Source organism: Streptomyces poriticola (assembly GCF_036689765.1).
GTDB classification, from domain to species: Bacteria; Actinomycetota; Actinomycetes; order Streptomycetales; family Streptomycetaceae; genus Streptomyces; species Streptomyces poriticola.
This window is the reverse complement of sequence record NZ_JBAGKH010000007.1, coordinates 114,622-229,964: the sequence shown is the minus strand read 5'-3', so window position 1 is coordinate 229,964 and position 115,343 is coordinate 114,622. Positions and strand designations below refer to the sequence as shown.

At 72.5% G+C, this 115,343-nt stretch carries 93 protein-coding genes, 1 tRNA gene and 3 pseudogenes (2 of these 97 only partly in view); 39 read left to right on the top strand and 58 right to left on the bottom strand.

Features of this window, described 5'->3' with window-relative positions; translation table 11 throughout:
• Window positions 1-484, bottom strand: the start of a protein-coding gene (locus V5O46_RS14250; protein WP_332884943.1) for a phosphatase PAP2 family protein. The gene continues 536 nt to the left of window position 1, outside the view; the window shows 484 of its 1,020 coding nt (coding positions 1-484); it begins with the start codon at window positions 482-484; its stop codon lies off the left edge, out of view.
• A gap of 203 nt (window positions 485-687) precedes the next feature.
• On the opposite strand from V5O46_RS14250, the gene V5O46_RS14245 reads away from it, so the two are divergent.
• Together V5O46_RS14245 and V5O46_RS14240 are read left to right on the top strand one after the other, a co-directional pair.
• Complete coding sequence (locus V5O46_RS14245; protein WP_332884942.1) at window positions 688-1,284, top strand: histidine phosphatase family protein; 597 nt, start codon at window positions 688-690, stop codon at window positions 1,282-1,284.
• A gap of 81 nt (window positions 1,285-1,365) precedes the next feature.
• Window positions 1,366-1,998 (top strand): class I SAM-dependent methyltransferase, encoded by a 633-nt coding sequence (locus V5O46_RS14240; RefSeq protein ID WP_332884980.1) that lies wholly within the window; start codon window positions 1,366-1,368, stop codon window positions 1,996-1,998.
• A gap of 76 nt (window positions 1,999-2,074) precedes the next feature.
• On the opposite strand, the gene V5O46_RS14235 is transcribed toward V5O46_RS14240, so the two are convergent.
• The 11 genes from V5O46_RS14235 to V5O46_RS14185 form a co-directional block, all read right to left on the bottom strand.
• Window positions 2,075-2,266 (bottom strand): hypothetical protein, encoded by a 192-nt coding sequence (locus V5O46_RS14235; protein ID WP_332884941.1) that lies wholly within the window; start codon window positions 2,264-2,266, stop codon window positions 2,075-2,077.
• Window positions 2,244-4,070: a carbamoyltransferase family protein gene (locus V5O46_RS14230; RefSeq protein WP_332884979.1), complete on the bottom strand. Its 1,827-nt coding sequence runs from the start codon at window positions 4,068-4,070 to the stop codon at window positions 2,244-2,246. Before V5O46_RS14230 ends, V5O46_RS14235 begins: the two co-directional genes overlap by 23 nt.
• Window positions 4,071-4,164: 94 nt before the next feature.
• On the bottom strand, window positions 4,165-4,353 hold the full coding sequence (locus tag V5O46_RS14225; protein WP_332884940.1) for a hypothetical protein: 189 nt from the start codon (window positions 4,351-4,353) through the stop codon (window positions 4,165-4,167).
• 11 nt (window positions 4,354-4,364) lie between these two features.
• On the bottom strand, window positions 4,365-5,282 hold the full coding sequence (locus V5O46_RS14220) for an Inducer of phenazine A (protein ID WP_332884939.1): 918 nt from the start codon (window positions 5,280-5,282) through the stop codon (window positions 4,365-4,367).
• A 55-nt stretch (window positions 5,283-5,337) separates the two neighbouring features.
• On the bottom strand, window positions 5,338-6,273 hold the full coding sequence (locus tag V5O46_RS14215; protein WP_332884938.1) for an NAD(P)/FAD-dependent oxidoreductase: 936 nt from the start codon (window positions 6,271-6,273) through the stop codon (window positions 5,338-5,340).
• An 8-nt stretch (window positions 6,274-6,281) separates the two neighbouring features.
• The gene (locus V5O46_RS14210; protein WP_332884937.1) at window positions 6,282-7,646 is read right to left on the bottom strand and encodes an MFS transporter; all 1,365 of its coding nucleotides are present in this window, start codon (window positions 7,644-7,646) and stop codon (window positions 6,282-6,284) included.
• Window positions 7,639-8,541: a phytanoyl-CoA dioxygenase family protein gene (locus V5O46_RS14205; protein WP_332884936.1), complete on the bottom strand. Its 903-nt coding sequence runs from the start codon at window positions 8,539-8,541 to the stop codon at window positions 7,639-7,641. Before V5O46_RS14205 ends, V5O46_RS14210 begins: the two co-directional genes overlap by 8 nt.
• 84 nt (window positions 8,542-8,625) lie before the next feature.
• Entirely contained in the window at window positions 8,626-10,572 is a 1,947-nt protein-coding gene (locus V5O46_RS14200) for a carbamoyltransferase C-terminal domain-containing protein (RefSeq protein ID WP_332884935.1), read from the bottom strand.
• A 105-nt stretch (window positions 10,573-10,677) separates the two neighbouring features.
• A complete protein-coding gene (locus V5O46_RS14195; RefSeq protein WP_332884934.1) occupies window positions 10,678-12,261 on the bottom strand; it encodes a radical SAM/SPASM domain-containing protein in 1,584 nt (527 codons plus the stop codon).
• A 119-nt stretch (window positions 12,262-12,380) separates the two neighbouring features.
• Window positions 12,381-12,548, bottom strand: coding sequence for a hypothetical protein (locus V5O46_RS14190; RefSeq protein WP_332884933.1), 168 nt, complete (start codon window positions 12,546-12,548; stop codon window positions 12,381-12,383).
• A gap of 1,036 nt (window positions 12,549-13,584) precedes the next feature.
• Window positions 13,585-14,982, bottom strand: coding sequence for a hypothetical protein (locus V5O46_RS14185; RefSeq protein WP_332884932.1), 1,398 nt, complete (start codon window positions 14,980-14,982; stop codon window positions 13,585-13,587).
• A gap of 293 nt (window positions 14,983-15,275) precedes the next feature.
• On the opposite strand from V5O46_RS14185, the gene V5O46_RS14180 reads away from it, so the two are divergent.
• Window positions 15,276-15,701, top strand: a complete 426-nt coding sequence (locus V5O46_RS14180; RefSeq protein ID WP_332884931.1) for a hypothetical protein — start codon at window positions 15,276-15,278, stop codon at window positions 15,699-15,701.
• Window positions 15,702-15,961: 260 nt separating this feature from the next.
• A complete protein-coding gene (locus V5O46_RS14175; RefSeq protein WP_332884930.1) occupies window positions 15,962-16,846 on the top strand; it encodes a spermidine synthase in 885 nt (294 codons plus the stop codon).
• 69 nt (window positions 16,847-16,915) lie between these two features.
• Here V5O46_RS14175 and V5O46_RS14170 read toward each other — a convergent pair whose 3' ends face one another.
• Window positions 16,916-17,458 carry a hypothetical protein gene (locus V5O46_RS14170; protein WP_332884929.1) on the bottom strand — a complete coding sequence of 181 codons (543 nt, stop codon included), beginning with the start codon at window positions 17,456-17,458 and terminating at the stop codon, window positions 16,916-16,918.
• Window positions 17,459-17,555: 97 nt separating this feature from the next.
• On the opposite strand from V5O46_RS14170, the gene V5O46_RS14165 reads away from it, so the two are divergent.
• From V5O46_RS14165 to V5O46_RS14155, 3 genes are all read left to right on the top strand, one after another.
• Window positions 17,556-18,275 carry a response regulator transcription factor gene (locus tag V5O46_RS14165; protein ID WP_332884928.1) on the top strand — a complete coding sequence of 240 codons (720 nt, stop codon included), beginning with the start codon at window positions 17,556-17,558 and terminating at the stop codon, window positions 18,273-18,275.
• Window positions 18,272-19,684 (top strand): sensor histidine kinase, encoded by a 1,413-nt coding sequence (locus V5O46_RS14160; protein ID WP_332884927.1) that lies wholly within the window; start codon window positions 18,272-18,274, stop codon window positions 19,682-19,684. Before V5O46_RS14165 ends, V5O46_RS14160 begins: the two co-directional genes overlap by 4 nt.
• Before the next feature lie 138 nt (window positions 19,685-19,822).
• Window positions 19,823-21,301 (top strand): glycoside hydrolase family 18 protein, encoded by a 1,479-nt coding sequence (locus V5O46_RS14155; protein ID WP_332884926.1) that lies wholly within the window; start codon window positions 19,823-19,825, stop codon window positions 21,299-21,301.
• Between the two features lie 68 nt (window positions 21,302-21,369).
• Here V5O46_RS14155 and V5O46_RS14150 read toward each other — a convergent pair whose 3' ends face one another.
• The 4 genes from V5O46_RS14150 to V5O46_RS14135 all read right to left on the bottom strand — a co-directional run bounded on the left by V5O46_RS14150 (window position 21,370) and on the right by V5O46_RS14135 (window position 26,379).
• On the bottom strand, window positions 21,370-22,902 hold the full coding sequence (locus V5O46_RS14150) for a GH1 family beta-glucosidase (RefSeq protein WP_408648990.1): 1,533 nt from the start codon (window positions 22,900-22,902) through the stop codon (window positions 21,370-21,372).
• Window positions 22,903-23,074: 172 nt separating this feature from the next.
• The gene (locus V5O46_RS14145; RefSeq protein ID WP_332884924.1) at window positions 23,075-23,983 is read right to left on the bottom strand and encodes a carbohydrate ABC transporter permease; all 909 of its coding nucleotides are present in this window, start codon (window positions 23,981-23,983) and stop codon (window positions 23,075-23,077) included.
• Between the two features lie 12 nt (window positions 23,984-23,995).
• Window positions 23,996-25,018: a carbohydrate ABC transporter permease gene (locus V5O46_RS14140; protein WP_332884923.1), complete on the bottom strand. Its 1,023-nt coding sequence runs from the start codon at window positions 25,016-25,018 to the stop codon at window positions 23,996-23,998.
• Window positions 25,015-26,379 carry an extracellular solute-binding protein gene (locus tag V5O46_RS14135; protein WP_332884922.1) on the bottom strand — a complete coding sequence of 455 codons (1,365 nt, stop codon included), beginning with the start codon at window positions 26,377-26,379 and terminating at the stop codon, window positions 25,015-25,017. The genes V5O46_RS14140 and V5O46_RS14135 overlap by 4 nt, the downstream gene beginning before the upstream one ends.
• Before the next feature lie 351 nt (window positions 26,380-26,730).
• Between V5O46_RS14135 and V5O46_RS14130 the strand changes: the two genes are divergently transcribed.
• From V5O46_RS14130 to V5O46_RS14115, 4 genes and pseudogenes are all read left to right on the top strand, one after another.
• Window positions 26,731-27,786 carry a LacI family DNA-binding transcriptional regulator gene (locus V5O46_RS14130; protein WP_332884921.1) on the top strand — a complete coding sequence of 352 codons (1,056 nt, stop codon included), beginning with the start codon at window positions 26,731-26,733 and terminating at the stop codon, window positions 27,784-27,786.
• A gap of 183 nt (window positions 27,787-27,969) precedes the next feature.
• Entirely contained in the window at window positions 27,970-29,133 is a 1,164-nt protein-coding gene (locus V5O46_RS14125; RefSeq protein WP_332884920.1) for a PP2C family protein-serine/threonine phosphatase, read from the top strand.
• A gap of 25 nt (window positions 29,134-29,158) precedes the next feature.
• A pseudogene (locus tag V5O46_RS14120) lies at window positions 29,159-29,365 on the top strand (DUF6879 family protein); the annotation flags it as partial.
• 10 nt (window positions 29,366-29,375) lie between these two features.
• Window positions 29,376-30,077: a Scr1 family TA system antitoxin-like transcriptional regulator gene (locus V5O46_RS14115; protein WP_332884919.1), complete on the top strand. Its 702-nt coding sequence runs from the start codon at window positions 29,376-29,378 to the stop codon at window positions 30,075-30,077.
• A 66-nt stretch (window positions 30,078-30,143) separates the two neighbouring features.
• On the opposite strand, the gene V5O46_RS14110 is transcribed toward V5O46_RS14115, so the two are convergent.
• The 4 genes from V5O46_RS14110 to V5O46_RS14095 form a co-directional block, all read right to left on the bottom strand.
• Window positions 30,144-30,216: transfer RNA gene (locus V5O46_RS14110), tRNA-His, on the bottom strand.
• Between the two features lie 160 nt (window positions 30,217-30,376).
• Window positions 30,377-30,979: an oligoribonuclease gene (orn, locus tag V5O46_RS14105; protein ID WP_332884918.1), complete on the bottom strand. Its 603-nt coding sequence runs from the start codon at window positions 30,977-30,979 to the stop codon at window positions 30,377-30,379.
• A gap of 103 nt (window positions 30,980-31,082) precedes the next feature.
• Window positions 31,083-32,345 (bottom strand): helix-turn-helix domain-containing protein, encoded by a 1,263-nt coding sequence (locus V5O46_RS14100; RefSeq protein WP_332884917.1) that lies wholly within the window; start codon window positions 32,343-32,345, stop codon window positions 31,083-31,085.
• 378 nt (window positions 32,346-32,723) lie between these two features.
• Window positions 32,724-33,005 (bottom strand): hypothetical protein, encoded by a 282-nt coding sequence (locus V5O46_RS14095; RefSeq protein WP_332884916.1) that lies wholly within the window; start codon window positions 33,003-33,005, stop codon window positions 32,724-32,726.
• Between the two features lie 302 nt (window positions 33,006-33,307).
• Between V5O46_RS14095 and V5O46_RS14090 the strand changes: the two genes are divergently transcribed.
• Together V5O46_RS14090 and V5O46_RS14085 are read left to right on the top strand one after the other, a co-directional pair.
• Window positions 33,308-33,835, top strand: coding sequence for a universal stress protein (locus V5O46_RS14090; protein WP_332884915.1), 528 nt, complete (start codon window positions 33,308-33,310; stop codon window positions 33,833-33,835).
• A gap of 149 nt (window positions 33,836-33,984) precedes the next feature.
• Window positions 33,985-34,557 (top strand): GPR1/FUN34/YaaH family transporter, encoded by a 573-nt coding sequence (locus tag V5O46_RS14085; RefSeq protein WP_332884914.1) that lies wholly within the window; start codon window positions 33,985-33,987, stop codon window positions 34,555-34,557.
• Window positions 34,558-34,743: 186 nt separating this feature from the next.
• Here the strand turns inward: V5O46_RS14085 and glmS are convergent, their stop codons facing one another.
• The 3 genes from glmS to V5O46_RS14070 all read right to left on the bottom strand — a co-directional run bounded on the left by glmS (window position 34,744) and on the right by V5O46_RS14070 (window position 37,901).
• Window positions 34,744-36,561, bottom strand: a complete 1,818-nt coding sequence (gene glmS / locus V5O46_RS14080; protein WP_332884913.1) for a glutamine--fructose-6-phosphate transaminase (isomerizing) — start codon at window positions 36,559-36,561, stop codon at window positions 34,744-34,746.
• 13 nt (window positions 36,562-36,574) lie between these two features.
• Window positions 36,575-36,832, bottom strand: a complete 258-nt coding sequence (locus V5O46_RS14075; RefSeq protein WP_332884912.1) for a hypothetical protein — start codon at window positions 36,830-36,832, stop codon at window positions 36,575-36,577.
• A 178-nt stretch (window positions 36,833-37,010) separates the two neighbouring features.
• A complete protein-coding gene (locus V5O46_RS14070; RefSeq protein WP_332884911.1) occupies window positions 37,011-37,901 on the bottom strand; it encodes a DUF4429 domain-containing protein in 891 nt (296 codons plus the stop codon).
• A gap of 81 nt (window positions 37,902-37,982) precedes the next feature.
• Between V5O46_RS14070 and V5O46_RS14065 the strand changes: the two genes are divergently transcribed.
• The gene (locus V5O46_RS14065) at window positions 37,983-39,578 is read left to right on the top strand and encodes a beta-N-acetylhexosaminidase (RefSeq protein ID WP_408648989.1); all 1,596 of its coding nucleotides are present in this window, start codon (window positions 37,983-37,985) and stop codon (window positions 39,576-39,578) included.
• Window positions 39,579-39,636: 58 nt separating this feature from the next.
• Here V5O46_RS14065 and V5O46_RS14060 read toward each other — a convergent pair whose 3' ends face one another.
• The 10 genes from V5O46_RS14060 to V5O46_RS14015 form a co-directional block, all read right to left on the bottom strand.
• Window positions 39,637-41,406 (bottom strand): IucA/IucC family protein, encoded by a 1,770-nt coding sequence (locus tag V5O46_RS14060; RefSeq protein ID WP_332884909.1) that lies wholly within the window; start codon window positions 41,404-41,406, stop codon window positions 39,637-39,639.
• The gene (locus V5O46_RS14055) at window positions 41,403-41,960 is read right to left on the bottom strand and encodes a GNAT family N-acetyltransferase (protein WP_332884908.1); all 558 of its coding nucleotides are present in this window, start codon (window positions 41,958-41,960) and stop codon (window positions 41,403-41,405) included. Before V5O46_RS14055 ends, V5O46_RS14060 begins: the two co-directional genes overlap by 4 nt.
• Window positions 41,957-43,240 carry a lysine N(6)-hydroxylase/L-ornithine N(5)-oxygenase family protein gene (locus V5O46_RS14050; RefSeq protein ID WP_332884907.1) on the bottom strand — a complete coding sequence of 428 codons (1,284 nt, stop codon included), beginning with the start codon at window positions 43,238-43,240 and terminating at the stop codon, window positions 41,957-41,959. The genes V5O46_RS14055 and V5O46_RS14050 overlap by 4 nt, the downstream gene beginning before the upstream one ends.
• Window positions 43,224-44,666 carry a lysine decarboxylase DesA gene (desA, locus tag V5O46_RS14045; protein WP_332884906.1) on the bottom strand — a complete coding sequence of 481 codons (1,443 nt, stop codon included), beginning with the start codon at window positions 44,664-44,666 and terminating at the stop codon, window positions 43,224-43,226. Before desA ends, V5O46_RS14050 begins: the two co-directional genes overlap by 17 nt.
• A gap of 131 nt (window positions 44,667-44,797) precedes the next feature.
• The gene (locus V5O46_RS14040) at window positions 44,798-45,712 is read right to left on the bottom strand and encodes a siderophore-interacting protein (RefSeq protein ID WP_332884905.1); all 915 of its coding nucleotides are present in this window, start codon (window positions 45,710-45,712) and stop codon (window positions 44,798-44,800) included.
• Window positions 45,713-45,858: 146 nt separating this feature from the next.
• Window positions 45,859-46,905 (bottom strand): ABC transporter substrate-binding protein, encoded by a 1,047-nt coding sequence (locus V5O46_RS14035; protein WP_332884904.1) that lies wholly within the window; start codon window positions 46,903-46,905, stop codon window positions 45,859-45,861.
• Window positions 46,906-47,037: 132 nt separating this feature from the next.
• A complete protein-coding gene (locus tag V5O46_RS14030; RefSeq protein ID WP_332884903.1) occupies window positions 47,038-48,198 on the bottom strand; it encodes an acyl-CoA dehydrogenase family protein in 1,161 nt (386 codons plus the stop codon).
• 5 nt (window positions 48,199-48,203) lie between these two features.
• Window positions 48,204-49,172, bottom strand: a complete 969-nt coding sequence (locus V5O46_RS14025; RefSeq protein ID WP_332884902.1) for a hydroxymethylglutaryl-CoA lyase — start codon at window positions 49,170-49,172, stop codon at window positions 48,204-48,206.
• On the bottom strand, window positions 49,169-51,103 hold the full coding sequence (locus V5O46_RS14020; protein WP_332884901.1) for an acetyl-CoA carboxylase biotin carboxylase subunit: 1,935 nt from the start codon (window positions 51,101-51,103) through the stop codon (window positions 49,169-49,171). The genes V5O46_RS14025 and V5O46_RS14020 overlap by 4 nt, the downstream gene beginning before the upstream one ends.
• Window positions 51,104-51,118: 15 nt before the next feature.
• The gene (locus tag V5O46_RS14015; protein WP_332884900.1) at window positions 51,119-52,735 is read right to left on the bottom strand and encodes a carboxyl transferase domain-containing protein; all 1,617 of its coding nucleotides are present in this window, start codon (window positions 52,733-52,735) and stop codon (window positions 51,119-51,121) included.
• 97 nt (window positions 52,736-52,832) lie between these two features.
• On the opposite strand from V5O46_RS14015, the gene V5O46_RS14010 reads away from it, so the two are divergent.
• Window positions 52,833-53,435 (top strand): SACE_7040 family transcriptional regulator, encoded by a 603-nt coding sequence (locus V5O46_RS14010; RefSeq protein WP_332884899.1) that lies wholly within the window; start codon window positions 52,833-52,835, stop codon window positions 53,433-53,435.
• Window positions 53,436-53,585: 150 nt separating this feature from the next.
• Complete coding sequence (locus tag V5O46_RS14005; protein ID WP_332884898.1) at window positions 53,586-54,377, top strand: phosphatase; 792 nt, start codon at window positions 53,586-53,588, stop codon at window positions 54,375-54,377.
• Window positions 54,378-54,406: 29 nt separating this feature from the next.
• Here the strand turns inward: V5O46_RS14005 and V5O46_RS14000 are convergent, their stop codons facing one another.
• The 3 genes from V5O46_RS14000 to V5O46_RS13990 all read right to left on the bottom strand — a co-directional run bounded on the left by V5O46_RS14000 (window position 54,407) and on the right by V5O46_RS13990 (window position 58,340).
• Window positions 54,407-55,321 (bottom strand): acyl-CoA thioesterase, encoded by a 915-nt coding sequence (locus V5O46_RS14000; RefSeq protein WP_332884897.1) that lies wholly within the window; start codon window positions 55,319-55,321, stop codon window positions 54,407-54,409.
• Window positions 55,322-55,356: 35 nt separating this feature from the next.
• Window positions 55,357-56,514, bottom strand: a complete 1,158-nt coding sequence (locus tag V5O46_RS13995; RefSeq protein WP_332884896.1) for an acyl-CoA dehydrogenase family protein — start codon at window positions 56,512-56,514, stop codon at window positions 55,357-55,359.
• A gap of 107 nt (window positions 56,515-56,621) precedes the next feature.
• Window positions 56,622-58,340 (bottom strand): PucR family transcriptional regulator, encoded by a 1,719-nt coding sequence (locus V5O46_RS13990; RefSeq protein WP_332884895.1) that lies wholly within the window; start codon window positions 58,338-58,340, stop codon window positions 56,622-56,624.
• A 196-nt stretch (window positions 58,341-58,536) separates the two neighbouring features.
• Here V5O46_RS13990 and V5O46_RS13985 point away from each other — a divergent pair, with 196 nt between their 5' ends.
• The 3 genes from V5O46_RS13985 to V5O46_RS13975 are packed head-to-tail and all read left to right on the top strand — an operon-like array spanning window position 58,537 to window position 62,708.
• Window positions 58,537-59,997, top strand: a complete 1,461-nt coding sequence (locus V5O46_RS13985) for a sodium:solute symporter (RefSeq protein WP_332884894.1) — start codon at window positions 58,537-58,539, stop codon at window positions 59,995-59,997.
• 60 nt (window positions 59,998-60,057) lie between these two features.
• Window positions 60,058-61,026, top strand: coding sequence for an agmatinase (gene speB / locus V5O46_RS13980; protein ID WP_332884893.1), 969 nt, complete (start codon window positions 60,058-60,060; stop codon window positions 61,024-61,026).
• Entirely contained in the window at window positions 61,023-62,708 is a 1,686-nt protein-coding gene (locus tag V5O46_RS13975; RefSeq protein WP_332884892.1) for a thiamine pyrophosphate-binding protein, read from the top strand. Before speB ends, V5O46_RS13975 begins: the two co-directional genes overlap by 4 nt.
• A gap of 48 nt (window positions 62,709-62,756) precedes the next feature.
• Here the strand turns inward: V5O46_RS13975 and V5O46_RS13970 are convergent, their stop codons facing one another.
• Window positions 62,757-63,584 carry an endonuclease I family protein gene (locus tag V5O46_RS13970; protein ID WP_332884891.1) on the bottom strand — a complete coding sequence of 276 codons (828 nt, stop codon included), beginning with the start codon at window positions 63,582-63,584 and terminating at the stop codon, window positions 62,757-62,759.
• 203 nt (window positions 63,585-63,787) lie between these two features.
• On the opposite strand from V5O46_RS13970, the gene V5O46_RS13965 reads away from it, so the two are divergent.
• The 4 genes from V5O46_RS13965 (at window position 63,788) to V5O46_RS13950 (ending at window position 70,643) form a co-directional block, all read left to right on the top strand.
• The gene (locus V5O46_RS13965; RefSeq protein WP_332884890.1) at window positions 63,788-64,777 is read left to right on the top strand and encodes an esterase-like activity of phytase family protein; all 990 of its coding nucleotides are present in this window, start codon (window positions 63,788-63,790) and stop codon (window positions 64,775-64,777) included.
• Between the two features lie 105 nt (window positions 64,778-64,882).
• A complete protein-coding gene (locus V5O46_RS13960; protein ID WP_332884889.1) occupies window positions 64,883-68,602 on the top strand; it encodes an ABC transporter ATP-binding protein in 3,720 nt (1,239 codons plus the stop codon).
• A 155-nt stretch (window positions 68,603-68,757) separates the two neighbouring features.
• The gene (locus V5O46_RS13955) at window positions 68,758-69,099 is read left to right on the top strand and encodes a hypothetical protein (protein WP_332884978.1); all 342 of its coding nucleotides are present in this window, start codon (window positions 68,758-68,760) and stop codon (window positions 69,097-69,099) included.
• A gap of 98 nt (window positions 69,100-69,197) precedes the next feature.
• Window positions 69,198-70,643 carry a S28 family serine protease gene (locus V5O46_RS13950; protein ID WP_332884888.1) on the top strand — a complete coding sequence of 482 codons (1,446 nt, stop codon included), beginning with the start codon at window positions 69,198-69,200 and terminating at the stop codon, window positions 70,641-70,643.
• Between the two features lie 35 nt (window positions 70,644-70,678).
• On the opposite strand, the gene V5O46_RS13945 is transcribed toward V5O46_RS13950, so the two are convergent.
• From V5O46_RS13945 to V5O46_RS13935, 3 genes and pseudogenes are all read right to left on the bottom strand, one after another.
• Window positions 70,679-71,323: a hypothetical protein gene (locus tag V5O46_RS13945; protein WP_332884887.1), complete on the bottom strand. Its 645-nt coding sequence runs from the start codon at window positions 71,321-71,323 to the stop codon at window positions 70,679-70,681.
• A 146-nt stretch (window positions 71,324-71,469) separates the two neighbouring features.
• The gene (locus V5O46_RS13940; RefSeq protein ID WP_332884886.1) at window positions 71,470-73,311 is read right to left on the bottom strand and encodes a glycoside hydrolase family 3 protein; all 1,842 of its coding nucleotides are present in this window, start codon (window positions 73,309-73,311) and stop codon (window positions 71,470-71,472) included.
• Window positions 73,312-74,084: 773 nt separating this feature from the next.
• Window positions 74,085-75,011: pseudogene (locus V5O46_RS13935) on the bottom strand (LysR family transcriptional regulator); the annotation flags it as partial.
• 129 nt (window positions 75,012-75,140) lie between these two features.
• Here V5O46_RS13935 and V5O46_RS13930 point away from each other — a divergent pair.
• Window positions 75,141-76,106: an EamA family transporter gene (locus V5O46_RS13930; RefSeq protein WP_332884977.1), complete on the top strand. Its 966-nt coding sequence runs from the start codon at window positions 75,141-75,143 to the stop codon at window positions 76,104-76,106.
• Here the strand turns inward: V5O46_RS13930 and V5O46_RS13925 are convergent.
• The 7 genes and pseudogenes from V5O46_RS13925 to V5O46_RS13895 form a co-directional block, all read right to left on the bottom strand.
• Window positions 76,078-76,878 carry a sugar phosphate isomerase/epimerase family protein gene (locus V5O46_RS13925; protein ID WP_332884976.1) on the bottom strand — a complete coding sequence of 267 codons (801 nt, stop codon included), beginning with the start codon at window positions 76,876-76,878 and terminating at the stop codon, window positions 76,078-76,080. The two genes, V5O46_RS13930 and V5O46_RS13925, sit on opposite strands and share 29 nt — an antisense overlap.
• A gap of 297 nt (window positions 76,879-77,175) precedes the next feature.
• Window positions 77,176-78,162 carry a bifunctional helix-turn-helix transcriptional regulator/GNAT family N-acetyltransferase gene (locus V5O46_RS13920; RefSeq protein WP_332884885.1) on the bottom strand — a complete coding sequence of 329 codons (987 nt, stop codon included), beginning with the start codon at window positions 78,160-78,162 and terminating at the stop codon, window positions 77,176-77,178.
• Window positions 78,163-78,263: 101 nt separating this feature from the next.
• On the bottom strand, window positions 78,264-78,875 hold the full coding sequence (locus V5O46_RS13915) for a dihydrofolate reductase family protein (RefSeq protein ID WP_332884884.1): 612 nt from the start codon (window positions 78,873-78,875) through the stop codon (window positions 78,264-78,266).
• 149 nt (window positions 78,876-79,024) lie between these two features.
• Window positions 79,025-80,071 carry a LacI family DNA-binding transcriptional regulator gene (locus V5O46_RS13910; protein WP_332884883.1) on the bottom strand — a complete coding sequence of 349 codons (1,047 nt, stop codon included), beginning with the start codon at window positions 80,069-80,071 and terminating at the stop codon, window positions 79,025-79,027.
• 299 nt (window positions 80,072-80,370) lie between these two features.
• On the bottom strand, window positions 80,371-81,273 hold the full coding sequence (locus V5O46_RS13905; RefSeq protein ID WP_332884882.1) for a ribokinase: 903 nt from the start codon (window positions 81,271-81,273) through the stop codon (window positions 80,371-80,373).
• Window positions 81,274-81,398: 125 nt separating this feature from the next.
• A complete protein-coding gene (locus V5O46_RS13900; protein WP_332884881.1) occupies window positions 81,399-82,190 on the bottom strand; it encodes an N-acyl homoserine lactonase family protein in 792 nt (263 codons plus the stop codon).
• Between the two features lie 104 nt (window positions 82,191-82,294).
• Window positions 82,295-82,721 (bottom strand): annotated as a pseudogene (locus tag V5O46_RS13895) (ATP-binding protein).
• 236 nt (window positions 82,722-82,957) lie between these two features.
• Between V5O46_RS13895 and V5O46_RS13890 the strand changes: the two are divergent.
• Both V5O46_RS13890 and V5O46_RS13885 read left to right on the top strand, forming a co-directional pair.
• Window positions 82,958-83,797, top strand: coding sequence for a helix-turn-helix domain-containing protein (locus V5O46_RS13890; protein ID WP_332884880.1), 840 nt, complete (start codon window positions 82,958-82,960; stop codon window positions 83,795-83,797).
• A gap of 6 nt (window positions 83,798-83,803) precedes the next feature.
• Entirely contained in the window at window positions 83,804-83,998 is a 195-nt protein-coding gene (locus V5O46_RS13885) for a DUF397 domain-containing protein (protein WP_332884879.1), read from the top strand.
• Between the two features lie 23 nt (window positions 83,999-84,021).
• On the opposite strand, the gene V5O46_RS13880 is transcribed toward V5O46_RS13885, so the two are convergent.
• Window positions 84,022-86,781 (bottom strand): patatin-like protein, encoded by a 2,760-nt coding sequence (locus tag V5O46_RS13880; protein WP_332884878.1) that lies wholly within the window; start codon window positions 86,779-86,781, stop codon window positions 84,022-84,024.
• A 188-nt stretch (window positions 86,782-86,969) separates the two neighbouring features.
• Here V5O46_RS13880 and V5O46_RS13875 point away from each other — a divergent pair, with 188 nt between their 5' ends.
• The 3 genes from V5O46_RS13875 to V5O46_RS13865 all read left to right on the top strand — a co-directional run bounded on the left by V5O46_RS13875 (window position 86,970) and on the right by V5O46_RS13865 (window position 91,472).
• A complete protein-coding gene (locus tag V5O46_RS13875) occupies window positions 86,970-87,530 on the top strand; it encodes a DinB family protein (RefSeq protein WP_332884877.1) in 561 nt (186 codons plus the stop codon).
• Between the two features lie 168 nt (window positions 87,531-87,698).
• On the top strand, window positions 87,699-89,963 hold the full coding sequence (gene recD2, locus V5O46_RS13870; RefSeq protein ID WP_332884876.1) for an SF1B family DNA helicase RecD2: 2,265 nt from the start codon (window positions 87,699-87,701) through the stop codon (window positions 89,961-89,963).
• A 219-nt stretch (window positions 89,964-90,182) separates the two neighbouring features.
• Complete coding sequence (locus V5O46_RS13865) at window positions 90,183-91,472, top strand: citrate synthase (RefSeq protein WP_332884875.1); 1,290 nt, start codon at window positions 90,183-90,185, stop codon at window positions 91,470-91,472.
• 797 nt (window positions 91,473-92,269) lie between these two features.
• Here the strand turns inward: V5O46_RS13865 and V5O46_RS13860 are convergent.
• A complete protein-coding gene (locus V5O46_RS13860; RefSeq protein ID WP_332884975.1) occupies window positions 92,270-92,509 on the bottom strand; it encodes a heavy-metal-associated domain-containing protein in 240 nt (79 codons plus the stop codon).
• Between the two features lie 130 nt (window positions 92,510-92,639).
• A complete protein-coding gene (locus tag V5O46_RS13855; protein WP_332884874.1) occupies window positions 92,640-92,840 on the bottom strand; it encodes a helix-turn-helix transcriptional regulator in 201 nt (66 codons plus the stop codon).
• Window positions 92,841-93,594: 754 nt separating this feature from the next.
• Here V5O46_RS13855 and mmsA point away from each other — a divergent pair.
• The 6 genes from mmsA (at window position 93,595) to V5O46_RS13825 (ending at window position 104,744) form a co-directional block, all read left to right on the top strand.
• Window positions 93,595-95,106 (top strand): CoA-acylating methylmalonate-semialdehyde dehydrogenase, encoded by a 1,512-nt coding sequence (mmsA, locus tag V5O46_RS13850; protein ID WP_332884873.1) that lies wholly within the window; start codon window positions 93,595-93,597, stop codon window positions 95,104-95,106.
• 306 nt (window positions 95,107-95,412) lie between these two features.
• Window positions 95,413-96,882 (top strand): APC family permease, encoded by a 1,470-nt coding sequence (locus tag V5O46_RS13845; protein ID WP_332884872.1) that lies wholly within the window; start codon window positions 95,413-95,415, stop codon window positions 96,880-96,882.
• Between the two features lie 89 nt (window positions 96,883-96,971).
• Complete coding sequence (locus V5O46_RS13840; protein WP_332884871.1) at window positions 96,972-99,623, top strand: CocE/NonD family hydrolase; 2,652 nt, start codon at window positions 96,972-96,974, stop codon at window positions 99,621-99,623.
• Between the two features lie 503 nt (window positions 99,624-100,126).
• The gene (locus V5O46_RS13835) at window positions 100,127-101,020 is read left to right on the top strand and encodes an ABC transporter permease (RefSeq protein WP_332884870.1); all 894 of its coding nucleotides are present in this window, start codon (window positions 100,127-100,129) and stop codon (window positions 101,018-101,020) included.
• Window positions 101,021-101,168: 148 nt separating this feature from the next.
• Entirely contained in the window at window positions 101,169-102,725 is a 1,557-nt protein-coding gene (locus tag V5O46_RS13830) for a vWA domain-containing protein (RefSeq protein ID WP_332884869.1), read from the top strand.
• Between the two features lie 93 nt (window positions 102,726-102,818).
• Window positions 102,819-104,744, top strand: coding sequence for an AMP-dependent synthetase/ligase (locus tag V5O46_RS13825; protein ID WP_332884868.1), 1,926 nt, complete (start codon window positions 102,819-102,821; stop codon window positions 104,742-104,744).
• Between the two features lie 72 nt (window positions 104,745-104,816).
• Here the strand turns inward: V5O46_RS13825 and rdlB are convergent, their stop codons facing one another.
• Window positions 104,817-105,209, bottom strand: coding sequence for a rodlin RdlB (gene rdlB, locus V5O46_RS13820; RefSeq protein WP_332884867.1), 393 nt, complete (start codon window positions 105,207-105,209; stop codon window positions 104,817-104,819).
• 250 nt (window positions 105,210-105,459) lie between these two features.
• Between rdlB and rdlA the strand changes: the two genes are divergently transcribed.
• From rdlA to V5O46_RS13805, 3 genes are all read left to right on the top strand, one after another.
• A complete protein-coding gene (rdlA, locus tag V5O46_RS13815; RefSeq protein ID WP_332884866.1) occupies window positions 105,460-105,849 on the top strand; it encodes a rodlin RdlA in 390 nt (129 codons plus the stop codon).
• Between the two features lie 288 nt (window positions 105,850-106,137).
• Window positions 106,138-106,365, top strand: coding sequence for a chaplin ChpD (gene chpD / locus V5O46_RS13810; RefSeq protein WP_332884974.1), 228 nt, complete (start codon window positions 106,138-106,140; stop codon window positions 106,363-106,365).
• A gap of 135 nt (window positions 106,366-106,500) precedes the next feature.
• Window positions 106,501-107,370: a chaplin gene (locus tag V5O46_RS13805; RefSeq protein WP_332884865.1), complete on the top strand. Its 870-nt coding sequence runs from the start codon at window positions 106,501-106,503 to the stop codon at window positions 107,368-107,370.
• 88 nt (window positions 107,371-107,458) lie between these two features.
• Here the strand turns inward: V5O46_RS13805 and V5O46_RS13800 are convergent, their stop codons facing one another.
• Entirely contained in the window at window positions 107,459-108,742 is a 1,284-nt protein-coding gene (locus tag V5O46_RS13800) for a carboxylate--amine ligase (protein ID WP_332884864.1), read from the bottom strand.
• A gap of 117 nt (window positions 108,743-108,859) precedes the next feature.
• Between V5O46_RS13800 and V5O46_RS13795 the strand changes: the two genes are divergently transcribed.
• The gene (locus tag V5O46_RS13795; RefSeq protein ID WP_332884863.1) at window positions 108,860-110,173 is read left to right on the top strand and encodes a glycoside hydrolase family 26 protein; all 1,314 of its coding nucleotides are present in this window, start codon (window positions 108,860-108,862) and stop codon (window positions 110,171-110,173) included.
• A gap of 85 nt (window positions 110,174-110,258) precedes the next feature.
• Here V5O46_RS13795 and V5O46_RS13790 read toward each other — a convergent pair whose 3' ends face one another.
• The 5 genes in view from V5O46_RS13790 to V5O46_RS13770 are tightly spaced (at most 25 nt apart) and all read right to left on the bottom strand, a layout consistent with a single transcriptional unit that may run on beyond the window.
• Window positions 110,259-111,362: a GNAT family N-acetyltransferase gene (locus V5O46_RS13790; RefSeq protein ID WP_332884862.1), complete on the bottom strand. Its 1,104-nt coding sequence runs from the start codon at window positions 111,360-111,362 to the stop codon at window positions 110,259-110,261.
• Complete coding sequence (locus V5O46_RS13785; protein ID WP_332884861.1) at window positions 111,359-112,072, bottom strand: YveK family protein; 714 nt, start codon at window positions 112,070-112,072, stop codon at window positions 111,359-111,361. The genes V5O46_RS13790 and V5O46_RS13785 overlap by 4 nt, the downstream gene beginning before the upstream one ends.
• Window positions 112,069-113,220 (bottom strand): glycosyltransferase, encoded by a 1,152-nt coding sequence (locus tag V5O46_RS13780; protein WP_332884973.1) that lies wholly within the window; start codon window positions 113,218-113,220, stop codon window positions 112,069-112,071. The genes V5O46_RS13785 and V5O46_RS13780 overlap by 4 nt, the downstream gene beginning before the upstream one ends.
• Before the next feature lie 25 nt (window positions 113,221-113,245).
• Window positions 113,246-114,010 (bottom strand): polysaccharide deacetylase family protein, encoded by a 765-nt coding sequence (locus tag V5O46_RS13775; RefSeq protein ID WP_332884860.1) that lies wholly within the window; start codon window positions 114,008-114,010, stop codon window positions 113,246-113,248.
• On the bottom strand, window positions 113,985-115,343 hold the 3' portion of the coding sequence (locus tag V5O46_RS13770; protein ID WP_332884859.1) for a lipid II flippase MurJ. The gene runs 666 nt beyond the window's last position; the window shows 1,359 of its 2,025 coding nt (coding positions 667-2,025); its start codon lies beyond the right edge, outside the window; its stop codon occupies window positions 113,985-113,987. Before V5O46_RS13770 ends, V5O46_RS13775 begins: the two co-directional genes overlap by 26 nt.

The following is a 115,343-nucleotide window of genomic DNA, read 5'->3' as shown; positions in this document are numbered from 1 at the left end:
CGCCGCCCCACCAGCCGTAGGAGCTGTAGTAGGCCATCGTGTCGACGAAGCCGTGGCTCGGATCCAGCAGCCGCGGCGGGCAGGTCGGCAGCAGGGTGAAGCCGATCAGACCGATGAAGGTGGAGGTCATCAGCCAGGTCCGGGCGGCGCGGTAGCGCACGGTGCGCGACCGGAAGAGCCAGACCAGCAGCACCGGGGTGACCACGTAGTGCAGCGACGCGTACCAGAAGTCGGCGGGTATGCCGAGCCAGGGCTCGCGGGTGAAGAGACGGTTCAGCGGATGCTCGGCGTTGAGGTGGAGCAGCTTCTCGACCCGCAGGATCGCCAGACCGTGGTCGACGGCGTCCGAGACGTCGCCGCGCACCAGGAGACGTCCGGCGGAGTAGCAGGCGTAGACGAGGAGGATCAGCGGAAGCTCGGTCCACCAGCGCAGCCGGGCCGGCGGGGCAGTCGCCTCGGTGCCCGGTATGTCGGCGTCCCGCATCCGATCGCCCGCCCCCTTCGTCCTTCATCCTGTGTCCCACGCACCCCGGCCGTGCCGGACGTGCCACTCTACGGCGTACGGGCGCCCTGGTCGGCGGTGCGCCCCGGCCCTGATAGACGCGGGGATCGCCCCCCGGGTTGCTCCTGCACAGGGTGCGCGATGATGGAGGGGTCCCGCCCGACACCTCTCCCGGAAGGCCCCTCATGGCACCGCGCATCCTGCTGGCCCGGCACGGACAGACCGAGTGGTCGCTGTCCGGCAAGCACACAGGCCGGACGGATGTGCCGCTGCTGGAGGAGGGCCGGCGCGGCGCCAAGCTGCTCGGCGATCGGCTGCACCGGCCGCCGCTGGACGGCCTGCCCGGGGCCGAGGTCCGCACCAGCCCGCTCGTTCGCGCGCAGGAGACCTGTGAACTCGCCGGGTTCGGTGAGCGCGCCCGCACCTGGGACACGCTGATGGAGTGGGACTACGGGGCCTACGAGGGGCTGACCCCGGCGCAGATCCAGGCCGTCCGGCCGGGGTGGCTGATATGGCGCGACGGCGTCCCCGAGGGGGAGAGCCTGGCGGAGGTCACCGCACGCGCCGACGAGGTGGTGGCCTGGGCCCGCGAGGCCGACCGCGATGTGCTGGTCTTCGCCCACGGGCACATCCTGCGCTCGATCGGGGCGCGGTGGCTGGGGCTGCCGCTGGACTTCGCGGCACGGATACGGCTGAACCCGACCTCCCTGTCGGTGCTGGGATGGGCGTACGGGGAGCCGGCGCTCGAGCACTGGAACGACGTGGGGCACCTGGCCGCCTGACGGCCCGCCCCCGCGGCCCGGCCGCCGGCGCCCGGCCGCCGGCACATCCCCGGGGGCCGGAGCACCTAGGATCGGCCCGTGATGCAGAGCGCACGGAGTGCAACGCCGGCCGGGCTCTTCGACGAGCTGGCCGAGGGCTACGACCACGGGCACCACGAGGAGATCGCGCGGGCCCTGATCGCGTGGGTGGCGCCCGGTCCGCTGGATGCCGTCGCCGACGTGGCGTGCGGGGCCGGAGCCGTCGCCCTGCACCTCGCACGGAACCGGCCGCCCGGCGCCCGGCCCGTGCTGGCCGTCGACCTGTCCGCGCGGATGATCGCGGCGGGCCGGGCCCGCGCCGCCGGTCCGGGACCGGACCCGGCCGTCGACTGGCGGGTCGGCGACGCCGTGCCGCTGCCGGTCGACGACCACTCCCTGGACGTCGTGCTCTGCGCCTCCGCCCTGCACTTCCTGGGCTGCCGGGCGGCCGACGACTGGTGGCGCGCCCTGCGTCCCGGCGGTCGCGTCGGGTTCACCCTGCCCCTGGCCACGCACTTCCGTCCCTCGGAACGCTTCTCCCGGCACATCGCCACCGATCTGCCGCTGCCCCGCACCGCGGCGGAGGCCAGTGCCTGGGCGACGGCCCGCGGATTCACCGACGCCGATTCCCGCGTCCACGCGCTCGGCACCCGTCGCGTCGTGCTGACCTCGGCCACCCGGCCGGTCGGCCGCTGAGTGCTCCGCCGGAACCTCCGCGGGGTGCCGTGCTCCGCTGCGCGCCGCCATGGCCGGTCGGGCAGTTCCCCGCGCCCTACGGGGCGTCGGCGAACGGCGGCCGGCCCCGGGGCGACCGGTCGAGATAGCTCGTCCGGCGGTCGTCCCGGGAACGCCGCAGCGGGTCCCGCACCGCCCGAGCGCACAGCCCCGCCGGGGTGACCACCGCGAAGTACAGCACGGCCAGGCCCAGGTGCCGCAGCCGCTCAGTCCATCGGGATCCCGGCACGCCAGTCGCCCCCCTCCCGCCACTCGGGCTGGTCCCGCTTGTCCAGCAGCCGGTCGCCGAGCACCAGGAGATCGATCCGGGTGCGCATGAAGCAGGTGTACGCCTCCTGCGGGGTGCGCACGATCGGCTCCCCGCGCACGTTGAACGAGGTGTTCACCAGCACCGGGCAGCCCGTGCGGTCCCGGAAGGCCGTGAGCAGCGCATGGAACCGCGCGTTGCGGCCGGCCGAGACGGTCTGCACCCGGGCCGACCCGTCGACATGGGTGACCGCCGGGATCGTGGAGCGCGGCACGCGCAGCAGCTCCAGTCCCGTCACTCCGTCGGCCGCCGCCCCGACCGCCAGCCGCCGGGCCGCGGCGACCTGCGCGGTCAGCAGCATGTACGGGCTCTCCTGCGTCAGGTCGAACCAGTCCTTGGCGTCCTCGGCGAGCACCGCGGGCGCGAACGGACGGAAGGACTCCCGGAACTTGGTCCTGAGGTTGAGAGTGGACTGCATGGCCGGGGACCGGGGGTCGGCGAGGATCGACCGGCTGCCCAGGGCTCGCGGTCCGAACTCCATCCGCCCCTGGAACCAGCCCACCACCTTCCCCGCCGCCAGTTCCGCCGCGACCCGCTCCACCAGTTCCCGCTCGCCCAGCCGCACGGCGGGACAGCCGCGGCCGGTCAGGAACTCCTCGATCTCCCGGTCGCGGTAGCCGGGGCCGAGCAGCGCCCCCGCCATCGCGTCCGCACCCCGGCCCACGTGGGCGCGGGGCGCACCCCGGCGGTGCGACTCGGCCAGGGCCGCGCCGAGCGCCCCGCCCGCGTCCCCGGCCGCCGGCTGCACCCACATCTCGTCGCAGACCCCGTCGGCCAGGATCCTGCCGTTGGCCACGCAGTTGAGCGCCACGCCGCCGGCCAGGCACAGCCGCCGCTCGCCGGTGCGCTCCAGCGCCGTCCGGGCCAGCCGCAGCATCACCTCCTCGGTCACCTGCTGCACGGAGGCCGCGAGGTCGAACTCCCGCTCGGTGAGCGGTCCTTCCGGGGTCCGGCGCGGCCCGTCGAACAGCTCCTCGAAGGCCCGGCCGACCATGGTCCGGCCGTACTGGAAGGTGAAGTGGCGCAGATCCAGGCGGAACGAGCCGTCCGGCTTCACATCGATCAGCCGCTCCCGGATCAGCGGCGCGTAGCGCGGCGTCCCGTAGGGCGCCAGGCCCATCAGCTTGTACTCCCCCGAGTCGACCTTGAAGCCGCAGAAGTAGGTGAACGCCGAGTACAGCATCCCGAGCGAGTGCGGGAAGCGGAGCTCCGCGAGCGGACGCAGCCCGGTGCCCCGGCCGTGCCACAGCGTGGTCGTCGCCCACTCGCCGACGCCGTCCACGCAGAGCACCGCCGCCGACGGGTACGGGCTCGGGAAGAACGCCGAGGCGGCGTGCGAGGCGTGGTGCCGGTGTGCCAGCACCGGGGGCAGCGCCTGCCCGGGTGCCTGCTCGCGCAGCCGCGCCCGTACCTCGTCCAGGGCCCGCCGCTTCCAGGACGTCCACTGCGGGAACGCCCGCCGGAACACCGGGAAGCCGTGCGGGGCCGTGGCCAACCAGGTGGCCAGCACCCGGCGGAACTTCAGCGCCGGGTCCTCGTAGAACGCCACGGCCGCCAGCTCGTCGAGGCGCAGTCCGGCCTCGCGCAGGCAGTAGGTGACGGCCTGCGCGGGGAAGCCGGGGTCGTGGCGGCGGCGGCTGAAGCGCTCCTCCTGCGCCGCGGCCAGCGGGACGCCGTCGGCCACGAGGGCCGCTGCGCTGTCGTGGTAGTAGGCGGAGATCCCCAGGACCGGGCCGTCCCCGACGAACGGAGCGTCCGGGCCGTCCGGAGCGCCGGTGCCCTGGACGGCTGCGCGCGCGGCGCCCGTACGGGTCCGCACGTCAGAACAGCGGGTAGACGGAGGCGTCGTCCTCGGGCTGCCGGCGCAGCCGCGAGGGCGGCGGGGTCCCCGTGGCGGGCGGCTCCTCCGGCGGGACACCGGGCGCGGGCTGCGTCCGGCGCCGGCCGCGGAGCCACGAGGCGAGCCGGCGGACCGCCGGCCCGGGTGCCGCGCTGCTGTCGTCACGCATCGAGGGACTCCTCACTCCAGGCCGAGGCGGTCCGCGAGCTGCCGGGCCACCAGGTCGTATCCCAGGTCGGTGCAGTGCACGCGGTCGATGAACAGCCAGTCCTCCGGGCCGGCGGCCTCGGCCAGCGCCACGTTCATGTCCAGGAAGGGCACACCGAGCCGGGCGCACCCGCCGGCCAGCCGGTCCGCGTAGCCGCGGCCGACCGCCATGGTGGAGATGTCGTTGTGGAACCGCCGGAAGTTGGACACCTCGTCGAGTTCGTCGAAGAGCAGCTTCTCGCGGGGCAGCGGCTCCTCGCGCACCCACGGCGCAAGCGGCTGCAGCGCGAAGGTCAGCCGGGCCCCGAGCGCGTCGGCCAGCAGCTTCCAGCCGCTGAGGTGACGGAGCGACAACTCGGCGGCGTGCGCCACCCGCTGCTCCGGCGGCGGTACGACGTCGGGGGCCGGCCCGCAGTCGAAGAAGGCGCCGTGGCGGCCCTGCTTCTCCTCGGGCAGCCGGCTGAGCACCAGATTGTTGACCCCGGAGAGCAGCACGATGTCCGCGACGGGCGGGAGCTCGTGCCGGAACAGGGTGAACAGCAGCAGCTCCTGGACCGAGTTGTGGCTCTGTCCGGCCATGTTCAGCCAGGGCAGCCGAGGCGCGTAGGAGTTCCACAGCCGCGCCGTCACGGTGGCCGCGTCGTTGGTGGCGCCCACGCCGAAGACCGCGGAACTGCCCGCGAGCACCCGCACCGGCCCGTCGGGGCGGTCGTCGCCGACCGTCGCCCGGAGCCCGCCGGGACCCGGGGTGACCCGGAAGCCGTGCCGGTCGGTGGTGTAGACGGGCGTCTTCTCGTTGCCGTACTGGAAGTACCCCAGATACGGCTGGTCCTCCAGGACGAACGTGTAGTGCTCCATGTGCGGGGTGAACTCGGCGCGGGGTGAGGTCATCGCGGATCGGCTCCCGTCGGTGCGCTGTGCGTGGCTGTCGTGGCGTGCGGGGTGCTCAGCGGCCGGGGACCGGGGGCGGCGGCTCGGGCAGGGAGCCGGGGCGGTCCTCGCGGATCAGATCGGAGTTGATCGCCATGCCGGCCAGTCCTCCGCTGGCGGCGGCCATGGCGGCCTGCTGCATGTTCCGGCCCAGGTCACCGGCGACGTACAGCCGGGGCAGACCGGTGCGGCCACGGTCGTCGGTCTGGACGGACTCCAGGTCCGGGGCCTGCAGCCAGGGGCGCAGCGGGGCCACCCGGGGCTCGGTGTCCAGGTGCAGGAACAGCGCGCCGTACGCTGCGGACCGGCCGTCGGCGAAGACCACCTCGACCCCCTCGGGATGCGGCTTCAGCTCGCTGACGCCGTCGGCGCGGACCGGGACCCCGGCGGCGGTGAGCAGCTCCCGCTCGTCCTGCGGCAGTTCGCGCCGGTCGGTGAGGTAGGTGATGTCGTCGGACCACACGGTCAGGGTCGAGGCCAGGCACTCGCTGGGCACGCCCCCTCCGTACACGGCGAAACGGCGTTCGCGCACCTCCCAGGCGTGGCAGTACGGGCACTCGAAGACGGACCTGCCCCACAGGTCCGTCAGGCCCGGGAGCGGCGGCAGCACCGAGCGCACCCCGGCCGCGTACAGCAGAGTGCGGGCGCGGACGGGGCCGGACCGCTCGGCGGTGACCACCACCTGGTCGCCGTCGTACTCGGCCGACACCACCTCGTCGTCGCGGAACGTCACGTCGTACGCGGCGAGCTGGGCGCGGGCGCGGGCGCGGAAGTCCTCGATCGTCGCCCCGTCGTTGGTCAGGACGTTGTGCATGACGCCGGCCGCCATGTTGCGGGCGTCACCGGAGTCGATCAGCAGCACACGGCGGCGTGAACGGCCCAGGTAGAGCGCCCCGTTGAGGCCGGCCGGGCCGCCTCCGACGATCACCGTGTCGTAGAGCTGTGCATCCAATGGTCCGGTCACTCCTTGTCGGGAAGGCGGTCGGGAAGGGCGTCGGGACGGCTGTCGGGACGGCCGTCCGGAAGCGCGTCGGAAGAGGTGCCGGCAGAGCTGCCGCGAAGGCCGCCGTGCGGAGCCGGACCGGTCGCCGAGGGCGTCTCGCGCAGCGGTGCCAGGAGCAGCAGGGCGCCCACGGCCAGGACCGTCCCGCACACCAGGAACACCGCGGGCACGGAGAGGGCCTCGGCGAGCAGCCCGCCGAGCGCCGCGCCGAGCGGCATGCTGCCCCAGGCGCACAGCCGGGACACGCTCATCACCCGGCCCTGGAGTTCCTCCGGCGTGAGTCGCTGGCGCAGCGACATGACGGGGATGTTCCAGCCCATCATGAAGACGCCGTTCGCCGCGAGCACCAGCGCGGTGAGCACCGGGTGGCGGCTCAGGCCCAGCGCGGCGTACGCGGCCCCGGACGCCACCAGGGACCATCGGGCCAGCCGTACGGTGGGCAGCCGGTCGGCGGCCCGCGGGGCCAGCCAGGTGCCGATGACGGCGCCCACCGAGCCGGCGGCGAGCAGCAGCCCGTACCCGGCCGCGTTCAGTCCCAGCGTGCGGTCGCTGAGCAGCACCAGCATCGTGAAGGTGGCCGAGAAGACCACGCCGTACAGGGCGCTCGCGGCCAGCGTGAGCCGCAGGGCGCGATGGCCGAGGACGAAGCCGAGCCCCGCCCGGATGTCGCGCAGCACCGTGCCGTGCGCGCCGCCGGGGACCGGCTCGCGGCGGGTGCGGGCGAGTGGCGCGAGCCCCAGGAGCAGCAGCGCGGCCAGGGCGTACAGCACCCCGCCGGTGGCCAGTGCGACGGCGGCCGTCAGGCCCACCAGCAGCCCGGCCACGGGCGGCCCGACCGTCTCGTTGAGGACGATCTGGGCCGCTGACAGACGGCCGTTGGCGCGCTCCAGATGGCGCTCGTCGACCAGCCGCGGCAGCATCGCGGGGGCGGCGGTGTCGGCGAGCGTCTCGGCGATGCCCAGCACGAACGCCAGCGCGTACAGCAGGGCCAGCGGCCGGTCGCCGGCGAGCACCAGGGCCGCGCCGAGCAGGGCCGCCGCACGGACCAGGTTGCTGCCCAGCACGATGCGGCGCCGGTCCGTGCGGTCGGCCAGGACGCCGGCGGGCAGTGCGAACAGCAGCCAGGGCAGCATGTTGACAGCGGTCAGTCCGGCGACCGCCGCCGGGTCCGGGTGGTGCGCGACCACCAGCAGCGGCAGCAGGGTGCGGGTGATGCCGTCCCCGGCGTTGGACGCGGCCGTCGAGGCCCACAGCCAGCGGAACGGGCGGCCCAGGTCCGTCCGGCGGGCCGGACGGGCCCGGGGGCGGGCGGTACTAGCCAACGACGCTCTCCCCGGTCCAGGTGCGCAGGCCCAGCAGCCGCTCGCCCAGCTCCGTCAGTTCCGCCGGCCCGTACAGCGCGGCCTCCTCCTTGCGCACCCCGCCCTGCGGCGGATGCGGCGGGATCCGGTCCCGCCAGAACCGCACCCGGGCCTGACGCAGGTCCGCGTGGTCCTCCCAGGCGGGCGCCATGGTCAGGTACTGCGCCATGCGGACCCGGGCCTCGGAGACGTTCGGGTGCACGCCGTGCGGCAGCAGGCTGTTGAAGATGATCAGGTCACCGGGGGCGACCTCCGGGGTGGTGATCCGGTAGCCGGTGATGTCCGGAGTGAACGGATCCCGGTCGGAGGGCTGGCCGCGCACCCACTTCTCCCACTCCGTGAAGATCTCCGGCACGCACTGGAAGCCTCCGATCTCCTCGTCCCCGTGGGTCAGCGAGAGGACGGCCTGGCAGCTCACCGGCAGCGGGTCGGTGGAGGTGTCCACGTCCCAGTGGACGAACCCGTCGAAGGCGCGCGGCCCCCGGTTGGGCGGGTTGACGTTGGCGAAGTCGATGGTGACCCACAGGTCGGTGCGGTCCCAGACGTCGGCGAAGGCCTCGTACACCCGCGGGGTCTGCCGGACGTCCCACTGGGCCTGGTGGTTGTACATCTCGACGAGTCCGCTGTGGCCCGGCAGCCGGTCGTTGCCGGTGTGCGGCGACGTCCATGTCCCGGGGGCGTCGGGCTGCATGTCGAGGAACGCGTACAGGCCCTCGGTGAGGGCCGTCACCGTCTCGGGCGGGACCGCCCGCCGGACGATCACATAGCCTCGCCCGGTCCAGTGGTCCCAGTCCGCCGGGGACAGGACGCGCAGCGGTTGCGTCTTGCGGATGTCTCGCAGTTGGGTGGCGGCCACCGGCACTCTCCAGGGACACGATGCCTGCGGATGATCGGGGGAACGGGCGAGGGGCGGTGCGGTGCGGTGCGGCGGGCGGCGGGATCACTCGATGATCAGGCGGTGTCCGGGGAGCACCAGGGCGTCCAGTTCCGTCTCGGTGAGCAACTCCAGTGCCTCGTCCAGGTGGTTGAGGATGGGACGGCCGCCCCCGTTGGCGCTGGTGTTGATGAGCACCGGCAGTCCTGTGCGGGCGGCGACCGCGTGGCACAGCCGGTGCAGCAGCGGCTGCGTGTCCGGCCGCACGGTCTGCAGGCGTGCGGTGCCGTCGATGTGCCGTGCCTCGGCCAGCCGTTCGGCCCGGTCGGGCCGCACCCGCACCGCGAACAGCATGGTCTCGGTGTGGTCGAGGGGTCCGGTGAAGTACTGGTCGGCCACCTCCTCGGGGCAGATCGGCGCGACCGGCCGGAACCACTCCCGGCGCTTGATGGTCTGGGAGACGTGGCTGCGGGCGCCGCTCCAGTGGGCGGAGACCAGCAGCGAGCGGTGGCCCAGCGCCCGCGGCCCGGTCTCCAGGCCGCCCTCCAGCCAGGCCACGCACCGCCGGTCGGCCAGCAGCTCGGCGACCCGCTGGACGAACTCCTCGTCGTCGGCCGGGCGGCGCGCGGACAGACCGAGCTCGCCCAGGCGCCGGAACGGCCCGCCCGGCCCGGCGGGTCCGGTGACCTGTGCGCGGTCGTCTCCGTCGGTGCGGTCGGTGCGGTCGGTGCGGTCGGCGCTGTCGCCGCCGTCCACCGGGTCCAGGCCGGCCAGCGGCGGTCCGGCGTAGGCCAGTGACGCCCACCCCGAGCGGCCCGCGAGCGCCGGGCGGTCGGCCGGATCGGCCACGGCCAGGGCGGCGCCCAGCGCGATCCCCGAGTCGTCGCAGCAGGTGGGGACGGACACCCGGGTGAAGTGGCCGCTCTCGGCGAGACGGCTGTTGGCGGTGATGTTGAGCGCGCAGCCGCCCGCGTAGCAGAGCGTGGTGTAGCTGGGGAAGCGCCGGCTGAGGCCGGTGACCAACCGGGCCAGGTCCTGCTCCACGGCGGCCTGCAGAGTGGCCGCGAGATCCCTGCAGACCCGCTCGTCGGGGGAGGTCCCGACGGGGGTGGTACGGCCGTCCGTGGTGCGGATCTCGTCGGGGAAGACCGATCCGAAGGAGTGCACCACGTCGTCGTCCGAGGAGTCGGCCAGTCCGGCGTCCAGATACCCGCCGCTGTGCGGGTCGTACTCCCACCAGGTGCCGGCGTAGCGCAGTGCGGTGCCGGTCAGCCGGTCCTCGTCGAGCCGCTCGTACAGATCCGGCGAGGCGCGCCGGGTGGACTGCGGTACGAGCATCGCGCGCAGTACCGGCAGCAGCAGCGCGTCGGTCTCCCCGGTGGCCGTCAGGCCGAGCAGCTTGCCGGTGTCGAACTGGCTGCCGTGCACGCGTCGGGCGAGTGCCTCGTAGACCAGGCCGAAGCGCGGTCCGGTGCGGTTGGTGAAGGACATCACCGGGGTGAGCTGGTCCCCGTCGCCCAGACACACCATGCCGCACTCGGCGTAGTTGCCGGTTCCGTCCAGCGCCAGCACCAGCGCCTTGCGGGCACCGGAGGAGTAGTACGCGAGCGCGGCGTGCGCGTAGTGGTGACGGACCGCGGTCAGGGTGATGTCGCCGAATCCGGCGGCCAGCGGCCAGTCCACGGGTTTGATCACGCGGGTCACCGCGTCGGCGAGCCCCGTGCCGCCGGCGGCGGTCCAGCGGGCGTCCTCGTTGACGAGCTCGACCAGGGCGGGGGGCAGCACCCGGCACATCGGCGTGTACCAGTCGGCCACGGCGATCCGGGTCACCGGGTCCGCCGCCCGCTCCCGCAGCTCCGCCAGCCACTCGGCCGCGGCCTGCGGGAAACCGCCGTTGCCGCCGCACACATGACGCAGCCCCAGGCGGCGCTCGGCCTCGATGACGCGGTAGCCCGCCGCGTCGGTGAGCGCGGCGCCCGCGTCGTGCCCGAAGTGCATCCCCAGTGTCGCCATGGAACCAGTCACCTTCCTGGGCCCGGGCCGGCGTGGCCGGCCCCGGTCGTGGATCGGCGGCCCGCCGCGCTCGTGCGGGCCGGTGCGGAGAGCGTCGGGGCCGGGTCAGGAGAGGGCGGCGAGGCTCTGGGCGTGATGCCGTTCCAGCAGCCCCTGGACCACCTCGCGCATGTAGGCGCAGTAGCCGGGCGACATCACCTGGATCGAGCCGTTCTCCTCCTCCAGCGCTCCGGCGGAGCCGCCCGAGCAGGTGCCCTGGAGTTCGCAGCCCTGGCAGCCGGGGCCGTTGGTGTAGGCCCGCATGCCGTAGTCCTGGTAGGCGGGGGAGGCGAAGATGCCGCGCCAGTCGTCGATGGTGCCCAGCTTGCGGGCGGTGGCCTTGCAGGCGAATACGCTGCCGTTGGGCTCGATGGAGAGCTGGCGGCCGACCGCGGGGCAGGTCTTGTAGTCGGCCTGCTCGGCCCACTTGGCCTCGTCGATGATCATCTGGAAGGTCTGGTACCAGTAGCCGCTGAGCTGCACACCGCGCTCGCGCCCGTAGTCGACGGCGGACAGCAGCCGCTGCGCCACGTCGTGCGGGCTGTGCCGGTCGAAGAACTCCTTGGCCTGGAAGGACACGATCACGTCCAGGCTGTCCAGTCCGGCCTCGGCGACGAAGTCGATGAGCGGCGTGCCCCACTTGTCCCAGGTGTACTGGGAGAGCACCGTCGTGATGCTGACCGGGACGCCCGCGGCCCTCATGTCGAGGATCGCCTTGCGGACCACCGCCCAGGGCGTGCGCTGCTGCTGCCCGCCGCGGAACTCGCCGGTCTCCGGGACCAGGTAGTCGATGGACACGGTGGTGTCGACGCGGTGCTCGGCGAGCGCCGCCAGCAACTCGTCGTCGATACGGGAACCGTTGCTGGTCAGGTCGTAGGAGAGCGTGACGCCGTCGTGGCGGTCGCCGAAGGTGCGCAGCACGTGCAGGATGGTGCCGCGGGCCAGGGTCGGCTCGCCGCCGAAGAAGGACACCGTCAGATGGCCGCCGCCGTTGGCCTTGCGGAGCTCGATGGCCTCCTTGACGGTCTTCTCGGCCACCTCGCGCGACATGTGCATCGACGGGTTGCGGCCCTGGTCCGAACCGTGGTTCCAGTCGCCCGTGGCGAGGGTCGGGCCCGAGTCCTGGCGGGCCGGGGCGGCGTCCTCGCGGGAGCGGCGCAGTTCGACCAGCACCGGACCGGGCTTCACCGACTCGCCGGAGGTGTTGCGCTCCTCGACGCCGCCGTCGAAGTTGTACGCGAAACAGCCCTGGCAGGAGAAGTTGCAGGCGTTGGTGAGCACGAGCTGGATCGAGGAGTGGAACACACCGCTGGCGAGCGCGCTCTGCCGGGTCTCGAGCAGACCGTCGATCTCCGTGGCCTCGTCGTGCCCGGCCGCGACGAGGAACCGGGCCTCGATGAGGTCGCGCAGCGATTCCTCGTCGACGCGTTCCCGTAACCGGTCCCAGCTGATGCCGTGCGAGGCCTCGGTGAGGAGGTCGACGACGTCCCGGTCGATCAGCCGCGCATTTCCGAAGAGTGAATGAAAGGCCATGGTTCGGTGGTCGCCCTCGTAGGAATCGAGCCGGCCTCCGAACGACGTGAAATCGCGGTCGCCCGCGGCGCGCAGGGTACGGACGTAGCGAGAGGACTGGTAGCTGGAATTCTGCATGGCTGAAGATTTCTCCCTGCGTCTCACGACTTCCGATCGCGGACCGTTTCGGCATCTCGCCCGGTCCGCGCGACAGACCGGGGCCCGGCCTGCCGGCGGGCCCCGGGGAACCTCAGCCGTCAGGCCGACTTACACTCTTCGCGCTGCTCGGCGGGGGCCGAGACGGCCTCCGCCTGCTTGCGGGCCGGTGTGATCGTCGGAGCGTTGCCCTTGTCCGGCGAGACGAACGCGCAGGGACGGGACGACGCGGTGACCGCGGGGCGGGCGACCTTCTTGACTTCGGCCATGTGGCCTCCTCGGTAGGTGCGACACACAATGCGTCCCAATGAAGCAGATGGAATTGGGAGTGAAGAAGGCAGCAACCGGCCACGGTTGGAGAAGCGTGCTTTTCGTTCGCCCGCCGGAGGGAATTGATCTTCCGGTGGCCGGCGCATGCCGTGACCCCCCGCCGACTCACCTGCGAATTCCGGGTGTTCGGATCCGCCGCGGTATCCGCCCCGGACCGGTCGGACACCCGCGACCGGGACGACTTCAGGCCAGGGCGGGGCCGAATCCGTAACCGACCGGAACCCGATCCCGCCGACCGCCCCGACAGCCCGCAGACCGGCACCTCGCGCCCGCGGCCCGCACCCGGCCCGCAGGTATTCGGCCCGCCGGTATTCGGCCCGTCCGTGGACCGGTACCCGTGGCCGTGGCCTGCACCTGCCCGTTACGGTCCGCGGATCGGCACCCGCGGCACCAGGCCACCGGAGGACCGCATCGGGCCCTCCACATCGGGCCGTCCACGGACCGGCGCTCCATCGCCGCGGTCCGCATCCGGCCCGTCCCGAGGCCGGCACCTCGTGGTACCGGCACGTCCGCGGGCCGGTTACCCGGGCCGTGGCGTTCACCTGGCGCGCCCACGGACCGGCATTCCATCGGGCCGATCCGCACTGGGCCGAGGACCGGCACTCCGTGGCCGCGGTCCCGCATCTGCCGCGCCCGCGGGCGGTACCCCGTGGCCGTGTCCCGCACCTGCCCGGCCGAGGACCGGCATTCCATGGCGCCGACTCGCACCGCGCCCGCACCTCGAGGTCCCCGGCCCATCCGTGGACCGGTGCCCGTGGCCGTGGCTGGACCCGGCCCGTCCGCCGACCCGCGACCCGCGCCGGAACGAGCTCGACCTGCGCCGGAACGAGCTCGAGCCCGGGAGGATCCGGCCGAACCGGTTTCGGTCGGCCTGCCAGGGGCGGGGCCGGGGATGTCCTCGTTGCCCGTTCGCCTGCGTCGACCAGCCGTCGGAGGCTTCCCGCCGGCTGATCCGCCGGACAGGCGCTCAGTCGCTCACGCGGGCCGCGCCAGCGCTGCGTGCCGCTCCAGGAACGCCGACACCCCGCTCGCCCTGCGGTGCGGCAGCAACACCCGCGCGGTCCCGCCGAGCATCCTCTGCACCCGCGAGGACTGCACCTCGTCCAGCAGGTCCAGCACCCGCATCCCGGCGGCAGCCGCCTCGTCGGGCCGCCCGCCGCGCGCGAGATCGTCGGCGAGCTCCGCCGTGTACAGCGCGATGTTCCGGGTGAAGTGCGGGTCCTGCAGTTCCGCGGCCCGCCGGGCGTACCGGGCCGCGCGCGGCCAGTCGCCCAGCGCCGACCAGCACTGCGCCTCCAGCCCCGCCAGCTCGGCCTCGCCGTAGAAGGTCATCCACTCGGGGTCGGCGTCCGACGGGCCGCGCGCGTACAGCGCCTGAGCCCGGGCGAGTGCCTGCGCACAGCCAGCCCGGTCGGCGAGCCCGGCCCAGCCCCCCGCCTCGCGCAGCGCGAGCAGGGACATCAGGCGGGCCGAGCCCAGCGGGCGCGCGGCGCGCTGGGCGGCCTGGGCGGCCCGTACCGCCTCGCGCGGCCGGCCCGTGTCGCGCGCGAGGAACGCCGTGTTGCAGAAGGCGTGCGCCTCCAGGCCCGGATCGCCGTTGGTGCGGGCGGTCGCGAGGGCCTCGGCGTAGTGCGAGCGGGCGTCGTCGAACCGCCCGGAGTCGTGGGCCAGCCAGCCCACGGAGATGGCCAGTTCACCGGCGCCGGAGTACAACCGGTCCGCGGTCGCCTGCCGGGTCGCCCCGGCGTCCAGCAGCGCGTACGCCGCGCGCAGCGGGGCCGCCGCGCGCCGGTAGAGACCGTCGGCGCCGTGCCGGTCGTCGAGCAGCCGGATCCGGCGGACGGCTTCTTCCAGGGCGCCCGCGTCGCTCGCCCCCGGCCGGCGCACCGGTCGGGGCACGGCTACGGCCTGCGGGGCGAGGCCCAGCGGGCCCAGCGAGGCGGCGGCCACCGTGGCGCCTCCGCCGGTCATGAATGCGCGACGCAGCACGTCGCTCTCCTCGTAGTTGTCGTGCGTGATGAGCTGGTTCGGCGTCTCATACGGCCCGGGCGCCCCGTGCGTCTCACCGTCGGCGCGCGTGCGGCGCCCCCGGACGGACGAGCGGGGAGCGAATCCCAGGTCGGTGAGCGTGCGTCCGGGGAACATGTGCAGGAACACCCGTTCGTACGCGTAGTTGGGGCAGCGGATCTCGCCCGACTCCACCCGGCCGATGTAGCGGGCGTCACAGCTGACCCGCTCACCGATCTCCCGGGCGGCCCGGCGGACCGCCGCCGCGAACTCGGCCGGCGAGCGCTGTCCGCGCAACTCCCGGAAGACCAGGTTCGGCTGCGGTGGCCGTTCGGGTTGGGGTGAGGTCACCGTTGACGACGCCATGGCCGGGCCCTCTCGTGCGAACCGTCGAACCATGCCGGAATCAGGGTGAGTTACTGGGGTAATGTCATCATCGTCCCGTTTGCCGCCCTGTTTCCGGCGAGCAAGAACGTACCTGCTGTGACAGACCCGCCACGCGGTGTTTGGCTACAAACCGGATATCTCATCCGTGATCTGCCATGAACTGCCATCCTTTGCGGCCAACTTGCGCCGTAGCCGTTGACGGTCCGCCGCGTTGGACCGGATGGACCGGGAGGCTCCCCGACTCCCGACCCGCTCGTCCGAGGAGGAGTTCCGTGGTGGAGGCCGGGATGGAGATCAGCCGGATCAGCAGCCCCCGCGATTCCCGCGGGCCCCGTGGTTCTCGCCGTGCCTGTGACGCCTGCGACGTGGTCACCGTCCCGGCGCGGCAGGGTCTGGAAGCCGTCGACATCCTCAGACGAGGTGCCGGCGACGCGGTGGGGCCGGTCATGCACGACGACGGCGGCGACACCCTCGGCTTCCTGGTGCCGCCGGGGACGGCCGACGCCTGGGACCTGCCGGGGAGCACATGCACGCAGACCGACGGCCAGGACCGGCGGCTCACGCCCCAGCCGCCGGTCGACGGCTCGGGCTGGCTGCTGCCCCCCGGGGAGGCGGACCTGGCGACCGACCCCGCGAGGCTCCGGGCCGCACTCGGGGAGGCGGCCCGCCTGATCGAGGCCGCGGACAACTGCCACTGACCCTGCCACCGCCCCTGCCCGCGGCGGCCGCGTCCGTTCCGAGGGGGTGACCGCGCGGCCCCGCGCGCTGCGGCGGCCGGGCCGGCGGCAAAGGCTGAGCCCGTCCCCTGGTCCCGGCCGAGGACCCAGCCCGGGCCTCGCCGCTCGAGCGCCCGGATCCTTGCCGCGGTTTGGCTGCAACCTCCCTCGGGACGCGCCCCTCGCGGGGGCCGGCCCGCCCGGCGGCGGACCGGGCGGGGGCGAGCCGCGATAATGGACCGGTGGGAAGGTCCAGGAACCCCAGGCCGGGAAAGGCCCGGCGCGGGCGCGGCGCCGTCGAGGCCGTCGTCGAGGACGTCGACGGCGGGCGCGCCGAGCTGATCCCCGACCGGGAGCGGGCCCGGGCCTGGACGCTGTTCGTCGACGGCGCCCCGCAGTCGCATGTCGACCTCGACGACCCCGCCCGCCTCTCCTTCGAGTACCAGCGCCGCCTCGGCCACGTCGTCGACCTGGCCGCCCCGCCCGGCAGACCGCTCCACGCGGTGCACCTGGGCGGCGGCGCCTTCACCCTCGCCCGCTACACAGCGGCCACCCGCCCCCGCTCCACCCAGCAGATCGTCGAACGCGACGCGGCCCTCGTCCGCCTGGTCCGCCGGGAGCTGCCGCTCGACCCGGGTGCCCGGATCCGGGTGCGCTCCGCCGACGCCCGGGCCGGCCTCGCCAAGGTGCCCGACGGCTGGGCGGACCTCGTCATCGCGGACGTCTTCAGCGGCGCCCGCACACCGGCCCACCTGACCTCGACGGAGTACCTCGACGAGGTCCGCCGCGCACTCGCCCCCGGCGGCGTCTACGCCGCCAACCTCGCCGACGGCCCGCCGCTGGCCCACCTCCGCGGCCAGATCGCCACCGCCGCCGCCCGCTTCCCGGAACTCGCCCTGATCGCCGACCCTGCGGTGCTGCGCGGCAAACGCTTCGGCAACGCGGTCCTCGTCGCCTCCGACGCCCCCTTGCCCACCGCCGAACTGACCCGCCGCGCCGCCTCCGACCCCCAGCCCGCCCGGGTCGAACACGGCAGACACCTCACCGACTTCACCGGCGGCGCCACCCCCGTGACCGACACCGCCGCAGTCGCCTCACCGGCCCCACCGGCCTCGGCCTTCCGCTAGCTCCCGCCGCCCGCCCGGTTCCGTCGGTCTGCCCGGTCCCGTCGGTGCCGACCGCAGCCGGCGCCCGGGTCAGTAGCTCCCGATCTCCACCCGGGGCGGGCCGTCGTGCCAGGTGCAGAAGACCGAGACCCGGTCCGCGCCCGAGGTGAACTCCACCCGGATCCAGGACTCCGTCTTCCACACCTGCATCGACCAGCCCGCTCCCGGTGTGGCGGAGACCAGGGACGCGGACGCCGTGCCGAGGTCGAAGACGGCCCGGCCGCCGTCGGTGTCGTAGCTCCTGACCCGGCCCGAGCCGGTCGCGGTGGGAGCGGGGTCCTTCGGTGTGGGGCCGGTGGACGGGGGCTGTGACGGGGGCGGGCCGGTCCCGGGGCGCTCCGAGCCGGTCGGCGTCGGGGCCGGTGCGGTCGGGGACGGCGGTGCACCGGGCGCCGTGCCCGACGAGAGGGGGCTGCGCTGCGACGCGCTCGCCTCGGCGGCCTTGATGGGCAGCGCCCTCGGCGGGTCGTAGGCCGTGCCCGCCATGACCGTGTGCACACCCCACCACGACAGCGTGACCGCCGCGCCGGTGGCGAGCAGCCATGCCAGTACGTGTACGAGTCCTCTGCGCATCGCGGCCATACTGCCTCACCCGCCCCGTGTGTGTCGCCCGGGCGGAGTTGTCCACAGGCCCGCACCGGCCTCGCCCGCATGGCGTACGGTGCGGGCCATGGCAAGTGTGCTCGTGGTCGAGGACGACCAGTTCGTACGCTCGGCGCTGATCCGGCATCTGACCGACGCCGCGCACACCGTGCGCAGTGTCGGCACCGCGCTGGAGGCGCTGCGCGAGGTCGCCCACCTCCGTTTCGACGTGGTGATCCTGGACCTCGGGCTGCCCGATCTCGACGGCTCCGAGGCCCTGAAGATGCTGCGCGGCATCACGGACGTCCCGGTCATCGTCGCCACCGCGCGGGACGACGAGACGGAGATCGTCCGGCTGCTGAACGCCGGAGCGGACGACTACCTCACCAAGCCGTTCTCCGTCGAGCACCTGTCGGCCCGGATGGCGGCCGTCCTGCGCCGCGCCCGGTCCGGCGCCGGCGAGCCGCCGCCGTCGGCCGTGCTGCGCGTCGGCGGACTGACGGTCGACCCGCTGCGCCGCCAGGCCGAGCTGGACGGCGTGCCGCTGGACCTGACCCGCCGCGAGTTCGACCTGCTCGCGTTCCTGGCCGGGCGGCCCGGGGTCGTCGTGCCCCGCCGGGAGCTGCTCGCCGAGGTGTGGCAGCAGTCCTACGGCGACGACCAGACCATCGACGTCCATCTCTCCTGGCTGCGGCGGAAGCTGGGCGAGACCGCCGCCCGCCCTCGCTATCTGCACACCCTGCGGGGCGTCGGCGTCAAGCTGGAGCCCCCGGCCGGGCAGCCGTCCGGAGCGGAGCCGCCGCGATGAGGTGGGCCCTGGTCAAGGTGTCGCTGGCGGTCACCGCGATGGTGGTGGTCGCCTTCGCGGTCCCACTCGGACTCGTCATCCGGGAGATGGCCCGGGACCGCGCGTTCTCGAACGCCGAGCGGGAGGCGGCGGCCGTCGCCCCGGCGCTGTCCATCACCACCGACCGTGCCCAGTTGGAGCGCGTCGTCGCCGCGGCCGGCTCCGGGGACGCCGGGGTGGCCGTGCACATACCCGCCGCCGGCGAGGCGGGCGGCCCGGTCGACATAGGCCGGCAGCGCGCCGCCGACCAGGACGTCGCGGCGGTCCGCCGGCTGGGACGCGCCTCCACCTCCGAGGTACCCGGCGGGTCCACACTGCTGCAGCCGGTCGCGCTCAGCTCCGGTGAGATCGCCGTCGTCGAGGTGTTCGTGCCCGAGTCCGAGGTGACCAACGGCGTGGACACGGCCTGGGCGGTGCTCGCCGCCGTGGGTGCCGCCCTCGTCGTCGGGTCGGTGGCGGTCGCCGACCGGCTGGGCGTGCGGATGGTGCGGCCCGCGCAGCGCCTGGCCGAGGGCGCGCACGACCTCGGAGAGGGCAGGCTCGGCGCCCGGGTGCGGGAGGAGGGCCCGACCGAACTGCGCCTCGCGGCCGTCGCGTTCAACTCCATGGCCGACCAGGTCGTCCAGCTCCTCGCCAACGAGCGGGAGCTCGCGGCCGATCTCTCACACCGGCTGCGCACCCCGCTGACCGTGCTCCGGCTGAACGCCGCCTCCCTCGGCGACGGACCGGCCGCCGAACAGACCCGGTCCGCGGTGGAGCAGCTGGAGCGCGAGGTCGACACCATCATCCGCACCGCCCGGGACGCCAAGCCGCAGACGGCCGCGGCCGGTCCCGGTGCCGGATGCGACGCGGCCGAGGTGGTCCGGGAGCGGATGGGGTTCTGGTCGGCGCTCGCCGAGGACGAGGGCCGCACATGGCGGGTGGCCGGCACCGACCGGCCGGTGCGCATACCCGTGGCCCGCGCCGACCTGGCGGCGGCCCTCGACGCCCTGCTCGGCAACGTCTTCCGGCACACCCCGGAGGGCACCGCCTTCGCCGTCGACGTGCACAACGGCGAGGACGCGGTGATCGTGCTGGTCTCGGACGCGGGCCCCGGCATACCCGACCCCGCTGCGGCCATCGCCCGCGGCCGGGGCTCCGGAAGCGACGGGTCCACCGGCCTCGGCCTGGACATCGTGCGTCGGCTCGCCGAGTCAACAGGAGGAGACGTCCGTATCGGCTCCTCCGTGCTCGGCGGCACCGAAGTGCGGATCTGGATCCAGCTCGACGGGCGTGCGGCACCGGTGCGCCGAGGCCACCGAGGAGCCGTGCGCCGGCGCCGCACCCCACGCCTCGGCGTGAGCTTTAATCGCCCCCGATCCCTTCCTTAAGCCCGCCCTAAGATCGCCGACCGCTGCCCGGATCGGGTGTTCTGCCCGATTCCGGATCGCTAGCGTGCTGCCGCGCCTCACCCCCCGGTGAGCCCCGAGCACCCCAGCATCCCCGTGAACAGCGAAGGCAGGCAGGCGATGAGCACGCACCGGCGCAGGATCAGTGGCAGGAACAGGGCGATCGGCGGTGTCGTCGCCGCGGCCGTCGTCGGCGGCGGAGCGATCATGTTCACCGGCACCGCCCAGGCCGCCGGGGTCGCCGCCGCCTACACCCGAACCAGCACCTGGTCGACCGGCTACACCGCGCAGTACGTCGTCACCAACAACGGCGAGCAGGCCAAGCGGGACTGGACACTGGAGTTCGACCTGCCCTCCGGGGCGAAGCTCGGCTCGCTGTGGAACGCACAGTCGGCGGTGCGCGGGCAGCATGTCACCGTCACCCCGCCGAACTGGGACACCGACGGACTCGCGGCCGGGGAGTCGGTCACCGTCGGCTTCGTCGTCAGCGGCACCGGCGATCCGGCCGGCTGCCAGGTCGACGGCGCCACGTGCTCGACCGACACGGGCGCGACCCCGGAGCCCAGCGGACGCCCCACCGGCACCGAGACCCCCGCGCCGAGCCCCACGGCCACCCCGACCGGGACCGCTATCGGCGACCCCACCGACGCGCCCGCCCCCACACCGACCCCGACGGCCACCGATCCGCAGGCCCCCGGCAACGGCACCGTCGCCGGCTTCGCCCCGTACGTCGACACCTCCCTCTACCCGGCGTTCGACCTGCTGAAGACCGCCGAGGCGACTGGCGTGAAGGACTACAACCTCGCCTTCGTCACCGACGGCGGCGGCTGCACCCCCAAGTGGGGCGGCGTCACCGACCTGGCGAGCGACGCCGTGGCCGCCCAGATCGGCGCACTGCGCGCCCGCGGCGGCGACGTCCGGGTCTCCTTCGGCGGCGCGGCCGGCTCCGAACTGGCGACGACCTGCACTTCGGTCGACGCGCTGACGGAGGCGTACGGAAAGGTCGTGGACACCTACGGCCTCACCAAGGTCGACTTCGATGTCGAGGGCGGCGCGCTGCCCGACAAGGCGGCCAACACCCGCCGCGCCCGGGCCATCGCCCGGCTCCAGCAGGACCATCCCGGCCTGGACGTCTCCTTCACCCTCCCGGTGATGCCCGAGGGCCTCACCCAGCCCGGCGTGGACCTGCTCGCCGACGCCCGCCGAGGCGGCGTCGGTATCGACGCCGTCAACATCATGGCGATGGACTACGGGCCCGCGTACAGCGGCGACATGGGCACCTACGCCGAGCAGGCCGCCACCGCCACCCAGGCCCAGATCAAGAGTGTCCTCGGCCTCTCCGACAACGAGGCCTGGAAGACGGTCGCCGTCACCCCGATGATCGGGGTCAACGACGTGGTCACCGAGGTCTTCACGGTCGACGACGCCACCCAGCTGGTGAAGTTCGCGCAGACCAAGGGCCTCGGCTGGCTCTCCATGTGGTCCGCCACCCGCGACAAGGCCTGCCCCGGCGGGCCCAAGCCGGCCGCCGACGCGACCTGCAGCTCCGTCGAGCAGCAGCAGCACGCCTTCACCAAGGCCTTCGCCGCCTACGAGTGAACGACCGCGCGGGGCATGGCACCCCCGGGACCTCACGACCCGGGGGTGCCGCACCCCGCGCGTGCCCGCTACTGCGGCGTGCCCGCCGTGCCCGCCGTGCCCGCCGTGCCCGCCGTGTCCGGCGTCCACGGCGTCCCCGGCGCCGGAAGAACCCCGGTCCGGGCCGCCTCGCCGTACCAGCGGGCGCTGGACTTCGGGGTGCGCTCCAGGGTGCCGTAGTCGACGTAGACCGCGCCGAAGCGCTTGTCGTAGCCGTAGGCCCACTCGAAGTTGTCCATCAGGGACCACAGGTAGTAGCCCCGTACGTCCGCGCCGTCGCCGATGGCCCGGCGCACCGCCGAGAGGTGGCCGTGCAGATAGGCGATGCGCTCGGGGTCGTGCACCCTGCCGTCCGGGTCGGGCTTGTCGTCGCAGGCGGCGCCGTTCTCGGTGATGTACAGCGGCAGACCGGGGGCCTCCCGGGTGTAGCGCATGATCAGCTCGTGCAGGCCGGTCGGGTCGATGGTCCAGCCCATCTCCGTACGCTCGCCCGGTGCCTGATGGAACGCCACGTCGTCCGCCCCCGGCCACGGCGAGTGGGCACTCGCGCCGTGGCCGTCGGCGCGCGGGCCCGGGGCGTCGGAGTCCGCCGCGGACACCAGCGACGGGGTGTAGTAGTTCAGGCCCAGCGCATCCAGTGGCTGGTGGACCGCCGCCAGGTCGCCGTCGCGGACATGGCTCCAGTCGGTCAGCGGGGCCGTCGCGGTGAACAGGGACTCGGGGTAGGCGCCGTGCAGCAGCGGGCCGTGGAAAACGCCGTTGGCCAGGTCGTCGATGCGCCGGGCCGCCGCCAGATCCGCGGGCCGCTGCGACAGCGGGCGCACCGCGGTGGAGTTGAGGCTGATCGTAACCGTGTTGCGGGCCGGCATCACCGCGCGCAGGGCCGTGGTGCCCAGCCCGTGCGCCAGATTGAGGTGGTGGGCCGCGCGCAGCGCCGCCGCCGGATCGGTGCGGCCGGGGGCGTGCACACCCGAGGCATAGCCCAGGAAGGCGCTGCACCAAGGCTCGTTGAGGGTGATCCACTGCTCCACCCGGTCGCCGAGCGCCTCGCCGACGATGTGCGCGTACTCCGCGAACCGGTACGCCGTCTCCCGCTCCGGCCAGCCGCCCGCGTCCTCCAGTTCCTGCGGCAGATCCCAGTGGTAGAGGGTGACGGCGGGCCGGATGCCGTGCGCGAGGAGTTCGTCGACCAGCCTCCGGTAGAAGTCCAGTCCGCGCTGGACGGCGGGACCCCGGCCGGTGGGCTGCACCCGGGGCCAGGAGACGGAGAAGCGGTAGGCGTTCAGGCCCAGCCGCGCCATCAGGGCCACGTCCTCGCGGTAGCGGTGGTAGTGGTCGACAGCGATGTCACCGGTCTCGCCGCCGGCCGTTCTGCCCGGTGTGTGGCTGAAGGTGTCCCAGATCGACGGGGTGCGGCCGTCCTCCCGTACCGCCCCCTCGATCTGGTACGCCGAGGTGGCGGCGCCCCAGAGGAAGGCCGGGGGGAAGGTCACGGGGGTGGTCTCGGACATCACGGAAGGCACGGACGTCACAGGCGTCACCGGGGTTGCGGGCTCAGACATGGAAGCGCTCCCATAGCGGATCGGAAAAGCGGCAGGTGGAGACGGACGGAGAGGAGCGGGAAGGAGCGGGAAGCAGCGGAGACGAGCGGAGCAGGGAGGGGCGGAAGGAGCGGAAGGAGCGGAAGGGGCGGAAAGGGGCGGAAGGAGCGGCATGGAGACGGGGAAGGCGCCCTCACCCCTTGACCGCGCCCTGCATGATGCCGCCCACGATCTGCTTGCCGAAGATCGCGAAAACCACCAGCAGCGGCAGCGTGCCCAGCAGCGCACCCGCCATGATCAGAGCCTGGTCGGGGGTGTAGCCGCGGCCCAGGCCCGCCACCGCCACCTGCACGGTCGGGTTGCCGGTCTGCGTCAGCACCAGGAACGGCCACAGGAAGTCGTTCCAGACCTGCACGAACATCAGCATGCCCAGCACCGCCATCGCCGGGCGCGCCGCCGGGAACACCACGTGCCACACCACGCGCCAGCTGCTCGCGCCGTCCACCCGGGCCGCCTCGATGATCTCGTCCGGCAGCGCCTGCAGCAGGTACTGCCGCATGAAGAACACCCCGAACGCGCTGACCAGCGACGGGAGGATCACCGCCTGGAGCTGGTCGGTCCAGTCCAGCTCGGCGACCATCATGTACAAGGGGATCACGCTCAGCTGCGGCGGCACCATCATCGTGCCGACCACGATCAGCATCAGCGCCCCGCGGCCCCGGAACCGCAGCTTGGCGAAGGCGAACCCGGCGATCGTCGACAGGAACACGATGGTGAGCGACGAGACGCCCGCCACGATGGTGGTGTTGAGGAACGCCTCGCCGAGATTGGCGTCGGTCCAGGCGATCTCCAGTTTGTCGAACAGGTTGGAGCCGAACCAGAACGGCGGCGGGGTCTCCGCGAGCCGCTGGTTGTCCCGGGACGCCGCGATCGCCGTCCACACCAGCGGGAAGAGCGAACCGACGGTGAACAGGGCGAGGATGACGTATGCGATCGGCCCGGCGTGCAGCTGCCCGCCGGCCCGTGCCGACCTCGGGCGCCGCGCCCGCTTCGGCGACGGGGACGCCGGTTCGGCCGGGGATGGGGTCAGGGTCGTCGTCACGGCCGGATCTCCTTAACCACTGGCGCGCAGCCGGCGCGAGATGACGTAGTTGACGATCCCGATCACGATGAGGATCAGGAACATCGTCCAGGCGATGGCGGAGGCCCGGCCCAGGTGCTGGTTGATCCAGCCCTGCTCGTACAGGTACAGGCCGAGCGTCTGGAACTGGTGCTGGGAGCCGCCCGAGGCGCCCTTGTTGGCGTCGAACAGCAGCGGCTCGCCGAACAGCTGGGAGGCGCCGATGGTCGACACGACGACCGTGAACAGGATCGTCGGCCGCAGCGAGGGCAGCGTGACATGGAAGAACTGCTGCCACCGGTTGGCGCCGTCCAGTGCCGCCGACTCGTACAGATCCTGTGGGATCGCCTGCATCGCCGCCAGGTAGATCAGCGCGTTGTAGCCGGTCCAGCGCCAGATGACGATGGTGGAAACGGCGATCTGCGAGGCCCAGTGGTCGTTCTGCCAGTCGATGTGATCGATGCCGGCGTGCCCCAGCGCCCAGTTGATCATCCCGTAGTCGCGGCCGAAGAGCAGCACGAAGACCAGGGACGCGGCGGCGATCGAGGTCGCGTACGGGGCGAGCATGACGACCCGGTAGAAGGTCGAGCCGCGCAGCCGGTAGTTGAGGATGTGCGCGAGGCCCATCGCCATCAGCAGCTGCGGCACCGTGGAGATGATGCCGATGGTCAGCGTGTTGCGCGCCGCGTTCCAGAAGAAGTCGTCGTCGAAGATCCGGGTGTAGTTGTGCAGCCCCGCCCACTCCATGTCGGTGGGCGCGGTCAGCTGTACCGAGTGCAGCGAGGCCCAGCCGGTGTAGAGCAGCGGGAACAGCCCGAACGCGGCGAACAGCAGGAAGAACGGCGAGACGAAGGCGTACGGGCTCCAGCGCATGTCCCGCTGCCAGCGGCGGGAGAGCCGCTCCCGGCGCCTGGTCGCCCCGGATGACGGGGCGTCGTCCGGCCGGCGGCCCGGGGCCGCGCCCCCCTTCCTCCCGGGGGACGCGGCGGTGTCGTGCCCGGCTGTCGTTCCGGTCACTGGTCGAGGTTGTTGTCGATGGTCTTCACGGCGTTGTCCCACGCCTCCTCGGCCGACTTGCCCTGGGTGACGAGGATGACGCCGTTGTCGGTCAGGCCCTGCTGGATGATCTGGTCCTTCGGGCCGATGACCTGGACGGGGCTGTTCTCGGCTGCCTCGGCGAAGATCTCCCCGATCGGGGCGTCACCGGTCATGTCGTTCCTGGCGTTCTTCACCGCGTCCGACTCGTAGGCGGCCGGGGTGCTCGGGAAGCTGCCCTGCACGGCGAAGAGTTTGGCCTGCTGCTCCGGCGCGGTCAGCCAGGCGGCGAGCTTGGCGGCCTCCTCGGTGTTCTTGCCGGAGCTGGGCACGGTCAGGAAGGAGCCGCCCCAGTTGCCGGACTTGGGCGCTGCGGCCACGTCCCACTTGCCGGCCGCCTCCTCGTTCGACTTGCCCTTGATGTAGCCGAGCATCCACGGCGGGCAGGACATCGCGGCGAACCTGCTGTTGGCGATGGTGGTGTCCCAGGCCGGCTGGAACTGCGTCTGGTTGCCGATCAGTCCGTCCTCGGCGGCCTGCGCGGTGAGGTCGAAGGCGGCCTTGACGGCCGGGTTGGTCTTGTGGACGACCTCTCCGGAGGAGTCGTAGAAGCGCTCCTCCTCACTGCTGAGGATGGCCTGGAGCAGTCCGCCGGGGGAGTCCAGGAAGGTGGTGCCGTCGGGGGCGTTCTTCTGGTACTCCCGGCCGGTCTCGACGAGCCTGTCCCAGCTGCCCGCCCACAGCTTGCCGACCTCCTCGCGGTCGGTGGGCAGCCCGGCCTGCTCGAACAGGTCGGTGCGGTAGCAGATCGCCATCGGGCCGACGTCGGTGCCGAGACCGATGGTCCGCCCGTCCTGGGTGGTGGCCTGCTGCCACTTCCAGTCCAGGTAGTCGCTCTCCTTGCCGTGGCCGGACAGGTCCATCAGCTTGTCGGACTGGGTCTGCACGACCTCGGCGATGTTGCCGACCTCGACGCCCTGGATGTCCTGCAGCCCGCTGTCGGTGGTCAGGTGGTTGACGAGGGCGGGGTAGTAGTTCTCGTTCCGCTCCACGACGGTCTGCTCGATGTCGACGTCCGGGTGGAGCTTCTCGTACTCCGCGTAGAGTCCGGCCTCCTCGAAGCCGAAGGCACCGAAGAGCCCCAGGGTGATCCTGGTCTTGCCGCTGCCGCTGCCGCCGCCCGACGACGAACCGGCCTCGTCGTCGCCGTCGTCGGCACAGCCGGCCAGCAGCCCGGCGCCCAGCACTGCGACGGCCGCGACGACCAGCGCCTTGCGGGCGGTCGGGGTCCCCCTGCTCGACGAGCGAAGTCGAGACTGGGGGAGGGTACGTGCTGCTCGCATTGCGTCCTCCTGTTGCCCTGTGACGTGCCGACCCCCCGGTCCACTGCATGGTGGGGCCCGTTGCTTGCACGGCTGCCGCACGGCTGTCTGCTCTGCTGCTGTGCTGTCGCCGTGCTGCTTGCTGTGCGTCCGTCGCTGCGGCTCGGGCGGGGTACGTGCGGGATGTGTACGTGTGCGGGATGTGTAGGTGGCCAGTACTATGGGAGCGCTCCCACGAGTGATGTGTTGAAGAGTCGTCGGTCCGCGCCGGGGTGTCAAGGGAGCGGACGCGGAGAGCTGTGTTCAGTTATCGGCCTGTTAAATTCCAGGCCAGCCGCAGAGTTGTGCGGGGTCCCGACGGGAGGCGGAGCCATGGCAAGCCACGGAGCGCGCGGGCGGAGCGGTGGCCGGCCCACCCTCGAGGAGGTCGCGGCGCGCGCCGGCGTCGGCCGCGGCACGGTCTCCCGGGTGATCAACGGCTCGCCCCGGGTCAGCGAGGCGACGCGGGCGGCCGTCGAGGCCGCGGTCGCCGAACTCGGCTACGTCCCGAACACGGCGGCCCGCGCCCTGGCCGCCAACCGCACCGACGCGATCGCGCTGGTGGTACCCGAGCCGGAGACCCGGTTCTTCGCGGAACCGTACTTCTCGGACATGCTGCGCGGCGTCGGAGCCGAGCTCGCCGACACCGAGATGCAGCTGCTGCTGATCTTCGCGGGCAGCGACCGGGAGCGGCAGCGGCTCGCCCAGTACCTGGCCGCGCACCGGGTGGACGGCGTGCTGCTGGTCTCGGTGCACGCCGACGATCCGCTGCCCGACCTGCTGGCCCAGCTGGAGATCCCCGCGGTGATCAGCGGCCCGCGCTCGGCCGGGGAGTCGCTGGCATCGGTCGACTCCGACAACTACGGAGGCGCCCGCTCGGCCGTCGGGCACCTGGTGGCCCGAGGGCGGCGCCGGATCGCGCACATCACCGGACTCCTCGACGTCTACGGCGCCCAGCGGCGTATCGACGGCTACCGCGACGCGTTGCGGGACGCGGGACAGGAGGTGGACGAGGCGCTGGTGGAGGAGGGGGACTTCACGGAGGAGGGGGGTCGTCGCGCGATGGCTGCGCTGCTGGAGCGGTGCCCCGGCCTGGACGCGGTCTTCGCCGCCTCCGACGTGACCGCGGCGGGCGCCCGACAGGTGCTGCGCGAGGCCGGCCGGCGCATCCCGCAGGACGTGGCGCTGGTCGGCTACGACGACTCGGCCATCGCCCGCCATCTGGATCCGCCGCTGACCAGCGTCCGCCAGCCGATCGAGGAGATGGGCCGGGCGATGATCGACCTGCTGCTGACGGAGATCGCCGACCGTCGGCCGGCGGCGTCCCGGGGGCCTGCACGGCAGCACGTGGTGCTGCCCACGGAGCTGGTGGCGCGGACGTCGTCGTGACCGCGGACGCACCGAGCCGGTCGGCGGACGCCTCGCCGGGGTCGGCGGACGGCTCGCCGGGGTCGGCGGACGCCTCGTGCCACTCGGCGGACGGATGATCTCCCGCGGACGGCCGTGCCCGGGCCCCTGCCGCACCGCGGGCGCCGAGAGGCCGCAGCGGCCTCCACGAGGCAGGCTGTTCCCATGGGGTCACATCCTCGCTCGGCTCTTCGGCCAGGAGCGTCCGCCCGACCGGGGGCGGGCAGTCACGGCGAGGTCCTGTTCATCCTGGCGAAGTGTGCGCCCTTCGCGATCGCGCTGGGCGTGCTGGCCGTCGAGCTCTCACCCGCGCACGACCTGGTCACCGGGCCCATTCTCACCACCACGCCGGCGCTGGCCGCACTGACGATGGGCCCGGTGGGCACGCTGGCCGCGGCAGGCCTCGCCGCGGGTGTGAACGCGACCTCCGCGACCTACAACCAGTCGTGGGGGACCCTGACCCAGCTGATCATCGGCAATTTCCTGGGTTTGATCGTGGTGTCCGTGGCCAGTGTCATCCTCAGCAGCGCGGTGCGCACGCGTAGACAGAGCGAGCTCGATCAGGTTCGCCGGATCGCTGTGGCGGCTCAGGAGGTCGTCCTGCGCCCGGTCCCCGAGCTCCTGGGCCCGGTACGGGCGGCCAGTCTGTGCCTGGCGTCCGGGACGGGGGCACTGATCGGCGGTGATCTGTACGAGGCGGTGGAGACGCGCTACGGTGTCCGGCTGATCGTGGGGGACGTCCGGGGGAAGGGGCTGTCCGCCATACGCGTGGTCGCGGTGGCCCTGGGCGCGTTCCGGGAGGCCGTTCACTACGAGGACGAGCTGCGGGAGGTCATGGACCGCTGTGGGGCCGCAATGCGGCGGGAGGTCGCCGTACCGGGTACGTACTCCCGGGAGAAGCTCTCCGAGGTTCTGCTGGAGGGGTTCGTCACCGCGCTCATCGCCGAGGTCCCGGACGAACCGGTGGTGTACCTGGTCAACCGAGGCCATCCGCCTCCACTGGTGCTCCGCGAGGGCAGGGTCCACGCCCTGATGCCCGCCTCCCCGCTGCCGCCGCTCGGTCTCGAGGACCTGGTCCCCGAGTCTCCCCCCAAGCCCGAGAGCCACCCGTTCCGGCCCGGCGACCGCCTGCTCTTCTACACCGACGGCGTCATCGAAGCCCGCAACCGCGACAACGAGTTCCTCCCGCTGCCGGAGACCATGGAGCAGATACCCGCAGGCACCTCCCCGCAGGAGTTCCTGGACGAACTGCACCGGGCGCTGATCCGCCACACCGGGGGCCGCCTGGCGGACGACGTGGCGATGATCCTCATCGAGCGGCTCGCTTGAACGCCTTCAAGGGCTGACGAACGCCGAGCGGGCGCTCCTGGAAGAGGACTTCTGGATCTTCGACAGTCGCCTCGTGGCCATCCTCCACTTTGACGACGGGGACGTCTTCCACGAGGCCGAGATCATCACGGAGCCCGCGGAAGTGCTGCGGTACTGCCAGGTGAGGGACGCCGCGGTCCACACGTCCGTCCCCTATGACGCGTTCGCTGCCCAGCTCGGCACGAAGGGCTGACCGACCGCCGGTGAGCACGGAATACCAGCAGGCCCGCGAGGCCCTCGGCGGGCGGCTGCGCGAGCTGCGTATCTCGGCTGCTGTTGGCCGCCTCACCGGCCCCCAGCTCGCCGAGCGTCTCGGCTGGGTCCACTCGAAGATCTACAAGCTCGAGGGCGGCCGGCAGACCGCCACCAGCGACGACCTGCGCGCGTGGGCCGAGGCCGTTGGCAGGCCCGAGGTGACCGAGGAACTCCTGGCCCGGCTCCGCGGCTTCGAGTCGCATATCCGCTCCCGGCGCCGCCACCGCACGACGCGGGACACCGACGAGGCCGTGCGTTCCCGGATGGAGCGGCAGGCGTGGCTGTACCGGGGCGGCCGGGTCTTCCACGCCCTGGTCTGGGAAGCCGCGCTGCACGCCCTCGTCTGCCCGCCCGCCGTCCTCGTCGCACAGCTCGACCGGCTCGCCGGGCAGGTCGGTATGGACACCGTCGAGCTCGGCGTCATCCCGCTCGGCACGTCGCTGAAGATCCCGGCCGCGAACGGCTTCTGGATACTCGATGAGCGGCTCGTCATCACCGAGGACCGGCACGCCGAGCTGTGGCTCGATGACGCCGAGACGGTCGCCTCGTATGTGCGGGTGTGGGAGACACTGCGGGAGTCGGCGGCGTACGGCACGGAGGCCCAGAACGTCATCGCCCGCGCCCGGCGAGCGCTCCACCCACGGGTTTGACAGACCACGGTGCCGGGAAACATCAAGGGCTGACCCGTTTCCACGGGTCAGCCCTTGATCGTTCAGGGTGAGTGACGGGACTTGAACCCGCGACTTCCTGGACCACAACCAGGTGCTCTACCAGCTGAGCTACACCCACCACGACCGGTGTCCGGAACCCCGAGGGGGTGTCCGTGGGTTTCCCCGACCGGCCGAGAAAAAGTGTACAGGGTCCGAAGGGGTGCTCGCGCACGCCTTTCGCGGCGCCCCTGCGCGGGGCCTCGCGGCGCCTGCGGGGTCCGCGGGGTCCGCCTAGTCCCCTAGTCCGCGGGGAGCACGTGCTTCGCGGCGATGGCCCTGGCCGTGTCCGAGTCGGGCCCGGGCTGCGGCACGAAGACGGCCTCGCGGTAGTAGCGCAGCTCGGCGATGGACTCGCGGATGTCGGCGAGCGCCCGGTGGTTGCCGTTCTTCTCCGGGCTGTTGAAGTACGCCCGCGGGTACCAGCGGCGGGCCAGCTCCTTGACCGACGACACGTCGACGATCCGGTAGTGGAGGTAGTCCTCCAGGGTCGGCATGTCCCGCAGCAGGAAGCCGCGGTCGGTGCCCACGGAGTTGCCGCACAGCGGCGCCCTGCCGGGCTCCTTCACGTACTCCTTCACATACGCCAGGACACGCTCCTCGGCGTCGGCCAGCGTCGTGCCGTCAGGCAGCTCGGCCAGCAGTCCGGACGCGGTGTGCATCTCCCGCACCACCTCCGGCATCGTCTCCAGTGCCCGGTCCGGCGGGCGGATGACGATGTCCACGCCCTCGCCGAGCACGTTCAGCTCTGAGTCGGTGACGAGGGCGGCCACCTCGATGAGCGCGTCGTCGGACAGCGAGAGGCCGGTCATCTCGCAGTCGATCCACACCATGCGATCGTTCATGCGAACACTTTATTCCGAGGTCCCGCTCAGGGGTCCCCGGCGACCGCCCCGGCCCCCGCCCCCGGCCCCCGGGAGCTGCCTCTCCGGGAGCCGGTGGTGGGTGTCACATCCCGCTGCGCTGGCCCGGGAGGCCGGCCCGGACGGTGGCGTAGGCCTCGCGGCTCTCGCGGACGGGATCCGGCGGGACCGGGGCGCCGACCGCGGCCGCAGTGCGGCGGGTCTGGAACGGCAGCGGCGGGTCCGGCGGCAGCGACGGGACCGGCGGCGGCCCGGCGTCGGACAGGGCCGCGGTCCGGGCGGGCGGCGGGGCGCCGCCCTCGGCCTCCGCCGGGCGGTCGCCCTGCGGCCGGCGGGCGCGGTAGGCCGCCCGGTAGGCCGCCGGGGACGAGCCGAGCTGGCGCCGGAAGTGGCCGCGCAGCGCCACCGGCGAGCGGAAGCCGCAGCGCCCCGCGACCTCGTCCACCGAGTAGTCCGACGTCTCCAGCAGCCGCTGCGCCTGCAGCACCCGCTGGGTGATCAGCCACTGCAGCGGCGCACTGCCGGTCAGCGACCGGAACCGGCGGTCGAAGGTGCGGCGGCTCATGTACGCCCGCGCCGCAAGCGTCTCCACGTCGAACTGCTCGTGGAGGTGCTCCAGCGCCCAGGCGACGACCTCGGCCAGCGGGTCGGCGCCGATCTCCTCCGGTAAAGACCTGTCGAGGTAGCGCTCCTGTCCGCCGCTCCGGCGCGGCGGCACCACCAGCCGGCGGGCGAGCGCACCGGCCGCCTCGTTGCCGTGGTCGCTGCGCACGATGTGCAGGCACAGATCGATACCGGCCGCCGTGCCCGCCGAGGTCAGTACGTCCCCGTCGTCGACGAACAGCTCCCGCGGGTCGACGTGGACCGACGGGTAGCGCTTGGCGAGCGTCGGCGCGTACATCCAGTGGGTGGTCGCGGGGCGGCCGTCCAGCAGGCCCGCTGCCGCGAGCACGAAAGCGCCGGTGCACAGCCCGACGATACGGGCACCCTCCTCATGGGCCCGGCGCAGTGCGTCGAGCGCCTCCTGGGGCGGCGGCGAGGTGATCGAACGCCAGGCGGGCACGACGACCGTGCCCGCGCGGGAGATCGCCTCCAGGCCCTGCGGTGCGGTGAGTTCCAGGCCCCCTGTGGTCCGCAGCGGGCCGTCCTCGCCGGCGCACACCAGCAGTCGGTAGCGCGGCACGCCGGCGTCCTGGCGGTCGATCCCGAACACCGACAGCGGTATGGAACTCTCGAAGATGGGGCCGCCGCTGAACAGCAGCACCGCGACGATCTCCTTGCGCCGTCGCCCGGACAGCTTCCGGGCCGCGGCCGCGGCTTCCGGCGCGGCGGTGGCGTCGTGGCTCATTACTGCTAAGCCCCCCTCGGTGGTCGCGGCTCCTCGGTTGTGTCGCTCCTGCACGTTTCCCCTCGGTCCTGCACGAGTCCCCCGCCGTGAACAGTCAAGATCGAATCTACTGCGTCCAGTCGAGCCCCGGTGGCCGGTTCGGCACTTGGGACATTGTCGACATGGCAACTTGGCGTGAAGCATTCGATCACGAAGCGTTGCACTCCGGGGCGTCGCGGGGAAGTGCGCCTTGTCGCGGTGGCCAATCCACGTAGGGTGCGCGGCCCCCCTGAGACCCTTTCCGTGCAGGTGGAACGGGGGTTGGGGGGTGGTCGGGGCGGGTGATACACCCTCTGCAGAAGTTGGCTGAAAACTTGCGTGTGCGTGCGCGGAAACCGGTCAGCCGCCCGGTGTAGTGCCTCCAGTATGGCGTCCGCCGCGATGGTGGGGCCCCGTGCGGGCGGCGCCGGGCTCGCATCGGCGCAGCAGCAGACGGCAGACGGCGGTGACGGCCGCCAGGCCGAGGGCGGCGCCGGCCGCGCCGGCCACGGAGGCCCCGCACCACAGCAGGACCACCGGGACCAGCAGGCAGCTGAACGCCGCCCAGCGGACCAGGTCGGTGATCTCGTCCCGGGGACCCGGGGGAGTCCCGGGCGGTTCGGCGCGGCGGGGTCGGGGCATGGGTGCTCCCTGCGGCGGGTCACGGGCACGGGGTTAACGCCCGTCCGGTGTCGTCGGTCACGCGGGCGTCCCCCGGGCAGTTGAATCCTGACCAAACCGCCTGTACAACGCAGCAACCATTGCGTTACGGACGCACCCTCGTGCATGCTCCGGTGAACCCCGCGGCGGAGCGTCGCGGGATCCGGGCGAAGGAGGAGTGCGGCCGTACCCTTGGGGGTATGGGGTTGGGAAGATGTTTCCCGGACACAGCTCCGCAGCACCCTGTCGTCCCACCCATAAAGGATCACAACGCCGAGACAGCCATGGCCGGTCACGAATTCTTCGAACCCGCGGACCGCAGGCGGCCCGTCGCCGACCCCACGGCGGCCGAACCCCTGGCGGCGGAGGAGCCACGCCACGCGTGCGACCCCGCCTTCAAGCACGGCGTGGTCGTCGGTTTCGACGGCTCCACCTCCAGTGAGCGCGCTCTCGCCTACGCGATCGGCATGGCCCGCCGGCTGGCCTCGGGTCTGATCATCGTCCATGTGGCCAACCGGTTGCCCACCACGGTCTGGGCGGGCTGCGAGCCGCCGGTCTTCGTCGACGTCCCGGACCACCGCACCGAGGTCCTCGGCCTGGAGCTGGCCTGTGCGGACTACCTCGCCGAGGTGCCCTGGATCCTGGTCGAGCGCGGCGGCGACATCTGCCACGAACTCGAAGAGGTGGGGCGGGAGTACGAGGCCGACGCGATCGTCGTCGGCTCCACGCACGGTCTGGTGGGCCGGATCTTCGGCTCCGTCGCCGGGCGGCTCGCCAAGCGGGCGCAGCGTCCCGTCGTGGTCATCCCGTAGTCCCCCACCCCGTCACTTCGCCCCCGGCTGCGGGCTCTTCGCGAACTCCTGCTTCCGCTTGAACCTACTGGCTCGTAGAGGTGTTTGTGCTCTTGTGAAGGGCATATACGGGTCACCGCACAACTGCACATGCATGAAGGGAGCCCGCCGTGGACAACGACGTCTCCGCGGGAAGCACCACCACGACCACCACGATCGTCGGCCGACTCGCCCTCGCCCTCACCCTGTTGGCCTTCGGTTTCGGCCACACCGGCGTGATCGACGGGGTGACGGCGGCGGACGCCGGGACCGTCGCCCAATACGTCGGCGGAGTCGCCCTCTTCGTCGCCGGCGTACTGGCCTTCCGCGACCGGGACAGCGGCACCGGAACCGCGTTCACCGCGCTCGGCGCCCTCTGGTTCACCTGGGCCGTCTCGGCGGACGGCCAGGCCGCGGCCAACGCCGCCGGACTCTTCCTGCTGCTGTTCGCCCTCGTCGCCCTCACCCTGACCTTCGCCGGCGGCGACATGCTGGGCCAGGGCACGTACGGGCTGTTCTTCGTCTCCCTGCTGCTGATCGCCATCGCGAGCTTCGCCGACGCGGCGGGTCTCGCCAAGGCGGGCGGCTGGTTCGCGGTCGCCGCGGGCGCGGTGGCCTGGTACGCGGCGACGGCGGCGTTGGCGCACTGGCCGACGGCACTGCCCCGGCGCGCCGCCGGGCGGGGGGTGACGGCCACGGGATAGCCGCCGCCGGCCGGGGAGTTGGGCGGCTCCCCGGCGATGCGGATGGCCCCCCACGTGCTGGTGGCACACGTGGGGGGCCATCCGGCTGTCCGGCCTCCGCAGGCGGGCGGGGGCTGGTCACGCAGCTCCCCGCCCCCTCGAGCGCAGCTCCCCGCCCCTCGAGGACCGCGGCCCTGTCGGCGCTCGCTACTCCACCGTCACCGACTTCGCGAGGTTCCGCGGCTTGTCGATGTCCCTGCCGAGGGCCAGGGCCGTGTGGTAGGCGAGGAGTTGGAGCGGGATGCCCATGAGGATGGGGTCCAGCTCGTCCTCGTTCTTCGGGACGACGAGGGTGTGGTCGGCCTTCGCCTCGTCCTGGTGGGCCACGGCGAGGATCTGGCCGCTGCGGGCCTTGATCTCCTCCATCGCCGCGCGGTTCTTCTCCAGCAGGTCGTCGTCCGGGACGATCGCGACCGTCGGCAGCGCGGGCTCGATCAGGGCCAGCGGGCCGTGCTTCAGCTCGGAGGCCGGGTAGGCCTCGGCGTGGATGTAGGAGACCTCCTTGAGCTTCAGGGAGGCCTCGCGGGCCACCGGGTAGCCCCGCACACGGCCGATGAAGAGCATCGAGCGGGCCTCGGCGTAGGTCAGGGCCAGCTTCTTGATCTCCTCCTCCTGCTTCATGATCTCGGAGATCTGACCGGGCAGCCTGCGCAGGCCCTCGATGATCCGCTTGCCGTCCCGCACCGACAGGTCGCGGGTGCGGCCCAGGTGCAGGGCGAGCAGCGCGAAGGCGACGGTGGTGTTGGTGAAGCACTTGGTGGAGACCACACAGACCTCCGGGCCCGCGTGCACGTAGATGCCGCCGTCGGCCTCGCGGGCGATCGCGGAACCGACCACGTTGACCACGCCGAGGACCCGGGCGCCCTTGCGCTTGAGCTCCTGCACGGCCGCCAGCACGTCGTAGGTCTCGCCGGACTGGGAGACGGCGATGTACAGGGTGTCGGGGTCGACCACGGCGTTGCGGTAGCGGAACTCCGAGGCCGGCTCGGCGTCCGCCGGGATCCGGGCCAGCTCCTCGATCATCTGGGCGCCGATCATGCCCGCGTGGTAAGAGGTGCCGCAGCCGAGGATCTTCACGCGGCGGATCTGCCGGGCCTCGCGGGCGTCCAGGTTGAGGCCGCCGAGGTGGACGGTGGAGAAGCGGTCGTCGATCCGGCCGCGCAGCACCCGGTCCACGGCGTCGGCCTGCTCGTGGATCTCCTTGTGCATGTAGGTGTCGTGGCCGCCCATGTCGTAGGAGGCCGCCTCCCACTCCACGGTGGTCGGCTCGGCGGTGGTGCGGGTGCCCTCGGTGGTGTAGGTGCGGAAGTCGTCGGCCTTGAGGGTGGCCATCTCGCCGTCGTCGAGGGTGACTATCTGCCGGGTGTGTGCGACCAGCGCGGCGATGTCCGAGGCGACGAACATCTCCTTCTCGCCGATGCCGAGGACCACCGGGGAGCCGTTGCGGGCCACCACGATCCGGTCGGGGAAGTCGGCGTGCATCACCGCGATGCCGTAGGTGCCCTCGATGACCCGGAGGGTCTCGCGGACCTTGTCCTCCAGCTTCTCGGCCGCCGAGCGGGCGATCAGGTGGGTGAGAACCTCGGTGTCGGTCTCGGAGAGGAACTCGACGCCGTCCGCCTCCAGCTTGCGGCGCAGGTCGGAGGCGTTGTCGATGATGCCGTTGTGGACGACGGCGACCTTGTTGTCGGCCGACATGTGAGGGTGGGCGTTCACGTCGGAGGGGGCGCCGTGGGTGGCCCAGCGGGTGTGGGCGATGCCGGTGGTGCCCTTGAAGCGCGCCGGGACCTTGGCCTCCAGGTCGCGGACCCGGCCCTTGGCCTTGACCATCTTCAGGCCGGACGCCTTGGGGGAGGTCACGACGACGCCCGCGGAGTCGTAGCCGCGGTACTCCAGCCGCTGGAGGCCCTCCAGCAGCAGCGGGGCGACATCACGCTTGCCGATGTATCCGACAATTCCGCACATATGTATGTAGTCCTCAGCCGTAGACGATGCGGCGCAGCTGGCGGAGCGTCAGCTCCGGCGGTGCCACCGCCCGGTATTTCAGGTCCGCCTCGATCCGATCGAAGATCGTCGCGTTCACCAGGCCCTGGGCCTGCAGCTCGCGGTGGCGGCGACGGACGAACTCCTCGGTCGTCTCGTCGAAGTAGGCGAGCACGTCCTGGATCACGCGCAGGGCCTCGCCCCGGCTCAGCGGGGTGGACCGCGTCAGATGATCAACAAGTTCGTCGTGCACCCGGTAGATCCTGAGCCAAGGGCGCCGCTTTCGCAAGCGGCCTGCCCGATTTCGGGCAGGTTTCCCGGGTGTCCGCCCGGCAGCGGCCCTCCTCGCCCCTCCCGGCCGAGCTGCACCCCCTTACCGGCCGAGCTGCGACCTTCCTCCCGGCCGAGCTGCAACCTTCCTCCCGGCCGCCCTACATCCGCCTCAGGATCGCCTGCTTGGCCAGGGAGAACTCCTCGTCCGTCAGCACCCCGGACCGGTGCAGCTCGCCCAGCTCGCGCAGCCGGCGCAGCAGCGCGTCGTGATCGTCCTCGGCTGCGGGCGCGGTCCGCTCGTCGGGGGCCGCCTCCACGGCCCGGACGTCCCCGTCCGGCGCACCGGGGCCCGCCGGGTGCGGCAGCCGGGCCTGGACGGCGGCGGCGACCAGAGCCATCAGCGGGTCCTTCTTGAAGCCCCACAGTTCCACGGCGTTCGGGTCGTACTTGGGCGGTGCCTTGGTCGGGGCGTTCCTCACGGTGAAGCGGAGGTAGCCGTTCTCCAGCCCGACCGCCGGATGCCACTCCACCGCCGTGATGTCGGCCAGACCGAGCGTGCGCGGCCCGGCGGCGACCTTGGCGTCCTCGGTCTTCCAGTTCCACTCCAGACGGATCCGCTCGCCGTCGAAGCTGGCGGCACCGTCCCCTGCCGACACCGACAGCGGCACCGAGGGTCCCGGCAGCAGATAGGCGTCGACCGGGTCGGACGGGACCTGGTCGAGCAGCAGCGCGTTGCGCACCTCGTCCACGACGTACTCGGCGACCCCGTACCGGCCGGGGTCCACGATCAGCTGGTACGGGTCGTGCGGCTCGGTCAGCCGCCCGCCGGTGGCGTGCAGCAGCGGGTCGGCGCCGTCCCGCAGCCGCAGCCGGAGCCGCCCGGCCTTCTTGCCCTGCTCGAACGAGACCCCCGCCAGCGCTCCCAGCGGGACCACCAGTTCACCCAGTTCCTTGCGGAGCAACCCGACGCTCTTGTCCCGTCCCGGGGTCAGGCGCAGGGCCTCGCCGTCGAAGGTCCACGTGCCGTCCTTCTGGATGATTTCCGCCATGGGGTGGATTGTTCCACCCGGATCGGGAGAGGGTGGTCCAGACCTCCTGGAGCTCCAACTCCGCATGGAAGGGACGGGCTTGTGAGACAACGCCGCAGAACGTTTCGCCTTCTCGGTGCACTCCTCCTGGTCGCGGCCGTGGGCGCCGCCGCCACCGGCGCCTCGGCACACACGCAGTACGGCACCCCGACCCCGCTGGACCGGGTGATCCCGGCGCCCGCCTCGGTCGACCCGGGCGGCGCCCCGTACCGGATCACCCCCGGCACCCAGATCCGCATCGAGGGCCCGCGCGAGGCCCGCCGCGTCGGCGAGTACCTCGCCGAGCTGCTGCGGCCCGCCACCGGCTACCGTCTGCCGGTCACCGACCGGGGCCGGGGCGGCATCCGGCTCCGGCTCGACGACGGCCCGCACGGCGCCGAGGGCTATCGGCTCGACAGCCGCCGCTCCGGTGTCACCATCACCGCGCGCGAGCCGGCCGGCCTGTTCCACGGAGTGCAGACCCTGCGCCAGCTCCTCCCCCCGGCCGTCGAGAGGGACTCGGTGCAGCGCGGGCCCTGGCTGGTGGCCGGCGGCACCATCGAGGACACCCCGCGCTACGGCTGGCGCGGCGCCATGCTGGACGTCTCCCGGCACTTCCTCACCGTGGACGAGGTCAGGCGCTACATCGACCAGCTCGCCCTCTACAAGATCAACAAGCTGCATCTGCACCTCAGCGACGACCAGGGCTGGCGCATCGCCGTCGACTCCTGGCCGCGGCTGGCGGCGTACGGCGGGTCCACCGAGGTCGGCGGCGGCCCAGGAGGCCACTACACCAAGGCCGAGTACACGGAACTCGTGCGTTACGCCGCCTCCCGCCACCTGGAGGTGGTCCCCGAGATCGACATGCCGGGCCACACCAACGCGGCCCTCGCCTCCTACGCCGAACTGAACTGCGACGGTGTCGCACCCCCGCTCTACACCGGCACCGAGGTCGGCTTCAGCTCGCTGTGCGTAGGCAAGGAGATCACGTACGACTTCGTGGACGACGTGGTGCGCGAGATCGCCGCGCTCACCCCCGGCCGCTGGATCCACATCGGCGGCGACGAGGCGCACTCCACCAGCCACGAGGACTACGTGACGTTCATGGAGCGGGTGCAGCCGATCGTCGCCGAGTACGGCAAGACGGTCATCGGCTGGCACCAGCTGACCGGCGCCGCCCCGGCCGAGGGCGCGCTCGCCCAGTACTGGGGGCTGGACTCCACCAGCCCCGCGGAGAAGGCACAGGTCGCCGAGGCCGCACGGAACGGGACCGGGCTGATCCTGTCCCCGGCGGACCGGATCTATCTGGACATGAAGTACGACAAGGACACCCCGCTGGGGCTGTCCTGGGCGGGCTATGTCGAGGTGCGGCAGAGCTACGACTGGGACCCGGGCGCCTATCTGCCGGGAGTCCCCGGCTCCGCGGTCCGGGGTGTGGAGGCCCCGCTGTGGACGGAGACCATAGAGAACTCCGAGCACATCGACTACATGGCGTTCCCCAGGCTGCCCGGCACCGCCGAGCTGGGCTGGTCGCCGGCCTCCACCCACGACTGGGACGACTACCGGACCCGGCTCGCCGCGCAGGGCCCGCGCTGGGAGGCGCTGGGCATCGGCTACCACCGTTCGCCGCAGGTGCCCTGGCCCACGGCCGGGGGATAGACGGCTGACGGGCACCCCGGAGGACCGTACTCCGGGGTGCCCGTCCGTCCGGGAGGGCCTACCGGCCCGCGATGGGGTTCTTCAGCGTGCCGACCAGCTGGAGTGCGCCGGAGGGGTCCGCGAGGTCCACCATCTGCTGGTTGTTGCGCAGCTGGAGCCGGTTGAGGCAGGACAGCGCGAACTCGGGCGCGAACATGTCGTACTGCTCGAACTTCTCGGCGAGTTCGGGCATCGACTCCTGGTACTCGCGGGTGACGTCCGCGACCGTGCGCCAGAAGCCGTCCTCCTCCAGGATCCCCTCGGTGGCGAGGTTCGCGGCGAGGAAGCGGAAGAAGCAGTCGAAGACGTCGGTGAAGACGGACAGCAGCTTCTTGTCCTCCGGCACCTCCACCCGCAGCCGCTCCACCGTCGGCGGCAGCACCGCGTCCGGGTCCATGACGGCGATCTCCTCGGCGATGTCCTTGTAGATGGCGCGCTGTACGACGCCGTCCTTCAGGACGAGGATGACGTTCTCGCCGTGCGGCATGAAGACCAGGTCGTAGGCGTAGAAGCTGTGCAGCAGCGGGGTGAAGTAGGCCCGCAGGTAGTGCCGCAGCCACTCGGCCGGCGCCAGTCCCGACTGCCCGATCAGCGCCCCGGCGAACGACGCGCCCTCGTGGTCGACATGGACCAGGGAGGCCATGGTGGCCAGCGACTCGCCGTCCTGCAGCGACGACACCGGGCTCTCCCGCCACAGCGCGGCGAGCATCTTGCGGTACGGCGAGTAACGGTCGGTGGCCTTCTCGTACTCCAGGTGCCGGTAGCCGACGGCAGCCCGCTCCCGGATGATCGACAGTCCGGTCGACTTCAGCACCGGATCACCCTCGATGAGCTGGGCGAGCCAGTCGTTGATCGCCGGAGTGGCCTCCATGTAGGCGGCGGAGAGTCCGCGCATGAAGCCCATGTTGATGACGGACAGGGCCGTCTTGACGTAGTGCTTCTGCGGGCTGGAGGTGTTGAAGAAGGTGCGGATGGACTGCTGGGCCAGGTACTCGTCGTCGCCCTCGCCCAGGCACACCAGGTGCTTCCGGGCCACCTCGGCGGCGAAGGTGACGCTGAGCTTGTTCCACCACTGCCAGGGGTGGACCGGGATGAAGAGGTAGTCGGCCGGGTCCAGGCCCTGCTCGCGGAGCACGCCGTGGAACCGGTCGACGGTGGCCTCGCCCAGCTCGTCCCGCAGGAAGGACTCGTACTCGATGCCGACCCCGGCGGTGAACGCCGCCCGTGAGCGGTGCGCGGCCAGCCACACCAGCCGGACCGGGCTCGCGGTCTCCGGCGCGTACGACAGGTACTCGTGGATGCCGAAGCCGAGCCGCCCGTTGTTGGCGACGAAGCAGGGGTGGCCCTCGGTCATGCCGGTCTCGATGGCCTGGAAACCGGAGCGGGTCAGCTCGGCGACCGGGATCTGCGGTTTGGTCAGCTTGTAGCAGATGCCGGAGAGGGTGGAGGAGATCTCCTCCAGGTAGACCGGGAGGATCGCGTCGCTCAGCCCCAGGGCGTCCTTCAGCTCGACGAAGAAGTCCAGCGCCGCCGGCGGCAGCTCGGCGCCGTCGCGGTGGCGGGTGATCGAGCCGGCGTCCACCTGCCAGTGGTCCAGGGCGCGGACGGTGGCGGTGAAGCGGTAGGCGGTCAGCCCGTCGTCGCTGCGGACGACGTACCCCTCGCCGTCCCGCTCGGGGGCGAGCAGCCGCTCGTGCGCGAACTCCGCGAGGGCCTTGCGGATCAGCAGGCGGTTGGCCTTCTCCCAGCGTTCCGGGGTCAGATGGGCCACGGCGTCGGCGAGACTCATGCCGCCACCGCCTTCGCGAACTGCTCACGGGTGCAGAAACTGAGCAACGCCTTCTTCTCCGGCTTCTGGATCTCGCGTTCGGGGACGAATCCGACGGCCTCGTTCAGGGCGTGCACCGCCTTGTTGGACACGTCCGGCTCGACGACGACGCGCCGGGTCGCCGGGTCCTCGAAGAGGTGCGCCATCACGGCGGTGATCACGGCGCGGGTGAAGCCGTGCACGGGCCGGTCGGTCGGTGCGACCAGGAAGTGCATGCCGACGTCGCCCGGCTCGGGTTCGTACAGGCCGGTCAGCTCGCGGTGGACCGGGTCGTACTTCTCCATCAGGAAGGCGGGGACGCCGTCGTGCAGACCGAGGTGGGCGTGGTGGTGCTCGTCGGCGGCGATCTCCATGTAGGCACGCTCGACGTCCACCAGTTTCGCGTCCTGCATCATCCAGTACGCGGCCTTGGGGTGGGTGACCCAGCTGTGCAGCAGCTCGGCGTGGTTCACGGGGTCGAGCGGGCGGAGGGTGAGGACGCCGACGGCGGTGTGGGGGGAGGTGGTGGTGCTCATACGGAGAACTCCTGGAACGCGATGGTCTTCTCGACCGGGTAGTACTCGGTGCCGAGCAGCTCGCGGACGATGCAGCTGTTGCGGTAGGCGCCCATGCCGAGGTCCGGGCTGGTGATGCTGTGCGCGTGCACGCCCGCGTTCTGCAGGAACACGCCCTTGCCGGTGACGTCGACGGCGTAGTTGCGGCCGATGTCGAAGTTGCCCCGGGAGTCGTAGCGCAGCCGGTCGCGCACCGGCTTGAGGAACTCCGGCTCGGTGTACTGGTAGCCGGTGGCCAGGATCAGCCCGTCCGAGCGCAGCTCGAAGTCCTTGCCCTGCTCCTCCTGGCGGAAGGTGAGGGTGTAGGTGCCGTCGGCGTACCGGGCGTCGGTGAGCGCGGAGTTGGTGAGCAGCCGGGTGGGGACCTCGCCGCCGAGCCGCTTCTGGTAGAGCAGGTCGAAGATCTCGTCGACCAGTTCGCCGTCGATGCCCTTGAACAGGCCCTTCTGCTGGGCGGTGAGGCGGTATCGGGTGTCCTCGGGCAGCGCGTGGTAGTAGTCCACGTACTCCGGGGAGGTCATCTCCAGGGTGAGCTTGGTGTACTCCAGCGGGAAGAACCGCGGGGAGCGGGTCACCCAGTTGAGCCGGTAGCCGTGGACGTCGATCTCGCTGAGCAGGTCGTAGTAGATCTCGGCGGCGGACTGGCCGCTGCCGATCAGCGTGATCGACTCCTTCTGCTGCAGCCGGGCCTTGTGCTGCAGATAGCGGGAGTTGTGCAGGTGGTCGCCGGCCAGGCCCTGGCAGGCCTCGGGGATGTGCGGCGGGGTGCCGGTGCCGAGGACCAGGTGGCGGGCGCGGTAGGTGTCGCCGGCGGTGGTGGCGACGGCGTACAGCTCCTCGGCCTCGTCGTAGGTCACCTCGGTGACCGTGGTGCTGAAACGGACGCTGGACAGCCGGTTCGCCGCCCAGCGGCAGTAGTCGTCGTACTCGACCCGGAGCGGGTAGAAGTTCTCGCGGATGTAGAACGAGTACAGCCGGCCCTTCTCCTTCAGATAGTTCAGGAAGGAGTACGGGGACGTCGGGTCGGCGAGGGTGACCAGGTCCGACATGAACGGGGTCTGCAGATGGGCGCCGTCGAGGAACATCCCCGCGTGCCACTCGAAGTCCGGCTTGGACTCCAGGAAGACACCGTCGAGTTCCTCGATCGGCTCGGTCAGACAGGCGAGGCCGAGGTTGAAGGGCCCGAGCCCGATCCCCACGAAATCGTAGGTCTTCTTCGTGGATTCAGGATGCGCGGTCAAGGGACTCTCCCAGGTACTGCTCGGCGTGGCCGGCGATCAGGTCGAGGACGGCGGTGATGTCGGCCGTCGTGGTCTCGGGGTTGAGCAGGGTGAACTTCAGGTAGTGGCGTCCGGCCACCTTGGTACCCGCGACCACCGCGTCGCCGGAGGCGAACAGGGCCTTGCGGGCGTAGAGGTTGGCGCGGTCGATCTCGGCGGGGTCGGTGACGGCCGCCGGGATGTAGCGGAAGACCAGGGTGGACAGGGACGGCCGCACCACCACGTCGAAGCGCGGGTCGGCGGCGAGCAGCTCCCAGCCGTCGGCGGCGAGGTCGCAGACCTCGTCGAACAGCTCGCCGATGCCGTCGGCGCCCATCACGCGCAGGGTCATCCACAGCTTGAGCGCGTCGAAGCGGCGGGTGGTCTGCAGCGACTTGTCCACCTGGTTGGGGATACGTTCCTGCACCATCCGGCGCGGGTTGAGGTACTCGGCGTGGTAGGTGGCGTGGCGCAGCGTGGCCGCGTCCCGGACCAGCACCGCCGAGGAGCTCACCGGCTGGAAGAAGGACTTGTGGTAGTCGACGGTGACGGAGTCGGCCCGCTCGATGCCGGCGATCCGGTCACGGTGCTTCACCGAGGCGAGCAGCCCGCAGCCGTAGGCGGCGTCGACGTGCAGCCACACGCCGTACTGGCCGCACAGCTCGGCGATCTCCGGCAGCGGGTCGATGGAGCCGAAGTCGGTGGTGCCGGCGGTGGCGACGACGGCCATGGGGACGAGGCCGTCACGGGTGCAGCGCTCCAGCTCGCGGGCGAGGGCGACGGTCTGCAGCCGCTTGTCGTGGTCGACCGGGATCGGGACCACGGCGTCCTGGCCGAGGCCGAGCAGTTTCGCCGACTTCTTGACGCTGAAGTGGCTGACCTCGGAGGCGAAGATGCGGAGCTTGGCCAGGCTGTCGGTCTTGGCCTCCTCCCGGGCGAGCAGCAGCGCCTGGAGGTTGGACTGGGTGCCGCCGGAGGTGAAGACGCCGTCGGCGGCGGGGCCGAGGCCGATACGGGCGGTGGTCCAGTCGATCAGTTTCCGCTCGATCAGCGTGCCGCCGGCCGACTGGTCCCAGGTGTCCAGGGAGGAGTTGACGGCGGACAGGACCGCCTCGCCGAGCACGGCCGGGATGACCACCGGGCAGTTGAGGTGGGCGAGGTAGCGGGGGTGGTGGAAGTAGATCGCGTCCCGGAGGTAGACCTCCTCCAGTTCGTCGAGGACCGCGGTGGTGTCGTGCAGCGGCCTGTCGAGGTCGATCTCCTCGATACGAGGGGACAGGGCGTCGACCGTGACTCCGGTGAACGGACGGTCGGTGGTGGCGAGTTTGGCGGCCACCCGCTCGACTCCTTCGGTCACGGAGCGGCGGTACTGCTCCGCGGTGGTGTCGTTGAGCAGGTGCGAGCGCATGTGGGGGTCCTCCGGTGGGGACGGTCCGTGAGATCCAACTTAGGTAAGCCTAACTTAACCTCCTGTCCCGGAGTGCAGGCTTCCGCGTGACGCCCGTCACTTGCGCCTCAACTGCCCCCGGGCAAGCGGGATCAGCCCTGCTCCCGCAGCTGCTCCTCCGTCAGTCCACGGCGCCAGTAGCCGACGAAGGTGACCCGGCGCCTGTCGATGCCGCGCTCGCCCACGAAGTGCCGGCGCAGCTGCTTCACGGCGCCGGACTCGCCCGCGAGCCAGACGTACGGGCGCTGCGCGCCGGGCAGTTCGGCATCGCCGAGGGTGCCGAGGGTGCCGAGGGTGCCGAGGGCGCCGGGGGTGCCGAAGGCCGACGGGGGTCCCTCGGGGCGGGCGGGGGTCCGGTGCTCGTCCCGGACCAGCCAGGTGACCTCGGCGTCCGCCGCGGTGGTCAGCTCCTGGACGTCCCCGGCGTGCGGCACCTCCAGCCAGGCCCGGGCGCGGGTGCCGGGCGGCAGCGCCTCCATGATGGCCGTCGCGGCGGGGACGGCGGTCTCGTCGCCCCAGATCACCACGAGGTCGGTGTCCTCGGGCGGCCGGAAGCGGATCGCCCGGTTGTCCGCGATCGCCGGGCCGAGCAGCAGCACCCGGTCACCGGCGGCGGCGTGCGCGGCCCAGCGGGAGGCGGGGCCTGCCTCGATCGCGGCGCCCCGCTCGACGCCGTGCAGCACGAAGTCGATGTCGATCTCGGTGGTGCGGCCCCGGTCGTCGCGGCGCAGCGACCGCAGCGTGTAGGAGCGCATCACCGCCCGTACGTCCTCCGGGAGTTCCCGCCAGCCCTGCCACCACCCGTCGCCGAGCTCGACCGGGACCACCGGCTCGCTCTGTCCCGGGTGCGGCAGGAACAGCGACAGGGACTGGTCGTGCCCGTCGGAGTGGAAGGCGTCCAGATCGGGCCCGGCGAAGGTGACGCGCGTCAGAGACGGGCCGAGCCGCCTCGTCCGTACGACCTGGAGGGAGAAGAAACGGAACGGGGCGGCTACGGCGGTGGTCACGGGGCAGCTCCTGATGCGGCGGGCGGGCGGGAGACCGGCCCGGGGCGCGGGGCTGGGTCCGGCATGCGGCTGCGCCGGGTGTCGCGACGAGCGCTCACGGTCCGCGGTCGCCGTGCCGGATCAGCCCCCGCCCCGGCCGACGGACCTCAGCTGACCTTCTTCGCCTTCTCGATCGCCTCGGCGAGGTTGGTCAGCAGCGGCGTGCACTTGTCGTAGGAGAGGATCGGCTCCGGCGAGCGGGGGATGACCTGACCGGCCTTGACCGCGGGGAGCTGCTTCCAGGTGCCCTCGGTGATCTCGGCCGGCTGGATGGTCGAGGAGCGGTCGTCCATGATGATCACGTCCGCCGGGTACTTGTCGACGTTCTCCCAGCTCAGGGACTCGAACCAGCCGCCGGTCGCCTTCTTGGCCTCCTCCGAGGGCTCCACGAAGTTCACGCCGAGCGCCTTGAAGTACTCCAGGTCCACGGAGAAGTTGGTGCCGGAGACGTAGAAGAGCTGGTCGCTCGCGGAGCCGGCCAGCACCTTGATCTCGGGGCGGGCCTTGGCCGCCTTGCGCAGTCGCTCCGCCGCGGCCTCGAAGTCCTTCTTGGCCTGGACGGCCTTGCCGGCCTTCATGTCGGCGCCGAGCGACTCCGCCAGCTCCCACATGCGCTGCAGCGGCTGCGTCAGCTGGCGGTCGAAGACCGAGACGGCGACGCTGGGGGCCAGCTGCGCGATCTTGTCCTTGGACTCCTCCGGGACCGACCAGAGGGTGCCCGCGGTGTCGAAGGTGGTGGTGATCAGCAGCTCGGGGGAGAGGGCGGCGTACTTCTCGACGTTGAGCTTGCCCCACTCGTTGCCGAGGACGGTCACCTTGCTGACGTCCATGTCGCCGGCCTGCACATCGGGCTTGCCGTCCTTGGTCGTGGTCGGGCCGAAGACGCCCTTGACCTGGACGCCGTAGTCCCACAGGGCGGCGGCGACACCGGTGAACGCCACGAGGTCCGTGGGCACCTTGTCGAGCTCGACGGTCGTGCCGCGGTCGTCCTTGAAGGACCAGGGGCCGGACTTCGCGGCAGCCGTCTCCTTGTCCGAGCCACCGTTTTTCGCGTCGTCGTCACCGCAGGCCGTGAGCACGGCACCGAGGCCGAGTGCGCCGCCCGCGGCGAGGATTCCGCGGCGGGTGAGGTGGGTAGCTCTGGCGTTGGGCATGGCGTGGCTGCTTTCGAACGGGGCGGAGCGTCCGCCGGGCAATTCGAAGGTAGGTTAGCCTAACCTCAGATCTTGTCCAGTGGCCGGGTCGCCCCGTACCCCCGTCCGAACCGCGGTCGCGGACTGCGAGCCTCAGCCCGCCAGTCCCAACTCCCTCGCGATCAGCATCCGTTGGACCTCGCTGGTGCCCTCGCCGATCTCCAGGATCTTCGAGTCCCGCCACATCCGGGCGACCGGGTACTCGTTCATGAAGCCGTAGCCGCCGTGGATCTGGGTGGCCTCCCGGGCGTTGTCCACCGCCACCGTCGACGAGTAGAGCTTCGCCAGCGCCGCCTCCTTCTTGAACGGCTCGCCCGCCACCAGCCGCGAGGCCGCGTCCCGCCACGCCAGCCGGGAGGTGTGCGCCTTCATCTCCATGTCCGCGATCTTGAACTGGATCGCCTGGTTCGCACCGATCGGCCGGCCGAAGGCGTGACGTTCCTTCGCGTACTTGACCGACTCGTCCACGCAGCCCTGCGCCAGCCCGGTCGCCAGCGCCGCGATGGCGATCCGTCCCTCGTCCAGGATGCGCAGGAACTGGGCGTAGCCGCGCCCCTCCTCGCCCAGCAGGTTCGCGGCCGGCACCCGTACGTCGTCGAAGGACAGCTCACGGGTGTCGGAGGCGTTCCAGCCGACCTTGGAGTACGGCGGAGCCACCGAGAAGCCGGGCGTACCGGACGGCACGATGATCGCCGAGATCCGCGGCCCGCCGTCCGGCTTGCGGCCGGTGACGGCGGTGACCGTCACCAGACCGGTGATGTCCGTACCGGAGTTGGTGATGAAGCACTTGGTGCCGTTGATCACCCACTCGCCGGTCGCCTCGTCCAGCCGTGCCGTGGTCCGGGTGGCCCCCGCGTCCGAGCCGCCGTCGGGCTCGGTCAGCCCGAAGGCTCCCAGCATCTCGCCCGAGCACAGTCGCGGCAGCCACTGCCGCTTCTGCTCCTCGGTGCCGAACAGATGCAGCGGCATCGCGCCCAGCGAGACGCCCGCCTCCAGGGTGATGGCGACCGAGGAGTCCACCCGGGCCAGCTCCTCCAGCGCTATGCCGAGGGCCAGGTAGTCGCCGCCCATCCCGCCGTGCTCCTCCGGGAACGGCAGGCCGAACAGGCCCATCCGGCCCATCTCGCGGACGATCTCGTAGGGGAACTCGTGCCGCTCGTAGAAGTCGCCGATCTTGGGCGCCACGACGTCGTGTGCGAACTCCTCCACCGTGCGGCGGAGTTCTTCCAGTTCCGGGGAGAGCTTGTGGTCCATGGTCCTCACTGCTCCTTGTGGGAGTCTGCGTCCGATGCGGCGGGGAAGAGGGCACGTACGGTGCGGGACGGGCTGGGCCGGCCCAACTGCTCGGCCATCCAGGCGCTTGTGGCGACCAGACGGGCGAGGTCGATCCCGGTGTCGATGCCGAGGCCCTGCAGCATCCACACGAGGTCCTCGGTGGCGAGGTTGCCGGTGGCGGACCTGGCGTACGGGCAGCCGCCCAGGCCGCCCGCCGAGGCGTCGACGGTCGTCACGCCGCACTGCAGGGCGGCGAAGGTGTTGGCCAGCGCCTGGCCGTAGGTGTCGTGGAAGTGCACGCCCAGCACCTCGGGGGCGATGCCGACCGCGCCGAGGGCGCCGAGCAGCGCAGTGACGTGCCCCGGTGTGGCCACGCCGATGGTGTCGCCGAGGCTCAGCTCGTCGCAGCCCATGTCGACCAGGGTGCGGCAGACCCGGACCACCTGGTGGACCGGGACGGCCCCCTCCCAGGGGTCGCCGAAGCACATCGACAGATAGCCGCGGACATGACCGTCGGCCGCCTTGGCGCGGGCCACCACCGGTTCGAACATGGCCAGCGCCTCGTCCACGGTGCGATTGAGGTTGGCCCTGGCGAAGGACTCGGTGGCGCTGGCGAAGATGGCGACCCGCCGGGCGCCCAGCGCCAGCGCCCGGTCCAGGCCGCGCTCGTTGGGCACCAGGACGGGCAGCCGGACACCGTCCAGACCGGCCACCATCGGGTACAGCCGCTCGGCGTCGGCGAGCTGCGGCACCCACTTGGGGTGGACGAAGCTGGTCGCCTCGATCGTCGTCAGGCCGGCGGCGGCGAGGCGGCGCACGAACTCGGCCTTCACCTCCGTCGGCACGGTGGCCTGCTCGTTCTGCAGGCCGTCGCGGGCGCCGACCTCGTGGATCCGCACCCGGGCGGGCAGCCCTGGCGTCGGGAAGGTCATGGGGAGCGGCCGGACTGTCATCCCTCCTCCTCCAGCGGTGCGATCACGGCCAGGACCTGATCCATGGCGACCGTGGTGCCGGGGGCGACGTCGATCTCGGCGACGGTGCCGGCGTGCGGGGCGGAGACGACGTGTTCCATCTTCATCGCCTCGACGACCAGCAGACTCTGCCCGGCGGTGACCTTGTCGCCGGTGGCGACCTTCACCACGGTCACGGTGCCGGGCATCGGGGCGGTGAGGGAGTCGGCGCCCGCGTGCGCGGCCCGGGACAGGGAGGCGGCGACCGGGTCGTGGTCGCGTACGTGCCAGGCGTCGCCGTCCCGGCCGAGCCAGTCGGCGGCGCGGTGGAAGGTGTGCCGGACGCCGTCCAGGGTCACGGACACCGCCTCGCCGGTGACGGTGTGGGAGCCGCGCGGGGTGTGCTCGACCGGGTCGCCGAGGGCCCGGAGCGGGAAGCTGACGGGCTCGGGTTCGCCGCCCAGGCGCCAGCCGTTCGGCACGGAGAACGGGTCGGTCCAGCCTCCGTCGCTCCGTGGGCGCAGCGCCTCCAGGCGGACGGCCGCCGCCGCCTCGTACACCTCCTCCGGAACCTCCGTGACGACCAGGCCGTCGACCTCCCGCTCCACCAGCCCGGTGTCCAGCTCGCCGGCCACGACCGCCGGGTGGGCGAGGAGCCGGCGCAGGAACCCGGCGTTGGTCTGCACGCCCAGGGTCACCGTCTCCGCGAGCGCCGCCCGCAGCCGGCGCAGCGCGGCGGGGCGGTCGGGGCCGTGGGCGATCACCTTGGCCAGCATGGGGTCGTAGAGGCTGCCGACCTCGGTGCCCTCGCTGAGCCCGGAGTCGGTGCGGATCCCGGCGCCCTGCGGCTCGCGCAGCCGCAGCACGGTGCCGCCGGAGGGCAGGAAGCCGCGGGCGGGGTCCTCGGCGCACAGCCGGGCCTCGACCGCGTGTCCGGTGAGGGTGATGTCCTGCTGCCCGAACCCCAGGGGCTCGCCCGCGGCGACCCGCAGCTGCCACTCCACCAGGTCCACGCCGGTGACCAGTTCGGTGACCGGGTGCTCGACCTGGAGACGGGTGTTCATCTCCATGAAGTAATAGGAGGAGGGGTCGCTGCCGGGGACGATGAACTCCACCGTGCCCGCGCCGCGGTAGCCGCAGGAGCGGGCCGCCTGCACCGCGGCCTCGCCCATGGCGGCGCGGGTGGCCTCGTCCAGGAGGACGCTCGGGGCTTCCTCGATGATCTTCTGGTGGCGGCGCTGCAGCGAGCACTCGCGCTCGCCGAGGTGGACGACGTTGCCGTGGCCGTCGGCCAGGACCTGGATCTCGATGTGCCGGGGCCGGTCGATCCAGCGCTCCACCAGGAGGGTGTCGTCGCCGAAGGAGGCGCGGGCCTCGCGGCGGGCGGCGGCGATCTCGTCGGCGAGCACGGAGGCGTCGCGGACCAGGCGCATGCCCTTGCCGCCGCCGCCGGCGGAGGGCTTGAGCAGCACCGGGGTGCCGATCTCCCGGGCGGCGGCCGTCAGCTGCTCGTCGCTCAGCCCGGTGCCGGAGGAGCCGGGGACGACCGGGACGCCGGCCGCCCGCACCGTCTCCTTGGCGCGGATCTTGTCGCCCATCAGCGCGATGGCGTCCGCGGGCGGGCCGATGAAGGCCAGACCGGCGGCCTCGCAGGCCCGCGCGAACCCGGCGTTCTCGGCGAGGAAGCCGTAGCCGGGGTGGACGGCCCGGGCGCCGGTGCGGGCGGCGGCCTCGAGCAGCCGCTCCACCGACAGGTAGCTCTCGGCGGCGGGCGGCGGGCCGATCCGGACGGCGGTGTCGGCCTCGCGCACATGCCGGGCGTCGGCGTCGGCGTCGGAGAAGACGGCCACCGAGCGCACACCGAGCGAGCGCAGGGTGCGGATCACCCGGACGGCGATCTCGCCGCGGTTGGCCACAAGGACGGTGTCGAACATGGTGGTCACTCCCCCTCACATCCGGAAGACGCCGAACTGGGGGTCACCCAGCGGGGCGTTGGCACAGGCGGTCAGGGCAAGACCCAGCACCTGACGGGTCTCCATGGGGTCGATCACCCCGTCGTCCCACAGGCGGCCGGTCGCGTAGTAGGCGTTGCCCTGACGCTCGTACTGGGCACGGACCGGCGCCTTGAAGGCGTCCTCCTCCTCCGCCGGCCAGGACTCCCCGCGGGCCTCCAGCTGGTCCCGCTTGACCGTCGCCAGCACCGACGCGGCCTGCTCACCGCCCATCACCGAGATCTTGGCGTTGGGCCACATCCACAGGAAGCGCGGCGAGTAGGCCCTGCCGCACATCGAGTAGTTCCCCGCGCCGTAGGAGCCGCCGACCACCACCGTCAGCTTCGGCACCCGGGTGCAGGCGACCGCCGTGACCATCTTGGCGCCGTGCTTGGCGATGCCGCCGGCCTCGTAGTCCCGGCCCACCATGAACCCCGAGATGTTCTGCAGGAACAGCAGCGGGATGCCGCGCTGGTCGCACAGCTCGATGAAGTGGGCGCCCTTCTGGGCGGACTCGGAGAACAGGATGCCGTTGTTCGCGACGATCCCCACCGGATGACCGTGGATCCGCGCGAAGCCGGTCACCAGCGTCTGCCCGAACTCCGCCTTGAACTCCTGGAACCGGGAACCGTCCACCACCCGCGCGATGATCTCCCGGGCGTCGTAGGGGGTGCGGGAGTCCACCGGCACCGCCCCGTACAGCCCGCCCGGGTCGGCCTTCGGCTCCACGGAGGGCTCCACCGGCCAGGGCAGCGGACCCCGCCCGGGCAGCGTGGCGACGATGTTCCGCACGATCCGCAGCGCGTGCGCGTCGTCCTCGGCGAGATGGTCGGTGACGCCGGACACCCGGGAGTGCACCTCGCCGCCGCCCAGCTCCTCGGCCGTCACCACCTCGCCCGTGGCCGCCTTCACCAGCGGCGGGCCGCCCAGGAAGATCGTGCCCTGACCTCGGACGATCACCGCCTCGTCGCTCATCGCGGGCACATACGCGCCGCCCGCGGTGCAGGACCCCAGGACGGCGGCGATCTGCGGGATGCCGGCCCCCGACATCCTCGCCTGGTTGTAGAAGATCCGCCCGAAATGCTCCCGGTCCGGGAACACCTCGTCCTGCATCGGCAGGAACGCGCCGCCCGAGTCCACGAGATACAGACACGGCAGCCGGTTCTCCAGCGCCACCTCCTGTGCCCGCAGGTGCTTCTTCACCGTCATCGGGTAGTACGTGCCACCCTTGACGGTCGCGTCATTGGCGACGATCACGCACTCCCGGCCGCTGACCCGCCCGATCCCGGCGATCACCCCGGCCGCCGGGGCAGCACCCTCGTACATCCCCTCGGCCGCCAGCGGCGCCAGCTCCAGGAACGGCGAGCCCGGATCCAGCAGCCCGTCCACCCGCTCCCGGGGCAGCAGCTTGCCCCGCGCGGTGTGCCGGGCCCTGGCCTTCTCGCCGCCGCCCAGCCGGGCCGCGGCCAGCCGGCCGCGCAGCTCCCCGACGAGGGCGCGGTGCGCCTCCTCGTTGGCCCGAAAGGCCTCCGACGCGGGATCGGCCGCGCTCGTCAGCTCCGGTGCCTCATGCATCGTGCGGTCCCCTCACCCAGTGGTCCACCAGTTAATGAGCGTTAACGCATTTCCCTCAGGTTAACGACCGCTAACCTCCCTGTCTAGAATCGTCTCCATGGCCACCAGAACCGACGCCCCCACCCGCCGCGAGCAGATCCTCAAGGAGGCCGCCCGGCTGTTCGCCGAGCGCGGCTTCCACGGCGTGGGCGTCGACGAGATAGGCGCGGCCGTCGGCATCAGCGGGCCGGGCCTGTACCGGCACTTCGCCGGCAAGGACGCGATGCTCGCCGAGCTGCTGGTGGGCATCAGCGGTCAGCTCCTCACGGGTGCGAAGCGACGCCTGGCGGAGGCCGACGGCGCGGCCCCCGAGGCGGTCCTCGACTCGCTGATCGAGGGCCACATCGACTTCGCGCTCGACGACCGCCCGCTCATCACCCTGCACGACCGCGAGCTGGACCGCCTCCGGGACACCGACCGCAAGCTGGTGCGCCAGCTGCAGCGGCAGTACGTCGAGCTCTGGGTGTCGGTGGTCCGCCGCCTCTACCCCGAGCTCACCGAGCCCAGTGCCCGCTCGGCCGTCCACTCGGTCTTCGGCCTGCTCAACTCCACCCCGCACCTGGGCCGCCCCGGCTCCCTGCCGGGCCGCGGCACCACGGCCGCGCTGCTGCACCGGATGGCGCGCGGGGCGTTCGCGGCGGCCGGGACGGACCGGCCCTAGGCGCGCCGACCGGGCAGGCCCTGGATCCCGGGGGGGCAGGCCTGCGGCGCCGGTCACGGACGACCGGCGGTGCCGGACACGGACGTGACCCGCGTCCCAGCCGGCGATACGGCCGGGACCGGCACAGGGGGCTGCCTCACAATGGGTGCCATGCCGATAACCGGGACACCCAGCCGCGCCGAACTCGTCGAGCACCTCGTCCGCACCCGCATCGCGGGCGAGGTGGCCACACCCCGCGAGAACAACCTCTCCCACTACCGCAAACTGGCGAACGGCGACCGCAACTTCTGGCTCGGTCTGGAGCTGGGCGACCGCTGGACCGACGAGCAGGACGTGCTCGCGGTGATGGCGGAGCGGGTCGGCGTCAACGACGACTTCGAGTACCGGTACGGCCAGGACACCATCGACCCGGAGCTGACCGTCGCCGGGCTGGAGCGTATGGCCGGGCGGCTGCGCAAGGCGGCCGACGGCGGGCAGCGGGTGCTGTTCGCCACCGGCCACCCCGGCGGACTGCTCGATGTGCACCGTGCCACTGCCGCCGCGCTGCGGGCCGCGGGCTGCGAGATCGTCGTCATCCCGGAGGGGCTGTCGACGGACGAGGGATATGTCATGCAGTTCGCCGACGTCGCGGTGCTGGAGCACGGTGCCACCCTGTGGCACACCCACTCCGGCGAGCCGATGAAGGCGATCCTCACCGGTCTGGAGCGGGCGGGCCGCCCGCTGCCCGACCTGGTGGTGGCCGACCACGGCTGGGCCGGGTACGCCGGACAGCACGGCGTCGACTCCGTCGGCTACGCCGACAGCAACGACCCGGCACTCTTCCTCGCCGAGGCCGAAGGCACCGTCCAGGTGACGGTGCCGCTCGACGATCATGTGCTCAGCCCTCGCCATTACGACCCGATGACGGCGTATCTGCTGGCCGAGGCCGGGATGGCGGCGTAGTCCGCCGCGGGTGTGGACCCGGGGGCCGGTCAGTCCTCCCGGGAGCCCCGCGGCTCCTCGCCGGAGTCCTGCCGCTCCTCGCGGGGGACCCGCACCACGCCTTCCTGGATCACCGAGATCGCGAGCCGGCCGTCCTGGGTGTAGATCCGGGCCTGGCCCAGGCCCCGGCCGCCGTGGGCGGACGGCGAGTGCTGGTCGTACAGCAGCCACTCGTCGGCGCGGAACGGGCGGTGGAACCACATCGCGTGGTCCAGTGACGCCCCGACCACGTCCCCGACCGCCCAGCCGCCGCGGCCGTGCGCGAGCAGCACCGAGTCCAGCAGGGTCATGTCGGAGACGTAGGTGGCGAGGACGACGTGCAGCAGCGGGTCGTCGGCGAGCTTGCCGTTGGTGCGGAACCACACCTGTGAGTGCGGGTCACGGGGCTCGCCGTAGCTGCCGAACGGCGGGTCGGCCACGTAGCGCAGATCGACCGCCCCGCGCGCCTGCAGGAACCGGGTCACCACGTCCGGGTCGAGATGCGGGTAGCCGCTCAGCCGCTCCGCGCCGGTGGGCAGGGTCGCCGGGTCGGGCGCGGGCGGCATCGGGGCCTGGTGCTCCAGGCCCTCCTCGTACCGCTGGAAGGACGCCGACAGGCCGAAGATCGGCTTGCCGTGCTGGACGGCGACCACCCGGCGGGTGGTGAAGGAGCGCCCGTCGCGCAGCCGGTCGACCTTGTAGACGATCGGCGCGCCCGGGTCGCCCGGCCGCAGGAAGTACGCGTGCAGGGAGTGGGCCGGCCGGTCCTCGGGGACCGTCCGGCCGGCGGCGACCAGGGCCTGGGCCGCCACCTGTCCGCCGAAGACGCGGGGGACGACGGCGGACCGGGACCGCCCGCGGAAGATGTCCTGCTCGATCCGCTCCAGGTCGAGCAGATCGAGCAGGGACTGCAGTGCCTCGCTCATGGGGTTCCGATGTACCGGCAGGTCGTGTCCGTGCCTTACAGGCCCATGTCCTTGGCGATGATCGACTTCATGATCTCGCTGGTACCGCCGTAGATGCGGTTGACGCGGTTGTCCGCGTACAGGCGGGCGATCGGGTACTCGTTCATGTAGCCGTAGCCGCCGTGCAGCTGCAGGCAGCGGTCGATGACGCGGTGCGCGACCTCGGTGCAGAACAGCTTCGCGGAGGCGGCCTCGGCGGGGGTGAGCTCACCGGCGTCCAGGGCCTCGGTCGCGCGGTCGGCGACCGCCTCGGCGGCGTCCACCTCGGCCTGGCAGGCGGCCAGTTCGAACTTGGTGTTCTGGAAGCTGGCGACCGTCTTGCCGAACACGGTGCGGTCCTGCACGTACTGCTTGGCGAACCGGACGGCGGCCTTGGCCTGGGCGTAGGCGCCGAAGGCGATGCCCCAGCGCTCGGAGGCCAGGTTGTGACCGAGGTAGGAGAAGCCCTTGTTCTCCTCGCCGAGCAGGTCCTCGACCGGGACCTTGACGTCGACGAACGCCAGCTCGGCGGTGTCGGACGTCTTCAGGCCCAGCTTGTCGAGCTTGCGGCCGACCGAGTAGCCCTCGGACTTGGTGTCCACCGCGAACAGCGAGATGCCGTGGCGCCGGTCCTCGGCGGTGGGCGCGGCCGTACGGGCGCAGACGATCACCCGGTCGGCGTGCACGCCGCCGGTGATGAAGGTCTTGGCGCCGTTGAGGACGTAGTGGGTGCCGTCCTCGCTCAGCCTGGCGGTGGACTTCATGCCCGCGAGGTCGGAGCCGGTGCCCGGCTCGGTCATCGCGATGGCCCACATCTCCTCGCCGGAGACGAAGTTCGGCAGGTAGCGCTTCTTCTGCTCGTCGGTGGCGAGCATCTTGACGTACGGCAGGGCGAGCAGCACGTGCACGCCGGAGCCGCCGAAGCTGACGCCCGCGCGGGCGGTCTCCTCGTACTGGATCGCCTCGAACTTGTGCGACTCCAGGCCGGCGCCGCCGAACTCCTCGGGGACGTTGATGCCGAACAGGCCCAGCTCGGCGAGCTTGTAGTAGAACTCGCGCGGCGCCTGGCCCGCGGCGAACCACTCGTCGTACACGGGTACGACCTCGGCCTCGATGAAGGCGCGAAGGGTCTCCCGGAACGCCTCGTGATCCTCGTTGAACACCGTACGGCGCACGCCGCCACCTCCACCGGTACGTCTGTCTAAGCGCTTGCTCAGAGTGCACCGTACCGGTCGGTAGGGACAGGCGTCCAGAGCAGAGGCCGCGTAACGCTCGTCACGCCTCACGTCCTCCGCAGCGCGAACCACAGCTCCATGCGGACGTCCGGGTCGTCCAGGTCGGCCTCCAGCAGGGCCGCGCAGCGGGCGATGCGCTGGCGGACGGTGTTGCGGTGCACGGACAGGGCGACCGCGGTGCGGTCCCAGCTGCCGTGCAGGGACAGCCAGGTGCGAAGCGTCTCCGGCAGGGCCGGGACGGCGGTGACCGGGGCGAGCAGGGCGCGGGCGTGTGCCTCGGCGGCGTCGTCCGGGAGCAGGTCGGCGAGGGCGGGCCGGGCGGCGTGCCGGACCAGCGGGGTACGGGTGGCGCGGGCGCGGGCCAGAGCGCGGGCCGCCTGGGCGTCGGCGGCCGGCCAGTCGCGCGGGGCGGCGGGGGCGCTGACGCCCAGGGTCCAGCCGGGCTGCGGGTCCGGGTCGCGGCCGGCCGGGAGGAGCAGGCGGACGACGTCCGGCGCGGGGTCGACCAGGGACGAGCCCAGGGCGGCAGCGAGCGCGGAGGCGGCGACCGCGTCGGATGCCCGCCCGGCACCGGGTGCGGCTCCGGGCGTGACCCTCGCTCCGGCGTGGCGCGCGGCTCCGGGCGTGGCTTCGGCGCCGGGCGTGCCTCCTGTGCCGGGTGTCGCCCGGGTGCCGGGTGTGGCTCGAGTGCCCGGTGTGGTCGTCGCGGTGCCGGGTGCGGTCGCGGTGCCCGGTGTGGTCCGGGCCCTGGGTGCGGGTGCGGTCCCCGCTCGGGGGTCGGGGCGGGCGCCGGTTGCGGGGCGGGTGTCCTGTGCGGTACGGGCGTCGGGGCGGGCGTGGACGACCAGCCAGCGGTCCGTGTCGCCCAGCAGCGGCGCCACCTCCTCGGGCCCGGCGCCCAGCAGCAGCCGGACGAGCGCCGAGGAGCGGGCGGCGCCGCTGCTGCTGAGCTGCTCCCCGGTGAGGAGAGTCAGCAGCACCGCCGCGACCGAGGCGATCGTGTGGTCCCCGGGCTCCCGGTGCGGCGCCGCGACGCCGAGCGCGAAGCCCCCGTCGGTGGCGCCGAGGGCGTAGCCGGAGAGACGCACACCCCCGACCGTGTCGGTGGCCGTCGTGGAGGGACCCGCGGCGACGAACCGGGCCAGATCGGCCAGTGCCCCTCGCGTCTCCTCCGGCTGTTCCCGCCCCGCCGAGGCGATCTCCGCCCCCTCCGGCCCGTAGAGCACCGCGAGCCCGCCGAGCCGCGCGGCGAGCCGGCGCAGCACCGACGGGACCGGGTCCGCGGAGGAGGCCGCGGCGGCCAGGCCCTGCTGGGCCTCCGAGACCCGGCGCAGCTCCGCCAGCCGGGCCTGCGCCATCAGCTGCCAGACCGCGCGGGTCACCGCGGCGAACGTCGTCGGCGGCGGCACCTCCAGCAGCGCCAGCCCCCGCCGCTCACAGGCCGCGACCAGGGCCGGCGGCACCGTGTCGTGCACCGGCGCCACCCCGAAGCCGAGTGCGGCGCAGCCCGCGTCCACCGCCCGGGAGACGTAGCCGTCGAGGTACGTCTCCGCCTCCCGGCCCCCGGGGATGTGCACCCCGGCGGTCAGCAGCAGCTCGCCGCCCAGCAGATACGGGCGCGGGTCGGACCACTCCGAGGTGTGCGCGGCGTGGACCATCACCCCGGGGTCGGCCGGGGCGACCAGCTCGCGCAGGGCCAGATCCTCGCGGGACAGCAGCGCCACGAGGGGCACCGCAGGCGTGGGTGGGACTGCAGGTTCCTGCATGATGGACGATCCCTCCACTTCGGCATGCCGGAGTGGATGAAACGTACACTTCGCAGCCGCTTTTCGGCCACCTACTGTCAATCCGGACCGGAAGCCACACCGGCGGCCACGGGTACGGGCGGATGTCCCCGCGGCGCGCCACCGGACCGATCCCATCTGCACGACACGCCACCGAGAGTGCGCGAAGGAGAGCCCCATGGCCGTCGACTACCTCGTGATCGTCGTCTATCTGGCCGGCATGCTGGCCATGGGCTGGTGGGGCATGCGCCGCGCCAGGTCCAAGAGCGAGTTCCTCGTGGCCGGGCGCCGCCTCGGCCCCGCGATGTACTCCGGCACCATGGCGGCGATCGTCCTCGGCGGCGCGTCCACCATCGGCGGCGTCGGTCTCGGCTACCAGTACGGCCTCTCCGGCGCCTGGATGGTGGTCACCATCGGCCTCGGCCTGCTGGCCCTGTCCGTCCTCTTCTCCGCCCGCATCGCCCGGCTGAAGGTCTACACCGTCTCCGAGATGCTCGACCTGCGCTACGGCGGCCGGGCCGGCGTCATCTCCGGCCTGGTCATGTGGGCGTACACGCTGATGCTCGCGGTGACCTCCACCATCGCCTACGCCACGATCTTCGACGTGCTGTTCGACGTGAACCGCACCCTCGCGATCATCCTCGGCGGCTCCATCGTCGTCGCCTACTCCACGCTCGGCGGCATGTGGTCCATCACCCTCACCGACATGGTGCAGTTCGTGGTGAAGACCATCGGCGTGCTGCTCCTGCTGCTGCCCATCGCCGTCGTCAAGGCCGGCGGGTTCAGCGAGATGAAGGCCCAGCTGCCCACCGAGTACTTCGACCCGCTGGGCATCGGCGGCGAGACGATCTTCACCTACGTGCTGATCTACACCTTCGGCATGCTCATCGGGCAGGACATCTGGCAGCGCGTGTTCACCGCGCGCAGCGACACCACCGCGAAGTGGGGCGGCACCATCTCCGGCACCTACTGCCTGGCCTACGCCGTCGCCGGCGCGATCATCGGCACCGCCGCCAAGGTGCTCTACCCCGACCTGGCCAACGCCGACGACGCCTTCGCCACCATCGTCAAGGACGAGCTGCCGGTCGGCGTGCGCGGCCTGGTGCTGGCCGCCGCCCTCGCCGCCGTGATGTCCACCTCCTCCGGCGCCCTGATCGCCTGCGCCACCGTCGCCAACAACGACATCTGGGCCCGGCTGCGCGGAGTGGTCCGCCGCTCCGGCGAGCCGCACGACGAGGTCAAGGGCAACCGGGCCTTCATCCTCCTCATGGGCGCCGCGGTGATCTGCGCCTCCATCGCCGTCAACAACGTGGTCGAGGCGCTCACCGTCGCCTACAACCTGCTCGTCGGCGGCCTCCTCGTCCCGATCCTCGGCGGACTGCTGTGGAAGCGCGGCACCGCACAGGGCGCACTCGCCGCGGTCGCCGTCGGCGGGCTCGCCGTCATCGGTCTGATGGCCGGATACGGCATCCTGGCCAACGAGCCCATCTACTACGGCCTGCTGGCCTCCCTGGCCACCTACGTCGTCGTCTCCCTGGCCACCCCGCCGACCGACGCCGCCGTCCTGGCCGCCTGGCGGGAGCGCCTCGCCGGCCGGGCCCCCGAACCCGTGTCCGACCCGGTCCCGGCTTCCCACTAGAGTCGGACAGCAAGCAGCAAGTAGTACATACGCGACGAAGCGTACGAAGGAAGGCAGTTCATGAGCAGCACCGAGACGCCCCGCGGCCCCGTCGACTCGTCCCGCGTCCCGCGGTACGCCGGCCCCGCGACCTTCGCCCGGTTGCCCCGCCTGGACGAGGTCGGCACCGCCGACGTCGCCGTCGTGGGCGTGCCGTTCGACTCGGGCGTCTCCTACCGGCCGGGCGCCCGCTTCGGCGGCAACGCCATCCGTGAGGCGTCCCGGCTGCTGCGCCCCTACAACCCGGCGCAGGACGCCTCCCCCTTCGCCCTCGCCCAGGTCGCGGACGGCGGCGACATCGCCGTCAACCCGTTCAACATCAACGAGGCGGTGGAGACCGTCGAGGCGGCCGCCGACGACCTGCTCGGCACCGGCGCCCGCCTGATGACCCTCGGCGGCGACCACACCATCGCCCTGCCGCTGCTGCGCTCGGTCGCGAAGAAGCACGGCCCGGTCGCCCTGCTCCACTTCGACGCCCACCTGGACACCTGGGACACCTACTTCGGCGCCGAGTACACGCACGGCACCCCGTTCCGCCGCGCCGTGGAGGAGGGCATCCTCGACACCGAGGCGCTCTCCCACGTCGGCACCCGCGGCCCGCTCTACGGCAAGCAGGACCTCGACGACGACGCCAAGATGGGCTTCGGCATCGTGACGTCGGCGGACGTCATGCGGCGCGGCGTGGACGAGGTCGCCGACCAGCTCCGCCGGCGCATCGGCGACCGGCCCCTCTACATCTCCATCGACATCGACTGCCTGGACCCGGCCCACGCGCCCGGCACCGGCACCCCCGAGGCCGGCGGCATGACCTCCCGCGAGCTGCTGGAGATCCTGCGCGGGCTGGCCTCCTGCCACCTGGTGTCGGCGGACGTCGTCGAGGTGGCCCCGGCGTACGACCACGCGGAGATCACCTCCGTGGCCGCCTCCCACACCGCGTACGAACTCACCACGATCATGTCCCGCCAGATTGCCGAGGCCCGCTCGAAGTGACGCACGACCACGACCTGGTACTCCGCCCGACCCCCGCCCAGACGGAGGCCGCGCTCAACCCTCCCCCCGGCCGCAACGGCGGAGACCTGGTCGTGGAGGCGCTGGCCGGGCTCGGCGCGACCACCGTCTTCGGCCTGCCCGGCCAGCACGCCCTCGGCATGTTCGACGCGCTGCGCCGCTCGGACCTGCGGTACGTCGGGCTGCGGGTGGAGAACAACGCCGGCTTCGCCGCGGACGCCTACGGCCGGACCACCGGCGAGGCGGCCCCGCTGCTGCTGTCGACCGGCCCCGGCGCGCTGACGTCCCTCGCGGCGCTGCAGGAGGCGCGGGCCGCCTCCGCCCCCGTGCTGGCGATCAGCAGCCAGGTCCCGACGGCGGGCCTGGGCGGCGGGCGCCACGGCTATCTCCATGAACTCCCCGACCAGGCGGCCTCCTTCCGGGGTGTGGTCAAGTCCGTCCACACCGTCCGCACCCAGTCGCAGATCCCGTCGGCGGTCGCGGAGGCCTGGAGGTCGGCGCTGACCGCCCCGCACGGCCCGGTGTGGGTGGAGATCCCGCAGGACGTGCTGCTGGCCCGGACGTCCCTGCCCGTGGTGACCGCCGTCGACGCGACGCCCGAGGAACTGGCACCGCGCGTCGAGCTCACCGCGGTCGCCGCGGACCTGCTGTCGAAAGCGTCCCGCCCGGCCGTCATCGCGGGCGGCGGAGTGGTCCGCTCGGACGCGTCGGGCAAGCTGCGGCAGCTGGCGGAGCGGCTGAACGCCCCGGTGGTGACCACCTTCGGCGGCAAGGGCGCCTTCCCGTGGCAGCACCCGCTCTCCCTCCAGTCCTGGCTGGAGGACCGCCATACGACGGATTTCCTGGAGGACGCGGACGTCCTGCTGGTCGTCGGCTCCGGCCTCGGTGAACTCTCCTCGAACTACCACACGTTCCGGCCACGCGGCCGGGTGATCCAGATCGAGGCGGACCTCGGCAAGCTGGAGTCCAACCACCCTGCCCTCGGCATCCACGCGGACGCCCGGCTGGCGTTGCAGGCCCTGCTGGAGACGGTCGAGGACCGCCCGGACGGGACGGCAGCGACCCGGGTACGGGAGGTGCTGGACAGGGTCCGCGGCCGTATCGACGCCCAGGACCTCACCCTGGAGCAGGAGGTGCTGGGCGCGGTGCGCCGGGCCCTGCCCGAGGACGCCCCCAGCTTCTGGGACATGACGATCCTGGCCTACTGGGCCTGGTCGGCCTTCGACGCCGGGGCGCCCAACACCATGCACTCGGCCCAGGGCGCCGGCGGTCTCGGTTACGGCTTCCCGGCCGCCCTGGGCGCAGCCGCGGCCGACCCCACCCGCCCGGTCCTGGCCGTCTCGGGCGACGGCGGCGCCCTGTACTCCATCGCCGAGCTGGCCACCGCCCGCCAGTACGACCTGAACGTCACCTGGCTGATCGTCGACGACGGCGGCTACGGCATCCTGCGCGAGTACATGACCGACACCTTCGGCCGGGCCACGGCGACGGAGCTGACCCGCCCCGACTACGTGGCACTGGCCGAGTCCTTCGGCGTCCCCGGGATCCGCACGGCCCCCGGGACACTGGAGCAGGACCTGGCGAAGGCGCTGGCGTCACCCGGGCCGTCGGTGGTGGTGCTCCCGGCGGTGCTGCGGATGTTCGCGCCCACGCACCTGGGGTGAGTCGACGCACCTGGCGCACGGGCGCCCGCGCGAGCGCCGCCAGATCGACTACCAGATCGACTCGACCCACTCCGGATGGTCGATGAACGGGTTGCGGTTGCCCTGGTAGGAGCCGTATATGACCTCGTTGCGGCGTTCCTCGAAGGCGTCCGGCGGGTCCTCGGCGTGCCACTCCTTGAGCACCTCGAGCCGGCCCATGTACGGGGTGCTGCCGTTGCCGACGCTGCCGTTGACCTCGAGGTCGGCCCACCCGTCGCCGCCCTCGTAGCGGACCGCCATGTAGAAGATCATGCGGGCCACGTCGCCCTTGACGGCGTCCCGGGGCTCGAAGGAGTCGGAGTCGGTGCGGCTGCCCCCGCCGCCGGAGAACGCACTGCCGCCGTGGTCGAAGTCCTTGTTGCCGCGGATGCTGTTGACGCGGACGTCGGACGGCCGCAGGTGGTGCAGGTCGGTGCCGGGGCCGGTGGCGGTGCCGAACCCGCCGTGGGACTTGGCCCAGACGTGCTCGCGGTTCCAGTCGCCGAGGTCACCGCCGTTGAGGTACCTGCTGCGGGATTCCCCGGAGTAGAGCAGGATCACGCTGCCGCTGTCGCCGGGGTCCTGGTCGGTGTTCCTGAGGGCGCTCCACACCGCCGAGTACGACAGTTTCGTCTGGTCGCTGATGATCGTGTGCAGCGAGTCCTTCAGTGCCGGGCCGGTCCTGCCGATCGCGTCGGCGTAGTAGCCGGCGCAGTAGCCGGTGCACGGGTCGTCGTACGCGTCGGCCGGTGCGGCGCCGGCGGTGGGGAGGGCGAGGGCGGCCAGCACGGCCGAGGCGCCGAGCGCCACGGTCTTCCGGCGGCGGGCGGGTGCCCGGCGGGCGTGCGTCGCAGGCATGGGGTACCTCCGGTCTACGCGGGTCGGGGAGTGGTAGTCCGGAGAGTGACATGAGCATGTAGGCAGGAGAATGTACGGGACGTGTCGAATCCGTGACGTGGCAGCGGCACGCCCTGGCGGGACGTCCCCCGGCGCCGGCGGCCCGACCGTTCCGTAACGGCGCGGTCTACCGGGCGTCACCGCACCCCCCTACGGTGACGCGCATGCGCCCGAGATCCGCACGCACCGCCCTCGCCGCCCTCACGGCGGCCCTGACCGCGGCGGCCTGCCTCACCGCCGCCGCGCCCGCCGCCGCCCGCCACAGCCGGGCCTGCTCGCCCGCCGTCTCGCTGGCCGGGTACACCGACGCCCTGGACAAGACGACGTACGACGGCACCTACGTCGGCAACCTCTCCGCACTCGCCCCCGACCGGCGCCGCACGCTCGCCGCGCTCTCCGACCGGTCCGCGCTCTTCCGGCTGGACGCGCGGACCCTCGCACCCAGGAGCGTCGTGACGCTCGCCGACGAGAACGGCGCCGCCCTCGACGCCGAGGGGCTGGTCGTCGACCGCGACGGCACCTACCTCGTCTCCTCCGAGACCGAGCCGACCGTGCGGCGCTACTCGCGGGACGGGGCGCGGATCCTCCACCGGCTGCCGGTGCCGGACGACCTCCGGCCCGCCCCCGGGGGCAGGGCCCGCGGGAACGGGACCTTCGAGGGGCTGACGCTGCTGCCCGGCGGCCGGACGCTGCTCGCCGCCATGGAGTACCCGCTGGCCGGGGACCCGGCCGACCTGGTCCGGTTCCAGACCTGGCAGCGGACCTGGCGCGGCGACTTCCGGCTGGGCCGGCAGTACGCCTACCGGGTCGACCCCGGCCTCGGGGTCTCCGAGGTCACCGCCGCCCCCGACGGCCGCCTCCTCGTCCTGGAACGCGGCTGGACCGCCGGGGTCGGCAACACCGTCCGGCTGTACCTCGCCGACCTGCGCCGGCCCACGGCCGCCAAGCGGATCCTGGCCGACCTCGCCGACTGTCCGTCCCTCGGTGCGCCCGCCGGGCAGCCCCAGCCCAACCCGCTCCTCGACAACCTCGAGGGCATGGCCGTCACCGGCCGGACCCACGGGCGCCTCGACGTCGTCCTCGTCAGCGACGACAACCAGAACACCGCGCAGATCACCCGCTTCCTCCGCCTCCGCGTCCGCGTCCGCGGCTGAAAACGGTGGGGGACAGACCGGCGGGATGAAATCGCCGCCCGTGCGCGTTGGTGCCTTCCGGTAGATCAGGCAGACCGCGGGATCAGGATCACGGAGGGCACCGGCGTGGACGCGCAACGGGGATGGGCACGGCGACTGTGGGGATACGCCTGGCGCTACCCCAAGGACGTCGTCCTCGCCCTCGGCTCCTCCCTCGCCGGCATGGCCGTCATGGCGCTCGTCCCGCTGATCACCAAGGTGATCATCGACGATGTGATCGGCGACAAGAGCCGGGAGATGGTCACCTGGGCCGGGCTGCTCATCGGTGCCGCGCTCGCCGTGTACGGGCTCACCTACATCCGGCGCTACTATGGCGGCCGGCTCGCCCTGGACGTCCAGCACGACCTGCGCACCGGGATGTACGGGACGATCACCCGGCTCGACGGGCGCCGGCAGGACGAGCTGTCCACCGGCCAGGTCGTCGGGCGGGCCACCACCGACCTCCAGCTGATCCAGAGCCTGCTGTTCATGCTGCCCATGACCATCGGGAACATCCTGCTGTTCCTGATCTCCCTGGTCATCATGGCGTGGCTGTCGCTGCCGCTCACCCTGGTCGCGCTGGCCGTCGCCCCCGCCCTGTGGTTCATCGCCAAGCGCAGCCGCGCCCGCCTGCACCCCTCCACCTGGTACGCCCAGGCCCAGGCCGCCGCCGTTGCGGGCGTCGTCGACGGCGCCGTCGGCGGCGTCCGCGTGGTGAAGGGCTTCGGGCAGGAGGAGCAGGAGACCGGCAAGCTCCGGGAGGTCGGGCGGAAGCTGTTCGCCGGGCGGCTGCGGACCATCCGGCTGAACAGCCTCTACACCCCGGCCCTGCAGGCCGTCCCCGCCCTCGGCCAGGTCGCCATGCTCGCCGTCGGCGGCTGGCTGGCCGTGCGCGGCAACATCACGCTCGGCACCTTCGTCGCCTTCTCCACCTACCTCGCCCAGCTCGTCGGCCCGGTCCGGATGCTCGCCATGGTCCTCACCGTCGGCCAGCAGGCCCGCGCCGGCACCGAGCGCGTCCTGGAGCTGATCGACACCGAGCCCACCCTGACCGAGGGCACCCGGACACTGCCCGCCGACGCACCCGCCACCGTCGAGTTCGACGACGTGTCCTTCGGCTACGACCCCGAGCACCCCGTCCTGGACGGGCTCTCCTTCGAGATCCGGCCCGGCGAGACCCTCGCCGTCGTCGGCGCCTCCGGCTCCGGCAAGTCCACCGTCTCCCTGCTCCTGCCGCGCTTCTACGACGTCACCCGCGGCGCCGTCCTGGTCGGCGGACACGATGTGCGGGAGCTGACCTTCGACTCGCTGCGCTCCGCCATCGGGCTGGTCCCCGAGGACTCCTTCCTCTTCTCCGACACCGTGCGCAGCAACATCGCCTACGGCCGGCCCGACGCCACCGACGAGGAGATCGAGGCCGCCGCGCGGGCCGCGCAGGCGCACGGCTTCATCACCGGGCTGCCCGAGGGGTACGACACGACGGTCGGCGAGCACGGGCTGACCCTCTCCGGCGGCCAGCGCCAGCGCGTCGCCCTGGCCCGCGCCCTGCTCACCGACCCCCGGCTGCTGGTCCTGGACGACGCCACCTCCGCCGTGGACGCCCGTGTCGAGCACGAGATCCACGAGGCGCTGGGACGGGTCATGCGGGGCCGCACCACCCTGCTGATCGCCCACCGCCGCTCCACGCTCAACCTCGCCGACCGCATCGCCGTGCTCGACCACGGCCGGCTCGCCGACCTCGGCACCCACGAGGAACTCCAGAAACGTTCCGCCCTGTACCGGCGCCTCCTCACCGACCCCGACGAACTGGGCGGCGTCTCGCCCGGCCACGTCCAGCCCCCCGCCCCGCGCGAGGACGCCTCCGTACGCGACGAACTCGACGCCGGCTTCGACGCCGAACTCGGCATCACCCCCCGGCTCTGGTCCGGGGCGCGCGAGCCCCGGGACGAGGCCATGGCGGGCACCCCGGCCACCCCCGAACTGCTCGCCCAGGTCGACGCGCTGCCCCCGGCGACCGGCACCCCGGACGTCGACGAGGCGCAGGCGGTGCGGCCGGAGGCGTCGTACGGACTGCGCAGGCTGCTGCGCGGCTTCGGTCCGCCGCTGCTGCTCGCCCTCGCTCTCGTCGCCGTGGACGCCGGCATGGCGCTGCTGCTGCCGGTGCTGATCCGGCACGGCATCGACGACGGCGTCACCCAGGCGGCGCTCGGCGCGGTCTGGGCGGCATCCGTGCTGGGCCTGCTCGCCGTGGTCGCCCAGTGGGCCGCGCAGACCGGCGAGATCCGTATGACCGGCCGCACCGGCGAGCGGATCCTCTACGCGCTGCGCCTGAAGATCTTCGCCCAGCTGCAGCGGCTCGGCCTCGACTACTACGAGCGAGAGCTGACCGGCCGGATCATGACCCGGATGACCACCGACGTCGACGCGCTGTCGACGTTCCTGCAGACCGGGCTGGTCACCGCGTTCGTCTCGCTCGTCACCTTCTTCGGCATCACCGTGGCGCTGCTGGTGATCGACATCCAGCTGGCGCTGGTCGTCTTCGCCACCCTGCCGCCGCTGATCGTCGCCACCTACTACTTCCGCCGGGCGAGCGTGAAGGCGTACGAACTGGCCCGGGAACGGATCTCCACGGTCAACGCCGACCTGCAGGAGTCGGTGTCCGGGCTGCGGATCGTGCAGGCCTTCGGGCGGGAGCGGGACGGCGGCCGGAACTTCGCCGAGCGCAGCGACAGCTACCGCCGGGCCCGCATCCGCGGCCAGTGGCTGATCTCGGTCTACTTCCCGTTCGTGCAGCTGCTGTCCTCGGCCGCCGCCGTCGCGGTGCTCGTGGTCGGCGGCAACCGGATCGACGCCGCCACGCTGACCACCGGCGCACTGGTGGCGTACCTGCTCTACATCGACCTGTTCTTCGCACCCGTCCAGCAGCTCTCCCAGGTCTTCGACGGCTACCAGCAGGCGTCCGTGTCGCTGGGCCGCATCCAGGAGCTGCTGCGCGAGCCGACCTCCACCGAGGCGCCCGCGCGGCCCCGGGAGGTGGGCCCCCTGCGCGGCGAGATCGCCTTCGAGGACGTCCGTTTCGCCTACGGGGACGACGAGGACGCCCTGGCCGGCATCGACCTGCGCATCCCAGCCGGACAGACCGTCGCCTTCGTCGGCGAGACCGGCGCCGGAAAGTCGACCCTGGTCAAGCTGGTGGCCCGGTTCTACGACCCCACCGGGGGCCGGGTCACCGTGGACGGCCAGGACCTGCGCACCCTCGACCTCACCGGCTACCGGCACCGGCTGGGCGTGGTCCCGCAGGAGGCGTATCTCTTCCCCGGCACCGTCCGGGACGCCATCGCCTACGGCCGCCCCGACGCCACCGACGCCGAGGTGGAGGCCGCGGCCCGCGCGGTCGGCGCCCACGAGATGATCGCCACCCTGGAGGACGGCTACCTCCACGAGGTCGCCGAGCGCGGCCGCAACCTCTCCGCAGGGCAGCGGCAGCTCATCGCGCTGGCCCGCGCCGAACTCGTCGACCCGGACGTGCTGCTCCTCGACGAGGCCACGGCCGCGCTGGACCTGGCCACCGAGGCACAGGTCAACCAGGCCGCCGACCGGTTGGCGGGCCGCCGTACGACACTGGTGGTGGCCCACCGGCTGACCACCGCCGCCCGTGCCGACCGGGTCGTCGTCATGGACCACGGCCGGGTCGCCGAGGACGGCACCCACGACGAACTCCTCGCCCGCGACGGGCGGTACGCGCAGCTGTGGCGGACCTTCATCGGCGCCGCCGGGCCGGAGGAGCCGGTGGCCGCCACCCGCTGAGGGCCGAGGGTGTGCAACCATCCGGCACACGTCCTGCGTCCGTACACCCGTACGCCGAGGGCCGCCGTACGGGAGGGGCGACAGTGGGCACAGTGGGCAGGGCTGCTGCTGCGAGAGGTGCCGCGATACGCCGGCGGGTGGCGGTCGGCGTGGCCGTGCTGACCGCGTCCGGGCTGCTCGCCCTGGCGGCGCCCCAGGACGCGGAGGCCGCGGCGTACTGCCCGGGCCGCAAGGCCCGCACGCTCCCGTTCTCCGCCGGCACCGTCCTCGTGTACAAGCGCGGCGGCTACGTCTGCGCGGTCACCGTCCCCAAGAAGCCCGGCACCAGGCGGACCATGTCGGTCAGCGTCCAGCCGCGCGGCGGCCGGCCGGTCGTCGACGCGGGCCGCTTCGCCTACCGCGCCGGCCCGGTGACGGTCCACGCCGGCCAGCGCTGCGTACGGGTCCGCGGCAAGATCTCCGGAGCCTCGGTCAGCTCCGGCTGGATCCTGTGCTGACAGCCTGACCGGATCGCCACAGTTCGCCATCTCCCCTGGTGCACGGGTGAGTTGCTCCGATAGCTTCCGGGCGCACATCTGTCTCACAGGGAGGGTGCATGCGCACAGCGCTCAGATGGCTGCTGGCGCTGGCGGTGCTCATAGGCACCGTCGGCACGGCGGGGACGGCCACCGCCGCCCAGCCGGAGGCCACGGAAAATTCCACCGCAACGACCGACATCGAGAAGAGGCTGCTCTCCATACCGGGCATGAGCCTGGTCGAGGAGAAGCCGTACCCGGGCTACCGCTTCTTCGTCCTGGAGTACACCCAGCCGATCGACCACCGCCGCCCGTACCGGGGCACGTTCCAGCAGCGCCTCACCGTGCTGCACAAGGACGTCGACCGCCCCACCGTCTTCCACACCAGCGGCTACCACGTCTCCACCAACCCGAGCCGCCGTGAGCCGACGCAGATCGTCGACGGCAACCAGGTCTCCATGGAGTACCGCTTCTTCACCCCGTCCCGGCCCGACCCGGCCGACTGGTCCAAGCTGGACATCTGGCAGGCGGCCAGCGACCAGCACCGCATCTTCAAGGCGCTGAAGAAGATCTACGACCGGAACTGGATCTCCACCGGCGGCTCCAAGGGCGGCATGACCGCCACCTACTACGAGCGTTTCTACCCGCGTGACATGGACGGCGTCGTCGCCTACGTCGCCCCCAACGACGTGTGGAACAAGGAGGACTCGGCCTACGACCGGTTCTTCGCCACCGTCGGCACCAAGGAGTGCCGCGACCGGCTGAACGGGGTGCAGCGCGAGGCGCTGGTGCGCCGGGCGCCGCTGAAGGAGAGGTACCGGGCCCTCGCCGCCGACAACGGCTACACCTTCGACACCGTCGGCAGCCTCGACCGCGCCTACGAGGCGGTCGTCCTCGACTACGTCTGGGGCTTCTGGCAGTACAGCACCCTGAAGGACTGCGCAGACATCCCGGCGGACGCGAAGAACGCCACCGACGACGAGATCTGGAACTCGGTGAACACCATCTCCGGCTTCTCGTTCTACACCGACCAGGGTCTGGCCCCGTACACGCCGTACTACTACCAGGCGGGCACCCAGCTCGGCGCGCCGACCATCCACTTCCCGCACATCGAGAAGAAGTACGTCCGCTACGGCTACCAGCCGCCGCGGAACTTCGTGCCGCGGGACGTCGAGATGCGGTTCCAGCCGTGGGCCATGTGGGACGTCGACCGCTGGGTCCGGCACAACGCCCGCCACATGCTCTTCGTGTACGGCGAGAACGACCCGTGGGGCGCCGAGCCGTTCCGCCTCGGCCGCGGCGCGCGTGACTCCTACGTGTTCACCGCCCCCGGCATGAACCACGGCGCCGACGTCGCCGGGCTCGTTCCCGAGGAGAAGGCCTTCGCCACCGCCCGCATCCTCGAGTGGGCGGGTGTCGCCCCGGCGAAGGTGCAGGCCGACCCGTCGGCGGCCAGGCCGCTGGCGAGGTTCGACGTGAAGCTGGACAAGCGCGACGTGCAGCGGGAGCCCGCGCTGCGCCCGTGAAGACCCTCCTGTGCCCGGCCGCTGTGAGCAGCCACTCACAGCGGCCGGGCACAGCCCACCGGGCGTTCGCCGCCCAGCCGGACGTACAGCTCGGTCGGCGCCGGGCACCCGGCCCGTTCCGCGACCGCGTCCGTCACCCGGTACTGCGGCTTCCGCTCGCCCGTGCCGTCGCACGCCGTCTCCCGCACCCTGCCGTCCCCGGCGTCGTACACGCAGTCGCCGACGACGGTGCGCGGGCCGCCCCCGCCGCCCGGGTCCCCGGGGTGCGGGGGCTGCAGATTGCGCATACAGGCGTAGCCGTGCGGAACGGTCCCGTCGCCGTCCTCGTCGCGGGACGGGCGCCGCTCGCTGATGTGCAGCACGAAGTCGGTGGTCGCCGGGCACGGTGGCCCGCCGCGCACCCGCCCGCCGTGCCGGGCCACCACCCGCGCCGCCGCCCGCTCGCTGGTGCACGGCACCTCGGTGACCCCGGTCGTGCCGAAGGAACTGCACTCGCCGGGCGCGAGGAACACCGTCCCGTACCCCGACGGCCGGGTCACGGCCGGCACCGGCGTCTCCCCGTCGCCCAGCCGCACGTCGTCCGCCGCCCCCGTCGGGCTCTGGCACCCCGTCAGCAGCACGGCGAGCAGCAGCGTCCAGGCGCCGGCCCCGAACCGTCCCTCCCGCCGTCTCTCCCGCATCGCCGTCCCCCCGAGCCCGGTCCGGACTCCCCCGAGCCCCGTCCAGCGTGACCCGCGGCGGCGGGCGCACGCCAGCCGCGCGGGGCGCTTTGCGGCGGGGTGCGGGGGACCGGCCCGGCGCGTGTCGTACGCGCGCTACGCCCGCGCTACAAGCGGTACGACAGCCCGTGGCCGAGGGGATACAGCACCGTCTGCGGGTCGTCCGCCCGCACCACCGGCACCGGAAGCCTGCCGCGCGGCCGCTCCCGGCCCGCGATCACCCGGGCCGCCGCCCGCAGTTCCACGTCGGTCCAGGAGTAGGCGGCCAGATACGCGGGCACGTCCGGCAGCTGGGCCACGTCGTAGGGGTTGCGGATCGCGACCGCGACCACCGGCTTCCCGGTGGCCAGCAGCCGTCCGACCAGCGTCCGCTGGCTGCTCGACGCGCTGACGTTGTACGTGGCGACGACGACCGCGTCCGCGTCCCCGGCCGTCGCCACCGCCGCCTCGATGGAGGCGGCCGAGGGGGAGATGCCGGTGGACCGGGCGGTGGCCCGGAAGCCCAGCCCGGCGAGGGCCCCGGCGAGCACGCTGGTCGGCGGGCCCGTGGTGCCCGACGGCGAGGACGGGTCGGCGCCGACGACGAGGAGCCTCGGGGTCCGGCGCCGGGACAGCGGCAGCAGCCGGCCCTCGTTCACCAGCAGGGTGGTGGAGCGTTCGGCGATCCGGTCGGCCGCGGCGCGGTGCCCGCGGGTGCCGACGGTGCGGTCCACCTCCCGGCGGGAGGTGTACGCGTCCCGGAACAGGCCCAGTTTGGCCTTCAGCCGCAGGATGCGCAGGATCGACGCGTCGAGCCGGGCCTCGGTCAGCTCGCCGTCGCGTACGGCCGTCAGGACCGCGTTCCAGGCCAGGTCCAGGTCCGGCGGGTTGAGGAGCTGGTCCACACCCGCCTTCAGTGCCAGGACGGGAACCCGGTCGTCGCCGTACTTGCTGCGCACGCCCTCCATGCCGAGGGAGTCGGTGACCACGACGCCGTCGAAGCCCAGTTCCTCGCGGAGCAGCCCGGTCAGTACCGGGTGGGAGAGGGTGGCCGGGTCGCCGGAGTCGTCGAGGGCCGGAACCATGAGATGCGCGGTCATGATCGCGTCGATACCGGCGTCGATCGCCGCCCGGAACGGCGGCGCGTCCAGCTCCTCCCACTCCTCCCGGCTGTGCGTGATGACCGGGAACCCGGTGTGACTGTCGGTGGCGGTGTCCCCGTGCCCGGGGAAGTGCTTGGCGCACGCGGCGATCCCGGACCGCTGATAGCCCGTCACCTCGGCGGCCACCAGACCGGCCACCGCCTGCGGATCGGCGCCGAAGGAGCGTACGCCGATCACCGGATTGGCCGGGTCGACGTTCACGTCGGCGACGGGGGCGTAGTCCTGCAGGATGCCCGTCGCACGCAGTTCGGCGCCCGCGATCCGGCCGAGCGTGCGGGCGTCGGACCGGGAACCCCCGGCGCCGACCGCCATCGCGCCCGGGAAGAGGGTCGCCGGTCGGCCCACCCGGGCCACGATGCCGTGCTCCTGGTCGGTGGAGACCAGCACCGGCAGCCCGCGCTCCAGCTCCAGGGAGGCCCGCTGGATGCCGTTGGACAGGTCCGCGATCTGGTGCGGGTCCCGGGTGTTGTGCGCCCACGAGAAGTAGATGATGCCGCCGACCCGGTAACGGGCGACGAGCTCGGCGGCCGTGCGGACGCCGATCTCCCTGAGGTTGGCATCGATGTCGGCCTGGTCGGGGTCGGTGGCGGAGTGGCCGTAGACCCGCATGACGAACAGTTGGCCGACCTTCTCCTCCAGCGTCATGCGGGAGACGAGGGTGCGGAGGCTGTCCTCGTCCGGCCTGCGGTCGCCGGCGTGCCCGGTGCCCGCCCCTGCCGTCAGGGTGGCGGTGACGCCGGCGGAGGCGGCGAGAAGGGTGCGTCTGGAGGGCTGAGCGGTGCTTCCCGTGCTGCTGTCGTCGTGCACGTGCGCTCCTTCCGGAGAGGTCAGCCTGCGGGAACTGCTGGAAGCTGGGGGGGAGGTGAGGAGAGGTGAGGAGAGGTGAGGCGATGGAAGGTGATGGAGCGTTACTGAAGGAAACTTCCGAGGAGTCACCAATATCCGGGAAGTTTCTGCCAGTCAAGGGAATGCGCAGGAGCCACGAAGGGGCCGCCGCCGGCGCTGTGGAGGGGCGCGCGCCGACGGCGGCGTGGCGCCGGGCGCGCGGTGCGGCGGAGAGGGTGGTCAGCGATCGCAGCCAGCAGCGAGGCCGACACCGCACCGCGGAGACTCGTCCGGCAGCCGCCGATGGGACGGACGGCGGCCGGACCGGGTTCCCGGATCCGGTCGGATCCCCGCGGATCGGTATGGATCGGTGAACGCCGGGTCCGGTGCGCTCAGCGGGACGCCGTACGGGCCGCAGCGCCCGCGTGGCCGACGTGGCCGAGGTGCCCGCCTGGCCCGTCCGCCCTGCGTGGCCCGGCGCGGTCCGTCCGGCTCGCGCGGCTTGCAGGCTGCTCACGGCTCGCTCGGCTCGCTCGGCTCGCGTGGCTCCGGTGGCCCGGCTACCGCGGCTGGCCGGCCTGGCCCGGGTGGCCTGTGTGGCCTGCCCGGTCCGAGTGGTCCCTCTGGCCCGCGTGGCCCGAGCGGCTTGGCTGGCCTGTGTGGCCCGTCTGGCCCGGGTGGGTCGCCGGGCCCGTCTGGCCCGTCTGGCCCATGCGGTTCCTGTGGCCGGCTTGGCCCCCTCCACCCGCGTGGGCCGTCCGGCCCGTGTGCGCCGTGGGAGTCGCCGCGCCCGGCCAGGACGCGCGCAGTGCCCGGACCGTCTCCGCGATCGCCGGGCGCCGGGCGGCCCCCGCGCGCCAGAGCGCGTACAGCCGCCGTACCGGCATCGGTTCGAGCGGCACCGCCACCACCCCGTCTGGGAGCGGTCCACGCCCCAGCCGTGGGACGAGCGCCACGCCCAGCCCGGCGGCGACGAGGGCGACGAGGGTCGGGTTCTCGTCGGCCTGGTGGACGATGTCCGGCTCGTGCCCGGCCGCGCGCAGGGTCCGCAGCAGCCAGTCGTGGCAGACCCGACCGGGGGGCTGGCAGATCCACCGCTGTCCGCCCAGCTCCGAGCGGCGCACTCCGCTCCGCCCCGCGAAGGGATGCCCCGCGGGCACGACCAGGTCGCTCAGGTCGTCCCCGATCACCGCCTGCTCCACCTCGGGCGGGGCGGGCAGCGGCGCGATGTCCCAGTCGTGCGCGACGACGAGGTCGACGGCGCCCTTCGCCACCAGGTCCACCGACAGATGCGGGTCGACCTCGGTCAGCCGGGTGTCGAGCGCGGGATGCCGGGCCGCCAGGTCGGCGAGCACGCCGGGCATCAGCCCCCTGGCCGCCGACGCGAACGCGGCGATCGTCAGCCGCCCGGACGGCACCCCGCGCCGCTCCTCCAGCTCGGTCTCCGCCCGCTCCACGATGGCCAGCAGCTCGCGTGCCGTCTCGGCGAGTTGCCGCGCCTCGTCGGTGAGCCGCACCCCGCGGCCCTCGCGCTCCAGCAGGACGGTTCTGGTCTCCCGCTCCAGCTTGGCGATCTGCTGGGAGACGGCGGAGGGCGTGTAGCCGAGCGCCACGGCGGCGGCAGCGACCGTGCCGTGCACGGAGACTGCGTGGAGCGCGCGCAGGCGCTGGAGGTCGAGCATGGCGGCCCCTGAGGCGTGAGCGATCCGATTCCTTAGCGGTGCTTCATCCAACTGTGCAGCAATCATCGCTGGTACTTCACGGTTTCCGCGAGTGATCCTCGACCCATGCCACCTGCTCGCCCGTCCGGGATGCCCGCGTCCCACCTCTGCCTCGCCGTGCTCGTCGCCGCCGTATGGGGGCTGAACTTCACCGTCATCGAGGTCGGCCTCGACCACTTCCCGCCGCTGTTGTTCACCGCGCTCCGCTTCCTGGCGGCCGCCCTCCCCGCCGTCTTCCTGGTGGGCCGCCCGAAGGTGGCGTGGCGGTGGATCGTGGCCGTCGGGCTGGTCCTCGGCGTGGCCAAGTTCGGTCTGGTCTTCCTCGGGATGGACGCGGGCATGCCCGCCGGGCTGACCTCGCTCGTCCTGCAGGTCCAGGCCGTCTTCACCGCCGTCTTCGCCGCCGCCGTGCTGCGCGAGCGGCCGACCCTGGTGCAGGCGGCGGGCATGGTGGTGGCGCTCGCCGGGATCGGCGTGGCTGCGGCCGACGAGGGCACCTCGGGCCCGCTCGGCGGCTTCGCCCTGGTGGTCGCGGCCGCAGCCGCCTGGGGCGTTTCGAACGTCCTGACCCGGAAGGCGTCCCCGCCCGACGCGCTGAACTTCATGGTGTGGGTGAGCGTCGTCCCCGTCCTGCCGCTGCTGGCGCTCTCCCTGCTGACGGAGGGCGCCTCCCGTGACCTGGCGGCGCTCCGCGGACTCGACTGGGAGGGCGCGGGCTCGGTCCTCTTCGTCGCCTGGGTCGCGACCGTCTTCGGCTTCGGCGCCTGGGGCCGGCTGCTCAGCCGGCACCCGGCGTCCACGGTCGCGCCCTTCTCCCTCCTCGTCCCCGTCTTCGGGGTCTCGTCCGCCGCGCTCCTCCTCGGCGAGCCGGTCACGCCGCTCCGCTGGTGCGCGGCGGCCCTCCTGGTGTCCGGGGTCGCCCTGACGACGCTCCGTCGGCGGCCGGGCGGCCCGCCGCGGACGACGGGAGGCGGAGGGAACGCACCCCCCGCCGAGCACCCGGGCCGCCCGGGGGAGCGGGGTGGGGTCACGCCGACTCGGTCAGGAGCCGGGTGAGGTGGTTCCTGGCGTCGGTCAGCAGGGCGGGGAGCGGGGCCGCGGTCTCGTACCGGTGCTTCTCGTACTCCCAGCAGAGCCAGCCGTCCCAGCCGTGCCGGGAGAGGACCTCGACCACCTCGGCCAGCGGCAGGACGCCGGCGCCGAGCGGGAGCGGGGCGGTCTCGTCGGCGGAGGCGATCTCCTTGACCTGGACGTAGCCGAGGTAGGGGGAGAGCGCGGCGAACGACTCGGTCGGCTGCTCGCCGCCGAGCCAGGTGTGCATCACGTCCCAGACGGCGCCGACCCGGCGGTGCCCGACCAGGCCGAGGACGCGGATCGCCGCGGCGGCGGTCCGGTACGCGTCGTGGGTCTCCAGCAGGATCCGCACGCCGACGTCGCCCGCGTACTCGGCGGCGGTGCCCAGGCGCCGGGCGGCCGTCCCGTCGGCGTCGTCCGACGGCTGGTCCGGGGCGGCGCCGGGGAGGACCCGGAGGTACGGGGCCCCGAGGTCGCGGGCGAGGTCCAGCAGGGCACGGAGTTCGGCGACCACGGGTGCGTCGTCGCCCGGTCCGGCGACCCGCGCATCCCCGGCGAGGGCCAGCAGTTCGACGCCGGACGCCTTGAACCGCGCGGCGGCGTCGGCGCGTTCGGCGGGGGTCAGACCGGGGTGGAGCGGCTCGTCGGGGTGGGCGCGCAGCTCGACGCCGTGGTAGCCGTGGGCGGTCGCGAGGGCCAGCACGTCGGTCAGGGGCAGGCCGGGGACACCGAGGGTGGAGAACGCCAGCTTCATGGGCACGGACCTTACCGTTCCACGCGTAGTTGGCCAGGGTCGGTCGAACCAACACGAACCGGATGTATGGTCCACCCGTCCTCCGAACGGTCGTGAGGACCGGGGGTCAGCGCGAGCCGGGCACTACGGCGCCGAGGTGCAGGCCGGGTCGACCGCGATCACGACGACCCCGGCGGTGGTGGAACAGCACCGTCCGGGCGAACTCCCGCCGACCATGACCGGCAGACAGCTCAGACAGCTCAGACAGCTCAGACAGCTCAGACAGCTCAGACAGCTCGGTCAGCTCCGACAGCTCGGTCAGCCGGTCGCCGATCCGGTGTGGTGCCCGTCGGCCGGCTCGCGCGACGTTGCCTCGCGCAGGTCCAGCCGCCAGTCCTGGCCGACCAGGTCGTGGCCGAAGGAGTGGTGCGGCTGCTCGGCGGTGAGGGTGAAGCCGTGGCGCACGTAGAGGTGGCGGGCGGTGGTGAGGACGTCGTTGGTCCACAGGACGAGGGCGCGGTATCCGGCGTCGCGGGCGAAGCCGACGACGGCCCGGACCAGGCGGTCACCGATCCGCAGCCCGCGGGCCCCGGGTTCGACCAGGAGCAGCCGCAGCCGGGCCGTCTCCGGGGCCTCGTCCCGTACGCACATCACACAGCCGACCGGACGGCCGTCGAGCTCGGCGATCCACACCCGCTCCGCCGCGGGGTCGTGGCCGGCCGCGAAGTCCGCGACGATCCGGGCGACCAGGGCCTCGTACCGGGCGTCCCAGCCGTACTCGGCGGCGTACAGGGCGGCGTTGCGCTGCACGATCCAGCCCAGGTCGCCCGGGCCCGGCCCGCGCAGCACCACGTCCCCGGCGGCCGGTGACCGGCCGCGCCCCTCGGCTCCGGAGAGCAGCTCGCGGACCGTCCGGAGCGCCTCGGCCAGGCGCGGCCGGTCACCGGCCGGGACGGTCGCCAGCAGCGAGCCGACCGAGGTGTTCGACCGTTCGTCCAGCAGGACGGCGGTCTCCCGGCCGCGCGCGGTGAGCACCACCCCGGTACGCCGGGAGTCCCCCCGCCCGGGCGCCCGCTCGACCAGACCGTCCCGCTCGAACTTGTTGAGGATGCGGCTGAGATACCCCGAGTCCAGCGAGAGCGCCGCCCTCAGGTCGGCCGCGTCCGTCCGCGGGGAGTGCGCCAGCTCGTACAGGACGCGGGTCTCGGTGAGCGTGTACGGGGCGTGCAGGGTCCTGCTGTAGTCGAGGGCGCCGATCACGCGCGTGTAGAAGCGGTTGAAGGAGCGGATGTCCTGGACGGTCACGGCGGTCGCCCCCCGGCGGTCGGTGTGCCAGTACCAATCTCTGACTCAGTCAGAGGTTCTTCTGCCGAGCCTAGGCCCACCGACCGCCGTCCGTCCACCGCTCACGCCTCGGCCGGCGCCGCCGCCCGGTAGACGCACACCTGCGCACCCGTGGGTGCAGTGGTCGTGGACACCAGCTCGAACTTCCGGAGCGTGCCGTTCCCCGGGAAGATCGACTTGCCGCCGCCCAACACCACTGGCATCACCATCAGCCGAAGCTCGTCCACCAGGCCCTCGCTCAGCAGCGTGCGGGCGAGCGAGGGGCTGCCCATGACCAGCAGGCCGCGCTCGGGGTCGCCGCTGCCGCCCTCGCGCAGACTGCGGATGCGGGCGACGGCCTCGGCGCCGGGGATGAGCGTGCTGTTCCAGGTCATGTCGCCGTCCCCGAGGGAGCCGGAGACGACGTACTTGGGAAGCGCGTTGATCCGGTCGGCGAACGGGTCCCCGGCCCGCTCGGGCCACGCCTGCGCCATCGTCTGCCAGGTGCGCCGCCCGAACAGCAGCGCGTCGGCCTCCAGGAGCGCCGCGTCGAACGCGCCGCCGACCACCTCGGGGTCGAAGAACTCCTGCGTCCAGCCACCGTGCGCGAACCCGCCGTCGGTGTCCTCCTCGGGCCCGCCCGGTGCCTGCACGACACCGTCGAGGCTCATGAACTCGGTGATCACGATACGCATGGTGACTGTCTCCAACTGTTGTCGCCTGTGCCTGTGCCTGTGGCGTCTGCGGCGCGTGGTGGTCCGCGGTGGTTACGGTCGGGCAGACCGGTGCGCGGTCCGGAATTCATCGGTGCAGAACCGGGAACGTGGGCGAACCGGAGCCGCTGTCATCCGCGCGGTGCCCCGGAGGAGCCCCGGACCATCAGTTCGCCCCGGAGCGTCGCTATCCCGCCGGGCGGTGGCTCCTCCCGTCCGGCGGCGATGCGCCCGGCGCGCGCTCCCGCCCGGGCCAGCGGGAGCCGTACGGTCGTCAGAGCGGGCACCGTGTCGATGCTGCACGGCAGGTCGTCGAAGCCCGCCACCGACACGTCCCCGGGTATGTGGTGACCGGAGTCCCGTAGCGCGGCGCACACGCCGAGCGCCACGGAGTCGTTCGCGGCGACGACCGCCGTGAGCGCGGGGTCCCTGCGCAGGAGCTCGAGCGTGGCCTCGTAGCCGGACTGCCGGTCGTAGCGGCCGTGGACCGTGCGGCACGGGTCGTCCTCGATGCCGTGCGCGGCGAGGGCGGCCCGGTGGCCCTCCAGACGGTGCCGGGCGGTCGTCCGCTCCTCGGGGCCGGCGAGATAGCCGAGGCGGCGGTGGCCCAGGGCGATCAGATGCCCGGTCAGCTCCCGCCCGCCGCCGCGGTTGTCGAAGGCCAGCGTGACCGCGCCGGTATCCGGCACCGGCGGCCGGCCGCACAGCACCACGCGTGTCCCGGCCTCCGACAGTCTGCGCAGCTTCGCCGCCACCGCCGCCCGGTGCTCCGCGTCGTCCACCGCACCGCCGGTCAGCACAACGGCAGCGGCCCGCTGGCGCTGCAGCAGCGTGAGGTAGGTCAGCTCACGCTCGGGGGAGCCGCCGGTGTTGCAGACGACGGCGAGGCGCTCCCCGCCGGCCCGGCCGCCCGGTCCGCCGATCTCCGACTGGATCGCGCTCGCCATGATCCCGAAGAACGGGTCGGCTATGTCGTCGACGAGGATGCCGACCAGGTCCGAGGTGGCGGCGGCGAGAGCGCTGGCCGGGCCGTTGAGTACGTAGTCCAACTCGTCGACCGCCTTGAGCACGCGCGCGCGGGTGGCCGCGGCGACGGGGTAGTTCCCGTTCAGCACGCGCGACACCGTCGCGGGGGACACCCGTGCGCGGGCCGCCACGTCCGCCAGGGTCACCGTCATGTCCTCGTCGTCCTCCGGTCGCGGGCCGCTTCGTACACCCTCGTCGCCTACACGGGACCCTAGGCCCGCAGCCCGCCGTTGTTCGCCTCCTCGAACAACTCGCCCCGCCCCGCCCGGAAAAAAGTCGGGAGAGTTCGTGCAACCCTTTCGCCGCCACGCCTGTCGTACTGGGCGTCGGGACGACCCGGTGGGGGGGATCCGGGGGGATTCGCGGGCGTCCCGCAGGAGGGGAAACGTCGAGGGGGCCGGGTCGCCGACCCGGCCCCCTCGAAGCTGCTCGAAGCAGTCCCCCGGCGTGGCTACAGCGCATCGACCTCCGCCGCCGTCGGATACGACGCCTGGGCCCCCGCCTTCGTCACGGCCGCCGCCCCGACCCGGGCCGCGTACGCCGCGGCCCCGGCCAGGTCCGTGCCGGTACCCAGCTTCCAGGCCAGCGCGGCGGTGAACGCGTCGCCCGCGCCCGTGGTGTCCACGGCGTCCACCTTCACCGACGGCACCCGCGAGACCCCCTCGGCCGAGGCCACGAGAGCGCCCTCTGCCCCGAGGGTCACCACCACCGAGCGGGGCCCCTTGGCGCGCAGGATCCGCGCCCAGTCCTCGGGCTCCTCGCTCACCAGGGAGCCGCCTAGCAGCACCCGCGCCTCGTGCTCGTTGACGACCAGCGGATCGCAGGCGTCCAGCACCTCGCGGGGAAGGGGCCGCGGCGGGGAGGGGTTGAGCACGAAGCGGCTCTCCGGCGCCAGGTTCCGCACCACCTCCACGACCGTCTCCAGCGGGATCTCCAGCTGCACGGAGACCACCCGGGAGGCGTGGAAGAGGCTCACGGCGGCACGCACGTCCTGCGGCGTCAGCCGGCCGTTCGCGCCCGGCGAGACCACGATGCTGTTGTCCCCGGACGGGTCCACCGTGATCAGCGCGACACCGGTCGGCACCTCCCCGACCAGGACGCCCACCGTGTCTACCCCGGCAGACCGCTGCGACTCCAGCAGCAGCCGCCCGTGGTCGTCGTCGCCGACCCGTGCCAGGAGGGCGGTACGAGCGCCCAGCCGGGCGGCGGCGGCCGCCTGGTTGGCCCCCTTGCCGCCCGGGTGCACGGCCAGGTCGGAGCCGAGCACCGTCTCGCCGGCCCCCGGGCGCCGTTCGACGCCGATCACCAGGTCGGCGTTGGCCGACCCCACGACCAGGAGGTCGTAGTCGTACATGGGTTCTCTCCCCGCGTCCGTCGCGCGCCGTCGGCGCGTTCTCCACGGTCATCCTGCCCGTTCCCGCGGCCGCCGCGCGACGGACGTCGCGGCTGCCGATTCCCGGCGGCCCCCTGCCCCTCCGGTCAGTCCCAGAAGTCGCCGTCGTGCGGCAGGGCGGCGAAGTGATCGGGGTCGTGGGACAGGAAGAGGCGGACCCCGGCTCGTCGCAGGGCGCGCAGACGGCCGTAGGTGAGGAGCTTCTCCTGCACGTTCCAGTCGCTCAGCATGGGGATGTTCTGCTCGAGGCCCTCCTCGAGGTGGGCGGCGTCTCCCAGGAAGCCGATCCGGCCGCGGTGGCCGAGGTCGAGGACGACGCCCTGGTGCCCCGGCGTGTGCCCCGCGGTGCGCAGCACGGTGATCGTGCCGTCGAGGAAGAGGTCGGTGTCGCCGGAGAGTTCGAGGAAGTCGTAGCCGCGGCTGGTCCGGTAGTCGTTGAAGGCGTACCCGCGGGCGGTCCAGCGGTCCGGCCACCAGGCGTGGCGCAGCTCGTCGTGCTGGACCACGTGCACCGCGTCCGGGAAGTAGCTCATCCCTCCGGCGTGGTCGAGGTGCAGATGGGAGTAGATCACGTACTTGACGTCGCCGGGCCGGTGGCCGAGGCGCTTCAACTGCGCGTCGACGGCATGCTCCCGGGTGAACCCCTGGGCGCCGTACGCCTCCCGCAGCCCCGGGCCCCAGTAGGCCTCGGCGGCCTCGGGGTCGGCCACGTGATGGTTGATGCCGGTGTCGAAGAGGATCAGCCCGTGCCGGGCGTGCTCGATCACGGCCACCGTCGAAGGCACGGTGACCATGCCCTCCGCGCCGTACAGCAGATCGCTCCTCGGCATCGTGAAGGGCCCGGCGTCGACGGTCGTCACGCGCAAGGTGGCAGCCACGGGGTGCTCCTTCTGTCTCGCTCGGTCACGCGCCCGGAACTCTGCCCTACGGAGTCCGTGCGCCGTCCGCGCCACGCCCGACCGGACGGCGGAGGCCCCGCCACTCAGGCGGCCGGCGAAGCCGCCGCCCCCACCTCGCACCACACGTACTTGCCCCTGCTGCCGTCCCTGGCCAGCGGATGCCAGCCCCACACATCCGCGCAGGCCCGCACCAGCGCAAGCCCCCGCCCCGCCTCCGCCTCCTCCAGCCGCACCAGCGCAACCGGGAGCTCAGGCGGTTCCGGGTCCGCGTCCCACGCCCCGATCCGCAGCGTGCCCGGCGGCGACCAGCGGATGCGGAGGGCAGCGGGGCCCTTGGTGTGGCGTACGGCGTTGGAGACCAGCTCCGCGGCGAGCAGCTCCGCGACGTCCACCCAGGCCGACCAGCCCGTGCAGGGTCAGGATCAGGCGGAGGGTGCGACGGCTGACGGTGACGGCGCGGACGTCGTTCGGGACGTGGAGGGAGTACTCCCAGGGTTCGGTTTCGGGCATGCGGCAACTCCGTTCGGCGAGGTGGGGGTTGGAGTCCGGAGGGGTGCGTGCACGGTGTCATTGCCGCGGCCGTCGTGGCAGGACGGAGCGGTGCGCTTCCGGTGCGCCCCGGCGTATCGCACGGTGTGCGTCGCGTCACCGACGGTAGACCTGAAAGTTTCGGCGCGGCAAGCCGGTCGCGTAATCTTCACCCCGAACGAGTCGTGTCGGCAGACGCGTTGAGGCGAGGAGTGGTCATGCCCACGAGGCGCGAACCAACAGCGCGGCAACTGCGCCTTGCGGCGGAGCTGCGCAGACTTCGCGAGGCGGCCGGCCTCACCGCCCGGCAGGCTGCGGCCATGCTCGGGGTCAGCAACGTCCAGATCAGCCAGATCGAGGCAGGGCTGTCGGGAGTCAGTGAACAGCGGCTCCGCCGCCTCGCTTCTCACTACGCCTGCACGGACGACGAACTCGTCGATGCGTTGGTGGAAATGGCCACCGACCGCACGAAGGGTTGGTGGGAGGGGTACCGAGGGCTGCTGCCCACGCCGTTTCTGGATCTGGCAGAGCTGGATCACCATGCCATCCACCAGCAGGACGTGGCCATCCTGTATGTGCCGGGCCTGTTGCAGACAGAAAACTACGCCCGGGCCGTCTTCTCCTCGAGGATCCCCGAACTGACCGATGAGGAGCTGGAGTTGCGGGTGCGGCACCGGTTGACGAGGCAGGCGAGAGCCACCTTTCCCCACAAGGTCGTGATCCACGAGTCGGCCCTCCGCATCAGGGTCGGCGATCGCGCCGCCGCGCGTGCTCAACTCGCGCACCTTCTGGAGGTTTCCGAAGCCGACCGCATCACCTTGCGGGTCATCCCATTCGACCTGGACGGGTTCGCCAGAGCCTCCAGCACGATGACCTATGTGGGTGGCGCTGTGCCCAATCTGGACACGGTTGCGCGCGACGCGCCGCATGGCGCGTTCCTGATCGATTCTGACGCGCAGCTCGGCGCCTATCGAACGCGCTTCCGTAGGATTGAAGACGTCTCGCTCACCCCGGACCGATCGCGTGACTTCATCCACCGGCTGACGAAGGAGCTGTGAGCACCCATGGACAACTGGCGCAAGTCGTCCTACTCCGGCGAGGGCGACGGCAACAACTGCGTGGAGATCGCGGCCCGCCCGACCCACGTCGCCGTCCGCGACAGCAAGGCCCCCACCCGAGCCACCCTCACCTTCCCCTCGACCGTCTTCACCCCCTTCCTCGACGCCCTGAAGAGCACCTCCGCAGCCAGCGACAGCTGACGCAGCGGTACGCTGACGCGCGCTCACGTCCCCCGGTGGGGTCTCCTGCCACGCCGTCGTCGGACGCGGGAGCGGATGAAGTAGGCGAGGGCGGTAAGCGGCCACTCGAGGATGAGCAACCCGCCGACCAGCATGGAGGGGGCTGCGAGCAGTAGGGTTTGCCAGCGCCAGTCGTGGTCCGTGAAGTGATCGACTGCCTCGGCGATGCCGAACGGGATCCCAATGAGCGAGGCAATGGCAAGAAGCAGGGCCACAAGCGTGGCGCCCATGGTCTTTCTCGGATGCTTCCTGATGCGCCGCCACCACCACCAGCGTGCGAGTGAGAAGGTCGGCCGGGACAGCCCGAGCAGCTGGTTTGCCGAGGACACTCGGCTGGGCCGTCGGAATCTCACGCGACGGCCGAAGCTCCGCCAGAACACGACCTTCGTGGCCTCGGCGAAGGGGTTTCGCGCGAAGGCGCCCTTGCTGATGAGCATGCTCAGTGCTTTTTCGACGATCCTGCCGAACGTGCTCCGTCCCTCAGGACTGTCGAGATACTCCTTGAACAGTGCAGTATCGTCCGGTTCCGCCAGTCTCTTGAGGTTCTTCCGCATCTCCCCCTTGCCGATCTTCTCGCAGAGGAGGATGGCTTCGTGCATCTCAGTTTCGGTGCGCTGCCGTTCCTCGTGGTCGGGAATGAACAGGCGTAGCAGATGGTGAGAGGCGTCCAGCCGTCCCCAGGCGAAGTCGGACGCTCGCCACTCGGGTCTGACGAACGCGCCGAAGTGGTTGAGGCGGACGCCGTAGAGCTTGCGGTCGCCGAGCGGTGCGAACTTGTCGTGCGGGAAGAGGGGGCTGTATTCGTCCGGTCCCAGGCGCAGAAACTCGAACTGAGGAGTGTGCTCTGTCAGTTCCTCCGGAGAGGCGCCCGCTCCTGCGACGACCTCAGCGGCGAGGCAGAACTTCAGGGTGCGATTGATCCGCTTTCTCCGATTCCTGCGCGCCCTAGGTGTGAGCGGCGCCGTCGTGTCGGCTTCGTATACCGCCTTGTCGTACGCCTGGAAAGCCCGCTTCACCTGTCTGCGCACGACCTCGCCGACGCCGAGGTTCTCGTAGACGGCGTTCAGCATTTCTGTGGGGCCCTGCTCGGGGTCGAGGCGGTGGGCCGGGGACCCGCCGGCCTGGGACGCGTTGCGGATCTGGCTGAAGATGGTCTCCTGGACGGCGCGAACGACCTTCGCACAGTAACTCAGTTCACCCAGGCTGCTGGTCAGAGCCGCCTGCCGACGGCTGAGCGATCCGGCCTCCTCGCGGGGGCTCTTGGTGCTGTCCCTGAGGCGTTGTTCGATGTCGCCGACCAAGGTCCAGATCAGGCGCTCGGCGACACTGGCTCCCCATTGCCATGGCTGGTCCAGGTCCAGGCAGGATTGCAGGGCATCGGCCCCGTCGGGAACCCACAGGAACTTCGGGTCCAGCGCCAGGAGCGCATTTACGTCCTCGTGGCGGATACGTGCCAGGGATCGTACGCCGCGTCCTTCCTCGCGTACCTGCCGCACCTTCCACAGCGCCCCTCTGATGCGGCTCTCGCGATAGTGATCGAACAGCGACCGGGCCAGGTGGACCAAATCGCACCCCGACCCCTTCGGCCTCGGTCCGCTGCTACCCGGCCCCGCTGTCCTCCGCTCCTTCTCCATGTCTGCGGATTGACAGCGGAACAGGTCCAGGTGGCGGTCGAAGCACTCGCGGTTCATCCGCTCCTGCAACTCCGCGGTTCCTGTGCGGAAGTCTGCCTCCCGTGGGTAGGTGACGGCTGTACCGAGTACCGAGGGCCACTCGGTCGACTTGCACGGTGGCCTGCTCTGCTCGTGCGGATCTGTAACTCCGCTCGAAGGCACGATGTAGACGAGGACCCGCCGGGTAGGGCCGTCCACCTTCCGGTCGCTGATGGAGTCCAGAACAGGCCCGAACGGGGCGTTGTTGAGCACACCGCCATCGACGATCCAGCTTGCCCGGTCCCGGCCCTTGCTGGGGATCTCCGGGGCGGGTCGGACACGCTGGGCGAGCAGCGACGATTCGTCCACCGGCGCGAAGGCCACAGGAAAACCGGCGGAGGCACGCGCGGCCAGGCACAGCCGATCCAGTACCGCCTCGTCCAGGAAGTCCTTGCGGCTCACGGTCTCGGGTTTCCATGCGTTGCGGTGGACACCGGTCTTGCGGAAGACCACCGCCTGGGGGTCGTGCTGGAACGCGTAGATGCGACGGTGGTCGGCGACCTGGAACCGCCCTCCGAAGCTGTCCTGTACATACTCGGGCACGCCGTCCAGCGCGGTCGCGGTCACGAAGAGGGTCACGGGTTCGGCCTCACGCTCGCTGCCGCACATGGCGCCGAGGATCCTGCCGACCTCGTCCTGGAAGTACTGGCCGTCGAGGAGGCTGTTGTAAGGGGGGTCCTTCAGCAGACGGTCGCCGGTGAGTGCGGCGGCTTTCTGCCAGGTGCCGCGCAGATCGGGCAGTTCGGTTCCTCTGCCGATCGCAGCGGCGAGGAAAGAGCCGTTCAGGCCACCGGCGGACGTGCCCGCGACGACGTCCACCACGACCCGCGTGTGAGCCTCACGGATCACCCGTTGCCACAGCGCGAAGCAGGCCCGGTCCTCCTCCTTCACGCGCTCTGCTACTCCGGAGTGCAGGCTGCGCGACGCTCTCCGCAGGAGGTCCAGCTCATGTGTGACACCCCCCATCCACACGGCGAGGCTCACGCCGCCGTTGAGGACCAGCGCGAGTCGAGTCTCCTCTACAACCTCCATGTATGTACGGTAATTTTTCTTGACTCTATGCAACCGGCAAGCACGTCTGTTCGCACAGGTGACCACCCGACCGGGGGTACAGCGGGAGTCCAGGCTCCTGCCGTAGTCGTCCGGGAGAGAGCGCGACGGCACCGGCGCACGGGAAAGTCGCTGGCGGCGCCGGGCCCTCGGGGGCGACCATGACCCGCATGACTGACGAACCCGCGCGGTGGAGCCAGGCGAGCGTCTACCCCGACATGTGGGTCGACCCGGAGGACGACCCCAGGGAGGGCGAGGGTGACGGGCCGGAGGGTGAGCCGGCGACCCTGCTGGACTTCCTCAGCGGGTACCGCATGACCCTGCGGATGAAGTGCGAGGGGCTGGACGCGGAGCAGCTCGCGCGGCGCTCGGTGCCGCCGTCGACGATGTCGCTGCTCGGTCTGGTCCGGCATCTCGCCGAGGTGGAGCGGGACTGGCAGAACTGGATCCGGGACGGCGACCCGCTGCCGCAGTTGTACGGCGAGCCGGACGGGGACTTCCTCGGGGCCGTCGCCGAGCAGGCCGTGGTGGATGCCGCGTTCCGGGATCTGGAGCGCGAGCAGGCCGCGACCGACGCCGCGCTGGCCGCGTACCCGGACCTGGGCGAGCGGGTCGGCAAGGACGGGACCGCGGTCCGGGAGCTGATGGTGCACCGGATCGAGGAGTACGCCCGGCACTGCGGCCACGCCGACCTGCTGCGCGAGTGCATCGACGGGAGGGTGGGGCAGTAGGGGCTCCGCCCCGACGGGCCTGATCCGTCGGTCGGTCCCCGACGGGCCTGAGCCGTCGGCCGGTCCGCGGGGAGCCTGCGCCTCAGGCCGGTCCGCAGGGAGCCTGCGACGCCGGTCGGTCCCGAGGTCCGGGCCCCGCTTGTCACACCCCACCGGTACCGTCGGATCATGGCCAACCAGTCCGCAGCGGCGCCCGGTGAGCAGCGCCCGGCCGTGCTCGAGGGCGTCCTGGAGCGCATCACGTACGCCAACGAGGAGAACGGCTACACGGTCGCCCGCGTCGACACCGGAAGAGGCGCCGGCGACCTGCTCACCGTCGTCGGCGCGCTGCTCGGTGCGCAGGTCGGCGAGTCCCTGCGGATGGAGGGGCGTTGGGGCTCGCACCCGCAGTACGGCAAGCAGTTCCATGTGGAGAACTACACGACCGTGCTGCCGGCCACCGTCCAGGGCATCCGGCGCTACCTCGGCTCGGGTCTGGTCAAGGGGATCGGGCCGGTCTTCGCCGACCGCATCACCCGGCACTTCGGGCTGGACACGCTCACGGTCATCGAGGAGGAGCCGAAGCGGCTCATCGAGGTGCCGGGCCTCGGGCCGAAGCGGACGAAGAAGATCGCCGACGCCTGGGAGGAGCAGAAGGCGATCAAGGAGGTGATGCTCTTCCTGCAGACCGTGGAGGTGTCCACCTCCATCGCCGTGCGGATCTACAAGAAGTACGGCGACGCCTCGATCTCCGTGGTGAAGAACCAGCCGTACCGACTGGCCGCCGACGTCTGGGGCATCGGCTTCCTGACCGCCGACAAGATCGCACAGTCCGTGGGCATCCCGCACGACAGCCCGCAGCGGGTCGGGGCCGGACTGCAGTACGCGCTGTCGCAGGCCACCGACCAGGGCAACTGCTACCTCCCGGAGGAGCGGCTGATCGCCGACGCGGTCAAGCTGCTCCAGGTGGACACCGGGCTGGTCATCGAGTGCCTCGGGGAACTGGCCGAGCCGGCGGCGGAGGGCGGGGACCCGGGCGTCGTCCGGGAGAAGGTGCCCGGACCCGACGGCGGCGACCCCGTCACCGCGATCTACCTGGTCCCCTTCCACCGCGCCGAGCTCTCCCTCTCCGCCCAGCTGCTGCGCCTGCTGCGCACCGACGAGGACCGGATGCCGTCGTTCCGGGACGTCGCCTGGGACAGGGCGCTCCAGTGGCTCAGGGGCCGTACCGGCGCGGATCTCGCTCCCGAGCAGGAGGCCGCCGTGCGGCTCGCGCTCACCGAGAAGGTCGCCGTCCTCACCGGCGGTCCGGGCTGCGGCAAGTCCTTCACGGTCCGCTCGATCGTGGAGCTGGCCCGCGCCAAGAAGGCCAAGGTGGTGCTCGCCGCGCCGACCGGCCGCGCCGCCAAGCGGCTGTCCGAGCTGACCGGCGCGGACGCGTCGACGGTCCACCGGCTGCTGGAGCTCAAGCCGGGCGGCGACGCCGCCTACGACCGGGACCGGCCGCTCGACGCCGACCTGGTCGTGGTCGACGAGGCCTCCATGCTGGATCTGCTGCTCGCCAACAAGCTGGTCAAGGCCGTGCCGCCAGGCGCCCGTCTGCTGTTCGTCGGCGATGTCGACCAGTTGCCCAGCGTCGGCGCGGGCGAGGTGCTGCGGGACCTGCTGGCCGACGGCAGCCCCGTCCCCGCGGTCCGGCTCACCCGCGTCTTCCGCCAGGCCCAGCAGTCCGGCGTGGTCACCAACGCGCACCGGATCAACGCCGGGCAGCACCCGGTCACCGACGGCATGACGGACTTCTTCCTCTTCGTCGAGGACGACACCGAGGAGGCCGGGCGGCTCACCGTCGACGTCGCCGCCCGGCGCGTCCCGGCCCGCTTCGGGCTCGACCCGCGCCGGGACGTCCAGGTCCTCGCCCCCATGCACCGCGGCCCGGCCGGTGCCGGCACTCTCAACGGACTGTTGCAGCAGGCGGTCACCCCGGGCCGCCCGGACCTCCCGGAGAAGCGCTTCGGCGGCCGGGTCTTCCGCGTCGGCGACAAGGTCACCCAGATCCGCAACAATTACGAGAAGGGCACGAACGGTGTCTTCAACGGCACCGTGGGCGTCGTCACCTCGCTCGACCCGGTGGACCAGCGCCTCACGGTGCTGACCGACGAGGACGAGGAGGTCGCCTACGAGTTCGACGAGCTCGACGAGCTGGCCCACGCCTACGCCGTGACCATCCACCGCTCCCAGGGCAGCGAGTACCCGGCGGTGGTCATCCCGGTGACCACGGGCGCGTGGATGATGCTCCAGCGGAACCTGTTGTACACGGCGGTCACCCGGGCCAAGAAGCTGGTCGTCCTCGTCGGTTCGCGCAAGGCGATCGGCCAGGCGGTGCGCACCCTCTCGGCGGGACGGCGCTGCACGGCGCTGGACTTCCGCCTCTCCGGGGCCCTCCCTCTGACGTGAGCGGCACGTAACCCAAAGATGATCGATCAAATGAGTCGTAAAGGTCACAGAGCCCTTCCAGACGGGGAAGGAAGGGGGCAGGATGGTCAACTTGACGGCACTGAGTGCCGTCGATAGGCCCGATGGTCGACCCCGAGTGCACTCTCCTCAGCCAAGTGGGGGATGGTAGAGACAGTCAGGGCACCTCGAAGATGAGGCACTACGTCGGTGAGGGAAGACGTGAGCGACAACTCTGTAGTACTGCGGTACGGCGACGGCGAGTACACCTACCCGGTGATCGACAGCACCGTCGGTGACAAGGGCTTCGACATCGGGAAGCTCCGCGCCCAGACCGGTCTGGTGACGCTGGACAGCGGTTACGGCAACACGGCCGCGTACAAATCCGCCGTCACCTATCTGGACGGCGAGGCGGGCATCCTCCGGTACCGCGGCTACCCGATCGAGCAGCTGGCCGAGCGCTCCACCTTCCTGGAGGTCGCCTACCTGCTGATCAACGGCGAGCTGCCGACCGTCGACGAGCTGACCGGGTTCCAGAACGACATCACGCAGCACACCCTGCTGCACGAGGACGTCAAGAACTTCTACAAGGGCTTCCCGCGCGACGCCCACCCGATGGCGATGCTGTCCTCGGTCGTCTCCGCGCTGTCCACCTTCTACCAGGACAGCCACAACCCGTTCGACGAGCGGCAGCGAAACCTCTCCACGATCCGGCTGCTCGCAAAGCTCCCGACGATCGCGGCCTATGCCTACAAGAAGTCGATCGGCCACCCGTTCGTCTACCCGCGCAACGACCTCGCCTACGTCGAGAACTTCCTGCGCATGACGTTCTCCGTCCCGGCGCAGGAGTACGAGCTCGACCCGATCGTCGTCTCGGCGCTGGACAAGCTGCTGATCCTGCACGCGGACCACGAGCAGAACTGCTCGACCTCCACGGTCCGTCTGGTCGGTTCCTCGCAGGCGAACATGTTCGCCTCGATCTCCGCGGGCATCAACGCCCTGTGGGGCCCGCTGCACGGCGGCGCCAACCAGTCGGTGCTGGAGATGCTGGAGGGCATCCGCGACTCCGGCGGCGACGTGGACACCTTCATCCGCAAGGTGAAGAACAAGGAGGACGGCGTCCGCCTGATGGGCTTCGGCCACCGGGTCTACAAGAACTTCGACCCGCGCGCCAAGATCATCAAGGCTGCCGCCCACGACGTGCTCTCCGCCCTCGGCAAGTCCGACGAGCTGCTGGACATCGCGCTGAAGCTGGAGGAGCACGCGCTCTCCGACGACTACTTCGTCTCGCGCAGCCTGTACCCGAACGTCGACTTCTACACCGGTCTGATCTACCGGGCCATGGGCTTCCCCACCGAGATGTTCACGGTTCTGTTCGCCCTCGGCCGGCTGCCGGGCTGGATCGCCCAGTGGCACGAGATGATCAAGGAGCCGGGCTCCCGGATCGGCCGCCCGCGCCAGATCTACACGGGTGTGGTCGAGCGCGACTTCGTCCCGGTCGAGGAGCGCTGAACCGCAGCCTCCGAAAGCCCCGTACCGCCGGCGCAGGTGGTGCGGGGCTTCTTCCGTCTCTGCGCCGGGCCGGCGGCGCGCCGGCCCGCCCCGCCCGGGTGTCCCCGCCTCGCCGCCCGGAAGCGCAGAAGGCGCCCTGGCGCCGGTCCCCCCACGGGCCGACGACCAGGGCGCCTTCCCATGTCCCGGTGCGGATTCCCCCCACGGGATCCGGCCGGGCATCTGAGAGGACAGCGCCTGAACCGCTGTCCGAGCACAACGAGCAGAACTCGCCGCACTCGTCCTACCTGTGCTGTTGTGCAGCTGTGCCGCTGCGTCTTCCTGCTGTTCCCGCGTGCGGTCTGCCGGGACAGCGCACGCCCGGGAGGGCCGCTCAAAGCCCCCGGTGTACGTGCCCCGGCAACGCATTTCCAGGGAAGTCCCCCAAGACATCCCCAGATGTCAGACGGCGCCCCCCAAGACGCTTCCTGACATCGTCAACTTAGACCGTCGAACCCCTTCGATGGTTACGTTCGCATCACTGTGATCTGCGTCTCTTGCATATGTCCGATAGGTACGCAAGGGACCCCATACGGTGTGCGAGCCCCAGCGTAAGGAAGATGCGCGAGCCTTGTGAAGAGCTTATGTGAGGTGCGTGCCGGACTCCAGGGGGTGGCCGCTTCCGGACCCGGCGGAACTCTCGGAGCCGGCGGAACGGCTGCGGCCGGGCCGCGCCCGGATGGCGCGGCCCGGCCGGAGGTGAGTGCTGGCGGCGACTGCCGGAGGCGGGTGCCGCTCGCGGTCGGGGTGCGGGGGGCTCAGGCCGTGCCGGCGAGCTCGAAGCCCGCCTCGTCGACGGCGGCACGCACGGCCTCCTGCTCCAGCAGTGCCGTGGAGACGACGGTGACCTCTCCGGACGAGGCCACGGCCGTCACCGAGCTGACGCCGGGGATCTGCGAGATCTCGCCGGAGACGGCGCCCTCGCAGTGTCCGCAGCTCATCCCGCTCACCTTGTAGACGGTGGTGACGGAACCCTGGGTGTCGGTCTGGGCGGTCATGTCGCACTCCTCGTCGGGGCGGGTCGGCGTGTGGTCTCCGTGACCTGTGTGGGTCACGGTACGCCCTCCATCATACCCCTAGGGGGTACGTGTGGCCGGGTCCGGGGTGCGGAGGTCCCGGCCCCGGGCGTCAGCCCTGTCTCCGCCCCCGGTTGCCGGGTCGGGACGCCACCCAGGCGCGGATGGTCTCGGCGTACCAGAACGGCTTGCCGGACTCCACGTGGTCCGGCGGGGGCAGCAGGCCGTGCTTGCGGTACGACCGTACGGTGTCCGGCTGCACCCGGATGTGGGCCGCGATGTCCTTGTACGACCAGAGCCTGCGGTCGGTCATGCGTTGCACCTCCCTACGCGCACCGCGGCGGCGGCCGGGGCGGCCGTCCGGGGGAGCCGGGCGCTGCGCTGGCGATCACCAAGACTGTGTCGGGTGAACGACGCCCGGCGGGGAGGAGAGAGGGGCCGTGTGCGGGTGTGACGCGGAACCCGCGTACTCGCGACACCTGTGACGCGGTGGAGGCGTTTGTGACACGAGTACTGCACAGGCGCACGCGGGCTCATGGGCGTGGCGCATTGACTGCGGCCGGGCATCCCGTGACTGAACTGGTCGAGAATGTCATCCGAATGTCCGGACAATGCATTGACATGTTCGTCGCACGGCACTAGAAACCGGGAGAGGCGACACGGAGGGCCCGCGATGCCGTACCACCCGATCACACGACGCAGGGGGTACGGCACAGAACGCCTCCGGCGCGGGAGGCCGCTTCGCCCTGGCAGGAGCGAAGTGCGAGCGCCGACTCCCCGCCCGCCACGGCCCCGCGCCGGAGGTCCGCCCCCTCTCCCCGTCCCGCCCCCGGCGCACTCCCCGTCCCGCCCCGGCGCACGGACGGCCATGCGCACGCACCGAACCGCAGACATGTCTACGCGTGCACGGAAACCACAGACACTGTGTCGGGCGCGTGCCCGGCCCGCGCCTGGTGGGATGTATCCGTGGCCGAGACCGCGACCGGACCCCGCGCGGTCAAGGCCCCTGGGCTGTACGAACGGCACGTCTCGACCCGACGCCGCCATCTGCGAAGGAGTACTCGGTCATGACGAACATCGTCAACCACTGGATCGGCGGAAAGACCGTCGAGGGCGCCTCGGGCACCTACGGTCCGGTGACCGACCCGGCGACGGGAGAGGTCACCACCAAGGTCGCCTTCGCGTCGGCCGCGGAGGTGGACGCCGCGGTCGCCACCGCCAAGGACGCGTTCCTGACCTGGGGGCAGTCCTCCCTGGCCCAGCGCACCACGATCCTGTTCCGGTTCCGGGCGCTGCTCGACGCCCACCGCGACGAGATCGCCGCGCTGATCACCGCCGAGCACGGCAAGGTGCACTCCGACGCTCTCGGTGAGGTCGCCCGCGGGCTGGAGATCGTCGACCTGGCCTGCGGCATCAACGTCCAGCTCAAGGGTGAGCTCTCCACCCAGGTCGCCAGCCGCGTCGACGTGGCCGCGATCCGGCAGCCGCTGGGCGTGGTCGCTGGCATCACCCCGTTCAACTTCCCGGCGATGGTGCCGATGTGGATGTTCCCCCTCGCCATCGCCTGCGGCAACACCTTCGTGCTCAAGCCCAGCGAGAAGGACCCCTCGGCCTCCCTGAGGATCGCCGAGCTGCTCACCGAGGCCGGGCTGCCGGACGGTGTCTTCAACGTCGTCCACGGTGACAAGGTGGCCGTGGACCGGTTGCTGGAGCACCCCGACGTCCAGGCCGTGTCCTTCGTCGGCTCCACCCCCATCGCCCGCTACATCCACACCACCGCCACTGCCAACGGCAAGCGGGTGCAGGCGCTGGGCGGCGCCAAGAACCACATGCTGGTGCTGCCGGACGCCGACCTGGACGCGGCGGCCGACGCGGCCGTCTCGGCGGCCTACGGCTCGGCCGGCGAGCGCTGCATGGCGATCTCCGCGGTCGTCGCGGTCGGCGCCGTCGGTGACGAGCTGGTGGAGAAGATCCGCGAACGCGCCGAGAAGATCAAGATCGGTCCCGGCAACGACCCGGCGTCGGAGATGGGTCCGCTGATCACGAAGGCCCACCGCGACAAGGTTGCGTCCTACGTGGCGGGCGCGGCGGCCGAGGGCTGCGAGGTCGTCCTGGACGGCACCGGCTACACCGTCGACGACCATCCCGAATACGCCGACGGCCACTGGATCGGCATCTCGCTGCTCGACAAGGTGCCCACGTCCGCCAAGGCCTACCAGGACGAGATCTTCGGCCCGGTGCTGTGCGTGCTGCGCGCCGAGACGTACGAGGAGGGCGTGGCTCTCATCAACGCCTCGCCGTTCGGCAACGGCACCGCGATCTTCACCCGGGACGGCGGCGCCGCCCGCCGCTTCCAGCTGGAGATCGAGGCCGGCATGGTCGGTGTGAACGTCCCGATCCCGGTCCCCGTCGGCTACCACTCCTTCGGCGGCTGGAAGGACTCCCTCTTCGGCGACCACCACATCTACGGCAACGACGGCACGCACTTCTACACCCGCGGCAAGGTCGTCACCACCCGCTGGCCCGACCCGGCCGACGCCCCCACCGGGGTGGACCTGGGCTTCCCGCGAAACCACTGAGAGTGAGTGAAGCTCTGCGACGAGGCCGTCCGCTATGCGGACGGCCTCATCTTTTTGCGTTCGGTCCCTGCGGTTCCCGTAGTGCGGCAACGTGCACGTCCGCGGCCTCATTCTGTCTTGATGGACATTCAAGAGCGCCCCATGCCGCGGATTCCGTAGGTAACTAGCCATTGACGTCACTGTTTTCGTCGTATTGCATGCATGCGCACCGGGAGCGGACACCACCATGCACGAACTGAGCCGCCGGAGGCGATAGCGCTCCCGTCCGTCACCATCTGTCGCACGAACCGATCGGAATCCCGCCGCATGACCGACACGCTCCGCCCTGTCGAGACCACCGCCCCCGCGGCGGCACCGGACCCGGGCCCCCAGAAGCTCAAGCGTTCCATCGGAGTCGTCGGCGGCACCCTGCTGACCCTCTCGTGCGTGACCCCCGCCTCCACGCTGTTCGTGGTGGTGCCCGACCTGTTCGGCTCGCTCGGCACCGCCACCGCCCTGACCATCGCCATCGGCTCGCTGCTCTGCATCGCCGTGGCGTTCTGCTACTCCGAGCTGGGCACCCTCGTGCCCAGCGCGGGCGGCGAGTACGCGATGGTCTCCACCATGGCCGGGCGGCTGGCGGGCTGGCTGGTCTTCGTGCTGTCCCTGCTGGTCGTCATGATCGTGCCGCCGGTGATCGCCATGGGCACCGCCGACTACCTCGCACCGGTGGTCCACCTCGACGCCTCGGTCGCGGGCGCCGGCGTGATGCTGCTGGCCACCCTGGCCGGTCTGCTCGACCTGCGCGCCAACGCCTGGATCACCGGCGTCTTCCTGGTCCTGGAGGTCGTCGCGGCGGCCGTGGTGGCCGTGCTGGGCTTCGCGCACAGCGAGCGCGGCCTGGACAGCCTGGCCTCGATGGAGGTGGCCGGCGCGGACGGCGGCCCGGACCCGGTGACCGCCCTGCTGGTCGTCTCCGGCCTCGCCATCGCGCTCTTCGTCACCCAGGGCTTCTCCACCGCCGTCTACCTCTCCGAGGAGATGGAGAACCCGCGGCGCAACGTCGCCCGCACCGTCCTGGCCACCCTCGGCATCTCCGCCGTCATCATCCTGGTGCCGGTCGCCGCCATCACCCTGGGCGCCTCCGACCTGGCCGCACTGACCGGCGGCGACATCTCCGCCATGGTCACCGCCTGGTCCAACTCCGCCGTCGGCACCTTCGTCAGCCTCTGCGTGGCCCTCGCGATCATCAACGCGGGCATCGTCATGGTGATCCAGAACTCCCGGGTGCTGTTCGCCTCCGCCCGTGACAAGGCCTGGCCGCAGCCGGTGAACACCCTCTTCGCCAAGCTCGGCCGGTTCGGCTCCCCCTGGGTCGCCACGCTCGTGGTCGGTGTGCCCGGCGCGGCGCTCTGCTTCGTCAACCTCGACACCCTCTACGGCGTCACCGGCGTCTCGGTCACCGGGATGTACCTGCTGGTCGCGGTCGCCGCGCTGCTGGCCCGCCGCGGCGCCCACCGGCACACGCCCGCCTGGCGCATGCCGCTGTGGCCCGCGATGCCGGTGCTGCTGATCGGGGTGCTGGGCTACATCCTGAGCCGGCAGGAGACCGAGCACCTGCTGTGGACCGGCGGCATCACCGCCGCGGCCACTCTCTACTGGGCCCTGTACCTGCGCCCGCGCCGCGACACCCGCTGGCTGGTGTCCATCCCGGAGGACGCGCAGGTCCCGGAGGCCCGGTTCCCGGACGCCGAGGCGCCCGTGCCGGGTGCCGGCGGCATACCGCGACCGCGGTAGGCGGCGCTCGCGCCGTACGCCTCGGGGAGGTCCCGGAGTTCACTCCGTGGACGGCCCCGGCTGTCGGTGGCGGGCCGTACGGTTGACGCATGGATCTTCGACTGCCCGGACTGCGAGGGCTGCCGGCGCGGCCACGGCGGATGCTGACCGCCGTGGCCGCCTTCGTCGTCCTCGCCGGTGCCGGTACGTGGACGGCCGTCGCCGACGACGACGCGCCACCGGTGCACCGCGCCGACCGGGTCATGTCCATGGGCGAGGGTGTGCGCCTGGACACCTCGTACTTCACCGCGGGCCCGGAAGGCCGCCGCCCCGCCGTGCTGCTGGCGCACGGCTTCGGCGGCAGCAAGGCCGATGTCCGGGCCCAGGCCGAGGACCTGGCCAGGGACGGATACGCGGTGCTGACCTGGTCGGCACGCGGATTCGGCAGCTCCACGGGGAAGATCGGGCTGAACGACCCCGAGGGCGAGGTCGCCGACGTCTCCCGGCTGCTCGACTGGCTCGCCGAGCAGCCGCAGGTGCGGCTCGACGGCAGGGGCGACCCGCGCGTGGGCATCGCGGGCGCCTCGTACGGCGGCGCGGTCGCCCTGCTCGCCGCCGGTCACGACGACCGGGTGGACGCCATCGCCCCCGCCATCACGTACTGGGACCTGTCCGAGGCGCTGTTCCCGAACGGCGTCTTCAAGAAGCTGTGGGCCGGGATCTTCGTCAACAGCGGCGGCGGCTGCGACCAGTTCCAGGAGCGGCTCTGCCGGATGTACCAGCGGGTCGCCGCCTCCGGGACGCCGGACGAGGCCGCGGTGGACCTGCTGCGGCAGCGCAGCCCGCAGGCGGTCGGCGACCGCATCGACGTGCCCACCCTGCTGATGCAGGGCCAGTCCGACTCCCTCTTCCCGCTGGGCCAGGCCGACGCCGCGGCCCAGGCCATCCGGGACAACGGCGCCCCCGTCGACGTCGACTGGATCGCCGGCGGCCACGACGGCGGCGACCTGGAGACCGACCGGCTGAACGCCCGCGTCGAGGCCTGGTTCGACCGCCATCTGAAGGGCGACCAGGGCGTCGGCACCGGCCCGGCGTTCCGGATCAGCCGCACCGGAGGCGTCGACTCCACCGACGGCCGGGCCCGGTTGCGGGGCGCGAGCGCGGACACCTACCCCGGCCTGGCGAGCGGACGCACCGCCGTGCTGCTCACCGGGGACGAGCAGAGCTTCGACAACCCCGCGGGCGCCAGCCCGCCCGCCGTCTCCGCCCTGCCCGGCCTCGGCGGCTCCGGGGGACTGGCCCAGCTCTCCTCCCTGGGCGTCGGCGTCTCGCTGGACTTCCCCGGCCAGTACGCCGCGTTCACCTCCGCCCCCGTCGGCGAGGACCTGCGGATCACCGGATCCCCGACGGTCACCGTCCGGGTCCGGTCCACCGGCGAGGACGCCGTCCTGTTCGCCAAGGTCTACGACGTGGGACCCGACGGCACCGGCCAGGTGCTGCCCGCCCAACTGGTCGCACCCGTCCGGGTGGCGGGGGCGGGGACCGGCCAGAACGTCACGCTCACCCTCCCGGCGATCGACCACGAGGTGGAGAAGGGCCACCGGCTCCGCCTGGTCCTCGCCGCCACCGACCTCGGCTATGCGTCACCGGCCGCCCCCGCGACGTACACGGTCTCCCTGAAGAGCGACCTGGCCGTACCGACCGCACCCGGGGTGACCACCGCCGCGGCGCCGCTGCCCGCCTGGGTGTGGTGGCTTCCGCTGACCGGCGCGGTGATCGCCCTGGCGCTGCTGCTGACCGCGCGCCGCCGCACCTCGGGCCCGGCCCCGGACCCCGCGCTCGCCGATGTACCCCTGCAGATCACCGGCCTGAGCAAGCGCTACGCCGGATCGACCGACCGGTACGCGGTCCGGGAGCTGTCCTTCCGCGTCGAGCAGGGCCAGGTCCTCGGCCTGCTCGGACCCAACGGCGCGGGCAAGACCACGACCCTGCGCATGCTGATGGGCCTGATCCGGCCGGACGAGGGCGAGATCCGCGTCTTCGGCCGCGCCGTCCGGCCCGGCGCACCGGTGCTCTCCCGGGTCGGCGCCTTCGTCGAGGGCGCCGGTTTCCTGCCCCATCTGTCCGGCCGGGAGAACCTGGAGCTGTACTGGCGGGCCACCGGCCGCCCGCCCGAGGACGCGCACCTGGACGAGGCTCTGCGGATCGCCGGCCTCGGCGACGCGCTGGCCCGCGCGGTCCGCACCTACTCGCAGGGCATGCGCCAGCGCCTGGCCATCGCCCAGGCCATGCTGGGCCTGCCCGACCTGCTCATCCTCGACGAGCCCACCAACGGCCTGGACCCGCCGCAGATCCGCGAGATGCGCGAGGTGATGATCCGGTACGCGGGCGCCGGCCGTACCGTGATCGTCTCCAGCCATCTGCTGGCCGAGGTCGAGCAGTCCTGCACCCACCTGGTGGTCATGGACCGCGGCCGACTGGTCCAGGCCGGCCCGGTCGGCGAGATCGTCGGCTCCGGCGACACCCTCCTGGTCGGCACCGGGGCGCCGGTCGAGGAGCCCGTCGTGGACAAGATCGCCGCACTGCCCGGCGTCGCCTCGGCGGTACGCACCGACGAGGGGCTGCTGATCCGGCTCGACACCGCCGGCACCGCGCCCCGCCTGATCGCCGAACTGGTCCGGCTGGAGGTGCCGGTGGCATCGGTCGGCCCGCACCGCCGCCTGGAAGACGCGTTCCTCACCCTGATCGGAGGCTCCGCATGAGCCCGCCCACCGCCCGGCCCGGCGACTCCGCCCACGCCGGCCCCTCGGGCGCGCCCACCAGGCCCGACCCGTCCGGTGCGTCCCGTCCGTCGGAGGCGTCCGGCACACCCAGTTCCTCCGGTGGGCCCGGCTCGTCTGGTGGGCCCGACTCCTGCGGTGCGCCCGGCTCGTCTGGTGCGACTGGTGGGCTCGGCGATGCCGGTCTGTCGGGGGCGTCCAGCGGGTCCGGCTCGTCCGGTGTGTCCCGTCCGTCGGAGGCGTCCGGCGCACCCAGTTCCTCCGGCACACCCAGTTCCTCCGGCACACCCAGTTCCTCCGGCACACCCAGTTCCTCCGGTGGGCCCGGCCTGTCCCGTGCGGCCGGCCCCGGCGGCCCGGTGTCCCCGGCTACGGCGGCGGCAGCGGCTGCACCCACGGCTGCCGCTGTCCGTCCGGATACGGACGCGTCCGCCGACCGGGCCGGTCCGCCGGGCCCCGTCGCGTCCGCCGACCCGGCCGGTCCCGTGGACGCCACCGCGCTCACCGACCCTCCGCCCGTCCGGGCGGACGCTCCCGTCGAAACCGCATCCGGGTACCGGCCGGGGCGGACGCTGCCGCTGCGGGTGGAGCTGGTCCGTCAGCTCAAGCGGCGGCGCACCCTCGTCATGGGGGCGATCCTCGCCGTGCTGCCGTTCGTGCTGCTGGTCGCCTTCGCGATCGGCGGCGAGCCGGACGGGCCCGGCGACCGGATCACCCTGATGGACACGGCCACCGCCTCCGGCCCCAACTTCGCCGCGGTCAACCTGTTCGTCTCCGCGGGGTTCCTGCTGGTCATCCCGGTCGCCCTGTTCTGCGGGGACACCGTCGCCTCCGAGGCGAGCTGGTCCTCGCTGCGCTATCTGCTGGCCGCCCCCGTGCCGCGCACCCGGCTGCTCGTCTCCAAGCTGGCCGTCGGGCTCGGGCTGAGCCTGGCCGCCATGGTGCTGCTGCCGCTGGTGGCGCTCGCCGTCGGCACCGCCGCCTACGGCTGGGGGCCGCTGGCCATCCCCACCGGCGGCTCGCTGGACCCGGGCACGGCGACGCAGCGGCTGGTCGTGGTGGTGGCGTACATCTTCGTGTCCCAACTGGTCACGGCCGGGCTGGCGTTCTGGCTGTCGACGAAGACCGACGCCCCGCTCGGTGCGGTGGGCGGCGCGGTCGGCCTGACCATCGTCGGCAATGTGCTGGACGCGGTGACCGCGCTCGGCGACTGGCGGGACTTCCTGCCCGCGCACTGGCAGTTCGCGTGGGCGGACGCCCTCCAGCCCCGCCCGGAGTGGTCCGGCATGGTCCAGGGCACCGCCGTGTCGGTAACGTACGCGCTCGTGCTGTTCGCCCTGGCCTTCCGGGGTTTCGCCCGCAAGGACGTGGTGTCCTAGGTCGACGGAAGGATCCCCACCGGTCTCGCCGCGCCCCCGCCGTGGCCACTTCGAGACGCACCCGTGACGCCCCGTGGCGCACCGGCCACCCCTGCACACCGTCAGAGTCACCAAAGGACGGTGCCGACGGACCGAGGGGGCACGGACGATGCACAGACACCGGACAAGGCGGGTGCGCACCGCACTGGTCGCACTGACCGCGGCGGGCGGGCTGCTGCTCACCGGATGCGGCGGGAGCGGCGACGGCGGCGGCCGGACCGGCATGCCGGACGGCGCGGACCGGGGCGGCGACGCCGGCCCCGCCCCGCTGCCGCCGGTCGACCGCGACGGCAGCAGCGGCGGCGGGCAGCGCGACGGCCGGGACGAGGCGTCCCGGTACGACGTGCCGCCCGACCACCTGTCCACCTTCGCGCTCGACGTCGACACCGCCTCCTACGGCTATGCGCGCCGCACCCTCGCCGACGGCCGGCTGCCCGATCCGGCGACGGTGCGCCCCGAGGAGTTCGTCAACAGCTTCCGCCAGAGCTACCAGCGGCCCGAGGGCGACGGCTTCACGGTGACCGTCGACGGTGCCCACACCGAGGACGAGGACTGGTCCCTGGTCCGGGTGGGCCTGGCCACCCGCGCCGCCGGCCCGGAGGACGAACGCCCGCCCGCCGCGCTCACCTTCGTCATCGACATCTCCGGCTCCATGGCCGAGCCCGGCCGCCTCGACCTCGCCAAGGACTCCCTCGGCGTGATGACCGACCAACTGCGCGACGACGACTCGGTGGCGCTCGTCACCTTCAGCGACGAGGCCGAGACCGTGCTGCCGATGACCCGGCTCGGCGACCGCCGGGGCCGGGTCCACGACGCCGTCGACAGCCTGCGGGCGGACGACTCCACCAACCTCGGCGCGGGTATGGAGACCGGCTACGCCACCGCCGTCGAGGGCCTGCGCAGGGGCGCCACCAACCGGGTGGTGCTGGTCTCCGACGCGCTCGCCAACACCGGAGCGACCGACGCCGACGCGATCCTCGAACGCATCGCGGACTCCCGCCGCGAGCACGGCATCACCCTCTTCGGCGTCGGCGTGGGCAGCGACTACGGCGACGCGCTGATGGAACGCCTCGCGGACAAGGGCGACGGCCACACCACCTACGTCTCCTCCCGCGAGGACGCCCGCGAGGTCTTCTGCGAGCAGCTCCCGCGCCATGTGGAACTCACCGCCCGCGACGCCAAGGCCCAGGTGGCCTTCGACCCGCAGACGGTCGCCGAGTTCCGTCTCGTCGGTTACGACAACCGCCGGGTCGCCGACGAGGACTTCCGCGACGACCGGGTCGACGGCGGCGAGATCGGCCCCGGCCACACCGTCACCGCCCTGTACGCGGTGCGCACCGTGCCCGGCGCCGAAGGCCATCTGGCCACCGCCACCGTCCGCTGGCTCGACCCGGGCAGCCGCGCCCCGCACGAGGAGACCGGCGATGTGGAGACCGCCGCCCTGGCGGAGTCGGTGTGGAGTGCGGGCCGCGGCCTGCGGGTGACGGCGACCGCCGCCTACTTCGCCGACGCGCTGCGCTCCTCCGACGGCCGCGACAGCTCCCTCCCCGGCGCACCGGGCCTCGGTGAACTCGCCGACCGGGCCGACGCCCTGGCGGCCCGCACGGAGGACGAGGACGTACGGGGTCTGGCGGAGGCGATCGCGCGGGCGGACCGGCTGACCTGAGTCGCACACTTGACTTCCTTACGCGTGGGTAAGTTGACTCTGGAGTAAGTAGACGGGCCGGCACGTCAGCCACCGCCGCGACAGGGAGCCGCCATGGGCGTACGCAAGGATCTGAAACGGGCCGCACGACGCAGCGACCTGGCCGACCGCACCCGGGCCGAACTGGTCCGGGACGCCTCGGGCACGGTCCGCGAGGCCCGCACCGCGCCCCTGGCGGCCCGCCCCGCCGCCGGCAGCACCGCCGACATCCCGTTCACCAACGCCGCCGAGGCACCCGACGCCGTGGTCCTGCGCCGTGAGACGGCCGGCACCTGGCGCCCCGTCACCGCGGCGGCCTTCGCCCGTGAGGTGACCGCCGTGGCCCGCGGACTGGTCGCGGCCGGGCTGGAACCCGGCGGCGGGGTCGCCGTGATGTCCCGCACCCGCTACGAGTGGACGGTCCTGGACTTCGCGATCTGGGCCGCCGGCGGCCGGACCGTCCCCGTCTACCCCACCTCCTCCGCCGACCAGGTCGAGTGGATCGTCCGGGACTCCGGCGTCCGCCACATCGTCACCGAGACCGCCGGCAACACCGCGACCGTCCGCACCGGCACCGCGGACCACCCCGAACCCCCGCGCGTCTGGGAACTGGACGCCGGCGCCCTGACCGACCTCACCACCCTCGGCCGGGACGTCCCCGACGAGGAGGTCACCAAGCGACGCACCGCCCTGACTCCCGACACCGTGGCGACGGTCTGCTACACCTCCGGCACCACCGGCCGCCCCAAGGGCTGCGTGCTCACCCACGCGAACCTGCACGCCGAGGCCGCCAACACCGTCGAACTGCTGCACCCCATGTTCCAGGAGGTCACCGGCGAGACGGCGTCGACCCTGCTCTTCCTCCCGCTGGCCCACATCCTCGGACGCACCCTGCAGATCGCCTGTCTGACGGGCCGCATCGAGATCGGCCACTTCCCGAGCATCAGACCCGACGAACTGCGCCCCGCGCTGCAGAAGTTCCGCCCCACCTTCCTGGTCGGCGTCCCCTACCTGTTCGAGAAGATCCACGACACCGGCCGTGCCACCGCCGAGAGACTCGGCCGCGGCGCCTCCTTCGAACGCGCCCACCGCATCGCCGTCCGCTTCGGCCAGGCCCATCTGGACCGCTTCCTCGGCCGCGGCAAGGGCCCCGGCCCCGGACTGCGGGCCGCCTGGGCGCTGTACGACCTGCTGGTCTACCGCCGGGTCCGCAAGGAGCTGGGCGGCCGGGTGCGTTACGCCATCAGCGGCGGCTCCCCGCTGGAACGCGACCTCAACCTGTTCTTCTACGCCGCCGGGATCCTCGTCTACGAGGGCTACGGCCTCACCGAGACCACCGCCGCCGCCACCCTCGTCCCGCCCCTGGGGCCCCGCCCGGGCACGGTCGGCCTGCCCGTGCCCGGCACCGCGGTCCGGATCGCCGAGGACGGCGAGGTGCACATCAAGGGAGGGATCGTCTTCGGTGCGTACCGCAACAACCCGGCGGCCACCGACGAGGTTCTCGGCGACGGCTGGTTCGCCACCGGCGACCTCGGCTCGCTCGACGACGACGGCTATCTCACCATCACCGGCCGCAAGAAGGACCTCCTGGTCACCTCGGGCGGCAAGAACGTCTCCCCGGCCGTCCTGGAGGACCGGCTGCGCAGCCGCCCGCCGGTCGGCCAGTGTCTCGTCGTCGGCGACAACCGGCCCTACGTCGCCGCCCTGGTCGCCCTCGACCCCGACGCGATCGCCCACTGGCTGGCGGTGCGCGGGCTGCCCGCCGGCACCCCGCTGTCCGACCTGGTCGACGACCCGCGGCTGCGGGCCGACGTCCAGCGGGCCGTCGACCACGCCAACGCGGCCGTCTCCCGCGCCGAGTCCATCCGCGCCTTCCGGCTGATCGACGGCGAGTTCACGGAGGGGAACGGCCTGCTGACCCCGTCGCTCAAGGTCAGGCGGCACGCCGCGGTGAAGGCGTACGCGGCGGAGATCGACGCGCTCTACGCGGCCGGGCGCTGACGTCCGGCACACGACGAGAGGCGGGCCGCCGATCCGCTCGGCGGCCCGCCCCTCGTCCCGGACCGGCGGTCCTCAGTCCTCGCGGTTGGACGACAGGATCGACACGTCCTCCAGCAGGTGGGCCAGCGCCCCGTCCCGCTTGGCCTGCGTCGAGTTCTCCGCACACTGCTGGTTCAGGTCGTCCGACAGCACCGGGATGTTCTGGATCGGAACAAGGTTCCCCGCGGCGACCGGGATGTCGGACACGGCGATGCACGGCTTGTTGAACGACCCCTGGATCAGCGCCATCTGGGGGCTCATGTGGCCGTGGGTCGTGGAGTTGCCGAAGTACTGCTTGGCGCCGTTGCCGTTCGCGGCGACCGGGCCGCTGTCGTCGCCGATCGCCACCGCCTGCGGGGCCGCGGCAGCGGAGGCACCCATGACGGAAGCGGCGATCGCCGCGGAGGCAAACACCTTCTTGATCATTCGCCAGTCCTTTCTGAGGAAACCCCGTCCACCGGAGCGCACTGGTCAACTCCGGGCCCTGCCGCGGGTTTCTCCCGTTCACTCCGTCGGCCGACACCGGAGCAGTTGTACGAGACTCCGTGCATCCGCCGTTTCCCAGGGGATTCGCCGCAGCCGTGCGGGCCAACCGGGTGAACGCCCGCAACTATTCATCGGACGCCGGGTTGATGAGGCCGTAGGGCATGCGTCGCTACGAGGAAAGGAACGCGAAGTGCTCAAGAAGGCAATGGTCGCCGCGGCAGCCGCCGCTTCTGTCGTCGGGATGTCGATGGCGGCTGCTCCGACGGCGCTTGCCGTCGGGGACGACAATGGCCCCACGGTGCTCAACGGAAACGGTGCCGAGTCGGCGTTCGGCAACTCGTCCACGGGTGGCGACATGAGCCCGCAGCTGTCGCTGGTCGACGGCTCGCTGAACAAGCCGTGCCTCGGTGTCGAGGACGTCAACGTCGCCGTGATCAACCTCGTTCCGGTCCAGGACATCAACGTTCTGGCGGACGAACTGAACCAGCAGTGCTCCGACAACTCCACCCAGGCCAAGCGCGACGGCTCGCTGTCGCACATCCTGGAGGACCTGTCCGTCCTGTCGGCCAACGGCCACTGAACCGTATCCCGCCCGCCGGGCGGCCCGCCGCTTCCCCCGCGGGTCGCCCGGTCGCGTAGGGCTGGACCGCCGCCGGGCGAGCGAAACGCCGACATCGCTCTGCTGGACATACGGCGGCCGAACGGCATTCCGGGTCAATCGAGTGAATTCCCCGGGGGTGCACGTTCCACAGTTTCTTCGGCCGTCAATTCCTCGTTTGCAGGCTGCAGGTCATGGTGCGAGCCGTGAATGCTGTGCTCGCTCGGTTTCGGCCGTCAATCAGGCATGACCGCAGAGAAGGGAAAGTTCATGAAGAAGAGCGCTGCTGTCGTCGCGGGCGCGATCATGGCCCTGGGCATGGCGTCCCCGGCCATCGCCGACGCGGGCGCCGAGGGTGCCGCCGTGCACTCCCCGGGTGTTCTGTCCGGCAACGTCATCCAGGTTCCCGTGCACGTTCCCGTCAACGTGTGCGGAAACACGGTGAACATCATCGCCGCCCTGAACCCGGCGTTCGGCAACGAGTGCAAGAACGACTGACGTCGTCCACGCACCAGCCGTCCGGCTGCGTCATGGCCGGCCCTGGCCAACTCGCTTGGTTCCGGGGCCGGCTTTTCCCACTTCTTCAAGCAGGAAGACAACGAAGTGCGACAGACTCTCAACAGGGGGGTGGTCGTGGCAGCCGCCGCGACCGGTGTGCTTTCGCTGTACGGCGGCAGCACCGCCCTGGCCGACACGCAGGCGGACGGGGCAGCCAAGAACTCCCCGGGCGTGGCGTCCGGCAACACCCTCCAGGCACCGGTCGACGTGCCGGTGAACGCCTGCGGCAACACCGTCGACGTGATCGCCGCGCTGAATCCGGCGTTCGGCAACGCCTGCGCGAACACCTCCGGTGGCCGCACCTCCGGTGAGAACGCGGACCGCGGGAACAAGGGCTCCGGGGACCACGGCAGCGGAGACCAGAGCCACCGACCCGGCGGTCCGGGCCACGGCGACAGGGGGCACGGACCCGGCGGTCCCAGCCATGGCGACAACGGCCGGGGGCCCGCAGGCCACGGCCACGGCGTCGACCACTCCACGCTCCCGGCCCCCTCCGGCCCCTCCGCCCAGAGCCACACCGAGGGCTCGCCCGGACTTCTCTCGGGCAACAGCACCCAGGTCCCGATCGAGGTCCCGGTGAACGCCTGCGGCAACACCGTCGACGGGATCGCCGCGCTGAACCCGGCGTTCGGCAACTCCTGCAGCCACGACGGGACCCCGCCCGGCTACGGTGACGAGACGCCCCCGCCGACGGACAAGGAGACCCCGCCGCCGGACGAGGAGACGCCGCCTCCGCCGGAGAAGGAGACGACTCCGCCCGGCAAGGAGACCCCGCCGCCCGCCGGCGAGGAGACCAAGCCGCCCATGCCGCCCACCCAGAAGCCGCCCGCCCTGGCGGAGACCGGCGGCATGGACGCGGCAGGCGGTGCGGCCGTCGCCGGCGCGGCCCTGGTCGCCACCGGAGCCGTCCTCTACCGGCGCTCGCGAGCGGCCCACCGCGGCTGACCCGCGGCTCGACGCCGTCCGGTGCCGCCCCGCGTCGACCGCGGGGCGGCACTTCGGCTTCCGACGGGGCGCGGGGACCGGAAACCCCTCAGCGGCTGCCCGCCCGCTCGTCGTCCGACCGGTCCGTCACCTCGGCCGGCATCGCCTGACCCGGCACCCGCACCATCCGCTCCCGGGGCATGCCGCCGCTTCGCGTGCCCTCCCGGTGCAGCCGCTGCCGCAGCCGTCCCGCCGCATGCCGGGCCCACAGCCCCCACAGCGCCCGCCCCGGCGCCCGGTCGTCCCGCGCATGCCAGGCCAGCTCCCGCCCGCCCCGCACCGGCCGCAGCGCGCTCAGCGGGGCGTAGTTCTCCACCACGAACGCGCGCCCCGGCACGGGTTCCCCCTCGGGCAGCGGACGGTGGGTCAGATCCAGATGCAGCGCGCGTACGACGTCCAGTCCGGCCGCGTCGGTGAACAGCCGGAACTGCGCCCCGGGGCGCGGGTTGAAGTCCAGCAGGTGGTAGCGGCCCGCGGCGCAGCGGCGGAAGTCCAGGTCGAGGATGCCCCGGTAGCCCAGCTCCCGGGCGATCCGCTCGCCCAGCGCCTGCACCTCGGCGTTCTCCACCCAGCGGCCCACCGCCGTCAGTCCGGCGCCGCGCGGGCGGGACCGTGTCTTGCGGCCGGGCCCGCCCCCACGCACCGCGCCGGCGCGATCGGCGTACCCGTGGAAGAACCAGTCCCGCTCCGGACCCGGCGGCAGGAACTCCTGCAGCAGCAGCCGGCTGCCCGCCTCCTGAGTGCGCAGGCACAGCTCCCGCGCCTCCCGGGCCGACCGGATCAGTACCGTGCTGCGCAGCCCGCTGCCCGCGGGGAGCAGCCACGGCCGGCTCCACTTCGCGACCACCGGCAGTCCCAGCCGCCAGGCCGCCGACGCGGCCTCGGCCGGACCGTCCGGGATCACCGTCCGCGGGTGCGGGATACCCAAGGAGCCGCACACACCGGCCAGTTCGGCCTTGTCGGCGACCTGCTCGGGAAGCGGCCCGGACGGTGCGGGCAGCAGATAGGAGGGCGCCAGCTCCGCGCGCGCCCGGCCCACCGCGATCGCGCTCGCGTCGTCCAGCGGGACCAGTACGGCGGGACGCGCGACCCGCGCGGCGACGCGGCGCAGCACGGCCGCGATCTCGGCCGATGACGCGTCGGGCGGCGGCGGGGTGTGCAGCCGCTCCACGAAACGGGACACGCCCACGGGGCTGTCCGCGCAGTCGGCGACCAGGTGCACCGCCACGCCCGCCCGGCCGAGCGAGCGCACGGCACCGAGGGTTCCGTGGTGAAAGGGATTCCGGTCGATGCGCAGCAGAACGGCGGGGACGCGGGTGTCGAACGTCGACACTTGCACATTTCCTCACTCGAAAGCGGTAACGGCGGTGGCGTGATTGCTTTTCATATGACTGAGTGTCAGTGGAGACCTGAATGCGGGTCCGGTCGAACAGCGGAGGAAGGAGCCGGCATGGCAGCACAGCAGCCCCGGGCCCGGTTCGGGCGGTCGGCGGCAATCGCGGCGACGGTCACTGCGTCGGCGGTCCTGGCCGCGGCGCCGGGATTCGCCGTCGGTGACCCGCCCGCCCCGGTCCCCGTGGCCCCGGTCCCCGCGGCCACGGCCCCTGTGGCCACGGCCCCGGTCGCCCCGGTACCCACCGCACCGTCGGACACGGCGGGCTCCGCGGAGCCCGCCGCGACACCGGCTGCGGCACCGGACGAGTCGGCCTTCCCCGCGTTCGGTGCCTATCTGGACTACGGCCCGCTCGGCGTCGCCCGGATGGCGGCGCTCAGCGACTGGCTCGGCGGCTCCGAACTCCGCGTCGGCCACACCTACCTGCCGGGGGACCGCTGGAGCAACATCGAGGGCGCCCCCGGCTTCCTCGACGTGTGGGCGGACTGGCGGACCCGCAGGGCCGACCGGCTGCTCGTCCTCAACGTGCCCATGCTGGAGCGCAACGAGGAGGGCCTCGGCGACGACGAGGTGCGCGAGCTGCTGCGCCAGGGCGCGGCCGGACGGTTCGATCACCACTTCCGGGCCCTGGCCGAGCGGCTGGTGGCGGCGGGCGCGCCGGACACGGTGATCGTGCTCGGCTGGGAGATGAACGGCACCACGTACACCCATCGCTGCGGACCGGACCCGAAGGCCTGGAAGACGTACTGGAACAGGATCGTCACCGCCATGCGCGCGGTCCCGGGCCAGGAGTTCCGGTTCGACTTCACACCGAGCCGCGGCCGGGACGCCGTTCCCTGGACGGAGTGCTATCCGGGGGACGACACGGTCGACATCATCGGCATGGACGCGTACGACCAGCCGCGCGGAATGCCGTTCGAGGAGCAGGTGACGGAGCCCTACGGACTTCGGGCACATGTGGAATTCGCCGAGAAGCACGGCAAACCCATTTCCTATCCTGAGTGGGGACTCTTCCGCAACGGTGACAACGCCGCGTACATGAAGGGCATGCTCGCCTGGATGGACGAGCACAAGCCCGTGTACAACACCGTCACCGACTACTGCCCGCACGGCGTGTGGCAGTGCGACGCCAACCCCCGCTCCTCCCAGGTCTACCGCTCGATCCTGTCCGGCCGCACCGACACGACGACCGGGGAGGAGACCCCGCAGCCCAGCACACCCGCCGAGCCCACGACGCCGACCGTGCCCACGGCACCGGCCGAGCCGCTGCCGCCCGCCGGGTGCTCGCCGCTCGACCTCGGGGACTGGGTCGAGTACTGGATCGGCGGCAGGCTCTGCCTGCGCCTGGACTGGTGGTCGCGCAGCCGCTGAGCGGGTCGGGTGAGGCCGGCTGCGCGTCGTGGGCGCCTCGAAGGGGCGCGGGGGACCGTGCGGCCGGCCTCGACGGCGGCACGGATCAGCGTCCGTCGCCACCGTCGCGCTCCTTCCAGCGGCGCACCAGCTCCCCGCCCCGGCGGCGCGCTGCCGCGTCCCCCAGGGCCGCCGCCAGGAGCGGGGCCGTGTGCCGCCGGGCCAGCAGCAGCCGCTGGTTGCGCACGCGCTCCGGGCGCCAGTGGTGCTTGTACGGCTCGTTGCCGCGCAGCAGGCTCAGCGTGCCGCGCTCTCCGCCCCGCAGCTGTTCGGTGCAGGCGTCCAGCAGCATCACCGCCACGTCCGCCCGGCGCTCCCGCAGCCCGGGGTGGGCGCCGTACAGATAGCCGCCGGCCAGCTGCCGGGACAGCAGCGTCACATCCACCGCGACCACCTCGTCGGCCAGCCGGAACTCGGTGACCACCGCGTCCCCGGTCCGCACCATGGGCACCACGGACCGCACCAGGTGCTCCCGGAAGCGGGGGCGCAGATGCTCACCGGTCACCTTCCGCCCCCGCCACTGCAGCCGGTGCAGCTCCAGCAGCCGGTGCAGTGCCGTCTCCGTCTCGTCCGGGAGCACCACCCGGCTCTTGACGCCGAGCGCGTCCAGCCTGCGCAGCTGGGCCCGCACCCGCTGCCTGGCCTTGGCCGAGGGCAGCCGGGCGGCCAGTTCGGCCATCGGCACGGCGGGCAGCTCCAGGCACAGCGAGTCGCCGATCCGGTGCCGGGGCCCGCGCCAGTGCCGGTAGACGCGTTCCGCGGCGCCGCCCGGGCGCACCTCGCGCAGGTCCACCAGCGCGGTGCGGGCGGCCCGGGACAGCCCCTCGACGAGTGCGGCCACCGCCGCCGGGCCGCGCTCGTCGTCCAGCAGCACATCGCCGTAGTCCGAGATCGCCCCGCCCAGCGGCACCAGCGCCGGCACCGGGCGCCGCACCCGCAGCAGCGCGGCGGCGCCGACGAGATCCCGGCCGTCGAGGGCCAGCACCAGCCGCAGTCGCCCGGGTCTGCCGTACGACAGCCACCACGAGTGCAGCCAGGCGTGGCTCTGGAACGGCGTCGCCGCCGCGCACCGCCGGTACAGCCGCTCCCAGTCCGCGGCCAGCCCGGCGAACACCCGGGCGTCGGTGACCAGCTCGGTCGTGTACGTCACAGCTGTCCGCGGACGTCGGCGGCCGTGGCGGCGGGGGCCGACGCGGGGCCGGGCACCGGCGCGGCCGGACGGCCGGGCTCCGCCACGGATCTGCGGGGCCGCACGAGCAGGGCCAGCCCGCCGAGCAGCCCGCCCGCGCTCGCGCCGACCAGGCCGGTCAGCGCGGGCGAGGCCGAGGACGGTCCGGCCGGTTCGGTGGCGCGAGCGAACTGCCGCAGCTCGACGTGGGTGCTGTCCGCCGAGGTGTCCGCGTGCCGGGTCAGCGCGCGGGCGACGGCGTTGGCCATGTCGGCGGCCAGGTCCGGGCGGTCGGAGGTGGCGGTGACGGAGACCATCGGGGCGTCCGGCGAGGTCGCCGTGCGTACGCTCGCGCGCAGCGTGGCCACCGGCACGCCCGCCCACACCTGCGCGTCCCCGAGCACCGCGAGCTGCGGGGCGACCCTGCCGTAGGCCTGCGCGAGACCCAGCGCGGACACCGGGTCGGACCGGTCGGTGGGGACCGCGACGACGTAGCTGGTCGCCGTGTACTCGGGTGTCCTGAGCAGGCCGTAGCTGCCGCCCAGCAGTCCGCCGAGGAGCACGCCGGCCGCCACCAGGGACCAGGGCGGCAGGGCACGGGCGGCGCGGACTCGGGCGGCGCGGATCCGGGTGGCCAGCGCGGCCGGCCGGGGCCGGCGGCGGACGGGGGGTTCGGTCCGGTTCTCGGTCATGGGGAACTGACTCCCTGGGGTGCCGGGGACAACGGTTGGGCGAGGGCCGCCGCGTACACGTCCATCAGCTGGGCGGCGCTGCGGGTGATGCAGTAGTGCCGGGCGGCCTCCGGCGCGGCGCGGGTTCCGGGGGCCGCGGCGCGGGTCTCGGCCAGCGCGCGGGCGAACTCGGCCTCGTCGGAGGGGATCCGGCGCGCGGCGGGCGCGGCCCGCGGGGGCAGGTCCTGCAGGGCGGGGCAGCAGGCGTACACCACCGGCAGTCCCGTGGCCAGGCCCTCCACGATCGCCAGGCCGAAGGCCTCCTCCGGGGACGGTGAGGCGAGGACGTCCATAGCGGAGGCCAGCGACGGCAGATCGGGTCCCGGAGAGCCGTCCGGGACGTACGGGCGTTCGCCGGTGAGCAGGACCCGGTCGGCGACGCCCGCCTCCCGGGCGGTGCTGCGCAGCCGGTGCTCCTCGGGGCCGCCGCCGACCAGCAGCAGCCAGCAGTCGTCCGGGAGCCGGGCCAGCGCCCGGACCAGGACGTCGAACCGCTTTCCCGCCGACAGCCGCCCGACGCCGCCGACCACGTACGCCCCGTCCGGCAGGCCCAGCCGGCGGCGGGTGCGGTGCCGGGCGACCGGGTCGAAGCGGAAGCGGTCCAGGTCGATGCCGTTGGGCACGACCTCGATCCGGGGTGCGGGCACGCCCCAGCGAGCCAGGCGGCCGGCGACCGTGGGGGAGACGGCGACCGTGGCGCTGCCCAGCCGCTCCCCAGCCCGGTACAGCGCCCGCACGCCAGCGGTGAGCGGGCGGCCCTCCATCTGGGAGTCGCCCAGGGAGTGCTCGGTGGCGACGATCGCCCTGACGCCCGCGAGCCGGGCGGCGAGCCGGCCGTAGACGCAGGCGCGGTAGAGGTGGGTGTGGACGAGGTCGTAGCCGCCGCTGCGGATCAGCCGGGCCAGCCGGGGCAGCGCCCCCAGGTCGCGGTTGCCGCCCATGCCGAGGTGGACGACCTGCACCCCGTCGGCCAGCAGTCCGTCGGCGACCGGGCCCGGATTGGTGAGCGTCACGACGTCGCAGGACAGCGGCAGATGGCGCAGCAGCAGCCGCAGTTGCTGCTCGGCGCCGCCGACCCCGAGACCGGTGATGACATGCAGGACCCGCACCGGGGCGGAGCCGTCCGAGGCCATGTCACACCCCCTCCACCGGCCGCCGGCGCAGCCGGTGCAGCCGCGTCTTGAGCAGCAGCCGCACGGCCCCGTCCCGCTGGCCGACATGCACTCGCGGCAGCGCGTGCGGCCCGGTGAGCGGACCGGGGTCGATGGCGCAGGCGTAGGTGTAGCCGGCGTCGCGGACGGCCTGGACGGCGCGCGGGTCGACGGTGCCGTACGGGTAGCAGAAGCCGCCGACCGGGGCGCCGGTCAGCTCCTGCAGCGCCACCCGGCTCTCCACGGTCTCGGCCTTCAGCGTCAGGTCGTCGGCCCGGGTGAGGTCGACGTGGGTGAGACCGTGCGAGCCGATCTCGATGCCCTCGGTGGCGGCGTGCAGGATGCCCTCGGCGGTCAGCAGCGGCTTGCGCGGGCCCAGCGGATCCCAGGCGTTGTCGCCGCCCAGCCGCCCCGGCAGTACGAACAGGGTGGCGCCGCAGCCCCAGTGGCGCAGCCGGGGCAGGGCGTGCTCGACGAAGTCGGCGTACCCGTCGTCGAAGGTCAGGCCGACCAGACCGCGGCCCTCACCGCGGGCGCGCGCGGTCAGCAGGGTGGCCACGGACACGCCGCGCAGCCCGTGCCGGCGCAGCCAGGCGAGCTGTGCGTCCAGCCGGTCGGGGGTGACCGTGATGCGGTACGGGTCGTCCGAGCGGTCGCCGACGGAGTGGTACATCGCCACCCAGGGCGCGGGCCCGGTGCGGGTGCCCGTGCCGGAGGAGGCGTCAACGGAGCTTGCGGGAACGGCCATGCGGGTGCCTTCGTGTGACGGGACGAACGGATCGAGGGGAATGGATGGAGCGGGCGGAACGGACGGATCGGATGGAGCGAACGGAGCGGGTGGAGCGGGTGGAGCGAACGGAGCGGGTGGAGCGGATGCGGAGGGCTAGCGTGCCCAGGGCTCGGAGGGCCTGGGCGACGCCCTGGACGCGCAGGGCCAGGCCGAGCAGGACGAAGACACCGGCGACGGTCGCCGCGCCGGCGGCGAGCGCGAGCGCGGGCGGGCCGGACCGGGCCGCGGCCAGGGCGCCGGCCGCCGTCGCCCCGCACGCCGCCAGCACCGGCCTGCCCAGCTCGCCCAGCACCCGCCGGACCCGGACCGGGACGCTCCGCGGCCCCATCCCGGCGAGCAGCAGAGCGGCGGTGACGGTGATCCCGGCGGCGTTGGCGGCGGCGATGCCGCTCACGCCCCAGACGCCCACCGTGGCCCCGCCGATTCCGGCGGTGGCGGCGATGCCGACCGCCATCGCGCCCAGCGGGTACCAACTGGCCCGGCCCGCCGAGAAGTAGGAGCGGGCCAGCGCGCCCACCACCGTCTGCCCGAGCAGCCCGAGCGCGTACACCCGCATCACGGCGGCCGTCGCCGCGGTGTCCGCGGCGGTGAACGCGCCCCGCTGGAAGAGCAGGGCGATGATCTGCGGGGCACAGGCGATCACCGTGGCCGCACCCAGCAGCACCAGGCCGGCGGCGAGGGCCACGTCCCGCTCCACGCGCTCGCGCGCGCGGCCGGTGTCGCCCTCGGCCAGCGCCCGCGCCACCACCGGGAAGGTGACCGTGCACAGCATCAGCGACAGCGTCATCGGGATCTGCGCCACCTTCTGCGCGTAGTTCAGGTGCGAGATCGCCCCGGCCGGCAGGCCGGAGGCGAGGAACCGCTCGATGAGCACCTGGGACTGGCGGCACAGCGCGAACAGCAGGACGGTGGTGAACAGGGCGAGGGCGAGCGGACGCGCCGAGGCCCCGTCGTCGGCCGCGGGCAGCTGTGCGGCGCTCTCCCGCCGCCCGCGCAACCGCCCCAGCAGCGACGGCAGCTGGGCGGCCACCATCAGACAACCGCCGACCGCGACCCCGACCGCCGCCGCGCGCACTCCGAGCCGGCTGCCGAGAACGAACATGGTGGCGACGATGCCGGTGTTGTAGGCGACGTAGATCGCGGCGGGCGCCAGGAACCGGCGATGGGCGCGCAGCGCCGCGCTGCAGTACCCGGCGAGCCCGAAGCTCACCACGCAGGTCGCGGTGATCCGGGTGCAGTCCACCGCCAGGGCGTGGTCGGGCAGCCCCGGCGCCAGGGCCCGGACCAGCGG

Bases quoted from the DNA above. Each gene is read 5' to 3' on its own strand.
- V5O46_RS14245 (WP_332884942.1), top strand. From the start codon at position 688: ATGGCACCGCGCATCCTGCTGGCCCGGCACGGACAGACCGAGTGGTCG.
- V5O46_RS14240 (WP_332884980.1), top strand. From the start codon at position 1,366: ATGCAGAGCGCACGGAGTGCAACGCCGGCCGGGCTCTTCGACGAGCTG.
- V5O46_RS14225 (WP_332884940.1), bottom strand. From the start codon at position 4,353: ATGCGTGACGACAGCAGCGCGGCACCCGGGCCGGCGGTCCGCCGGCTC.
- V5O46_RS14220 (WP_332884939.1), bottom strand. From the start codon at position 5,282: ATGACCTCACCCCGCGCCGAGTTCACCCCGCACATGGAGCACTACACG.
- V5O46_RS14200 (WP_332884935.1), bottom strand. From the start codon at position 10,572: ATGGCGACACTGGGGATGCACTTCGGGCACGACGCGGGCGCCGCGCTC.
- V5O46_RS14195 (WP_332884934.1), bottom strand. From the start codon at position 12,261: ATGCAGAATTCCAGCTACCAGTCCTCTCGCTACGTCCGTACCCTGCGC.
- V5O46_RS14190 (WP_332884933.1), bottom strand. From the start codon at position 12,548: ATGGCCGAAGTCAAGAAGGTCGCCCGCCCCGCGGTCACCGCGTCGTCC.
- V5O46_RS14185 (WP_332884932.1), bottom strand. From the start codon at position 14,982: ATGGCGTCGTCAACGGTGACCTCACCCCAACCCGAACGGCCACCGCAG.
- V5O46_RS14170 (WP_332884929.1), bottom strand. From the start codon at position 17,458: ATGCGCAGAGGACTCGTACACGTACTGGCATGGCTGCTCGCCACCGGC.
- V5O46_RS14165 (WP_332884928.1), top strand. From the start codon at position 17,556: ATGGCAAGTGTGCTCGTGGTCGAGGACGACCAGTTCGTACGCTCGGCG.
- V5O46_RS14160 (WP_332884927.1), top strand. From the start codon at position 18,272: ATGAGGTGGGCCCTGGTCAAGGTGTCGCTGGCGGTCACCGCGATGGTG.
- V5O46_RS14155 (WP_332884926.1), top strand. From the start codon at position 19,823: ATGAGCACGCACCGGCGCAGGATCAGTGGCAGGAACAGGGCGATCGGC.
- V5O46_RS14150 (WP_408648990.1), bottom strand. From the start codon at position 22,902: ATGTCTGAGCCCGCAACCCCGGTGACGCCTGTGACGTCCGTGCCTTCC.
- V5O46_RS14135 (WP_332884922.1), bottom strand. From the start codon at position 26,379: ATGCGAGCAGCACGTACCCTCCCCCAGTCTCGACTTCGCTCGTCGAGC.
- V5O46_RS14130 (WP_332884921.1), top strand. From the start codon at position 26,731: ATGGCAAGCCACGGAGCGCGCGGGCGGAGCGGTGGCCGGCCCACCCTC.
- V5O46_RS14125 (WP_332884920.1), top strand. From the start codon at position 27,970: ATGGGGTCACATCCTCGCTCGGCTCTTCGGCCAGGAGCGTCCGCCCGA.
- orn (WP_332884918.1), bottom strand. From the start codon at position 30,979: ATGAACGATCGCATGGTGTGGATCGACTGCGAGATGACCGGCCTCTCG.
- V5O46_RS14100 (WP_332884917.1), bottom strand. From the start codon at position 32,345: ATGAGCCACGACGCCACCGCCGCGCCGGAAGCCGCGGCCGCGGCCCGG.
- V5O46_RS14095 (WP_332884916.1), bottom strand. From the start codon at position 33,005: ATGCCCCGACCCCGCCGCGCCGAACCGCCCGGGACTCCCCCGGGTCCC.
- V5O46_RS14090 (WP_332884915.1), top strand. From the start codon at position 33,308: ATGGCCGGTCACGAATTCTTCGAACCCGCGGACCGCAGGCGGCCCGTC.
- glmS (WP_332884913.1), bottom strand. From the start codon at position 36,561: ATGTGCGGAATTGTCGGATACATCGGCAAGCGTGATGTCGCCCCGCTG.
- V5O46_RS14070 (WP_332884911.1), bottom strand. From the start codon at position 37,901: ATGGCGGAAATCATCCAGAAGGACGGCACGTGGACCTTCGACGGCGAG.
- V5O46_RS14060 (WP_332884909.1), bottom strand. From the start codon at position 41,406: ATGAGTCTCGCCGACGCCGTGGCCCATCTGACCCCGGAACGCTGGGAG.
- V5O46_RS14055 (WP_332884908.1), bottom strand. From the start codon at position 41,960: ATGAGCACCACCACCTCCCCCCACACCGCCGTCGGCGTCCTCACCCTC.
- desA (WP_332884906.1), bottom strand. From the start codon at position 44,666: ATGCGCTCGCACCTGCTCAACGACACCACCGCGGAGCAGTACCGCCGC.
- V5O46_RS14035 (WP_332884904.1), bottom strand. From the start codon at position 46,905: ATGCCCAACGCCAGAGCTACCCACCTCACCCGCCGCGGAATCCTCGCC.
- V5O46_RS14030 (WP_332884903.1), bottom strand. From the start codon at position 48,198: ATGGACCACAAGCTCTCCCCGGAACTGGAAGAACTCCGCCGCACGGTG.
- V5O46_RS14025 (WP_332884902.1), bottom strand. From the start codon at position 49,172: ATGACAGTCCGGCCGCTCCCCATGACCTTCCCGACGCCAGGGCTGCCC.
- V5O46_RS14020 (WP_332884901.1), bottom strand. From the start codon at position 51,103: ATGTTCGACACCGTCCTTGTGGCCAACCGCGGCGAGATCGCCGTCCGG.
- V5O46_RS14015 (WP_332884900.1), bottom strand. From the start codon at position 52,735: ATGCATGAGGCACCGGAGCTGACGAGCGCGGCCGATCCCGCGTCGGAG.
- V5O46_RS14010 (WP_332884899.1), top strand. From the start codon at position 52,833: ATGGCCACCAGAACCGACGCCCCCACCCGCCGCGAGCAGATCCTCAAG.
- V5O46_RS14005 (WP_332884898.1), top strand. From the start codon at position 53,586: ATGCCGATAACCGGGACACCCAGCCGCGCCGAACTCGTCGAGCACCTC.
- V5O46_RS14000 (WP_332884897.1), bottom strand. From the start codon at position 55,321: ATGAGCGAGGCACTGCAGTCCCTGCTCGATCTGCTCGACCTGGAGCGG.
- V5O46_RS13990 (WP_332884895.1), bottom strand. From the start codon at position 58,340: ATGCAGGAACCTGCAGTCCCACCCACGCCTGCGGTGCCCCTCGTGGCG.
- V5O46_RS13985 (WP_332884894.1), top strand. From the start codon at position 58,537: ATGGCCGTCGACTACCTCGTGATCGTCGTCTATCTGGCCGGCATGCTG.
- speB (WP_332884893.1), top strand. From the start codon at position 60,058: ATGAGCAGCACCGAGACGCCCCGCGGCCCCGTCGACTCGTCCCGCGTC.
- V5O46_RS13970 (WP_332884891.1), bottom strand. From the start codon at position 63,584: ATGCCTGCGACGCACGCCCGCCGGGCACCCGCCCGCCGCCGGAAGACC.
- V5O46_RS13965 (WP_332884890.1), top strand. From the start codon at position 63,788: ATGCGCCCGAGATCCGCACGCACCGCCCTCGCCGCCCTCACGGCGGCC.
- V5O46_RS13950 (WP_332884888.1), top strand. From the start codon at position 69,198: ATGCGCACAGCGCTCAGATGGCTGCTGGCGCTGGCGGTGCTCATAGGC.
- V5O46_RS13945 (WP_332884887.1), bottom strand. From the start codon at position 71,323: ATGCGGGAGAGACGGCGGGAGGGACGGTTCGGGGCCGGCGCCTGGACG.
- V5O46_RS13930 (WP_332884977.1), top strand. From the start codon at position 75,141: ATGCCCGCGTCCCACCTCTGCCTCGCCGTGCTCGTCGCCGCCGTATGG.
- V5O46_RS13925 (WP_332884976.1), bottom strand. From the start codon at position 76,878: ATGAAGCTGGCGTTCTCCACCCTCGGTGTCCCCGGCCTGCCCCTGACC.
- V5O46_RS13915 (WP_332884884.1), bottom strand. From the start codon at position 78,875: ATGCGTATCGTGATCACCGAGTTCATGAGCCTCGACGGTGTCGTGCAG.
- V5O46_RS13910 (WP_332884883.1), bottom strand. From the start codon at position 80,071: ATGACGGTGACCCTGGCGGACGTGGCGGCCCGCGCACGGGTGTCCCCC.
- V5O46_RS13905 (WP_332884882.1), bottom strand. From the start codon at position 81,273: ATGTACGACTACGACCTCCTGGTCGTGGGGTCGGCCAACGCCGACCTG.
- V5O46_RS13890 (WP_332884880.1), top strand. From the start codon at position 82,958: ATGCCCACGAGGCGCGAACCAACAGCGCGGCAACTGCGCCTTGCGGCG.
- V5O46_RS13885 (WP_332884879.1), top strand. From the start codon at position 83,804: ATGGACAACTGGCGCAAGTCGTCCTACTCCGGCGAGGGCGACGGCAAC.
- V5O46_RS13880 (WP_332884878.1), bottom strand. From the start codon at position 86,781: ATGGAGGTTGTAGAGGAGACTCGACTCGCGCTGGTCCTCAACGGCGGC.
- V5O46_RS13875 (WP_332884877.1), top strand. From the start codon at position 86,970: ATGACTGACGAACCCGCGCGGTGGAGCCAGGCGAGCGTCTACCCCGAC.
- recD2 (WP_332884876.1), top strand. From the start codon at position 87,699: ATGGCCAACCAGTCCGCAGCGGCGCCCGGTGAGCAGCGCCCGGCCGTG.
- V5O46_RS13860 (WP_332884975.1), bottom strand. From the start codon at position 92,509: ATGACCGCCCAGACCGACACCCAGGGTTCCGTCACCACCGTCTACAAG.
- V5O46_RS13855 (WP_332884874.1), bottom strand. From the start codon at position 92,840: ATGACCGACCGCAGGCTCTGGTCGTACAAGGACATCGCGGCCCACATC.
- mmsA (WP_332884873.1), top strand. From the start codon at position 93,595: ATGACGAACATCGTCAACCACTGGATCGGCGGAAAGACCGTCGAGGGC.
- V5O46_RS13845 (WP_332884872.1), top strand. From the start codon at position 95,413: ATGACCGACACGCTCCGCCCTGTCGAGACCACCGCCCCCGCGGCGGCA.
- V5O46_RS13840 (WP_332884871.1), top strand. From the start codon at position 96,972: ATGGATCTTCGACTGCCCGGACTGCGAGGGCTGCCGGCGCGGCCACGG.
- V5O46_RS13830 (WP_332884869.1), top strand. From the start codon at position 101,169: ATGCACAGACACCGGACAAGGCGGGTGCGCACCGCACTGGTCGCACTG.
- V5O46_RS13825 (WP_332884868.1), top strand. From the start codon at position 102,819: ATGGGCGTACGCAAGGATCTGAAACGGGCCGCACGACGCAGCGACCTG.
- rdlB (WP_332884867.1), bottom strand. From the start codon at position 105,209: ATGATCAAGAAGGTGTTTGCCTCCGCGGCGATCGCCGCTTCCGTCATG.
- chpD (WP_332884974.1), top strand. From the start codon at position 106,138: ATGAAGAAGAGCGCTGCTGTCGTCGCGGGCGCGATCATGGCCCTGGGC.
- V5O46_RS13795 (WP_332884863.1), top strand. From the start codon at position 108,860: ATGGCAGCACAGCAGCCCCGGGCCCGGTTCGGGCGGTCGGCGGCAATC.
- V5O46_RS13785 (WP_332884861.1), bottom strand. From the start codon at position 112,072: ATGACCGAGAACCGGACCGAACCCCCCGTCCGCCGCCGGCCCCGGCCG.
- V5O46_RS13775 (WP_332884860.1), bottom strand. From the start codon at position 114,010: ATGGCCGTTCCCGCAAGCTCCGTTGACGCCTCCTCCGGCACGGGCACC.